The organism is Bacteroides sp. AF39-11AC (genome assembly GCF_003474285.1).
In the GTDB taxonomy this organism is placed as follows: Bacteria; Bacteroidota; Bacteroidia; order Bacteroidales; family Bacteroidaceae; genus Bacteroides.
In genome coordinates this window covers 461371-575638 of record NZ_QROH01000003.1, presented here as the reverse complement: position 1 = coordinate 575638, position 114268 = coordinate 461371, and the positions used below count along the sequence as shown (strand labels likewise).

The following is a 114268-nucleotide window of genomic DNA, read 5'->3' as shown; positions in this document are numbered from 1 at the left end:
GTTTCTTGCGTGCCCTTCACATGTGGTACTTCCTCGACCTTTGGGGAAAGGCTCCTTTCAAGACTACGTATGACATTTATGAGTTGCCCGTAGAGAAAGCTGGTAAAGAACTTTATGACTGGATTGACAAGGAGTTGACCGAAATAGAACCGGATCTTGCCGAAGTGGGTGCATTCAATAACTCTTCTAACTTTGGACGTGCCGATAAAGGTGCCGCTTATATGCTCCATGCCCGTTTGGCTCTGAACTCTGCTGTTTATACCAAAGGTGCGGTAAAAGACTATCAGAAGGCTATTGACTATTGCGATCTGCTTGATGGGAAATATGAACTTTCTAAAGTTGAAAAGAATGGCTATACTGGTTATGAACAAGTGTTTATGGCTGATAATGACCAAAATCCGCAAGCTATGAAAGAAATCATCCTGCCTATCCGTCAGGATGGTGCAAAAACAAAATGTTATAGTGGTGCCAACTATCTGGTAAGTTCTACCCGTATCACCGGAATGCCTTATATGGGTACTTCCAATGGTTGGAGCTGTAACTTCTCCCGTGCAGCTTTGGTTAAGAAATTCTTCTCTACGCTCGAAGATTGTCCGATTGCTACTGTGAAAGCCCCCGATGGAGCTACTGAGGCTCAGATTATCGCTCTTGATGAAGCAGCAGGTACTACTACCAAAGATGTGCAGAAGAAGGCTAACGACCATCGTGCATTGTTCTATTCGGGTTGTGGTGGCGGACTTCGTAAGTTACAGGCTGAACAAATTGCGGGCTTTAACTCCGGTCTTTCTATTGTGAAATGGAGTAACATTCGTACAGATGGTGCAGCGACTTCACATAATGAATTCCCCGATGTGGATATCCCTTTGATACGTTATGCTGAAATGTATCTGACTCGTGCGGAGGCTAAGTTCCGTTTGACTGGTGACCCGCAACAAGCGCGTGCTGATATTGAAGTTTTGCGTAGCCGTGCAGGTGCTTCTACTCCTGCTACCATTACCGAACAATATATTATTGATGAATGGTGTCGTGAGTTCTATATGGAAGGTCGTCGTCGTAGTGATTTGATCCGTTTTGGTCTTTTCACAGGTGACAAATACGTTTGGGATTTTAAGGGTGGTGTAGCAGAAGGAAAGAGCGTGGAAGACTTCTTTAACGTATATCCTATTCCTGCCGATGACATTAATGGCAATGAGAACTTGTCTCAAAATCCGCGTTATTAATAGAATTTATTACCGAATTTACTAAAATCGAAACAATAATATGAAAAAGATACTGTTAGGAATGTTGCTGCCCGTTCTTACTTTGGTGTTGGTCACCTCATGTGAGAAAGATATGGATAGCAATCCTACATTCCACGAAAATACTACAGGATTTGTATTGAATATGCCTGCCAACGCAGCCAATAATGTATTGGACTTGCTGACTACTGATCAACTCACTTTTACTACCAGCCAACCTGATTATGGTGGCATACCTTTGAGTACTAACTATGATGTGGAGATTTCTTTTGAAGATTTCAGTGCGGAAGAACCTGTGTACAAAGTTGTGGCAAGCTCGACTTCTGCTACCATTAAAGTATCGGGTAGTAGATTGAATGATGCTGTAATTACTATGTTTCAGGATGCCAATGAAGGTGTGACATATCCTTCTAATGAAGTGAAAGACCTCTATGTACGCTTACATGCCAATGTTAATGGTATGGAGTTGGGGAGTTGTTACTCTAATGTTATAAAGATACAAGTGATAGCTACTTATCAGGCTCCGAGTATTACATTGCCTGAGGATATCTATGTATGCGGTTCGAGTATCGGAACTGCTTGGACAACTTGGAGACCAATGGCACTTATTAATGGTATGGCCGGTAACTTCTTTACAATAGTTTACCTTCCTAATGATGCCGAATTCAAATGGGGAACTTATCCTCAACAATGGCTGGGCCATGCCGATTTTAAAACTATTGATGATCAAGCCGGTGCGGATGTTTCTGATAATGGTGGTAATGTGAAAGTGAAAAATGGTGGATGGTATACACTCTACATTAAGGGTAAGATTAATGGTGAAGCTATTGATTACACACTGACTTTTTATCCTGCACAACTTCTGGTTACAGGTGATGCTAATGGAGGATTTACTCCTACGCCTCCTTCTGCCCCGATGGTTGCTCCCGCTGATAATACTGGTCAATGGATATCTGCTGAATTTGTATCTGGAGGTGAACTACGTGCCTATGCTCAAGTAGGTGATTTTGATTGGTGGAAAACTGAATTTACGCTTTTGGAGGGTAAAGTTTTCTGGCGTGAGAATGCAAATATAGCCAGCAATTGGAACACTGATATGGGTTCTGAATACAGCGTAAATGCTGGAGCGGGCCAGAAACTCTATCTTACTGTAGGTGCTACTGAAGACGGTGTAGATACGGGTGAGGTAAAATAACCTGAATGATAATCTTATTTTAAAAGAAAAACATTATGAAGAAAAATCAAATACTCGCAGGTATATTCCTCGCTGGAATTACCTTAGGTGCTTGTACGGAAGATTATACGGATTGGGCTGACCCCCAATCCAATTCTCCTGAAGAAGCGGCCGCTAAATATGAAATCAGTTTTGCCGCAGGTTCCGATGCAGTTGTGGATATGGATAAGTTTTACAGTACTATCGAAGCGGAAGAACAAAAGACAGACTCTGTGGAAATTGCCGTTCTCTCTTCATCGAATTCAGAGGTGGCTTCTATTAAGATGAACAGCATAAATATTAACGGTGTGACTATCAATGCGGCATTTAAAGAAGGGAATATTGTGAAGGTGAATACTCTTGAACTTGATTCAGTTGTTCGTGATGCCTTCTTCAGCCGTGCTCATGTAGAGCGTGTACTCAATGTAAATATGAATGTTGCTGTTAAATTGAAAAACGGTGAAGCGGTAAATACTTCAGGTACTTCTCAAGCCAAACTTACTCCAATTACTACTCCGGAAATTTCAGCTAATGGATATGTGCTGATGGGGGATTTTGTAGAAAATGGTAGTGGATGGGACGTAGAAAATCCTATTCCTATGGAGCTGGTTGAAGGTAAAGAGGGCATTTATCAAGCTACAATAGAAACTAAGAATGGAGGTTCTAATTGGTTTAAGCTATATAAAGCTTATGATATAGCTGCCGGTTGGGATGGTGCCAATGCTGGGCAGATTGGTTGCCGTGTAAATGGTGATGATAAGATTGAAAACTTTGCTGTTTGGACAGGTGATGTGTATAATGTGGAAACTCCTACAATTACTGGACAAGGGCATTTTATAATTACATTTGATGCTGTTAATTACACTTATTCGGTTGCTCCTGCTACTGCTTATCTTTATATGGCTGGTGATGCAAATGGGTGGAAACATATTGATGTGATGGCAAGTCCTGAATTTAATAACATCTATAAGGGGTATATGTATCTCAACCAAAATGGTTTCAAGTTCAGTTCGGAGGAAAGTTGGAATGGTACTAACTATGGTGCAGATTTCAGTACGGCTGCTGATGCTGCCAATATAATGATGACCGAAGAGGCAGGTTTCTATCAGGTGATTGTTGACTTGAATGAAAAGAGTTATACCTTGACTCCCATTGCGATAGGTATCATTGGTTCTGCCACTTCTGGGGGCTGGGATGCTGATACAGATATGGTATATAGCGTGGAGAACCATTGCTGGTCTATTACTGCTGAACTGTCTGAGGGTGAACTTAAGTTCCGTGCTAACGATGCTTGGGATATTAGCTGGGGCGGTACTATCGAAAGTCTGACTACCAATGACGGTGCTAATTTGAAGATTGAGGCAGCTGGTAAATATACCATCAACCTTTATCCTCTTTGTGAAGGTAAATCTTATTGTACGATTGTAGCAGCTAACTAATTGGAGTTGGCTGTAGATAATCTATAGTATTTTTTAGCTCAAGACTATTTGGCATTTTATAGAAGTCCTCTTTCTCGCATTGAAAAACGGGGAAGGGGGCTTTTGCTTTTCATTGAAACAATCACTAATCTAAAACAGCTGAAGGACAGCGCATATTCAATCACGAACTTGTGGCTGAATTACGTCGTCATGTCAACGTGACGGGATTAATTGGGTGGTTTCCCGAGGAAAACGCTTGCGGTAATAATGTAACAGAAGGTTGGCTTAATCGTGGACTTTTTGATGACCATATGGGCAAACTTCTTCCGGCAATGAAAGAGTTTAATCTGTTTGTTCAACCTTTGTAAATAGTATCTTTTATTTTATGTATGATGAAAACTAAAACTTTATTTTTATCTTTTGCTTTATTGCTATGTCAATTGGGACTTGCTAAACAAATCATGTCGTCAGAAAGACTTATTGAATATTCTAGGTTTGAATCTTCTATTATTCCTTCACAGGATAATTCAACTTGGCTCTCTTCACATTATTCAGGAAAGAAAAATGAGAAGATAGAAAAAGTGGAACCTGCTTTTTGGTGGTCTGGCATGAAAAACACCTGTTTACAGTTGATGGTATATGGTTCAAATATAGCAACATATAAACCTGAAATAAATCATCCGGGAGTTGTCTTAAAGGAGGTCTACCCAATGGAGAGTCCAAACTATCTGGTTTTGTATTTAGACGTAAAAGATGCGGTACCGGGTAAATTTCAGATAGAATTCGTTAAAGGAAAACGTAAGCTGAATTATACTTATGAATTGAAAGAACGCCAGCGTAAGGGAGAAGATAGGATTGGCTTTAATTCTTCTGATGTCGTATATTTATTAATGCCGGACCGCTTTGCCAATGGTGATGAAAGCAATGATCATATACAGATGAAGTATCCTTATACAGTAAATCGTAAGGATGTAAATGCTCGTCATGGTGGTGATTTAGCCGGTATTATGCAACATCTTGATTATTTGGATAGCTTGGGGATTACGGCAATCTGGACAACTCCTGTTTTGGAAAATGATATGGGTGAAGGCTCTTATCATGGTTATGCTGCAACGGATTACTATAAAATAGATCCTCGTTTAGGAACTAATGAAGATTATGTTTGTTTGGCGGAATCTATGCATCAACGTGGAATGAAACTGATAATGGATATGGTTTTTAATCATTGTGGAACCAATCATCCTTGGCTGCTTGATCCACCAATGCAGAATTGGTTTAATAATTCACATAAATATATCGAGACCAATCATAATAAAACTGTATTTTTTGATCCTTATGCTTCGGATATAGATAAGCAGGAACTGACGGATGGTTGGTTTGTGCCTACAATGCCCGATTTAAATCAAAGAAATCGTTTTCTTGCTGATTATTTGATTCAGAATTCAATCTGGTGGATTGAATATGCAGATTTAGATGGTATTCGCCAAGATACATATGTATATCCGGATCCGGATATGATGGTTCGTTGGTGTAAAGAAGTTTTTGAGGAATATCCAAATTTCAATATTGTAGGTGAAGTAATGATTCCCAATAACCCTGTAGGTACTGCATATTGGCAACAAAATAGTGTGGTTAATGAGAAAGCTAATACAAAGCTGAAATCTGTGATGGATTTTCGTTTGCGAACAATAGCTGGTAAAGTTTTCCATGAAGAAACTTCCTGGGATACTGGTTTACAGCTTCTTTTCGAACATTTTGCTTATGATTTTTGCTATCCTGACATAAACAATGTGATGCGTCTACTTGAAAATCATGATACGGATCGCTTCTTGTTGGAGGATCCGGAAAATTTGAATGCATATAAACAGGCAGTTACCATGTTATTGACAATTCCGGGCATACCACAATTGTATTATGGGCAGGAATTACTAATGTCTGGTAGTAATAAAATAGATTTTGGGTATGTACGTCCGGATATGCCGGGAGGTTGGAAAGGAGATGCAATGTCTGTTTTCCAGGAAAATGGAAGAACGGCTATGCAGCAGGAAGCTTTCGATTTTATGAGCAAGTTACTGCATTGGCGTAAAGGAAATGATGTTATTTCTAAAGGTAAGATGAAACATTTTATGCCTCGTAATAATGTATATGTGTATGAGCGTTCCTATGATGGAAGGAGTATACTGGTTATAATGAATGGAATAAATAAAGAAGTTGATTTGGACTTGGCTCCTTATAAAGAAGTAATAGGAGATAAGATTAGTTCGAAGAATGTGTTGACGAACGGTGATGTGTCCTTAGGAAGAATACTTCATTTACAACCTAAAGAAGTGCTTGTGCTCCAATTATAATATTGGGATATGAAGAAAGTATTGCTCCTATAGTATTTTTAATGCTTGAATTGGATTGGAGTAATTTAAAAGAAATGGTGCTACAGGAGAATCTGGAAAAAGAGAGTGATTATTTTATAATTTAGCGTATGAAAACAAGACTTTTATTTATATTATTATCTCTGTTGCTGTGCCAATGGACCATTGCTCAACAAACTATATCATCAGGGAAACTTATAGAATATTCTCGATTTAATTCTACCATTGTTCCTTCTCGTGATGTTTTCGTATGGTTACCTACAGATTACTCAACAAAAGAAAGATATGATGTTCTTTATATGCATGATGGTCAAATGCTGTTTGATGCAAATACCACTTGGAATAAACAAGAATGGGGAATCGATGAAGTTGTTGGAAAACTTTTGAATGAAAAGAAGATTAGGTCTTGTATTGTTGTAGGAGTGGCAAATATCCCGGAAACGAGATATGCAGACTACTTTCCTCAAAAAGCATTGAGGAATTTACCAGATAGTGTAGTTTCGGGGAATGTTAGTTTTAATGCAGATAACTATCTTCGTTTTCTGGTAGAAGAAGTAAAGCCTTTTATTGATAAAGAATATTCCACGAATAAGAGTGTTGAGCATACTTTTGTGATGGGCTCCAGTATGGGTGGCCTAATTTCACTATATGCACTTTGTGAATACCCGGAAGTATTTGGAGGGGCTGCATGTATGTCGACTCATGTTCCCATGATATTAAGTAAGGAACTATCTAAAGAAAAAGCGGACCAATGGTCGAGAGCTTTTAGGAATTATCTTGATGAGAACCTTCCGACGGCTAACAGTCGTATAATTTATATGGATAGAGGAGATGCTACCTTAGATGCTTATTATCCTCCTTATCAGGATGAACTGGACAAATTGATGAGGAAGAAAGGCTGGAAAGGACCAATGTGGGTGTCTAAAGTGTTTCCGGGAGCTGCGCATACGGAAGTGGATTGGAATAAGCGTTTAGATAATCCGTTATTATTTCTTTTAGGAACTGATAGAAAAGATTGTATTTGTGATAAAAAGGATACAGATATGTCGCCTGATGATTATTTGATTTCTAAGTTTAAAGATGCTGACATCGTGTTATTGGCTGAAGACCATGGCGTTAAGGAAAATTTGGACTTCGTTAGAAAAATGATACCGAAGTTGTATGCGAATGGTATCTATATGTTAGGTATGGAATTTGGAGCATATGAGGATCAGAAGCAATTGGATTCATTGATAAATGCACCAAGATATAATGAGAATTTAGCTCGTCAATTGATGTTCAATTATAATACCCGTTGGGCTATAGTTGAGTATATGAATCTTTATAAAGCAGCTTGGGAATGGAATCACTCATTACCGGAGCAAGCGAAAAAGTTTCGTGTTTTAAATATTAGTTATCGCTACAATTGGGAAAAGTTTGAAGGAGCTAGAACACCGGAAAATATGAAGCAAGTGTTTCCTTTAGGGAATACAGAAGACTTTCGGTGTGCATTGTTGGAACGTGAAGTGTTGGCTGTTCACGAGAAAATATTGGTTCTGACTGGGACTATTCATGCATTTACGTCCTACCGTTTTCCTTATTATGATTATACTTCTCCTGGTTTTGTACGTTATGAGAATCGTTTTTTAGGAAATTTGCTGTACGATAAATATGGCAATAAAGTAGTATCTGTAGCTTTGCACCAGCCTTTCTTTAATTATCCTAATCAGCAACCAACATTAATTTCCCCAGCGGCTGGAAAGTTAGAACTAATAATGGAAAAATCTCAGAACAACCCCATTGGCTTTGATTTGAAAGGTTCTCATATTGGTGAATTACGCGATTATAGTTATTATTCAATGGGGCATAAAGATTTTATTCTATCCGATTTGTTCGATGGATATATATTCCTTAAACCAATAAGAGAATTATCCTCTTGTACGGTTGACTATAAGTTTATGGATGATACTAATTGGAATGAAGCTGTGAGTAATAGTCCCGATCCTGATTGGCAACCACGTCCACATGATAAGGAAGAATATTGGAGAGTAGTGGAGAATTTTATGAATATTGAAAAAAGATATGCGGATGTTCAATGAGATGATGTGAATAATTTGCCTGTACTTGATGTGGATGAAGCATTACATGAGAGTAGTAGGATTTACTCCTTCATATTTAGTGCAAGGAGATAAAGAGGTTGCGCTAAAAAAGTAGTAGGATAATCTTTTCTTGATTCATGCAACCGTTTGCATTACTTCTTCTTCTCCTTCTGTTTCAAGCACTTGATAATTTGAGATAACTACTGTACTTTTGAACTATTAACTCATAAATTGATACCGAATGAAAAGACTCTACGCTTTTTTTATTTGCTTGTTAGCTGTTTTAGCTATGCAAGCGCAAATAGTAACTACTACTCCGGATTTCCCAACAGAAAATGATGAGGTAACCATTATCTTTGATGCAACGAAAGGTACCGCAGGACTGAAAGGCTTTACTGGTGATGTGTATGCACATACAGGAGTGATACTCAGTACGGGTACAAGTTGGCAATATGCCCCAACTTGGGGAGATAACTCGGCGAAGTATAAACTGACTTCATTAGGAAATGATAAATGGCAACTGAAAATAACCCCTAATATTCGTGAATATTATGGCGTTAAAGATGGAGAAACAGTAAAACAACTGGCTTTTGTTTTTCGTAGTGCAGATACATCAAAAGAAGGCAAGGATACGGGTAATAAAGATATATTCGTAGATGTTCATACTGCCGGTTTAACCGTTCGTTTCGATCAGCCTGCTGAGAAAGAAAATTTGATCACAAATACTGCTCTTACAATTAAAGCTTCTGCTTCTGTTGCTTCAACTCTAAAACTCTATGTAGGTGCTACTGAAATAGCTACGAAAGCTAATGCTACTACAATTTCCCAATCTTATACATTCTCAACTGCCGGAAGCTATACGTTGAAAGCAGAAGCTACCGCTAATGGTAAAACTGTTTCTGCTACACAAGAAGTAACAGTGCTGAATGGAACAAGTATCTCGGAGGCAATGCCCAAAGGTGTACGTCCCGGTATTAACTATATCAGTGATACAGAAGTAACTTTGGTACTACAAGCTCCAAAAAAGAAGTACGTATATGTAGTGGGTGATTTTAATGATTGGACTCCTAAATCCGATTATCAGTTGAAACAAGATGGTGAATATTTCTGGATAACTCTTTCCGGATTGATAAAAGGTGAAGAATATACTTTTCAATATTTGGTAGATGGCTCTATTTATATTGCAGATCCTTATACAGATAAAGTTCTGGATCCTTGGAACGACCAGTATATTGAAAGTACGACATATCCGAATCTGAAACCTTATCCAGCCGGAAAAGCAGAAGGTATTGTTTCTGTATTACAAACAGGACAGACTGTATATAATTGGAAAGTAAAGAACTTCGAACGCCCGGCTTCTGAGCAATTGGTTATTTATGAAATGTTGGTTCGTGATTTTACTGAAGAACATACGTTTAACGCTGCAAAAGAAAAGCTGGGATATTTAAAGAATCTGGGAGTAAATGCTATAGAATTGATGCCTATTAATGAGTTCGAAGGAAATACGAGTTGGGGATATAATCCTTCATTCTATTTTGCCGTGGATAAGTATTATGGTACAAAGAATGATTTAAGAGCTTTTGTGGATGAATGCCACAGTCAAGGGATGGCTGTTATTATCGACCTTGTGCTGAATCATAGCTTTGGTCAGTCTCCTTTTTATCTTTTGTATAAGGATGCAGATGGAAAGCCCTCTGCTGATAATCCGTGGTATAATCAAGAATCAAATATAAAGAATCCGAGCCTCTCATGGGGATATGATTTTAATCATGATAGTGAATATACCCGTGTTCTGGTAGATAGTGTAGCTGGTTTCTGGATGTCAGAATACAAAATTGATGGTTTCCGTTATGATTTTACGAAAGGTTTCTCTAATACTCCTTATGGAGTGAATGACTGGGCAAATGGGCCGGATAATGCACGTATTAATAACCTGAAGCGTATGTCGGCTGCCGTAAAAGAACGACAACCGGGTGCTTATGTTATTTTTGAACATCTGGCAGCTCTCAGTGAAGAAAAGCAGTTAGGAGATGCGGGCATCTTGCTATGGCGTAATAAAAATGAAGCATATTGTGAAACTGCTATGGGATGGAGTGGTCCAAAAACCGATTTTTCTGGTTTATTTGCGGGAACATCCAGTATGCCTGCTGGTAGTTTAGTAGGATATATGGAAAGTCACGATGAGGAACGTACAGGATTTAAAGCCTGGAAATGGGGAAATACCGGAGTAATAGCATCAACAACGAGTACAAATACCGGAATGAGTCCTGCAACAGGAAGTAATATTAATCTCTCTACTCGCACCAAACGTTTAGCCACAAATGCGGCTTTCTTTCTTACCGTACCCGGACCAAAGATGATCTGGCAATTTGGTGAGTTAGGGTATGATTTCTCTATAAACAACAATAGTGATGGTTCTAGTTATGACGATCAGGACGGTTATCGTACGGATCCTAAACCTATACGTTGGGACTATTTTGAAGATGCTGATCGAAAAGGATTGTATGAAACGTATGCTGCCCTTTTAGATTTTCGTCATTCATATCCTGAACTATTTGCTTCGAATACTACATTTAGCTGGAAGGTAGGTACTACAAACTGGGATAATGGACGTACCTTGTCAGCTACTTCTACTGATGGCAAGTCTTTTGTAGTGGTTGGAAACTTTACTTTGGCAGATAAGAACCTTTCTGTAACTTTCCCGGAAACAGGTACATGGTATGAATTTCTGAAAGATAATGAGCCATTGAGTGTGTCAGGTGCTACACAGACTATTGCTGTCCCTGCTCATGAATTCCGTCTCTTTACCAACTTTAAACCGACTTTGACTGGGATTGAAACCACTACTCCTGATGCGGAAGTGCCTTTGATATATTATAATAAGGCAATAGATACTTTGGTGTTACCTGTTGGAGAGGCTAAACGTGTAGAAGTATATTCTGTAAACGGAATGCTGGTGATGACGCAGGAAAGGTGTACTTCTGTAGGCCTGTCAGCCTTACCTGTTGGTTATTATATGGCACGGGTTTATATGGAAGATGGTAAAGTACAGGTTTGCAAAATAATGAAATAGGTTAGTTGTTGTAAATATGGTTGTAAATTGGTGTTTTTCAAAGAAAGCTGCGAGTATATTACTTGCAGCTACTTCTTTTTTAGTAATGTCTTGCAGTGAAAATGTAAAAGAGTTATCTCCGTTAAATATGGATAAATTAGGTATCACTATACCTGGCGGACAGTCTCGTGAGTATTCTTATACAGATAAGAATGGTGGCTTCTACTATGGAATGACCTCTACTGACGATTGGGGAGACTGGTATGCTGGGTGGAATATCTATGCTAAACGTATCTTTGCTGATTACCGTTTGTATGTGGATGGTGAAAGATTGTATCGGAAAGATGCTCGCACATCGGTATATCCTGACAGATTAGTCCGCCATTATGGAAAGGCTGTGGAAACATTTTCTCTGGTGGATGAACCAAAGTTATTATATGTTCGTATGGATAGTGTGCAGGGAAAACAGATCTCATTAATGTTGATAGGAGGAAATGTTGTAGATGCACGGAAAGAGGGAAATTCAATACTTTATACTGCGAAAGAATCGTCGGAGAATGTAATACGCATAGCACCTGTAAAAGAAGTGGAAATAGAATTTACTGACAGTCTGATAACTGTTTCGACTTCTTCCGATGGTTTCCTGATCGCTTTCGGTACCGAAGGAGAGAGCCGGAAAATAATAGAAGATTTTCGTCAAGAAGGAGAAAAATGGTTGAGTACACGTAGCCAGCGTATTCAGTTGTTACTAGATCATAATCCTTTAAAAACAAATCAGGATTCTTTAGATCATGCCCTCGCCTGGATTATGCTCACTAACGACCAACTGATAACTCATCAACATGGTGGTTATGGCATGTATGCCGGTCTGCCTTGGTTTACGGATTTCTGGGGACGAGATATGTTTATCTCTATGCCGGGTGCAGTACTCTGTACAGGACAGTTTGATACGGCACGTGATATTCTAGCTTCTTTTGCACGTTACCAGGATACTATTTCTACTTCTCCTACTTACGGGCGTGTACCGAATCGCTTGAATCTGGAAGGTGTTCTCTATAATACTACCGATGGAACACCCCGCTTTGTTATGCAAGTGCACGATTATCTGAAATATACCGGTGATACCGCCTTTGTAAAAGAGATATATCCTTCAGTGAAGATTGCTACGGATGCATCTCTCCGGCTGTATACTGATGAGAAAGGTTATCTTACCCATGCAGATGCAGATACCTGGATGGATGCCAAGCGCCAGGGTAGATATCCATGTTCGCCACGCGGCAATCGTGCTGTAGATGTGCAGGCATTATGGTATACTCAGTTGAGGAATGCTGCAGACCTTGCCCGATACATGAATAAGGAAGAAGATGCACTATGTTGGAGTAAGGCGGCAGCGCACCTTCGTTTAAGCTTTGAACAAGACTTTGTTGACACTGCTACTAAATTTATTTATGATCATTTGAATGCAGATGGAAGTGGAGATATGCAATTCCGCCCCAATGCTATCTATGCGTTGGATTTGATTTCTGATTCAGATTTAAAGATGCATGAAACAAAGGAAGTCTGGGAACGCCTGGTATATCCGTGGGGAGTGTCTTCGCTCGACCAGTATGACGAACAGTTTCATCCTTACCATGAGCAATGGTATCGTTATCATAAAGATGATGCGTACCATAACGGTACGATATGGCTTTGGAACAATGGTATGGCTATGCAACGGATGATAGAAAACGGTCAGCAGGATATAGCCTATGCGTTATTCAAAAACATGAATCGTCAGGCACTTGCCGAAGGTGCTGTTGGGAGTTTGTCGGAGAATGCAGATGCGTGGCCACATGCCGGGCAGACATGGGTACGGCGTAGTGGAACTTTTCTGCAGGCATGGAGTAATAGTGAACATATCCGTGTGTGGAATCAATATTTCTTGGGTATTCGTCCCGATATGCTTAACCATTCTATTACCATTGATCCAAAACTTCCTTCTGATTTGAAAGAGGTAGATGCACAAGTAAACGTTGGAGATGGTATCCTTCGTATGGTCTTCTCTAAAAATGGAGCTAACGGAATTTATCATTATGAATGGACGGGTGCGCCTGTATCTCTTAAACTGAATATCGATTCTTATCAGGCATTGGAAGTTCCGGTTTCAACCAACAGTTCAGTGAATATCAAGACAGATGTAGCAAGTATGAAAGTAGAAGTATCGGATGCCTCCGGTAAACAAATCGCAAATTATACAGTGGAACCGGATGCTGCCAAGCTGGAGAAGAAGCAACAACAGGATGCCTATTTCCACAATACTCATTTTGCAAAGCCGTCTTACAGAGAGAATCTGAAGAGTATGTCTCGCTACTTTGATCCGCCGCTGACATACCAAAGTGTAGAGTGAAGTCTATTCGTAGATTTTGTTTAGTATTCTATTCAGCCATTCCCAACGGAAACGGAACCAGCGGCGAGTACTGCTTTGCTTGCCGCCGAAGCGTAGGACAAACTCGCGATAACCGTGTTTGCGGAAGGGGAGGCCGACATCCATAAATTCAAGATGGCGGTAGCCGCGTTGCTTGGCATCAGATAGAGCATGCCATACGGCAAGTATGCCAGGATATTGGAGAGCATACGTCTTGCGCATGCCACCGGAGAACCAGAGATAGGCATTATCTTCGGAATAGATGCAGGCACTGCCACCTATAATTTTATCTTTGTAAGTGACAATGAATATTTTGCTTTGTTCCCCTTTCATCATTTCTTCTTCCATGCGTAGGAAGAAGACTCTGCTGGGGAAGTGGCGGCGTATTTTTGAGGAATAAACATGGTGTAGCATCTGGGAGAAAGTACGTATTTCCTCAGGAGTATGGGCTTCACGCACTTCTGCACCATTTTTTAATCCTTTTTTTATCTGACGGATACGTGAGGGACTGAAACGACTTTCTACATGTTCGATGCTATGTAGCGAATTGCGTACCCGTAGCCAGTTGATGGCAAAATAGCGATTCTTGCGGAAAGATTTATACCCGAACAGCGAATTTTCCAGATTGCGAAACTCAATAAGAAATGCTTCCCGCAATGCCTCGGCAGTTAACCGTTGTAGAATTTCGCCAAAGACAAATTCTTTATCGACTGTTTCATCAAAATATTCTCCTGTGCCATAGATTTCACATCTCTTGATGATAGAGGGTGGAAACAAACGAGCACTCTTTCGTATTGCCGCCAATAGCTTGGCAACGGGCTTTCCTGCCTCTGATGCAACAATGAGAAGGGGTGTATAACCCGGGGTTGCTTCATAGATATGAAACAACTCAAGGGAGTGAAACGTATTTTTGCCCGGTAGTTCCGGGATGTTACTCCCGTGGTAATATGTGGTTAGTTTCAAAGGCATTGACTGCAAATTTAAAAAATAATCTCGTATCTTTGCGTTCTTAAACGATAAATTAGCTACAAGCTACCGGCTACGAGCTACAAGTGCCATTCGGGTATGTTAGCGCAGCCACTTGTAGTTCATAGTCGGTAGCTTGTTACTTAATAAATAATATTACGATATATGGAAAATTTCAGTGAATTACTAAAGGTTCGCCGCAGCATGCGGAAGTTTACAAATGAAGAGTTGACACAGGAACAGGTGGTTGCTTTGATGAAAGCTGCACTGATGTCGCCTACTTCCAAGCGTACAAATGCATGGCAATTTATCATGGTGGATGATAAGGAATTACTAGAAAAACTATCGCATTGTAAGGCACAATCGTCGCAGTTTATTGCTGATGCCCCGCTGGCAATTGTGGTGACGGCCGATCCGTTGGTTAGTGATGTGTGGATTGAAGATGCTTCCATTGCTTCGATTATTATACAGTTACAGGCAGAAGACATGGGCTTAGGCAGTTGTTGGGTACAGGTGCGCGAACGTTCTACGGCTACTGGTATGCCTTCCGATGAATATGTGCGCGAGGTACTCGATATTCCTTTGCAGCTACAAGTCCTCAGTGTCATTGCTATCGGACACAAGGGAATGGAGCGCAAGCCCTTTAGTGAAGAACATTTGCAATGGGAAAAAGTTCATATCAATAAATTTGGAGGAAAGTAACGGTGAGCGCAGCAAAAGCAAACAATAACCGCGATACTTACAGGGCTACGGCTGTTACACTGATTGTTTTCGGCATACTTTATCTGGTGGATAAATTGATACATTTTTCCAATATCGGCTTGCCGTGGGTGATGAATAAAGATAACTTCCTGCTTTATACAGCAGTAATATTCCTCATTTTCAAGCGTGACAAGTCTGTAGGGCTGGTGTTGATCGGTTTATGGTTAATACTGAACTTCGGATTGATTACAGCATTACTCGGTACGATGTCTGCTTATCTGTTACCTATAGCGCTGTTAGTTCTCGGAATTATTTTATATTGGCTGGCTACAAGATGAAAAGGAGTGTACAAGATACGCCGATAGTCTTTATCGGTGCCGGAAACCTCGCGACTAATCTGGCTAAGGCTTTATATCAGAATGGCTTTCGTATAGTACAGGTATATAGCCGTACAAAAGAAGCTGCATGTGCATTGGCGCAGGCGGTGGAGGCTGGATATACAACCGAACTTTCTGAAGTGTCTAAGGATGCCCGGTTATATATTGTCTCTTTAAAGGATGATGCTTTCGTGACATTATTACCTGAAATTGTTGCCGGAAAGGAAGATGCTTTACTGGTACATACAGCCGGAAGTATTCCTATGAATATCTGGGAAGGTAAAGCATCACGTTATGGAGTGTTTTATCCTATGCAGACTTTCAGCAAGCAGCGTGAAGTTGATTTTCGTGTAGTGCCTTTCTTTATAGAGAGTAATTCGTCTGAAGATACAGAGTTGCTAAAAGCAATTGCTTCTGTTCTTTCGGAGAAAGTATACGAGGCAACTTCCGAGCAACGGAGAAGTCTGCATCTGGCTGCTGTGGTTACTTGTAATTTCACGAATCACATGTATGCCCTGGCGGCTGAATTGCTAAAAAAGTATGATCTTCCGTTTGATGCCATGTTGCCTTTGATTGATGAGACAGCTCGTAAAGTGCACGAATTGGAACCGAAGCAAGCGCAGACGGGGCCAGCTGTACGTTATGATGAGAATGTGATCAATAAACATCTGGAGATGCTTGCGGGTGAACCGGAGATGCAGGAATTATATCAATTGGTTAGCGAGAGCATACATCGTTTGCATAACAAGTAATGTTGTTTTTGATAAATAACCCAACTAAAAACCGAATATAGTGAGTACTATCAATTACGATTTAAAGAAGATAAAGGCCCTTGTTTTTGATGTCGATGGCGTCTTAAGTGCTAACGTTATCCCGATGAGTCCGGATGGCGAACCGATGCGTACCGTGAACATTAAGGATGGATATGCCTTGCACCTTGCCGGTAAACAGGGACTGCTATTGGGTATCATAACCGGTGGACGCTCTGAGGCTGTTCGTAAACGTTTCGTGGCTTTGGGAATTCCTTCTGTGGATATTTATATGTCTTCTTCCGTGAAAATCCATGATTATCATGATTTCCGTGACCGTCATAGTCTTAAAAATGAAGAGATTCTTTATGTAGGAGATGATATTCCCGATATCGAAGTGATGCGTGAATGTGGATTGCCATGTTGTCCTAAAGATGCATCAGCGGAAGTGAAGGCTGTTTCCCGCTATATATCTTATGCCAATGGTGGCTATGGTTGTGGTCGGGATGTCGTGGAACAAGTCCTGAAAGTTCAGGGACTTTGGATGGATGATAAAGCCTTCGGATGGTAGGATGACGAGCAAATTAATAATTAATAATTAAAAATTAAAGAGGCAGTGTTGGACAATTTGAAAAAGTATAAGGTGATACTTGCCAGTAATTCTCCGCGAAGGAAGGAATTGCTTGCAGGGTTAGGTGTGGACTATGAAGTGCGGACTTTGCCCGATGTGGATGAGTCTTATCCTGATACTTTGCAGGGTGCGGATATACCTTTGTATATCGCTAAAGAAAAGGCGGATGCTTACGTTGCCATGATGCAGCCCGGTGAATTGATGATTACTGCCGATACAATTGTATGGCTGGATGGCAAGGTGTTGGGCAAACCCCGGGATAGGGAAGATGCTTTGCAGATGTTGCGCACTATGTCCGGACGTACCCATGAAGTTTTCACTGGTGTATGCATAACCACTACCGACTGGCAGCGTAGTTTTACTGCACAAACTGAGGTGCGTTTTGCCACTTTAAGTGAAGAGGAAATAGCCTACTATGTGGATAATTTCCAACCGATGGATAAAGCCGGTGCCTACGGAGTGCAGGAGTGGATCGGTTTTATCGGAGTGGAAAATATCTCGGGTAGTTACTATAATATCATGGGGCTTCCTGTACAAAGAATTTACAACGAACTCAAACGTTTATAGGCTGTTACCTCTAATATCCTGTTATTTATTGTTTTGCGCAAGTATAGCATTTCTAATTTAATTTGCTATATTTGCGCAATTGTTTTACGACTGTTTTACAGAAATAGAACTCACACGATTAATTGTTTTACAATCATGGCAACCGTTAAAATCGTTATCCTCAAACATCAAAAGCGGGAGGATAATACTTGGAATGTGAAGATCAGAATTACACATGATCGGCAATCCGCATACTTGGCTACTTCTCATTATGTAGGAGCTGAACTTATAAATAAGAAAACCTTCGAACTAAAAGAACGAAATAACCCAATTTACGACCGGGTTATGCTGGACATTCTGAAAATAAGGAGCGAACTTTCAAAACTGGGACATTCCATAGAATTGTATTCCGCCAAAGGATTATGCGAATTAATGAAAGAAAAGCTGTCAGGTAAAACGGATGGAATAAATTTCTTTGATTATGGATATGCCTATGCCGATAAAGTATTGAAAGAAGGTAGGAGGATTGGGGAAAATTACCGAATAGCAGTACATAAGTTTGAAGAATTTGTTGGAAATAGAAATTTATGCTTTTCTGATATTACATCTTCTCTATTGATGAAATACGAGGAGTATCTTAAAGGATTACCCTCAAAATGTGGTATAGGTAATATTTCCGATTCAGGGGTAAGATTATATATGTCAAAAATTCAAGCTCTTTTTAATAGGGCTAAATTTGATTTTAATGATGAGGATTTAGGTATCATTAGGATCGGGAATAACCCTTTTGCCAAATATAAAATTCCCAAATCCCCTTTAACTAAAAAACGTTCTCTTTCGGCAGATCAAATAAAAGCGATTAGATATTACGATGTGCCTGAAAACATGATCGGGACAATGATAGCGAGGGACGTTTTTGTTATGTCGTTTCTCATGCTTGGAATTAACTCCGTAGACATGTTCTATTTAAAGCCTCCTGTTAACGGTCGGTTAGAGTATGAACGTCGAAAAACCAGAACCAGGCGAAGCGATAAAGCCTTTATATCTATCAAGGTAGAGCCTGAATTGGAGGCTTATTTGGATCGGTATAAAGACTCATTGAATGACCGTGCTTTTAATTTCTTCATAAGATACGCAGATCATAAACAATTCGTCCATAGGATAAATGTAAATCTGAAAAAAATCGGTGAAGCTTTGGGTATTCCGGATTTAACTTTTTATGCAGCCCGCCATTCTTGGGCTACTATAGCCAGAAATGATTGCGCGATTTCTATAGACGATGTTTCTATGGCACTCAATCATAAATCCAAGCATGATGTAACTGATACCTATATTAAAAAGGACTGGAGCCTTATCGATAAGGCAAATAGAAAGGTCATAGATTTTGTGTTTGGCAAATAAAATAGCCCGTCTAAAAAAACGGGCTATTTGTTGGTATTACATGTTCTTTTTAACAAGTTCAACATATCCGGGAAATCCACCCGGATTTTCATATAGATTCTTGCGGTCATTTGTCATCTGAATAATTTCCCAATTAGGTGATATATAAATAAGATATTCTTCTAAAATAACAGCACCTAATTTATTCTTTCCTCTAAACTTGTACTTATATAAATATGCAGCATCTTCATTAACTTTATCACCCATTAAATTTTGAATAGAATCTATTCCAATAAGAATAAGACTATCTTTTTCTATTGAATTGAAGGAATTTATAGGTGAGTCTTTTTTTATTTTAATTATTTCTTTGAAATATTTCTTTCTATAGTTGATATTATCAATGTACTTTATTGTGTCTAATACTTCTAGAGAAACAAACTCATAACTAGACCAATCGTTCATTTCAGTCTTTAGCTTTTCTTCAACTACTTCTCTTACTTTTTTCTCGTTTTGATTACTCGATTCTCCACATGAACAAAGTGCAGTGATGGCACAAATTAATAAAATAATCTTTTTCATAAGCTAGTTTTTTAATTATCCGATTTTATTTGATTTTTCAAGATTACATTTTTGGCAAAGTAATTGTAAATTTTCAACGCTTGTATCTCCACCTTTGGAGAAAGGAATAATATGATCTAAGTGTAGATTTTCATTCGACCCACAATAAACGCATTTTCCTCCGTCTCTATTCCAAACAGCATCTACAACATCTTTTGGTATTGGAGGACGTTTGTTCGCTTCTGGAAAAAGCTCGCCCTCATCTATAAGCTCTTGGAGAGCTCTTTTCTCTAATTCTCTCTTCTTTTTCTTTTCTAACAATTTGGTTTTTATTTCATTTAATTTTATCGCTTCTTCTCTTTCCCTTTCCTTTCTGAATTCTTCTCTCATTTTATCCTGTCCTCGTTTTATTGCTTCCGGGCTGTAATCAATTTCTAAAATATCAGTGTTGTCTTGAATCTGTATTTTAGGTGCAAATATATTTGAGGAGTGGGGAGCAATGATTTTAATTACACAGGGAGGTTCGTAGTGTATAACTATCTCACCAAGAAATTGACTGATAATACTTATTCTATTTTCATAAGAGATTTGCCCATAATAATAAAATTCACTTTCTTTACAACTCCAAATAATATATGGGGCATAGTTAATATCTTTTGATCTAAGCGATTTATACCTTAATATTTTTTTATATTGATTAATTTCTATCCAGTCGAACATTATCGGTATCAGATCTTTTTTATTAGATGTAATAGGCAATGATGTATGGCTAGGAGTTTCTACTTTATTAACTTGTTTTGGGGGTATATTAGATATACGTTTTAGCTTTCTATATCTATTATAGTTATAGAAACTTTGCCATATTATAAAAACTAATAAAGCTAATAATATTAACAACGTCATCATTATTTTATCTCCTTCTGGGTCTGACTGATTCAATTACATTAAAAATTTGTTTCACTTCACATAAATCAATAACTCGATCTGGATACATATCATTTAAAGAATGAATCGTGATTGTATGATTCTCTACATTATGATCTATGATACGCTTAATTATTATGCCATCAGTATGCACTATGACAAAATCCCATTTTCGAAGATGTAGCTTAGAATTGACCCACAAGTGTGGTTGTATTTCCCGGCAATAAAGTCTATCACCTTCCAGATAGCTTTCTTCGGTTCCATTATTCATACTGTCGCCTTTGACCTCAAAGGCTATATAATTTCCAAGCCCTTCTCTATCTACTATGAAAGGGATTTTAGGTAGTTGTTCCATGTAAGTTATGTCTGTGTATCCATCTAAATATCCCGCATAAGCATATTGATTGACTAATGGGATATAAACTACGTCTTGTTGGATGGGCGTAGCTTCATAATAAATAGGTTTATGAGATGATGTATTTAACATTTCACCAACATTCCTAGTTATCCAGTCGATATTTAATTCGGGAAATGATTTAGAAATTAATTCTAATTTTTGAGTTCTAATGGAATCTCCTATTTTAGAAACAAAACCATTTCCTAAACCGCATCTATCCTCAAATTGCTTATTGTTAAGCCCTTTGTATTTTATGAATTCCTTAATCCTGTCTTTTATACTATCCATTTCTAATTAATAAAGGTTAAATTAGAAATAATTTCTATTTTATATAGAATATAGTTAGAAATAATTTCTATATTTGCATCATCAAACAACAGCAAAGATGCGAAGTTTGAGTGAGATAACCAAATAATTGATATACCTAAAAAGAAGTAAATGATAGTTATGAAAGCAAGAGATTACAGATTAGTAGTAGATGGCAAATATAACAGACGTGCCATTATGCAAAGAGCTTGGGCTTACATGAAGAAGAACAAGGCTTTCAAGTGGTATTCTTTTGCTAAGGCTTTGAAAGATGCTTGGGTTGATGCTGGCTTAAAAATGGATGAATACAAGGCGCAGGTAAGCCCGGTTTATACTGACTATCCGAAGCATGCCAACAATTTTAGACAAGCTTTGATTGATTTGAATCCTTCATTGAAATGCTACGATAGTAGCTGGAGATAATTCCTGTTAGGTAGACCTATGTAAGAAGCGAGCAAAACGCTTTCAGGGAACATGTGATAAGCTCTTTGACTTTTTGAAGAAACAAATACGAAACAAGGATTATCCATAGCAGAAATGCGGAGACTGGATAAACGGCTTGAAGTAGTCTTATTATATAAAATACACCGTTTTACGGTGGGCATTATACGGTTGTATGGTGTTTTATGGAAATGTTTAGTCCGAAAAATCGTCTTCATCAGTAAGAAAACGGGGTTAGGCGTCCGTACGCTATTCATTATAAAAGCTCATAGTTATGCGCGATGCAAGTAATCGAATTACTCTATGAGCGCAATAAAATTATTATATATGGAAGAGATTTGGAAAAATATTGATGGTTTTGAAAATGAATATATGGTATCCAACTTAGGTAGAGTTAAATCTATTGATAGGAAGTCCTTTGATTGTTCAAAATATAATTTTTATAAGGGTAATGTATTGAAACCTCAAAGGAACAGAAATGGATATTTATATATATTATTAAGTAAAAATGGGCATAAATATTATAGAACTATCCATAGGTTGGTTGCTAACGCTTTTATAAGAAACCCATTAAACAAAAGAGAAGTAGACCACATAGATACTGATAAGAGTAACAATGTAGTTTCTAATTTAAAATGGGCAACTCGGAAGGAAAATGTAAATAATCAAATAACTAAAATAAAAGCAATTGAAGCTAGGAAAAAGAATAAAACAAAAAATAGAAAATATCGTCCAATAATAAGGTTATCTATTGATTTAAACTCGCGCACAGAATATAATTGTATAGCTGATGCTTGCGATGAAAACAATTATGATTGCAGCACCATTAGAAAGTGTTGCAAAGGTTTGAGAAAAACTGCTTATGGATTTATCTGGAAATACATATAGTATGTAAGCGACCATACCACGCTTATCAACATATCCCGTGGCTTACCTATCCTTAGTGTAAGTAGTAAGGCAATCATCGGAACGCCCACGGGAACTATCCCGCAGAAAAGGTTAGTGCTAATACTGTACTAAAAGCCATGAGAGAAACGAAGTGCGCACCGTTTTCCTTTACCCTTGTACAGGCGGTTAATTTTTAAATCATACGATTATGAAAAAAGGAACATTAGTAAAATATAAAGCTCCCGGTTGGGAAAACAAAATCGGGAAGGTATATAGTGTTAGCGGTGATAAAATAATGGTACAATTTGGCAAACATGATTTTGTCGAATTATACAGTGATGAATTGGTGATAATGACAGTGTTATGATTTCAAATATATTAAGAATAAATTTAAAATAGAACAATCATGGTAAAGAGAATTACAGAAAAATGGACTGAGGCTTTGCTGAATATGAAAGTAGGTGAAGTAGTTGAATTTCCACTTGAAAAGGCTGAATCTATTGTCGGTTCTATTATTCCAAGACTGAGAAAACGAATGTGGAAGAGTAAATCGAATTGGAGTAGGGAAGGGAATTACGATATGGTGAATGGAACGTTTAGAATTAAAAGAGAGGCGTGATGATTGTTTTGTCTCCGGCGGAAATGCTTGTTGCAAATGAGTACTGCAAGGGACTTGCCGACAAAGAGGTAGCAGACAATTTAAATAAATCGGTTTGGACTGTCAAGACCCAGAAAAGAACGATATATCGGAAACTGGGTATCTCCAAAGATACGGAATTGCTTTTATATATGATTTGTGGTAAGCTAAAACGTGATTTCGACTTGAAGGAAATACGTAAACACGGGCTTGAACTCTTGTTCTCTGTTCTTTTTATTATGATGCAGATTACTTGCAATAGTTCCGATTTACGAAGGATGAGAACACCATCGAGAGCTCGAACAGCTATGCGATACATACGAGCAGGGAATAGGAATAATAATGGCTTTAATTTTTTAGCTGCATGATAGAATGAAAAAGACAATACTAAAGGTGATGTTGCTTAATATATTGGCACTGCCGTGTATGTTAACTTTTAACGATGTGAACCCGATAACAGGAGACTGGAATTATACAATGAATCTTGTTGGTATAATATATTCAATATGGTTTTATCACAATGTCTTGAAAAAGGCTTTTAGAATATAAACCTCAGTATACTAAAAAGTAATTTGTCTTGTTTTTTATCGCTTTATCACAAGCATAGCGATATGAGAAGAGGACAAAAGATGAAAATTGAAAGGATTTAAAGAGCAAGGAGTAATTATGGTATCGATGCCGGAAGAGGTTTTATATAAACTAATAGACTATGCAAGAGGAATAGGACAAAGGGAAGAACGGATTAACTCTTTTAAAGAGCCTCAGTTTATTTCTCAAAATAAAGCTCATAAAAAATATGGGAAAGGGGATGTTTCTAAATGGGTAAAAGCTGGCTTGGTAAAGCGATATAAAGACGCTGACGGTAAATTACATTCTAGAGTTAGATATGATATTTTAGAACTTGAATCGGCCGCTTTTAAATGTAATTATATGAAGGAATTATCCCCTCTTGCAAAAGCTGAAATGAAAGAAATTATAAGTAAATAACCCTTTAAAAATTACGATTATGAGTAAAGAATTAACCTTAAAAGAGCAAGAATCTTCATTTGAGATTCAAGCAGCAGATTTGAGTACAAGTGACCTCCCTTCTCTAGAGGATGCTCAGGAGTTACCAGTTGACCTTTGTGGCAATTATTGGACCCCGGAACATGCTGGTGAGTTTAAGAAAATGTTTTTTGTAGAAATCAAGCCTCAAAAGGTTTTAAGTGCTAATGGAACTGGTGATCTGATTGATTTGGATTGTGCTATTTTTCTTGAGAGATCAGAGGATGGAGTAGTACAGACTGTGACTAATGGTTCTCGTAGATTGGTTGGTATTCTTGAACAATATATTGAGAATGGTTCACTTAAAAGTGGTGTTCCTCTTAAAATCACTTATATGGGTAAGAGAAAGAATAAAACCAATAATTTCCAGTCCGATAATTGGTCTATAAAACCTCTACGCATAAACTTACACGTAGTCGGATGATAGATTTTGATTTGAATAATTGTGCAGAAGGGGAGGAACTCAATCCTTCTGCCTATAATCCGGATGATTATCCAACGAAAGAAACGGTTCTGGATTTCATAGCGCTAAACTGCAATAAGAAACCTGTCAATATCGACTTGAAATCTTTGAGTGTGAATGGAGTAGTCAAGCGTGATCCAATGGAAACATATCTTGAAAGCAGACATATTTCTTCTTCAAATCTAAAGAGTGCTCTTAAAACTCCGCGTTCGTTTTATTATGACTGGGAGAGAGTCTTTGAAGAGAAACCGAAGCCCTGTTTTCAATTGGGTACATTTGCTCACATGGCTTTTCTGGAACCTCGTTTGTTTGAATTGGTAAAGGTAGAACCAGCATGCAATCAGGCATCAAAAGATGGTGTGATTCAAATGATTAAGTTCTATGAAGAACTTCTTGCAAATGAGGAAAATTATGCAAGGGATGCTGAAAGTGAATCTCCTTCTGAAAAATGGAATTTCAATGCACTCAAAGAGTACCGGGACGATCTGAAACAAAAGCTTATTGATTTCGGCTATTCTTTCATCAGTGAAGAAATGAATATGATTATAACCGCCTTGAAAAGAAACTATTATTGGTATGGTGGCGGTATTATTCCTAATATTCTAAAAGGTGCATACTCAGAAGTCTCTTTCTATGGAAAGGATGAAGAAACCGGACTTAATGTGAGAGTTCGACCGGATTATTTTAACGTAGAAGAAAATATCGGCGTTAATGCTGTAATTTCCTTCAAAACCACACGGGCCGATGATCTCGGCAAGTTCTATTATGATTGTGCCAAACTCAAATATGAGTTGTCAGAAGGTATGTACCAAGAAGTAATGAGCGGCGTTACTGGACGAAACTTTAATGTAACCATAATGATTATGTTGCAGACAGTCGAACCCTATGATGTGGCTGTTCTTTTTTGGTCTCCTGATGATCTGGCTAATGGTAAGTATAAATATCACTATGCTCTTTCTATCGTCAAAGACTGCTTTGATAAGAAGTGGTTTCCCGGCTATGATGCTAAAGCGGAAGAGGGTGCTCGTGGTATAATTGACATGCAGCTTCCTGATTGGAGTAAGAAACTTCTTCATCCGGTGGCTATAGATGATTTTGAATAATGGAATTATGCAAAACAGATATTCAAACAATAGAGCGCCTACTTATGCAATGCTCTGATAAAATAAAGAAATACGCGCCTAAAGCATCTCCCGATCAGGATTTATGTAGAAGGTGCAAGAAAATGCTTAAGAAATTAAATACTAAGAAACAATGATTGATTTAAAAGACTATGTACCAGAGGAACTTAAATTCAAGCTTCCTACTACAGTAAAATTCCCCGAAGTTATTTTCTCTGATTGCGTTTGTATGGACGACGTTAAAAAGAAGTTATCAGAGCATTTTGTAACCATCCAAGAAAAGGATGTAATCGCTAACCGGGTTATGGATGATTATGAGATTTCAACTATCCGTGCGAACTATGGCGAGATTGCCGAGGAACAGATTCCGGAACTTGAAGCACAGTTCGAAGCTTTAAAAGCCAAGTTTAATGCTGAGAAGAAAGACTTTGAGGCAAAGATTTCTGCCTTACATACCCAGTTCAAAGACCTTGTGAACTTGGCGAAGAAAGGCATTAAGGATTATCCTTTAAAGATGATTGATACCTTCCGTATTCCTGTGATGGGGCATTACCTGTATTATTCATGGGTGAATGATGCGTTTCGTCTGGCGTTGGTTCAGGAAATACCAAAGCATGAATACAATGACCTTTTCAATTCAGGTGAAATGAATCAGGAAGCATTTAAAACACTTGGTTATGAATTACCTGATATAGATGTGAAGGATACCAGAAAGAACCTTCGCAAATTTGGTAAGGATGAGAATATTGTTGAAGTCTGGGAAGAAGACGGTCAGGATGTTTGGTTAGAACACTGGACCGAAGACTTCTTGGATGAAGATAATGGCGAGGTTGTTCCTATCCAACGCCATGAATGGCATAGAGTAGCAATTGAAGAAAGCCCATGGAGGAAAGAAGATGAACAGACTGAATCACAAGAAGGGGCGACCGACGAAGTATCGGCAGAGCCTGAGGAATAATCCTTATTGGGAAGAGGTGAAGCGTAAGGTTAGAATTCGTGATGGGCATAGATGCCAAGTGTGTGGTAAGACATACAATTTGGAAGTCCATCACAAAGTATATGACATTGCAGGATATTCCATAGTTGGGCATGAATTAGAGTTCCTGTATTGTCTTGAGACTTTATGTGAGGATTGCCATCGAATGAAACATGGTAAGTAAATTATCCCGGTGTCCGTTGGTTCGGTATCCGGGAGCTATTATTTAAACACTATTCGTATGAAACAGATTAGCACCAAACAAGCCCAGCGCAACAGAGAAGTTGCAAGAATAAAGAAAGCATTGCCACCTTATTGCGCTATCTGTGGTAAACCAATGTCGGACGCAGCACATTTAGTTCCAAAGTCGGAATATCCTGAACATTATACCAATCCTCTTAATATCGTTGGATTGTGCCGGGAATGTCACAATAAGTATGACGATAATTTAGCTTTCAGGCAGAGGCAGAAGCGGCTTATAGAGCGTGTGAAGTCTTTTGATGAATGTGCAGCAAATAGATATTTTCGTTTATGAATAGCTATCAACTAATATCCAAACTTCGAAAGGTAAGGGGGAGAATCTACCTAACCACTGCCGCACAAGCTCTTTATCATGAACTTGTGGCTATCTGCAATGATATGAAATGGAAGGAAGTATTCTTCATTCGTAGTAATATTCTGTGTGGTAATTTAGATATATCTGATAATACATTGCGTAAATCTAGAGATAGTTTATCTGATGCTGGACTTCTTTTTTATAGGACTTGCAAGGATAAACGTATAGGCTGTTACTATTCTTTTTCTCAAAAGATAAGCGATGAGGTGTTATCATCCGCAACATCATCCGCAAATTTTGAGGATGAAAGTACGGATGATATTGCGGATGATAATGCGAATGAATCGATATTTCTAGTTAAAACAGATAAAGTCGTAACATCCGCAATATCATCCGCAGAATCACCCGCAAATTTTGAGGATGATAAAAAAACATCATCCGCAACATCATCCGCAAATTTTGAGGATGAAACGCAAATTACACCTATTAAAGATAATATAAACATAAAACAAGAAGAGAGTCTCGCGCGTACGCACGAGAACCCCCCACCCGAAAAGCCCAAGAAGTCCAGAAAAAAAGAGGGAGATGTAAAGCCTTTAGTTTATCCTTTCTCTTCGATAGCTTTCATGTCTGCTTGGGAAACTTTGCGAAATACTCCAAAATGGAAAAACAAGCTTAATTATGCGTTGCAGCTTTCACTTAATAAGCTTTCTAATTTTGAAGAAGAGTTTGCCATCAGGCAAATTGAGAGGGCAATTGAATCCGGATGGACCGGGGTTGTATTTACGGGAACTGAACGTGATTATCAAGAATGGTTAAACATCAAGTATGGAAAAACAGGAATCCAAGGACAAAACAATCGGAATGCTGATAAAGCAGCAAAGGCAAGAATGCTCCTTGACGAATATGCAGCCATCGAGCAGGGAAATTCTGCTATCAACCATCAAGCAGAGATACCCGACCTTTAAGGCCTTTTCATCTGCTTATTCCACTTCACTTCAAACAATTATTCTTTCAGATTTGGAAAAGGCTTATAGTGAGAAATCTCCAACAGTGGCTGATTTAGAACGGATGTACGGATGTGATTCTTCTTCGTTGTGGGTAAAAACTCAACTATTGACTATCGATTTTGCCTCTTCGACGAAAGAAAGTGCTGACTTAGACGCTCTGAATGAATTTTCACGGCTGTTTGTCGGGCAGTATCACTACATCAAGTTGACAGAATTTCTTCTATTTGTTGCCCGTTTCAAGCTAGGGAGGTATGGTAAGTTCTACGGGTATTTCGATACTATAACTGTCGGTGAAGCATTTAGAAAGTTCCTCCGTGAACGTAGCGAGGAAGTGGATGTTATCATTAGGAAGCGTAACTTTCCAGAAACAGAAGGACAGCAAACGGCAGTTGAACGATGTCATATTGCGCCTGATTACATTCAGGTTGAAATAAACCGGTATTTGAAGCAATGAAAGATTATTAACTAAGATGGAAATGATAGAAAAATTATTGGTATGGAAAATATACTCTACAGCAGATGTCTTTGGGGTTATATCTTATGTCTCTGAAAATGGAAGAAAGGCTTTTTCTTCTGCTATGCTATTCAGGGGATTAACAGGAAACTATTTAGAATAACTTAATATAAAATGGAACTAATAGCATTGATTATGATCGGTGGATTCTTATGGTGGATTGCCGATTCTTTGGATGAGATTAAGAAAATGAAAAAAGATGAATAACCAATAAGATATGAAGAAAAGAATAACTATAGTACTATCCATTATGGCATTTATTGCATGTATATGGTTTATCAATTTTTCTAATAAACAGAATATTAGAGTGAAAGTCGGAAAAGTAGATAGGATCCAAAAGACATCGGGAGATAAGGATGGTTTTTGCACAGAAGTATATTATCTACTCTATACCGATAGAGGCACATTCCGTATTAATATTGATGGGTTTATAGCTCATCCTGAATTTGCAGGAACGATGAAAAAAGACTCTATATATGACATTATGGTATGCGGAGTAGAAGTTCCTTTTCTCGGAATGTACAGGAATATAATTGATGTAAAATAACTGAATAGATATGAAAATAAGATTAGCAGAAAAGATTCTTTATGTCACTTCCATATTTGGAAATTGGGATAGTAATTATCAGCCATATTCTGTTCCACAACAGCAGAAAGCGTTGAAAGTCTTGAAAATTCCTATGGATATCAGAGAAACGATGTTAGAATACGGAGTATTTGGCAAAATCCCAGTTGAATACAGAAAGTATAATCCGATGGAGATTGCGCAAATTATGCTTGGTAAAAACATGAACCCCGGCTCTGTAAAAGAGTTCCGCAGGTGTATGAAGCAGATTCTAAACAAATAATTCAAATCAAAGAAGAAATGAATATAAATCAAATGATAAAAAAGGCGGATGATGCCTATATAAACTATAGGCATAGGTGCGAATCTATCGCAAAGGAAGCGCAAAAGTATATTGATTGGGATGATAAAGTAAGTTGTGAGCATCTGCCGGCAGATGGTTTATGCATCCTAGCAACCGTTCCCAGCGATTGTAATACGAGTGGAATGCCCGAATGTGTTTGCCCAGCAGATTCATTCTTTTCTTATGTGAAATCAAAGAAGATGATTTCACCACAAGAATTTAAAGCAATTAGTATTTAACGTAAATAATTTTAGAAATGAGTGGAAATAAAGATAAACTAATAGCCTTTAACTACTTCGGTGGCAAGTTTACTTGGCTTGAATACTTATACAAGTATTTTCCTGATAGATTTACTCACTTAGTGGATCTCTTCGCCGGAAGTATGGTTGTATCTCTCAATTACAACGGTAAAGTGATTAAGACAGCCAACGAGATAAATGCGGATATCACAAATTTCTTTGCAGTGTTACGAGATCACGAACCGGAATTGATTCGATTATTGCTTTTAACCCCATGTTCTGAATTAGAATATAATAATTCATGGGAACCATCTGCAGATAAAATAGAGCAGGCCCGAAGATTTTACGTTCGAGTCCGTCAGTCTTTCTTTGGATTAGGAGCACAACGGAAAAATAAAGGCTGGCACATGGCAAAGAAACATGTTAATGCTCAAGGGGGTGAAACAGTATCTCGTTGGAACAATGCAATAGAGAAGCTACATGAAGTAGCGGAAGTAATCAGATCTAATTTTCAAATTCTTAATTTGGATTATTCTGCCTGTATTGATAAAATAGATTTCCCAGAAGCATTCTTCTATGTTGATCCGCCTTATCCGCTTGAATGTCGGGCATCATCAAACGATTACAAATTTGAGTTTTCAAACGATCAACATTGTGAACTGGCCAAACGATTACACTCTATTGAAGGAAAAGCAATGATAAGTAGTTATGATTGCCCTCTTATGCAAGAACTGTACGGAGACTGGACTATGATAAAGTTTCCATCAAAGAAGAACAATATTCGATCCAACGAAGTACAAGAAGTGATTTGGATAAATTATAAACCGAGATCCATTCAAAGTATTTTTGAGTAGGTTCAAAACCAGAATAAATATGAACTATTATGGGAAAAAATATCAAAGGTCTTGCCAGTTCTACCACCTTTAACCAAAAGACGGTTGAGCAAATGAACGGCATAAATAAAGGCAATAAAGGGAAAGCATCCCCAATTTATATACCATCTAAAAAACGGAAATAATGGAAACAAAAAAACTTTTTACAGTAGATTTTTACGAGAAACCTGAACTGACGTTAGAAGCATTAAATTGGTTAGTTGAGGGAAAACACGTTGCAGCTCAGGATATGTACGAAGGCGGGGAGTTCCTGTATATGGAAGTTTGCGAAAACAAAGAAGTCAAGAATATCCTCTCTTCTGTCATATCAGACTTGGAATCATATAAGGCTTACAATAATGAATACTTTGTCTCTTTCGAAACGACTCAAATAGGTTTATGCGCTTTAGTAGATGAATACAACCATTTCTTCCGTGATTTTGAAGGAAACAAAGAAATTAGATGGAATAATGATGCTAAAGCGTTCGTCTTTGCCGAAAATATGCCATCAAAATTTGATTAAAAATAATAAAGAAAGGAATCAAATGAAATGAAATGAAATTAGTTCATGGCAGTTTATTTAGCGGTTTTGATGCCCCAAGTGTAGCAGCTTCCTGGATGGGTTGGGAAAATGCCTTTCACTGTGAGATAAACGATTTTTGCAACGAGATATTGAAATATTGGTTTCCTAATTCAGAACATTATGAAGACATTACCAAAACAGACTTTAGTCAATGGAGAGGACGGATTGACATCCTTACAGGAGGGTTTCCTTGCCAGCCTTTCTCCGTCGCAGGTCAAAGAAAGGGAGCGGATGATAACCGTTACCTCTGGCCACACATGTTCCGTGCTATACGGGAAATCCGACCCACTTGGGTTATTGGTGAAAACGTTGCTGGAATCCTCACGATGGTTCAGCCCGGCGAGGAGACTGAAATGGGAAGCCAGACCTCTCTTTTCGGAGAAGATAACCGAAAAAGAATATTGCTACAACAGGAATACGTTGTCGAAACCATCTGTAAAGACCTTGAGCGAGAAGGATATTCCGTCCAGCCGATGCTTATTCCGGCTTGTGCCGTCGGAGCACCCCACAGAAGAGACAGGGTATGGTTTGTCGCACGACTTACTACCGACACCGCGTGCCATGGAAGTGGTGGAACATCCCATGAAAGCTGCCGAGAGAACAAAAGACAGAACTGGGACGAAACTGAACAATCTTTCGTCCGGAGCGAAATTCGGGTTGCTACCAACACCAATGGCAAGCGATGCTACGACGGGTGCGATAATTGGAGAGAACGACACCTTTATAACGACCAAAAACGGGACTCAGAGGAAGATAAACCAGAACGGGACGAACGGAAGTATAGGGCTTGCAAGAATGGTTCAACTACTTCCAACTCCCAATGCCCGGGAAGCAGACAAATACATGAAGAAGTACAATCCGAAGAGCCAGATGGGGACTGCGTTGACTGCAATGGCAATGAACAACTTACTCCCCACTCCACGAGCCAACAAAGTGAACGGATGCGATTTAGACAATCCGAATATAGCATTCAGGAACAAGGGAAACTTGGAGGAATCGGTAGCGAAAGCCATTATAACATCTGGGGAGGAGAGTACTCCGAAGAGAAATGGCGCAACTTCCCAACTCAATCCCCTGTTTGTCGAGGAAATGATGGGCTTCCCTTTGATGTGGGCGACCTTACCATTCCTTTCACAAAGTGGAGACAGGAATCAGTCAAGGGATATGGAAACGCCATAGTTCCGCAGGTGATTTTTGAGATATTTAAAGCAATAGAAGAAGTAGAACAATTAGGGTAAAACAAATTTAAAAAGGAGGCAAATTATGACAGTACAAGAATTGATTGATAAATTAAACGGCATTGAGGATAAAGACGTTGATGTTTTCCTTGATTCAGGAGATATAAATCTATGGAATGCCAACGAAGTCTATATTGATGATGATAAGACAATAGTAATCATTGCTAATTGAATAAATATGAGCGAATTAACTAAAATGATAAAAGTTCCTCTTTGGGAGCTAAAAGAAATAGCTGATACACTTCGGATGGTAGCAAATGCGCTTGATTCTCCTAAAAGAGAATCATGTTTAGATCGAAATGTAATGCGTTCATGGAATCATGTAGTTGATATGATAAAAGGAAAGATACCCTCTGCACCTGAAAGCATTGACTACTATATGAAAGTGGGCCAGGTTCCTAATATAAACGAATAACGAATTAAAAATGAATGCAATAAATGATTTTCTATTAAACCTTTTTACAGGCAATGACGAGCTCCGCCCTAACATGATGTTCCCGAATTTAAGGGATGGCATAGTGAGCGCTTCCGATGGTTATGTATTAATCTGTATTCCTGAAAATGAATTGACATTGAAGTACAACACCAACGAACAATATCCTAACAGTGCTAAACTCTTTTCTGATTTTGAGACAGAGCCTCTTAGCAGCATAAAAGTGAATGTTGAAACTTTAGCTAAGGAACTAACCAAATGTAGGTTAGAGGTTGATAAGCTTCTGTTAAAATGCAAAGAATGTAATGGGTCTGGAAATGTAGAATGGGAATATAAAGATAATAACCTAGAAACTCATTATGCGCAACATGATTGTCCCCTGTGTGATGGAGCCGGAACTGATGAAAAGAATCATCCTTTTGCAAGAATCCGTCTGTTATCCTTTGAGAAAGACGTAGATACAATCTTTCAGATCAAAATTGGAGACTTATATTTTCATCCATTTCAGATTTACAGGTTATTTATGGTAGCCATACTCAAAGGTTATAAGGAGATAGAAATATTCTATAAAAAACACGAGTATGGGAAAAATGTATCTTACTTCGGCAATATAAAGGTATTGGTGATGGCTATGCTTAACGAACAAGACTATTAACGTAAAACTTAAAAGATATGAGTAAAATAGATTTAAACGCCCTTCGTGATGGGGTATATAAAACCGCTTGTGAGCATGGCTTTCACGATGTAGAATTGAGTAACGAACATTTCATTTGTCTTGTCATTAGCGAGTTAATGAAAGCTATGGAAGCAGACCGAAAAGGTAAACGCGCATGTATAGAAAGTTACAAGTTGCTCTCTCAAGCAAGCATTGAAAGAACTAGAAATCCTGAATATTTCAATGAAGTATCTTTCCTGTACCATATCAAAGATACAGTGGGGGACGAGCTTGCCGATGCTATTATTCGTTTGCTTGACTTATATGGACTTCGAGGAATTGACTTAAACGAAGACGCATTCGATGAGGAAACAATATCAGAATATTCTGTGACCTATCGTAATAAATCATTTACAGAATCAATATTCCATATCATAAAGTTTATTGCTTCAAATAATGAAGTCTTTGTGCGTTCTTGTATCGTACCAGAAATGCTTCTGCTTGAAATCTTCGGACTTGCTAAATATCTTAGTATTGACCTCATGTGGCACGTTGAGCAGAAGATGAAGTATAATGAACTACGCGAAAAGATGCACGGGAAGAAGTATTAACCTCAATACAAGAATAGAAATGAGTGAATTATATATACCACCAGAACGCCCTACAAGAAACCTTGTAAATGGTAGATTTTTGAAAGGGCATACTCCCTTTAACAAGGGAAGAAAGTGGAGTGATTACTTAGATAGTAGGAAGAAGAGAAAGATGCTCAAAAATCTATCTCTTGGAAGAAAGGGCAATCCTTCTATAGCTGGGAATAATGCCAGGCCAATCGTAGCAATCAAAGACAGACGATTAATAGCTGTTTTCCCATCTTCTAATGCTGCCGAAAGAAAAACTGGAATTTGTAGTCGTAATATACGAAGCTGTTGCTCTGGTAAACGGAAACACGCAGGCGGTTACGAATGGTTCTTTGAAAGTGACAATCAGTGGTTAAACATAGTAAATGAATAATGGAAACAAAAGAGAAATTTGTTAGCGACCTTCGGGAAATATTATACAATAGCCATATTCCCAATATCAGCACGGTCATAGACCTTGTATCAGTTGCTTTAAAGGATTTTGAGTTGCGATACAAGGATACCTCATTGGTTCTTTATGATGATAGCGATAAACAAATATTTCACAAATTCTTTGTAGCTAAAGCTGTTGAAGGGCTGTCTAAAAACTCATTGAGTTATTATAACACAATAATATCCAACTTCTTAGTAAAGGTTGGGAAGCATATAAAGGAAATATCAACAGATGATGTGCGCATCTATCTTGCGTGTAAGAAGTTGGAAAAAGTAAGTGATAATACTCTTAATAACATACGCCGGGTTCTTAGTAGCTTTTTCTCTTGGTGCATAGAAGAGAACTATGTAGTTCGAAATCCGATGCTTAGGATAAAGGGTGTTAGACAGGTGAAGAAGATTCGTAAATCTCTTACTGAGGATGAGATGGAGAAGCTAAGATATTCAGCCAGAACCAAGCGAGATAAGGCTATAATTGAGTTTCTATTCTCGACCGGTTGCCGTGTGTCTGAAATGACAAATGTAAATCGAGGTGATCTTGATATGGCTAACGGTCAGGTTGATGTATTGGGAAAGGGACGTAAATTCCGTACGGTGTATCTTTCTTCCCGTTGCAAATTGGCTGTTCAAGAATATCTTTCTACCCGAACCGATAATCTTGAAGCTCTTTTTATATCAACTTGGGAAGGAATGAAGGGTGGCATTGGCGGCACTCCGGTAAGAATGTCTAAATCTGCTGTTGAGATTATGTTGAGGAATCTTGGTGAACGTGTCGGTATATCGAATGTTCATCCGCATAAGTTTAGAAGGACTGCTGCAACAACGGCTTTGAAACGAGGAATGCCCATTGAACAAGTACAGCGTATGTTGGGTCATGAAAGCATACAGACTACGACTATTTATGCTCAGTCAACGAATGACGAAGTGAAGTTGAATCATGAAAAATTTATAGTATGATAATGAATGACATTAATAGGATGCTTGACATAACAGATAGTTATCAGGCGCCTGGTCGATTAATGAATATTCTCATGGGGGATGAAGAAGACCGGATCAAAATATATCGGGCTTTTCTCGATTATTTTAAATGTGATGTTAGTTATGACTGGTTTCATGAGTATTTTGAAGACGAACATGCTGATCGCAAAAATCAGAAGCAAGATTTTACGCCAAAATGCCTGTCTTCATTAGTCGCTAAATTGATGGGGAGTGATGCCGGGGTAACTTACGAGCCGGCAGCCGGTACGGGAGGCATGTTAATTACAAATTGGCATCGTCAACGGTATAATATTCATCCGTTTGATTACGAACCTAACAAACATCTGATTGTAGCCGGTGAGATGTCTGATAAAACAATTCCATTCTTACTTTTTAATTTATCCATTAGAGGTATTTCCGGAATGGTTTTTCATGGAGACACTTTAAAGGGGGAATATAAAGCAGTATATATATTAACAAATGAACGCAATTCACCTGTTTGCTTTTCAACAGTTACCAGATGGAATAGCGTATAACAAATATAAATTAGTGGTCTCATTGTTGGCAATCTTAATGAAGCTCTTAATAAACTGACTATAGCGATTAATAATCGACGTGGGCTGACACCCATAGAAACAAAAGAATTATTTATTTTCTTAAGAAACAGGTAAACTAAATAGTGATTAACCTTTAAAATGATACAGCCGCAACATTACAAGTATTTTCCCCTGTTCAACCCCGTCAGACGAGGAAGGACTACATCAATCACTTTAGGCAGAGCAAACCGCTCGAAGGCGTTTACTTCGCGGACTTTATCCGTGAGGTAGTCGAAAAGAAATCCAGACGCAAGTCTGCACAATATCCCGCCGTTTATGATGCAATCATTAAGCACATAAACAACTTCTCGGAAGAGTATGATTGTGACATCTTCACCAATTCGGTGACCGCTGAGTTTCTGGACGACTTCATAATCTACTTGGAGAACCAGAACTTGAGGCACAATACAATAGTAGGGTATATCTTAAAGATACAGTCTATGGTACGAAAAGCAAGCCAATACAATTATGCAGTCGACTCGACTTATGACGAGATTGGCATGCGGCTGGAGGAAACCTCAGCCGTATTCCTCAGCATGAATGAGATTACTCGTATCTATTACTACAAGTTTCTCAATCAAGACAAAAGAAAGGCAAAAGAACGTATCAGAGACCTGTTTGTTATAGGTTGCCTCACTGCTCTTCGTTATTCTGACTATTCTACGTTGGCTAAAGACAATCTCCAGAACGGATACATTGTAAAACGGACAAAGAAAACCAATGTTGATGTTAAGGTACCAGCGCATGATTATGTAAAAGAAATCTTTGCGAAGTATAACGGTAACATACCTTGCGGCCTGTGCATCCAGTATTTTAACAAGTACCTAAAAGTCATCATGAAGGAGATCGGGCTGAATGATAAGATTACCTACTCATTTACCAAAGGCGGGAAGTTGCAAACTGTCACCCGTGAGAAATGGGAACTTATTAGTAGTCATACAGCCCGCAGAAGTGCAGCTACCAACATGTACCTCACTGGCCGGATGAAAACCTTTGAAATCATGAAACTTACCGGACACCGGACTGAACAGAACTTCTTCCGGTATATCCGGTTGACAGGTGACGATACAGCCCGATCAATTTCCGGGGATATGTTTTTCAGAAAGTAATAACCAATAAACAGTAAATATAGCTATGAATGTAAATTCCAATATCAGAAAACGTAATAAACAAGTTATTTCAGACAGATACAAGAAAGTTGATACAACGGTCAACGCAGATGCCGAACGCCTCGTGGAAGAGCACAGGGAGATTGAGAAAAGGTTATATCCTCTACGCATCGACCAGCGTACTGTTATCTATGTGACCAAAGATAAGTGCACCAAGGAATATGCCCAAAAGAGGCGGCGTCAGTTTGGGATTGAACCCTCTCCAGAAAGGAAAGGAGGAAATCCTCGCGTGCATATTGAAGTTGAAGAGGTAAACAAACTTGTACAGGAAGGGATGCATCTTAAAGACATAGCCCGTACACTTGGAGTAAGCCGAACTACGGTTAGTAAATACATACAGAAATATGATTTAAGAAGAAATGGAAATAAATAAATACTTATATAGCAAAGCTTTTGATAAAGCTTTGAAAGTAGAGTTCCTCACCAATCGTGAAGAACTCTTTTTATATGCAGGCGCTTTGTATTCTGCTATGATGTGGAGTAGGGAAGTGAATGAAAAGAATAGGGTTATTCTGAAAAAGAATAAATATGTAAAATAAGAAAGGAGAACCAAGCGCACGACCACTCAATCCTCCCTCACACGATTATGATGCAAATATACTATTTACTTTTAAAATAATTGTGTTATGGAACTGGATTTTAACAAAATAATTCGTCTTAAAAAAATCAGAATTGAGAAATCAGAACTTTCAGAAGAAGAAAATACCTTAGCTTCACCGATTTTGAGAGATAAAAGCCTTATTAGGGATATCTATAAAATCTTCGTTGAGTTATTGAATAGCCGAAGTCTTCCCCCTTGTATTGATAGTGTAACACAACGAAAGAAGTTCATTTTCATTATCCTGTACCTGTTTTCTCCAAGCTCGCTTGCCGGTGGGAAAATGGCATCAGGGTTACGTCCAGAAATAGCAAAGGTTCTTGGAGTTCAATCAGAATGTACCATTTCCGACAACTGTGCGGATGTCGTGTTTCTGTATCAGAACTATGGGGATTTCAGTGGGGATATAGAGTATCTTTACACCGAAATCGTAAATCGGTTAAAATTCAAAGGGCTAATCAATTAATGAGCCGGAGTTTAGTGCTCCGGCTTTTCTGCGTTACCTACTTTAATTGGTGGAATTATTATTTTAAGTATGTCTTTTATATACTTCTGAACCTTCTTTGTTATGGGACGATAATTTGTAAATTGAATATCTCTTCCGCTATCTAAATCAATATAGACACCATACATTTTATCGCATTCTTGTATTAATTTGTTGAAGTTCTTTAAATTTGAATATCTAGATTCGTAACAGTGTAAGAAATCTCCTAAATCATTGATAGATTTAATAGCTTGTCCTAATTGTCCTTGTGACTCATAACTTTCATCCATTTCAATGTCTTTTTTACATTCAATTAGATGATTTATTAACTCTTTGTCTAAATTATTGCATATTTCAAAAAGTGATTTTGAAAACTCATATTCATTGAGTAATTCCATTTTGAACAATTCTAATGAATTATTGTATTGGGATTCTACTGATTTAATGATATTAGTAATGCTTTCTATGTCTTCTTTGGTAGCAAGATTCTTCCCTTTTTCTTCGTTATATGCTTTCTTTCGAGATATACTGCACAAGAATATAAAGTTCCCTATGGCTAAAATGACAGCAATAATATTGATAATTGTATTGACATCCATATCATTCTCCTTTCTCTATTTTTATCTTTTTTCCACAATGGGGGCAAATAATAGCGTTTTCTTCTTTATCCTCATTCAGTAAGTCAATTATTCCTACATCTAATGCCTTTGCTATTTCACCTAACTTCCCAATGGTAGGGTTGCCGGACACTGCGGCATACAAGGCCTGATATGTCACTCCCATTCTTTTAGCAAGGTCTTGCATGGTAATGCCCTGCTGTTTGCAGATTTCTTGTACTCTTAGCATGATATTCAAATTATAATTTGATGCAAAGATAGGAATAGTTTTCAAATTATACATAGAATATATAAAGAATAGTATCAAAAAATAATTTGAAAAATTTTCTATCAAAATTTGTTTTATTCAAAATAAAATTTGATATTTGCATCGTGATAATAAAAACATAGTTTGAATAACAATTAAAATATATAAGATATGGCAACAAAGAAGATTGATGAAGAGAAGACATTGAAATATGCAGTAGCATTTTACTTCTGCACGTCAGGTAAGGTAAACTTCATGTTAGGCAATAAAATGTATCAGCATATAAATACTGTTTATGACCAAAGAGAAGATGGTAGAGGTTTCAATACTTGTGAGATCGTTTACAACTACAAGGCTCAAAAGTATGAGGTTCTGAATGTAGATACAGAAATAGGTAGCAAAGAGATTACAATATTATAAGTTTAACCGGCAGGGCTTTTGCCCTGCGCAATATAGAAGATTATGAATATAAAAGAAATAGAAATTGGTTTGAGATACAGAATTTCAGGTGATTTAGCTAATGGTCACTATGCAGATGGCACACCACGCATATCGCACGATGATGTAGTAAGAGTGATAAAGAGAGTCACGGATACTCATGTGATTTTAGAGTGTGGACGTATGTTTATCATTAACGACAATCTCAAAATAGAGAAGTTCTAAGTTTTAATCCGGTAGCCTTCGGGCTACCACAATACACACGATTATGAAAGCGGATTTAGTTTTAGTTATCAGCCCCGAAGCCCCATTGATGAAGCAACTGGGCAAAGTGTTGGGTAAGCTATGTACGCCGTACGACTTCTCTACTATAGAGAGGGGTGAAAAGTACATCACCATACAGCATGATGAAACTGGTCTTGTTGTGGCTTATACGAGTGAAGAGAGATTGAATGTGAAATTTTAAATGTTGGATTATTATGGAAACATTGGATAATGAAGGGTGGATAAGGATTGCTGATTGCATTCCTCCCGTTAACGAAAAGGTGAAATTACATACCGGTGACTATGAATATACTGGCACTGTAGATAAAGATGGTGAAGTTTGGGTGTGTTTAGGTTTAAGTGACGAAGAAGAGTATTATAGCAATTTAGATGATGGATATATTACACATTGGAAACCAATAAAATAAATAAAAGCGTATGAATAGAGCAGATGTAATCACGTATTTTGTAATGTTTGTTTTCATTTCAGCCTCTCATGTTACAAAATCAATTAGCAAAACAGATTGCTTATTGTATATTATCTGTATGACATTGATATATATATTACTTGTGTTGTGTAGAATTAAAAGCAATATTGAAAAACGTAAATGATTATGAGCAAAGAATATAGAGTTGTAAGATACTTCGATGGCTATCCCGAATACACCATGTGCAAATGCGATACAATTGAAGAAGCAAGGGTTAAATGCAAAGAGCATAACGATAAAGAGAACAAGCCTTATATCAGCTATCATATATTGGTAGATGGCGATGAGAAATTTGGTGGTAAAACTTATAGAACTGAATGATTATGAGAAATGAAGATATAGAAGCAATGGCAGATATATTTCAAGAATATGATATTTCTGCATCAACCGATGTAATCGAGAAAGTTGCAAGTGATTTTATAGACCATTTGGATGCAATGCGAGATATGGAAATGACACCATTTATGAAAGATAACGGTGAATCGGATTCTCAAAAAGTATTAAGGTTAGAGCGTGAATTAAGCCAAGTTAAAACTGAATTTGCGAGAATATCCAAAGAAAATCAAGTTTACCATGATAGTGTGATGCAAAGACGAAATGCGTCTGAGGTTTGGATTGAAGATAATACAGTAAAATATAGCTTATGAACTCAATAAACGAAAACGGTTGCAGCGTATGCCAGCCCGGTAAAGAGAATTACACTACCTACACAACGAAGTTAGGCAGAAAGAGAGTGAGAATGTACCAGTACGACTATCGTACTGAAAGTGGTGAGCTATTCTCTTGTTGTGCGCCTACCTTAGAGGCATGCAGAGAAAGACGTGATATTTGGCTTAGTTCACGACAATAAACCGATTGTCGTGTATAACGATTGAAGATATTTCGTTATCTTTGGTTGTGGTAGTACCTTTGGGGTACTATCGCGGGGTAGAGCAGTGGTCAGCTCGCTACTTTGACTTGGTAGAGGTCCGGGGTTCGAATCCCTGTCCCGCAACTATGAATATTAATTAAAAAAATGACACGATTATGAAGGTACTTGCATTAACTATTAAACAACAGCCTTTCAACGAAATTTTGACTGGCGAGAAAACTGAAGAATTTAGAGAATTAAGACCTACCATGTATTGTTCAAGATATGTTGTTTATCGTGGCGATGATGGTAAAATCTACAAAATGGCATCACTCGTACCTAAAGGTGTTGACTGTAAGCCTGAAATAGTAAAATATGATGCGCTAAAGCTAATAACAGGTGAACAAAAAGGTACACGCCCTTATTTGATTGTTGAGGTAAAATCAGCACAAATAGAAGTCATAACAGACAAAAACGATAATGTTATAACGTATGAGAAAGACGGTATGATGTATGCTATGGCTCAAATAGTTTATAAGTTGGGCAAAGTTTTAGAAAAATTCAATTGTTAAACCATAAAAATTAATTGCCGAGTCTATAATTATCAAAGAGGTGACAATATTGGCGCACGAAGAGGTGTGTCAGGTCGTATTCAAAACAGAGAGCAGCAACAGAGGGACTATAACCGTTTGTTTGGTGCGAAATGATGAATATACAGCAACATTCATCAAAAGTTATAGCCACGGTCAGAAGTCAGACTGACCGTGTGCTATTGTTTTATTCATGTGGCAAAGATTCTATCGCAATGCTCGATATGGTTGCGCCACTTTTTAAAGAAGTGGTATGCGTATTTATGTATTTTGTCAAAGGATTGAATCATATAAATAGATTCATAAATTACTCAAAATCAAAATACAGTAACGTGACATTTCTTGAAGTGCCACATTGGAATTTGTCAAGGGTATTGAAAATTGGATTATTTTGCCAACCACAGAAAGACATCAAAATACTGAAATTAGCAGATGTGATAGAACGTGTCAGAGCGCATATAGGCATTGACTGGTGCTTTCTTGGTATGAAACAATCAGATAGTCTGAATCGCAGGTTAATGCTTAGGACATACGAAGATGAAGCGATAAACATAAAGTCAAAAATAGCCTATCCTTTATCATTGTGGAAAAAAAAAGAAGTGCTTGCATATATTAAATTCCATAATCTTCCAACTCCTGTTGAATACTCTAAAGAAGCCGGTAATGGGCTTTGGTTTGATATAAAAGTATTCTTATGGTTAAAGAAAAATGAGCCGGAGGACTTACAGAAAATATTAAAGGCATTTCCATTATCAGAAAAAATATTATTCGATTATGAGCAAAGAACTAAACAGATACTTTAAATCGGAGCCGGTAGAAATCGCTCGCAGTAGCATTCGTTTTGCCAATTATAATCCAAGGAAGATAACGGATTCTGCGTTGAAAAAGTTAAAGCAGAATATTAAACGTGTTGGAATGCTTGGAGGTATTATATGGAATGAGCGGACAAATAATTTGGTTTCTGGTCATCAACGTGTAACCGTTTTGGATCAACTCAATGGATATGACGGTACAACTGAAACGGATTATATACTTCGTGTTGACAAGGTAAACCTATCAGAAAAAGAGGAAAAAGAACAGAATATCTTTATGAACAATCAATCTGTTCAAGGAGAATTTGATATAGAAGCCTTGCGCAATTTATTACCTGAGATTGATTTTAAGAGTGCAGGATTAACAGAACAGGATTTATCAATCATTGGTATAGACTTTGATATGCCTGTTTTAGAAGATATACGGGCAGGAATAGAAGATATGTCCAGCTCTTATAATGAAGATAAGGACAGAGAAAAGAAAATTGCTGAATTATCAAGAGAAGCCAAAATTGCACATAATAAGGAAGTTAAGCAACAAGTAAAGGAGAATGCGCAGAAGCAAGCCGAGGATATGGATGCTTATGTGATGTTATCCTTTGATACCTATGAAGCTAAAGCCGTTTTCTGTGAGAGATTCGGTTATGATCCGGATATGAAATTCATAAAAGGAGAAGTGTTTGATGAACAAGTAGAACGGGTAGATTGATATGAGCAATAGTGAATCTCAAAACCAAAAAGGTCGTGGAGGAAGAAAGCCTAAGTTTGACTATACAAGCGAGGACTTTCTTTCTCTTGTAGAGTCGTATGCCAAAAAGGGATTCACTGATAAGGAAATTGCTCATGCCGTTGGGTTATGTCCTCAAACTTTTTGTGAGAAGAAAGGTGAGTACCCCGAATTGAACGAAGTATTATCGCGTGCGCGTTGTGCTATAAACGCTCTTGTACGTGCTAAGTTCCTTGCTATGGCTCTTGGTGGTATTAAGACTAAGAACACCACTATCAGAAAAATTAAGGACAGAGAGGGCAACCTGACGGGCGAGGAAGAAGTTCAAATCGTAGAAGGTGAACTGGCTCCAAGTTTACAAGCGCAGTCTGTTTGGTTATATCATTACGATGAAGATTGGAGAAAAGTTGAACGTAAGCAGGATGAAGAAGCTGACATTCCTACTGACATAAACCACGGTATCAGTATTGATTCCTGGATTAAAGACAAACTGAAATGATAACTCCCCAAACAATATATCACCCCTTATACACCGATAACGAGAAATTCATTATCCTTATCACCGGTGGACGTGGATCGGGAAAGTCTTTCAATGCTTCCACTTTCATCGAGCGATTGACCTTTGAACTCACAGAAACTGAGAAGATAGTCCACCAGATTCTCTATACTCGCTATACGATGGTTTCCGCTGGTATGTCTATCATCCCCGAAATGATGGAGAAGATAGACCTCGATGGAACTACTAAGTATTTCAAGACTACCAAGACGGATATAGTCAATAAAATGACTAAGAGCCGTATCATGTTCCGAGGTATCAAGACTTCATCTGGTAATCAGACGGCAAAATTGAAGTCTATTCAAGGTATCACTACTTTTGTCTGTGATGAAGCGGAAGAGTGGACGAATGAGGAAGAGTTCGACAAGATAATGCTCTCCATTCGTAAGAAAGGGATTCAGAACCGGATTATCATCATAATGAATCCTTGTGATTCCAATCACTTCATTTACAAAAAGTATATTGAGAATACTCACAAGCTGGTAGAGATTGACGGAGTTCAGGTTCAAATCTCCACTCATCCTAATGTACTTCATATCCATACGACATATCTTGATAACTTGGAGAACCTTTCTCCTGAGTTCCTTAAAGAGGTAGAGGACATGAAGGAGAATAACCCGGAGAAATATGCTCATGTGGTTATCGGTCGTTGGGCTGATGTGGCGGAAGGTGCCGTATTCAAGAAGTGGGGTATTGTGAAAGAGTTCCCACAGGAATGCAAAAAGGTAGGAATAGGGCAGGATTTCGGATTTACTAATGATCCTTCCGCTGCTGTAAGATGTGGCATCATTGATAACCGTTTGTATGTTGATGAACTTTTCTATGAAACGGATATGCTTTCGTCGGCTATTGCCAACAGGTTAAAGCCTTTCTCTATGAAAGTTTTTGCCGATTCGCAAGACCCTCGATTGATTCAAGAGATAAAGAACAGAGGCGTGAATATCTATCCGGTAGATAAGTTTCCCGGCTCAATTAAAGCGGGTATTGATAAGATTAAAGACATGGAGTTCTTTGTAACAGAACGCTCTTACAATCTTATTACTGAACTTCGGAAATATGTTTGGGACAAAGATAAGGATGGAAACTACATCAATGAGCCAGTAGATGAATATAATCATTTGATGGATGCCATTAGATATTATGTATTGGGTTGTTTGCTTGGACGCATTTTGAAACCGAAAGATTTAACAGGAATATTCACACACTAAAAATGTAAGCTATGCCATTAAGTTTAGAAGAAATATTAGCATTACCCGATATCGGACAGAAAATAAGCTATTTAAAGAAGGGGCGGAAAACCGAACTTCCAGACCGTTGTAAACTTTGGGATGATTGGAATCCTGAACGCCATGAAATCATGGTTGACAAAGAGAAGTACCCGGATAGAAAAGTTCTTGAAAAGGAAGCGGAAAAGGTCTTCGATGAAAAGACAGGAAAGACCTACGAAATCGAAGCGAAATACAAGACCGAACCAGTGAACCGTATCTCCATTCCTTTGGAGCAGGATATAGTGAACATTCAAACGGCTTTTACTGTCGGCACCGAGCCGTCAATGGATTGCACTCCAACAGATGATGACGAAAAGAAACTGTTGGATGCGGTCAAAGCTGTATTCAAATCCAACAAAATCAAGTACCAGAACAAAAAGATTGTCCGTTCTTGGCTTTCCGAACTGGAAGTTGCAGAATATTGGTATGTTACCGATGATGATTCGTTTTGGGCTAAGTTCTGGAAAAAGGTAAAGACTACCTTCGGAGGAAAGGTAAAACCTACCAAGAAGCTGAAAAGCGTATTATGGTCTCCGTTCCGTGGGGATAAGCTTTATCCGTTCTTCAATGATGAAGGTAAGATGATTGCTTTCTCACGTGAGTACAAGAAGAAGCTCATGGATGATTCGGAGATAACTTGCTTTATGACTATCACTGATAAGATGGTCTATCAGTGGGATTTGGCTAAGGGGTATGAGGAAAGAACTTCATTTGCTCATGGCTTCTCTAAGTTACCGGTTCTCTACGCTTATCGTCCTGAACCTTATTGCAAGAAGATAAAGACCTTCCGGGTCCGGTTGGAAAAACTGTTATCTAATTACGCAGACTGTATAGACTACCATTTCTTCCCATTGCTAAAATTAGTCGGTGATGTGGAAGGCTTTGTCGGGAAGAATAAAGACAAAATCGTGAAGCTTACCGGGCAGGGTGCAGATGCTCAATATTTGACGTGGAACCAAGTCCCAGAAACAATACGTTTTGAAGCCGAAACACTTACGAACAACGCTTATGATATGTCCAATACTCCAAGAATATCCTTTGAGACATTGAAGGGTGTAGGCAAAGCATCAGGAACCGCTTTCCGTTTCATGTTCATGGGTGCCCATATGAGCGTAAGTAATCATGCGGAAGTGATAGGTGAGTTTTTACAGCGAAGGGTTAATTTCCTTGTTTCTGCTTTAGGCTCTATCAATCCAACCGAGTTTAGCAAGGCATCACAGACCATCGACATAGAAACGGAACTTGCTCCATATATGATTGATGACTTGAACGATAAGGTGGCTACTGCCGTCTCCGCTGTCAGTGGTGGCATTTGGTCAACACGTGAGGGGATTATGTTTGCCGGGAATGCTGATAGGGTAGAAGAGGAACTTGCAGAAATCAAAGAGGAGCAAGCAGCAAAGAATGAGCAAATCGGAAATAAGGAAACATAATTTTAAGAAAGAGGGGAGTAAATCCCCTCTTTATATTTCTTTTTCTATTTTTCCGATCGGAAGATTATGATACCGAAGGCTCTCCAATATGTGAATAAGCACCTCTAATTTCACCTATAGGTACAAGTTGCAGTGGTATTTCTAGTACATCATCATTATAAGCAATTTCAAGTCTCCATCTATATAATGGAAGTTCATCATAACCATCGGATTGTCGTACAGTTATTATATTATCCATAAAGGTAATAGACTTAATCTCATCCTTCTGGACTTTCAAATCGGTCATGGGGAAAGATATAGTACTAAAAGTGTCTTTAACTTGTTTGAGAAAACTCTGTTCTTCTATTTGTTTTATATCCAACTTGTTCAAGGGAATACCTCTAAAAAAAGTTATCTCATTTCTTCCACTAAAAATATCTCCCACAAAATCAAATTCATTTTTTAACTTCACTTCCTTAATAGTGATGAGTCCATCTTTTGCAAAAAGGCGAATATTTAACTGCATCTGATATTCTCCTGCATGCACATACCGTGTACTAAACGATACAAGTTCAGCTCTTAAGTGAGGTTTACGTATAAAATCTTTATATACTATAATCCCTAAATTTATAATACCAAGAGCAAAACCACCAAAAGCGGCTATCGGTGTCAATGCTGAAAAGTCCATATCCAATTTCTTAATATATTATATCATCAACATATCCAATACAAGCATAGGAACCTTGGAAAGATGTAAGCACTAAGTATTTGCCATCTCTAAAGTCGATCTCAATATTAGATATTCGATGTCCTATGCTTGCACAGTATTCAATGATATCATTTAATGAAGTTACAGGAACTTGTGTGTACCCGTTGGGGTGAAAATAAATCGTTTTCATAATATTACCTCCTTTTTTTATTGGTTTATAATTTACCAGCCAAATTCTTCACATCTTCCGCTGATTTAACTTCATGCACTATATCTCCGACCTTTACGAAGCCGATAACATTACTGGCATTAGGCTTTTCAAATAGTTCGGCAAGAGGAATATTTAATGTATTTGCAATCTTTTCTAATGTTTGCAACTGCGGATATTCCCCTCGTAAAGTCTTATTCAGACTTATATCAGATATTCCCATTTTTTCTGCTAACTCTTTTTGAGTTATACCTTGCCCTTGACAAAGTTCTTTTATCCTTGTTCTAAAGTCCATAATACTATATAGTTTTATTCGGCAAAAATAGATATTTATACCACATAATACAATTATATGACTAAAATAAATCTACTTAGTTTTATTTTTAACATTATTTATTGCTTTAGATATTGTAGAATTAAACTAATTAGTTTTACTTTGCAATATCAAATTAAACGAAGTAGTATAATTAAAAACATATAAGAGTATGAGCACAAAATTTAGAAGTCAGATGAAAGAGGTTATGTCAATGGCATGGTCTTTTGTTCGCAAGAACGGTTATTCAATGAGTGAAGCATTAAAATGCGCATGGGCTAATTTGAAGCTCAAAGCAGCTTTGAAAGTAAAAGTAGTAGAGTTCTACTTCAAGAAAACCGATGGTTCGTTACGTCAAGCCTTTGGCACTCTCTTAGAAAGCAGAGTACCCGAAACAAAAGGTACAAGTAGAAAGCCAAATGATAACTTACAGACCTATTTTGATACAGAGGTCGGTGATTGGCGTTGCTTCAAGAAGTGTAACCTAATTAAAATCGCATGATTATGACACTAATAGCTGAAAATCAAGAAGTAAAAATATACCGTCATAAAACAGTAGGCGGTTGGATTAACGTATATCAGTTCAGAAATGGCGAATTGGTGTTCGGGTCAAAGAAAGTATCAGTTCTGAATAGATTTGAGAAAACTCAGGTTTATAAGAGAATTTGTATGGCGATCAACTACAACAATTAAATCAACACGATTATTAAAAGGCAGTCTTGCACGACTTTAAAGGCTGCCTTTATTATTAATAGAGCAAAAAGTATGAATGAAAATTATAAATATAATCAAAGAGAGCACGCCCAAAGTATTTATGTTGTTTTAAATGAAGAAACTAAGCGCGTTAAAATCGGGATAGCATATTGCGTAAAAACAAGGTTTTCAAGTTTGGTTTCTGCATCGGGATGTAGATTGAAACTTATGTATTACACAGAAAGAATAATTGGTGCTTGTGATATAGAGAAGCAAGCCCACGAAAGATTTAATGAAGATAGATACATAGGCGAATGGTTTAATATAAAATGGGAAGATGCTGTAAATTGTATAAAAAGTCTTCTTGTTGATTATACGAACCGTAATTCTAAAAGTATGGATGCTGTAATCGAGAGTGAATATGAAACTATTGAACAGCCTCAAATAATCTCTAAAAAGAAAAAAGAAACGTGGTATGGTAGTAATGAAAGAGTTTTAGATATATCTCTTGGTAAGTTTAAGAGAGTAGATAAAGATATATATCAAAACAAGCAAGGGAAATTATTTAAGATTGTATATCGAGACAAACAATGGCTAATAACCAATTTGTAATCTGCTCCTTAGTCAGAAAAATTGCGTGGTTTATAATTTTAGTATAAGAAAAATAGAATATTTAGCAGTGATTCTTACGGAGTTGCTGCTATTTTATTGGATCTATTGTTAAAAGTAACAAAAATGTTACTAATCTTATGGGGCATACTTGTTTGGTAGTAACAAAAACGTTATCTTTGTGTTGAATTTAAAAGCTCATTGAAATTATGAAAGTATCAGAATTAGTAAGAATGCTTACGAAAGCTGGTTGTTTTATTCATCGTCATGGTTCTAATCATGATATTTGGTATAGTCCAATAACCAAACAGACTTTTCCAGTACCAAGACATGAGAGCCAAGAAATGAGAGACGGCACATTAAAGAGCATTAAGAAGATGGCGGGGATTTAATCCCTGCCACTTACTTACTGAATTGAGAAGCATATTTCAATGGCTTTTAAATTTCAAATCAAAAACAAAGAGTTATGAAGATACTTGCTATTATTGAAAAGGGAGCAGATGGTTTATACTCCATCTATTCGGATGATATGTTACTTAATCATGGATTGGGTGGATATGGTTCAAGCGTGGAAGAGGCGAAGGCTGACTTCTTTGAAAGTATTAAAGAAGCAAAGGAAATGATTATAGAGGAAGGTAAAGTTCTTCCTGATGGAGCGGATGCTATTGATGTAGTGTTTAAATACGACCTTCAATCATTCTTTAATTATTTTGATTGGATAAATGTTAGCCAGTTTGCCAAGAAGGTAGGAATAAATGAATCAAAGATGCGACAGTACAAAAACGGATTGGCATTCGCTGGAGAATCAACCACAAAGAAGATTCTCGATACTATAAAGAATATCGGAGCAGAATTACAATCTGCTACTTTATAAATTCAAAGCTTTTAAATTCAAAATTAAGGCGTGAGGCTCCGGCTATTCACGCCTTTTTGGTTTTATACACCTGTATCTTCTATTAACTTCAACTTTGCTCCGTATTTGGGGCAGATAAAGCTATTCCCTCCAACCTCATCCGGTGATGCAAAGAGTTGCCACTAATTTTTATGTGCATTGGTTATAAATATTAGAATATTATTTTGAATTATAGAATTATATACATATCTTTGTCAAACGATAATTGAGTAACCAATGAGAATATTTACTGAACAAGCATTAAAAGAATATGCAGAGAACCATCCCGACTCGAAGGTCGCTTTGCAAGAATGGACCACCATTGTAAAGCAAAGCAAGTGGACTTGCTTTGCCGATATTAAGAAAACATTTAATAGCGTTGATAATGTAGGTAATCAGCACTATGTTTTCAACATCAAAGGTAACAACTATCGTTTGGTAGTAGTGATTAAATTCACCATTCAGTTTGTGTATATTCGCTTTATTGGTACTCATAAAGAATATGATAAAATAGATTGCGCTAATATTTAGGATTATGACAAAGATAGAAAATCAAGCCCAGTATGAATGGGCGGTGAAAAGAGTAGAGGAGCTTCTTCCATTGGTGAAAGATGATACTCCTTTGAATGACCCAAATAGCATAGAATTGGAGCTTCTTTCTAATTTGGTTGCTGATTATTCCGAAGAACATTTTGCTTTGGGAGAACCTTCACTTGTGGATGTCCTTAAACTTCGTATGTACGAAATGGGGCTTAATCAAAAATCACTTGCAAAGTTGGTGGGTATTAGCCCCTCACGTCTTAGCGATTATATCTCTGGTAAATGTGAGCCCACTTTGAAGGTAGCCAGGGAAATAAGTCGGAAGTTGAATATTGATGCAAATATAGTATTAGGGGTATAATGGGGGATTTTCTTAGTAAAATATGGGATTTCTTTTCAAATGAAAGAATTTCATTGACTCCGAAAATTACTATTCCTTTATTTCTTATCATAATAGTGTTTCTTTTTGTAGACTATTATGGCTTTTTTTATTATTATGCAAATAGTGAAAAGGTAGAATATCTATCAAAAATAGAGGAAGCAAAAGAAAGATGTTCTTCTGATACTATAATTGTTTCTTATTTGGATGAAATGCTATATGATGCTGTAAATAGGAAAAATATATTTCAGCAATTTGCTATGCTGTTTGAGAATGAAGATGTGTCTCATGTTCCTGAGATTTTGGATAAAAATGATAATAGCGACTCTTTTGAAATAGAACGTATTTTTCCATTATGCGAAAGAAACCAGTTGTGGCATACTGCAACTGCATCTTTGTTTTGGATACTTTGGTTAGTGCTTTTATCGATTATGCTACTTTATATACCTTTTTCACCCGGTGATAATAGATTGAATTTAATGTTTGGAATGATAATAGGAATAGGGGTGATTACTTTACTTATATGGGTGACCCAATGGTTATTTGGACTTATTCCTGTTATATTAGGAAGAGCGTATATTAATTATATAATACAACTTGCTGTAAACTTAGTTCCAATGGTTTTGTTTGCTATAAAAAGTAAAAAGAAATAAGTATATTAACGATTTTGCAGGCGTGATTCCATTTGGTTTCACGCCTTTTTTATACTCATTTCCCACAATCGCCTGATTGTGGTTTTCTACCACTCTAATTATTTCCCTTTCATCCACTTACTGACTACTTTATATACCGTATTTACGACAATCAATCCATTGTCGTAAATGGGAAGCCTAAATATTTATCAATCATCTGTATTGGTGGTATTTTTACTTCCGCAAATTGAATCTCAAATTTTAATTCATACGGTATGACAATTTTAGAACAAATTTTGGCAGGACTACACCAGAAATTCACTGGGGTAGACACTGCTATCTTAACCCGAATTGCCACCAAAAAGGCAGAGGGTGTAACGGACGAGACAAAGGTAAACTCCATCGTTGAGGGTATCAGTTTTTCGGACGTGCTTAATTCCTATGGTGATTTCCGTGCCGGGGATGCTTCAAAAACGGCAGTGACTAACTACGAGAAGAAGCATAACCTTAAAGACGGTAAGCCAGTCGAGACTACCACTACTACCACAACCATCAAAGCGGAAGACAAGCCGGATGATATGGCTACCATCATTGCCAATGCAGTGAGTGCAGCCGTTAAACCGCTTTCTGACAAGCTCGCTCAGTTTGAAACGGAAAAGTCGCAAGCAACCCGGCAGGAGCAGATTATGGCAAAGGCAAAGGAGTATGGTATTCCCGAAAACTACGCCAAGCGATGCGCCATCAAAGACGATGAGGACTTGGATACTTATTTCAAGGACTTGAAACAGGAGTTCGCAAATGACGGCTTCAAAGGCGTAACCCCTCCCGAATCAGCGGAAGCGAAGATTGAGAAAGAAGCTGAATCTATCGCCAAGATGATTGACGAGGGAACGAATGCTATTGTTGAACAAAACAAGAATTAATTATGTCAGCAGGATTTAAGTATGACTTGGTTCCGCCTGTTGAGCAAGAGGAACGTTACGATGTCCAGACAGGCATCCGTAGACGTGGCCCGTTCAAGCTCGACACGCAGAACCTTGTAGTGGGAAGTTTTCTTCCTGGATTTACACCGATTTGTGCGGACTTGAAAAACAAGTTCGCTTATGCGGTAATCAATGTGGAAGTAGTGGAAGCATACGCAACCGGTGATACTGCATTGTCCATTAAGGTAGCCAAGAACTCTTTGGCATACACGGGTATGTTCATCGGAAGCGGTACGAAAGGTGCGGAAGTAACGGCTATTGACAAGACCAACAAAGTGTATGATGTATTGACTATCAAGGCTGCTTTTGGTGAGGACATAGCCAGAGATGCGGTACTCTTTGAGGCGGTTGCGGTTGATGGTTTGAAGCAGAAGCACGTGGCAAATTCGGCTCTGTTTAACCGTACAAAGGTTGAGGACGGAATCACACTGGTTTCATTGCTTCGTACAGCCGCAGAGATTGAGCCTTCAAAATTGGTTATGCCGTTCTCTGAGAACGATAAAGCCAACATGAAGGGATGGTTTGAATTTAACGAGTAAGGAGGTAAGATATGTTTTTAACGATTCAAACATTATTCGATGACGCGAACATTGTTTCCGCTATCATCCGACGTGTGAACCAGACACGTAAGGACACAATCTATTGGCAGCAGTATCTTACTTTCCGTAGAGTAACTACTCGTGTGTTCAAAGATTATATCGGTTCTGTAACTGGGGTAATGGCTGGTTCTATCAACTCACGTTTTGGAGAGAAACCTATTCGTGAACGTAGGAATATCGGTTCTGGCTATGGTGAGATTGCCTATTTGGGTGATGCTTATCAGATGTCTATTGACCGTCTTTCCGAATTGCAGGATTTGATTGACAAGTTCAATGCAGCTAAGCCAGCCGACCAAAAGGCTGCAATGGAAGAGATTGTAAACTTCCTGGCAGACGACTACCGTCAGATTACCCTTGCAGCCCACAAGCGTATGGATATTATTGTCGGTGCGCTGTTAATGCTTGGTGAAGCCACCGTTTACAACAAGGATGCCGCAATCACTTCCGGTCAGACCAATAATAAACTGCTGGAGATTGCCCTTCCGTTCAACTTTATCAAGCCGACAAGTGGAGATGTGGTTGTGGACGGAAAGAATATGTTTATCTCTTATTTGAGAGAGAAACTTCATTCCTTGGCACCGGACTATGGCGTTTATGCCAAGATGGTTATGACTCGTGCATCTTTCAACAAGCTTATTCTTGGTTCATCTGAATTTGGTGAGCAGTACAAGATGATTCTCGGCAGCAACGAAATGAAGTTGAGTACGGGATTGGTTTCCTCTTCTTTGGCTTCCGAAGTGTTCACCGGCATCGGTTTGCCGCGTATTGAAATCAAGGAGGACTACGTGAAAGACCAGACGGGAAAGAATGTGCAGATTTACGCGGATAACCGTATTACTCTGTTACCTTCTGACAACATTGGTTATATGCGCCATCATACCCCGTATGAAGCGACAGACCCGGTACAGGGACGTACTTATATCCCGTCAGAGGGGCAGATGCTTATCTCTAACTACCGTGACAAAAACGGTCGCTACATGGAATATACGGCAGAGTGGATTCCGCAGATTTCCAATCCAGATTTGATAACCAATTTCGATTTGAGCGAAATTGCATCCATCCAATCAGCATAAGGGGGTAGGATATGAAAGTAAAGGTTATATCAGTTTTCCGCGACAAGTTCACCGGAAAGTATTATGCTCCCGGTGAAGTGATTGAAGTCGGTGAGGAAGCCCGTGTGCTGGATATGGAAAGCCGCAGACTTGCTGAACGGATTGAGGTAAAAAATCCCGAAGTGAAAGCCCCTGAAGAAAAGAAAGAGGTGAAAATTTCCCTCTTTGAAAAGGAGTTTGAGAAGAAGGCTTTGATTGATGCTTTGAAGTCTATCGGTGCGCAGGCTTCCGGCAATATGAAAGAGGAAACTCTTTTGTCTAAGGTTTCAGAACTGGATGAAGAATCAACAGCCAAACTGAAAGAAGCATTAGGTATCGAGTAAAAGGATAGGGTAGTGCTTCTACCCTTCCATTGTCTAATTTTATAAATCAGAAAAGAAATGAAGAATTTTATTTTTGCCATGTGTGGCTTTTTGATGATGTCTTTGGTCTCGTTGGGCGTGCAGGCCTCAAGTGTGGAATCTCCCAAGTGTGAGTATGTGAATCCATCTGTTGATGTTGGTTTGTCAGACATTCAGTGTATCACTTTTGAAGCATCTTCTGTTGATTGTGTTGTGCTGATCACTCCGCAGCCAATATTTAAGGTTGTGGATAGTCCGGTGAAGCAAACAGTAACTATTACGGCAATGCAAAGGAAACAGATTTCAGTTCCTAAATGCCCGTTCCGGTACGTCTATAAGCCGAAGTATTGCACACATTATAGCCATATAGCATATAGTAAACTGATTACACCATATTAAGATGACGGTAAACGACTACATACAACAGAAGTTTCAGACATTCGGCATTAACCTGTCGGAAGCTGACCTTTTGGATATGTGTCTTACCTCGAAGATAAGCGGAGAGGATGAGATGAACGAGGATTGCCAAACGCGGGTGTCGGTGGCAATTGCGAAGTTTATCCCCTCTCTATTGCTTCGTGCCACTTCTATCAGTGAAAGCGGTTTTTCTATGTCTTGGAATCTTGAAGGGATAAAGCAGTACTACTCTTTTATCTGCAGGATGTACGGATTGAAAGATGAATTAAGTAACAAACCTAAAGTGACCTTTTTATGATATTCGCTCCACACATATTACAGGTAAAGGTTATCACTCCGATGGATAAGGATGAGTTCGGAAGACCCATCCCTGATACTGGTGGTGAAAGCTGGCAAGATGTATGCAAGTGCCGTTGTGATGATAACACAACTAAAGAGTTTACGTCTGATAACGGTTCTGTGTATCGTCCTAACTACCATGTGGTGTGCGAGAAGAGAATCACTGTCAAGGCAGGGGATGAAGTCCGTTGCATGGATGGCGATAATTTGAGAGGGCAAGGCGAGGTTTATACGGTGAAGAGTACGAACTACTTTAACTACTCGGAATTATGGATGTAGATTTCGATTTTTCCGATGTCGATTCCTTTTTCGATGAAGGCGAATGGGAAGTCGAAAAGAAGATGATTGATGTGGGCGATGAAGCCGTGAAGTACGCAGAGGAACACGGCGATTATCAAGATCGCACACTGATTTTGAGAACGTCCAATGATTACGATGTTGATGAAAGCGGTTTAACTCTGAAAAACGAAGCGGAATATGCTTCATTCGTGGAATCCAAGGGGTTTGATGTTTTGAGTGGTGCCGCTTTATATGCAGAGAAACGATTAAAAGAAGAATTTGAATGATAGTAACTACCGACATAGGAAACATTCTCTATCGGGATTGCAAGGCTTTCAGGATAGATATAGTACCAGTAGGGGAAACCCTGACGGGCGAATTGAAGTCTGAAAGAATTGTCATTCACACGAAGAAACAACAACCGGAAACATATTGGAAGAAGTCCTTTGCCGAGGTAAATATCTGTGTGCCTAATTTGAGTGAGAATGAAGCGAACTCTATCCGTCTGAATGAGCTTGAAAGGCAAGCCAACAAGTTATTCGACGATGTGGTAAGCACCTATGACGACACAGCCTATCGTTACTCAATCGAATCAATCGGTACGGAAGCGGACACAGCTTTGAAGTGTCATTATGTGAATGTGAGAATTTTATTTGAAGTGTTAAATGTAAATTAGAAAAATATGAAACCATTTATCGGAATTAAAAAGATTTGGTACGGTGCGGTTATTAATACTGCTGTTACACCTGCCTCTTTAAAAACATGGCTGGCTTCTGCTACAGAAGTGAAAAACTCCCATAATGACACTTGGGGATATACAGAAGATGATCCGACTACAACGGATTATGTTAATGAGTTGACCGGAAAGGTCTACTATAAGGATGTTACCGCCAAAGGTGCAAGCACCATGGCGTTTACTATGGGTGAATATTCATTTGAAGACAAGAAGGAATTGCAAGGCGGTGAACTTGTGAAAGACGGCCAGACTGTTGTCGGCTGGCATGAGCCGGATGTCGCAGAAGTTATCAACAAGGCTGTTGTCGGTATGACCAAAACAGGTAACTACATTGTGTTTACCAATGCTTCCGTAATCGGCAAGGGCAATTTCGTAGAGAAGAACATCGGTTTAGGTGTTTCAGCTGTTGCAATGGAAAATCCTACCGATAGCGTAGCAGGCGAGTACTGGCTTGATGGTGAAAAGGTAGATGCGCCTACGGCATAATCGAGGTAAAAAGTAATGTTTTAGGATGGCGGTGGGTGATTGCTCACCGCCTTTTTAGCTTATGGAAAAGAACGCATCAAAAATAGTAAATGCAGCCGTTTTAGGGAAAGACTTTGAAACGGTATTCGTAAATGGCAATGCCTATATGATTCATCCTCTTACGATTCATAAAATAGCAGGAGCGGGATATTACCTCTCTGACCTAAAAGAAGCTGTAACGGTCATGGATATGCTTCGTTCATTGAAAGATGTAGAAATGGCTTCTCGTGCGCTATCGTGGCTTATTCAGGGCGATGAGAACCTCCATGAAGAATTGTCGTGTGGTACATTCGATGAAGTAGTGGAAGCTTTAGCAACTGGGCTTTCGATGATTTCTGCTGAAAATTTTTACAAGCTGTTAGCTTTAGCCAAGAACGTAGCAATCCTGACAGCAAAACAGAAACAGTAGGAAACAATTGCCTACTGGGACAGATAGCATCGTTCATGGAGTCTCTGCATCTGTCTTATGATGAAGTAGTATACAAGATACCATATAGGAATTTACTTATTATGCAAAAGGACAAACTCCATACAGTTTATGGTGAAGTCCTGGAAGAAGTATCAGAAGAAGAGTTTTTTAAAGCTAAAGGTAAGAACCCATTTAAATAAGAGATATGTCGAAACTGTATTTCAAGGTAGGAAGTGACTGGGAGGAAGTTGTAAGACTTCGTAATGAAATAGCAAAATTGAAGCAAGAGTTAAAGGGTATGGATGGTACGCAGTCACCTGCCGCTTTCAAAACGCTCAATACCCAACTTGCGGCATCCACTCAACGGATGAATGAATTGGTGAATGAAGCCGCCAAAGCCGGAGTTGCAATGGAAGGTGATTTTAAGAAAAAAATCTTTGATGCCTCCCAATCAGTAAACAGCTTTACGGAGAAGATTATCGCCCAAAAGAATGCCATAGGTTCTCTTCAAACAACTATTCGTAAAAATAAGGAGTTATATAAGAATATTGTTTCAAGAGGCAACGAAGATAAAGAACTACTCAATCACATCAGAGAACAAGAAAGAGCGCTCGGTAAAGAACGGGATGCTTTATTTGGACTTACCCAAGAGCAAGCAAATGCTCGGCTATCTGTAAAGAAACTCCGCGATGAATATGCACTGTATAAAAACGATGGGAAGCAGGTCGTTGAAGTAAACAATGGGATTGCCATTTCATGGAAGAAAGCATTAGCGGTTATCGGTGGTGCCGGTGTTCTGAAAGCGTTAGGTTCTGAAATCATTCGTGTGCGTGGAGAATTTCAATCCATGCAAACCACCATTGAGACGATGGTAGGCAAAGATGTAGCAGGGAAACTGATGCCACAAATCAAAGAATTGGCAAAGATATCACCTCTCGCCATGACCGATATGGTTGGGGCTGAAAAGATGATGCTTGGCTTCAATATCCAGGCGGAAGATACTATTAAGTATTTGAAAGCTTTGAGCGATATTTCAATGGGAGAATCAGGTAAATTCAATTCCTTGACTCTGGCATTCTCCCAGATGTCAGCTACTGGAAAACTCATGGGACAAGACCTGAATCAAATGATTAATGCTGGGTTTAATCCGTTACAAACTATTTCTGAAAAGACAGGTAAATCCATTGCCACACTCAAAGATGAAATGTCAAAAGGTGCAATCTCCGCAGAAATGGTACAGCAGGCCTTTATTGATGCAACTTCGGCAGGTGGCAAGTTCTACAATATGTCCGAGAACGCATCCCAAACTATCAATGGCCAAATGTCCATGATGCAGGATGCTTGGGATTCTGTGTTTAACGAATTGGGAACTAAGTCGGAAGGTGTTATCATGGACGGTATTCAGATGACGACTTCACTGATTGAGAACTATGAAACGGTGGGTAAAGTATTGACCGGATTGGTGGTTACTTATGGAACATATCGTACTGCTGTGATGCTTGTTGCTGCTGCTGAAAGCAAACATACACTTGTAGAGATAGGTTTGACTAATGTCCGGATATTGGCGAGAAAGGCTCAATTGGCTTTGAATGCTGCAATGCTCACTAATCCCTATGTAGCATTAGCTACGGTAGTAATCGGATTAACGACTGCTATGTGGGCGATGTCTGATAGTACTACAGAGGCAGAGAAAGCGCAAGAACGCTTTAATAAGCGGCAGAAAGAAGCCACTAAACAAGAGCAAGAGCATAAACAGAAAATAGACTCTCTTGTACAAAGTTCTCGTAACATTGCCTTGTCTGATTTGCAGAGGGGGCAGAGCTTGGCCGAACTACGTAAGGAATACCCTAAAATCTTTGCTCAATATGACATCGAAACAATAAAACTTGCAGATATTCTTGAACTAAAACAGCAAATCGCTGAAGAAGATGCAAAGCGTGCAGGTGAAAGAGTCGCAAGAGACTTTGAGGCTGCGAATAAAGCCGTATCCGACTATGAAAATACTCTGACAGCCAAACAGATTAATGGAGGTAAATTAACTCAGCAAGAAATAAATAAGCTAAAAGAACTTCGCTTCGATAGAGACCAGTTCCTTGTTGACAGAGGTAGTTCCATTTCTGAGCAATTCATCTCAAATCTTAAAAACATTGATATAAGTGAGTTTGACAACTATATATCAAAATTGGAGAACCAAATTAGAGGCAAGGGCGAAAATGGTATGATAAAAATTCGCTTGCCAATTGACGAGAAAGGCTCTTTATCCGATAAAGCCATCTATGAGGTTAAGGAAATTAAAAATCTCATAGATACCACAAAGTCAACAAAACAAGCACGCATTGATTCCGAGAAGAATAAAACAACTTATCAAGAAGACCTTGCCAAAGCAAAAGAAGATTGGGAGAAAGCAAAGAAAGGATACGAAGCACTTTTGAAAGATCAAAAAGCCACATCCGAGCAGGTAAAGGAAGCTCGCGATAAAATGCAGACTAAGGAGAAATCCTACAAGGATTTAGGCAGTGTTACTGATACCTCCAAACAAGAAAACCAAGCTGAAAAACTCCGCAAAGAACAAGAGATGCTCCGCTCCCAAAATGAAAAAGTTCTTCAACTCGAATCTAAGCAGTCCCTTGAACGTCAGCGTCAACAGCAGGATTTGGAAAACCAAGCAGCTCAAGCTAAAATTAATGCGATGACTGACGGCTATGAAAAAGAAAAGGCTCAGCGTGATTTGAATAACAAGATAGAGATTCAGAATGTTAAGCGTCAGAAAGAAGACTATATTCGTGCTGAAATACAAGCTCAAAAAGAAATCTTCGATGCCAAAGAAGATTTAAAATCCAAGCAGTCCAAAGGTTATGTAAAAAAGATATTTGATGCTTCTACTGTTAACGTAGACGAAATCATTGCAGCATGGGATAAGATTGTAGCTCATACAGAAACTAAACAAGGATTAGATGAATGGCAAGAGCGTGAGGATGCGATGAATAAATATCTAATGGAGTATGGAACATTTTCCCAGAAAAAGGCTGCAATTGATAAGAAGTTTCAAGACGATATCAACAAGGAGACTTCGCTTGGGGCGAAGAATGCTCTTCAAAAGCAATGGAATGAAGCTATATCTTCTCTCAAAGTAGATGAATTGAAGCAAGAGATTAATTGGGAGATGGTATTCGGAGACTTAAGCAATGCCTCCAAGGAAAGTCTTGATAAGATTAAAAAACAACTCAAAGAGTTTAGGGAAAGTCAGGAATACCAATCAATGGATATCGACCAAAAGAAAATCATTGATGAATCGTTAAATAAGATACAAACGACCTTAATTGATAAAGGAGGGTTATTGGGAGGTTTGCCGGAGCAACTTAATGCGCTCCGTATTGCACAAGAAGAACTGATTAAGGCTCAGGAAGAATATAATGATGCCCTCAAAAACGGTACAGAGAGCGAACAAGAGGCTGCTTTAATCAAAAAAAACAATGCAGAAAAAGGTGTTCAGAATGCACAAACAAATGTAAGTCAATCAGCCGAGAAAGCGACAAGTAACGTTGCTACTTTAGCCAATGTAATAACAGACCTTGGCAGCAATTCCCAAATGTCTCTGTCACAGGTTGGACAATTGGCGGGAACGCTTGCTGATACTTTCTCTGAATCTGGAAAGAAGATAGGAGGGATTATCGGTGCGGTATTTTCTGCATTAGATTCCATTGGCGAGCAAGGCCTTGACGGCTTTTTAGGAAATATATTTGACTCTATTTTTAATGCGGCTTATGGCGCATGGGATACTGTGTTCGGGTGGACAGGACTTGATTTTGGTGGTGAAAGTGACCCACAATTACAAAAAGATATTGAGAATCTTACTCAATCCAATCAAGACTTGGAAATGGCTATTGACAATCTTGCTGATAAAATGGAATCTACTTCTGTTGTGGAATCTACAGAAGTGTATAACCAACAGAAGTCCAATTTGGAGCAACAGATGCGTAATACCCAAGAAATGATGCGAAGAAGTGCAGAAGCTTATAGCAATGGTTTCTTAGGTATGGGAGGTAGCCATTCTTCAAATAAGAAAATAAATAATGCCATGTCTTCAAGCGACTGGGCACGCATTAGTGGTGTTGTCGGGCATACAGTTAATAATGCCAGTGATTTCTGGAATTTAACGAGTGAGCAGATGGCGAAAGTTGCATTAGAAGCCACAGACTTATATACTAAAATTAAGAATTCAGCCGATGATGGATATAGAGATGCCGCTCAATACATGGATTCTTATATATCATACTACAAAGAACTTGAGGAACTTCAGAATGCCTATTATGAAAAACTTACTTCTACATCTTTTGATTCGGTAAAAGACAACTTTCGTACCTCATTGCTTGAAATGAAGGATAATGCAGAAGCGTTTGCTGAGGACTTTGAGGAGATGATGCAAAATGCTCTGCTTGAAATAATGATGACCGGTGTATATGATAAGAAGCTCCAAGAGTGGTATACTAATTTTGCCAAAAGCGTAGAAAGCGATAAAAAGCTTACACCAGAAGAGATGGAGGCTTCCAAACAAGATTATTTAGACATCGTTGAAGAAGCTAAGGCAGAATGGGAAAATTATCAGAAAATGTTTGGATGGTCTGATTCTACTTCAGATTCTGCCAAAGAGGCTCTTGAATCATTTGTCAGTGATATGCAAAGTGCTCTAACTTCTTTGGACGTGACAGCTAAAGATGTCTCCGATAATATCTATGACTACTTCCGTCAAGCCATGATAAATGCTCTGTACGAAAAGGAGTATAAGAGCAAGATGGAAGAACTATACAAGACCTTTGAAGGCCTCTCAGCAGACGGATTATCAGAGAGTGATATGGCGCAACTTGGCTCCCAAGTAGACCAGTACATTGAACAGATGATGAAGGGCGTTGAGAGCGTGAACAGTATCTTCGCTGACAAACTGAAGGATGCCGAAGACCTACAGTCATTCGTTGATAACGTGAAGTCTGCAATGTCCTCCATCGAAGCTACCGCCGAAGATGTGACAGATAATATCTTTGAATACATCCGTCAACAGATGGTTGACAAGATGTTTGCCGATACCTTCCAACCGCAGATAGAGGAATTCTATAAGAAGGTTCAGGAAGCCATGTTTGACGGTGATATAACCGATGCTGAACGTAACGCACTGAGAAGTGAAGCTGAGAAACTGGCTAACGACATTACGACCGCCAAAGACATTCTATCCGATACTCTCGGTATCACTGAGAGCAGCCTAAAGAAGGAGCTTGAAGAGGAATTCAAGTCTTTCTCTGATGGTATATTAAACTCCTTGTACAATGCAGAAGTGACAGCCGAGTCCGTCGCCAAGGACATTGCTGAATCCATGCGCAAAGAGCTTATCGAGGCAATGTATATCGAACAGTACGAACCTCGTATCAAAGCTATCTGGGAGAAATGGAAAGAGTATTCCGCCGATGGACTTGTAACTGATGAAGAGCGTGCCAATATCAAGACTGACATTGACGAGCTGAGCAAGGAAGTATCAGATGCAGCAAAAGAAATCAGCGATGCTTGGACGGATTCTGGCGAAGAAGTCAAGAAAGCCTTTGAATCTTTCTCTGACAGTATCAAGAACGTATTGTATGATGCGGAAGCCACTGCCGAGGATGTAGCCAACAATATTTATCAGTACATGCGTAACGCCTTGGTTGATTCTATGTTTACCGCTCAGCTCCAACCTCAGATTCAGGCTTGGTATGACAAATACACCGAGTTTATGAAGGACGGTGCCATAGATACCGCCGAGCGTAAGACCTTGGACGAAATGATAGCCGAGATTCAGAAAGCCGGTGTTGATATCGTGGATGCTGCTAATGCTTTGTTCCCATCTCTTGATACGGGTGCAATAAAGCGTGCCGAAGAAGCCGCACAAGAGGCTGAGAATGCAAGGAATGAGGCAGAGCAGGAATGGGAGTCATTCTCTGATGGCATACTAAACTCCCTCTATGATATTGAAGCCACCGCCGAGGATATCTCCGACGACATGAGCGAGTACATGCGTAAGGCTCTCATTAAAGCCATGTATGTGGAGAACTTCAAACCCCAGATGCAGAAGTGGTACAACGAATGGCAACGTGCCATGGGAGATGACAACCTGACTTCCGAAGAAAAGCAGCTCCTTGACTCCATGAAACAGACTATGGTTGATGACATGAAGAAGGAAGTGGATGCTATCAACCAGTTCTTTGGAACCATGTTTTCACAGCAGGCATCTTCCAAAGGCTTTGAAGCCATGTCACAAGACACCGGCGAAGAGCTTAACGGGCGTTTTACGGCTTTGCAGGTTGCCGGAGAAGAAATCAAGAATCAAGCTGTTCAACAAACTGGCTTATTATCATCCATCGACAAAAGACTGTCATTGATAGACATTACAAACGATGATATTCCTGCCTTAATGTCTGGTACGCCCAATTTCGTTGATAAGACAAGAGGAATCATCACTAATAGCTATCAGTCCCAGATAAATGTTGTATTTCCGACAGAAGATATAAAGGTATTGACTGAAAAGGTTTCCAGTATGGAAAGGATTGTAGACGAGATGAGGACATTCCAAGTGGAGGGTAATATTGCTCGTAGGGATATAGTGGAAAACTCAGCTATACTTGCGAAGAACAGCCCCAAGATACTTGCTGGCACCGATGAGATTAAACGGAACTTAAAGAACCTTTAAAAACTTATAGATATGGCCGAGTTGATAATTAACAACAAAGATGCTCTTAAAGAGTGGGGTGTTAGAATGGGTAATAGTTTCTTTGATGTACTGGGTGCACCGGTTTCTCTGAAGGAATTCATTGAAAATAAATCCCGACTGGAACATGGAAAAGAAGTGGTGGTAAAGTCGCCCAAGCTGGATGAACGCGAATTGGCTCTGACGTTTACAATACAAGGTAGCTCTCCAGAGGATTACCAAAGGAAGAAGAAGGCCTTTTCCGAGGAACTCTACAAAGGGGCGGTTGATATCCAAGTACCGGACAATAGCAGTGATATCTATCACCTAGTCTATCTTGGGAAAAGCGTATCTTATGCCCAAAGTCTTGACCGGACGTTCGGTAAGATAACAAGTAAGTTCTGCGAGCCGAATCCGAGCATTAGAGGCTAATTTACGACATTAAATTCATTGTCGTGTATGGAAGCTCTAAATTTTAGGGCTTCTTTTTTTTATCTCCGACATTTGTAGTTATGATAGATATTAAGGACATACAAGGCAATACTCGCTTTTCAACCGGTATCAATCCCGGTGCAAAAGGTAGGTTCTCTTTGATGAAGGAGGACTATGTTGTGCTTCCCTTTAATACTTTGCATCCAATCGATTTCCAAGTAGGTGATTACGTAGACCTGCGCGGTGTCTTCGATGCCTCTATGGGTGGGAAACTGGCTAAAATCTATCAGATAGTAGACTTGTCCTATCCGACCTACAACGCATCCACCGGAGGGTATGACTACGAGCTTCGTTTGGATGCTTACTATTGGCAATGGAAAACAAAGATATTCAAGTACACCCCGGAGAGTGGAGGGCAGGAAGCGTCTTGGTCCCTTACCGCTTCACTGGATATCCAGATGGGTGTATTTCTTCGTAATTTGAAAGCTCTTGGTTATAAGTACGAGGGAAAGGACTTTGAGTTTTCCATTGACAGCAGTGTAGAGAGGTCTTCCAAGCTGATGACCTATGAGAACATGAACCTCATTGATGCCATGTTCTCTATGGCTGACCAATGGGGCTGTGACTGCTGGGTAACGGACCATGTCATTAACTTTGGTAGGTGTGAGTTCTCCGACGCTGTTAAGATAGAACTGGATAAGGAAGCCAAGGACATGAGCCGGAGTGACAGCAAGGGTACTTATGCCACCCGTATCTACGCATTCGGTTCAACAAGAAATATCCCTACCAACTATCGCCCGGTAGACCAGAGTACTGTTGTTAATGGTATCGTTCAGAAGCGCCTTATGCTTCCGGCAGGCACTCCATACGTGGATGCCTATGAGGGCATGAGTGACTTTGAAGCCATTGAAGCTGTTGTTGTATTTGACGACATCTACCCTAAAAGAGTAGGTGAAATCACTGATGTAAGCTCCTACGAAAGCGAGGTAGACAATGAAGACGGTACTAAGACGAAAGCTACCTTTTACCGCTTTACCGATACCGGAATCAACTTCTCAAAGGAATACATCCTTGAAGGTCAGGAACTCAAAATCAGGTTCGAATCCGGCAAGCTCAATGGTATGGAATTCGGAGTTGCTTTCAATCCTCTTGGCTTGACCGAAAAGAACGACGACGGCACATTCAACCCGGACGCTCAGCTTTGGGAGATTGTACAGAACGAAGACTACGGCCGTCCCTTGCCGGATGAAATTCTTCTTCCTGCAGAAGGTGATAAATACGTCCTTAGTGGTTGGAATGCCGAGAAGATAGCCGAACTGGGTTTAGTTGCCACCGCCGAACAGGAACTACTTGCCGCCGCCAAGAAATATGTAGCAAAGACCTGCATTGACGATGGTACTTATACCGCTACCCTCAACTCCATTTGGGTGCATGATGACCAAATCAATCATAGCTTTGATATCGGTCAGAGAATTAACCTTGTCAACCCCGCCTACTTCAAGGACGGGCGCTTGTCCCGTGTCATCGGCTTTGAAATCAAGCTGGATTTACCTTACGACTCCCCACAATATACCATCGGTGAAAGTACTGCCTATTCCCGCCTTTCCGATATTGAAACGCAAGTCGAAGAGTTGACTTTCAAAGGGCAGACTTTCACCGGTTCTGGAGGGAGTAATATCTACGTTATTAAAACTAACGACGCTACGGCCGCAAGTAACTTCAATGTATTCTCTGCCTTGCGTACACTCAGGATGTTTCTGAGGAAGGACTTCCCCGATGTGGCGGAAGAGATTATCACGTTCCTCAAGGGACTATTGATTGGTAAGAACGGCAGTGGTATCACAGTACGCGAAGACGGCACTTCCCAAGCTGTTGTTGACCGTCTGTATGTGAAGATAAAGGCAGTCTTTGAAGAATTACAAGTTAAGAAAGCTACGCATGTCGGCGGTGAACAGATTATCACCCACGCTGGAATGAAGTGTATTCGTGTAGAAGAGCTGAAAGATGTCTACAGATGCTATTTTCTTGCCGAGCAGGAAGGGGAAGCAATTGCGAACGAATTCAGTGTTGGTTCGCTGGCGCAGGCCAAGGAATGCAACATTGTTGACGGTACCACCCTTAATGCATCCAACCGCTACTACTGGCGTGAGGTCATGGAGGTGGGGCGTGATTATATTGACCTTTCCAAGACTATTTGTGACGGGGGAAGCGATATCCCCCAAGCAGGTGATGACATTATCGGTTTAGGACACCGTACAGATGTGGACCTTCAAAGTGCGATTGTTCTGTCATCCACTAACGAGATATCCCCATCTATCACCTTCTACGCTGGTATCAATGATTTCAACCTGACAGAGAAGGACATCATTTCCTTCGGGCTTGACAAGTCCACCGGTCACGCCTACATGAAGGTGTATGGCACTTCTTATATCGGTGCCCGTGACGAAAGCACTTACATCAAATATACCCCGGAAGGTGGAGTCGAAATTAAGGGGCGTTTTCTTACCATGGCCGGTGAGGATATTCTAACGATGTTTACCGTCATTGAAGGTTTGATAAAGTCTGAAATCTCTTCCGTGCGCGATGAAATCAATGCCCTTGACAACTACCTGAACAATGCGTCTTTTGCCGCAGATATGCAGTATTGGACTGGTAGCAGCAACATACGTATCTTCCGTGTAGATGGTCGATTGCTGTACTTCAATAGCAACTTCTATGCGAACAAGGAGTCTTTCGCCGATATTGTAAGCGAGGGTGCAAAAAGTGTCTTGCGCTTAAAGAACAGCTATATCGAGCAGGTTAATTCAAACTTTTACCGCCATCCGGATTTTGAGACTTTCGACGAACTCAAGCGCCCCCGGCAGTTCACCGTCTCTTTCAAGTATCTGGTGAAGCGTCCCGGTATTCTTACCGTTCATTTCAATGATGAGAATGAGACGGGCTTCGAAGAATATACCCCGATTTCCTTCTCAAAGGACCTGTATCCCGGTACTGAATTCAAGCAGATGGAGATAACCGGCAAGTGGAACGGTACCGGTGATTTCTACATGTCTTTCACCGGTGACATCTATGTCTATTCACTGACTCTTACCGATGACGCTCTTGCCGACTTGCGCGAGGAGTTCAACATGCGTTTCGAACTCACAGACAAGAAGATTCAGGCGAACCTTGACGAAATCAGAAGCACGGCCGGCAAGCTTGAAGAGTATCACAGTGAATTCCTTCTGACTGCCCGTAATCTTGAAGCGAAGTTTACGGAAGACCTGACAAATACCGAGGGTCGTATAACGGAAGCTTATACTTCAGCCATTGATTTATCCGCCCGTGGATTACGTGCAGATTTCTCATCATCTATAGCTGACCTTGATGGTAAGCTGACAAAGCATCTTTCCAGCTTCCATGTGACTGCTGAAAAGATAGATGCAATGGTATCTGCTACCGATACTATCAATAATACCATCAAGTCGGCTGGTTGGATCACTACTGCTGACGGTAACAAGTTATGGGCTACCATCTCTACGGTGAATGCTATTGACGGCCGGTTAACTTCTCATGAAGCTTCTTTCCATGTGACTGCCCAGAAGATAGAGGGTATAGTTGCGGACATAACCGAACAGGGGACCAACTACTCAAAGCTCACCCAGACAGTCAGTGGTATTTCTGCTAACGTAACCGATATCACCGGTAAGTATTCTACTTTAAAGATAGAGGTTGATTCTATCAGAGGTATTGTCGGGGATGGTTCCGGTGGAACTTTCAGTGAGTTCCAGCAGTCCATCAGGGAGATAACACAGAGGGTAACAAGCGTAGAGGGTGGCTTGGACAAGCATGAAGGCAGCTTCCATGTGACGGCCGAAAAGATTGATAGTCTGGTTACTGCAACCAACAGTCTGAAAGGTACGGTAGAAGAACATTCATCCGCTATCAGCCAGACAAGTAACCGGATTGACCAGTTTGTACAGAAGATTACTTTCGATTCCAAAGGTAATATCACCAACATCGACAGAGCCGGTTTAGTGACAGAAAGCAATATTGCTACTGTGTTTGCCCAGAAGGTTGACCCGTATGGCGAAATAGTCAGACGGGCTGAAATAAGTGCGTTCATCACAGAGGATGAAGCTGGTAACCTGATTTCCAATGCTACGATTCAGGCTGATAAGATAAACTTTACCGGAAAGACCATCATCAACGGGAAGTTCATAGTCGATACAGATGGCAACCTTACCCTGAATACCATTTCAGTCAAGAATGTCAATAAGCCTACTGACCCTTTCTACATTGATAGTAATGGTGTTTTCCATGGTAAAGGAGGTACATTCAGTGGAAGTATAACCGCCACTGACGGCAATCTTGCAGGTTGGATCATAGACGTTGATTCTATTCATAAAAATAATGTTGTGCTCGGTGCTGACGGTTCAATATATAACCAAAACGGTTCTTGGTATTTAGGCAACAATAACTCTGGATACCTTGCCAACAGTAATATCACCTGGGATGCTTCCGGTGATGTTGTTGTGAATAACATGACTGCTAATAATGGAACCTTTAACGGCACTATCAACGCTTCCAGCGGTCGGATAGGCAGTGATTTGTATTTGCACAGTAGCGGTATATCTACCAATCCGAACAGCCAGTTAGTTGATTTTACCGATGAGACCAGCCAGTTCTCATTAAGCAAGCCTTATTATATGCATGGCGTCATGGAGAATAAATACTTGAACATGCTCACTATCAGGCCTTATTGCTTTAAGGAAGGTGAACCCGGGTATTCCACATCTCCTGCCGTCCTCAGTATCTCTGCTGCAATTGAAGGCCGCAACAAAGCCATACATGTATCTGCCGGTGAGTGCTACTTTGGTGACAAATGTAGTTTTGCCGGTGATATGATGATCTATGGAAAGTTGACTACTCCTTCTTCCCGTATTTTAGAGATAGATGCGCCTGTGTCGACACGTGGTGTCAATACACGCTTTATCACAGCATCCGGTAGTGTCAATGTGCATGATGACTTCCTGCGCTTTACCAGCAATGTGAATGTTACCATGACAATGCCTTCTCCTTCGTCTTGTCCCGGGAAGGTTTATTATGTCAAGCAGACTGCCGGTAGTGTCACTTTTACAAATGGACCGTTCGTAGCTCCTAACGGTTGGGAGATGAATAATACCTACAAACTTACAGGAACGTACTCCATGATGTTGGTTTCTGATGGTAGTAGCTGGTTCTTCTTTTATTGTGGATAGTTTAATTATAATTTATAGAATATGAAAATCAATTTTAGACAGATCGAGGCACAGACCTCTTTTGAAGGTGGAAAACAAACCTTCGATGCAGCCGAGACAGTCGGTAACGAGATGATGTATAACGGAAGTATTCTTCTGGATATCGGCTTTGAAGATTTGGCAAAGAAAATCTACTATTCGACTGATGCGGTGGAGATTCCGGACCAGTATTGCAGGGCTTTAGAACTTGTAGTCAAAAACTCCCGGCTAATAGCTGCGGTGAAGCGCAGTATAATTAACCTGCTGAGTGGTAATTAACCGTTTAAAATCAATTCAAACCATATGGTATTAGATTCAAATCAGTTTAACCAGCTTGTAGAAGAGGTAAAGAAAGCTCTCCTTACGGGTTCCCAAGGTGTTGGTGATGTCGAGGTAGTCGATTCACTGGATGACATAGTGAGCTTGCCCGCACTTCGTCTTTCTGGTATGGACGAGTCGGTTGTTGAAGCTCCTTTGGAACTGTTGTCTGCTCCTGCCAAGGAAGCTGCCGAAGAACTGCGTAAAGCCGAAGAAGGACGTGTCTCAGCGGAGAACCTGCGTAAGGATGCGGAAACAAAGCGTGTTTCTGCTGAAGGTACCCGCGCATCTGCTGAAGCTACGCGTATCAATTCGGAGAAAGATCGTGTGACGGCCGAAGGTACCCGGAAAACAGCCGAGACAGAACGGGGCAAGGCTGAAACTACCAGACAGGCTTCCGAGACTGCCCGAGCTACTGCTGAGTTCGGACGTGCTGATGCTGAATCCAAACGTATCAGTGCCGAAGATGAACGTAAAAATGCTGAGACTACGCGGGCTGGTGCTGAGTCTATCCGGCAGACAAATGAAACAGGCCGTGTCAATGCTGAAAAGAACCGCGTTACTGCAGAAGGTTCCCGTGTGACGGCTGAAAACGGGCGTGTTACTGTAGAGAATGCCCGCGTTACAGCTGAGGATGTGCGTAAGAGTGCAGAAACAAGCCGTCAGATAGCCGAGAGTGTACGCGTCAATGCTGAAAGCGGCCGTGTAACTGCAGAAGGTAACCGTGTTACTGAATTTGCTACCCTCAAGAAGAATTCGGAAACGGCCACTGCAAACGCTACTGACACGGCAGAACATCCTACCTATATCGGGACGGACCACTATGTATACCAATGGGAGAAGTCCACTAAAAAGTACGTAAAGACGGATATTTATGTTAAAGGTAAGCCGGGAGATACGTTCACTCCTCTTGGACAATATGATACACTTGCCGCCTTGAAAGCTGCTGTTCCTGATGGTTCCGGTAGTAGCGGTTTCTATGCTGTGGGTGCAGCTTTACCCTACACATATTACGCATGGTATAACGGTGACTGGCAAAGTCAGGGGCGATTACAAGGAGAGAAAGGCGATAAGGGAGAGAAAGGGGATACAGGAGCACGAGGTCCTCAAGGTGTACAAGGTCCACAGGGGATAAAAGGTGATACTGGTGCAACAGGACCGCAAGGAGTAAAGGGCGATACTGGTGCTACTGGCCCTAAGGGGGATACAGGAGCAACCGGTCTTCAAGGTCCCAAAGGGGATACTGGTCCGCAAGGGGCTACCGGTCCTATTGGTGCAAAAGGTGCAACTGGTGCGACAGGTCCTGCCGGAACGACACCTACGATTGGTTCGAATGGTAATTGGTATCTTGGGACTACCGATACAGGTAAACCTTCAAGAGGTGCAACAGGAGCTACTGGGGCAACCGGTGCCACTGGTGCACAGGGAATACAAGGTCCAAAGGGCGATAAAGGAGACAAGGGTGATACTGGTGCAAAAGGCGCAATCGGTGCCACTGGTCCTGCTGGAACAAACGCAACCATTACCGGTGCATCCGCTACAGTGGATGCCAATGTCGGTACTCCTGCAGTAACAGTTTCTCTTGGTGGTACTGCTTCTGCAAGAACCTTTGCCTTTGCCTTCAAAAACTTGAAAGGTGCCACTGGTGCAACCGGTCCTCAAGGCGCGACAGGTCCTGCCGGAGCTAAAGGAGCTACCGGTGCGACTGGTCCACAAGGTGCAACTGGACCTGCTGGGGTCAATGCCACTATTACGGGAGCGACTGCTACAGTTGATGCGAATATCGGTACTCCCTCTGTAACGGTCACTGCAGGTGGAACGGCATCTGCAAGAACCTTTGCTTTTGCTTTCAAGAATCTGAAGGGTGCAACCGGACCACAGGGGGCTACCGGTCCTGCTGGTGCGAAGGGTGCTACGGGTGCACAAGGTCCTCAGGGTGTTGGAGACCCGACCGTCACGGGTGTCAATACGGTTACAACCCTTGCTTCTTTGCCTGTATCAAAGAGAAGTATCGTTGCTACCCTTGCTTCTGCTACAAATCTGTCTGTCGCAAGTGGTATGTCAGTAGGGCAAGACTTATATATTAGATGTAAAGCAATGGCAACTTTTATTCAGCCTATACCTAATAGTGGTGCGTACACTTCGATGTCAGGCTCATCGCTAAGTGTTGCTTCGGGAGATGTTTTTGAGATTAGCATTTGGTGCTATGCAGCAGGTGCGTACTCTATATCCGTAAAAATGAAAGAATAACGATTATGAGTATTATACAAAGAAGAGCGGATTCAGGCGTTAAAAGTGGGAAATATGTAGCAGCCATATATATGGGTAAACAATTCTTTTCTACAGATTATGGTCTGAGCTTTACTGAGAAGAAATGTAATTTTATCTATCTGTCTGCATCAGTTGCTATATTAGAGGATACAGGTGATGTATTTGTAGCTACTCGCGGTAGTATAAATAATATATATGTTTCGAGAGATGGTTTGGTTACCACTAATCTCATTAAACCCAATACTTTATTTGAAGATATAACAGGGATGGATATTACTAAAGACGGAAACACCCTGTTTGTATTAGGTGAATATCAATATTTACGTAAAATTGATATTCAAACGAACACTATCATTGAGGGAAACTGGTTAAATGTTGATTATAAAATGCATAAATTAGCTGTATCAAGGAATGGCAGATATATAGTAATTGCCGGGGATTCATTTATGCATGGTTCTAATGATTATAGTTTGACTTTGAAACTGTCAAAACAAATAGAGTACCCATATTCAACTAGTAATAAATTAAATGATATGGTGATGAGTGGTGATGGTAAGTATATCTTCTATTCTTTTAAAAGTGCTTCTCTTGATTATAATGGCATCTTTAGGGTACATTGTGATGATTGGGATACAGTAGACCGGATTTCTGTAGCTGAGATTAATAACTACTATATACCCACTCAGATATGTGTGTCCCATACAGGAAAGTATATTATACTGATATATGGTAGTAGTCAAGGAAATTGGATATCCCGCGATTTTGGTAGGAGTTTTACCAGACTGGTTGGTATGGATGATGCAACCCAGTTTGTAATGTCCTCCAATGGTAAATATATTTATTGTATAAATGGTTCTGCATTATATAGGTCTGCTGATTATGGGAACACTTTTTCATTGGCACTATCTGGGATTAATAGTTCTTATATGATTGCAATAAGTAAGTAATTTAAAAACAGAGATTATGTTATATGTAAATATCGATTCAGTAAGTAAAGTTATTAACCTCGATTTTGAGCTTGATGATAACTATGAAGTAGGTACAACCTATGAAGATTACCTTGATGGTAAGTGGGTTAAACTAAACGAGGAACAAGAAGCGTTCTATAATGCTAATTCGTCAGCTTCTATAAAAGAAGTGTTTGATTGTGTGCTAAGGTCTCCCTATGAACCTACAATCGAAGAAGTGAAAAGCCTGAAAATCTCTCAGATAACCGAGTATGACCAATCGGATGCTGTTAATCAGTTCTTGTTGGGCGGAAAGCGGATGTGGCTTGATAAAGATACGCGTGTCGGTCTTGTAAATTCAATCACTATCGAGCAGACAGCAGGGAAAGAAACGACTGTGTTATGGCATGATGCGATGAAGTACGTGATACCTATTCCTCTTGCCTTGCAGATGCTTGCTGCTTTGGAACTCTATGCTCTGGATTCCTACAATGCTACGCAGGAGCACATAGCTGCTGTCAAAGCACTTGCCACGAAAGAAGAGGTAGAAGCCTACGACTATACTTCCGGCTATCCTGATAAATTAGTGTTTAACCTTAATCAATAATGATATGATTTACTTATACCTTATATCGTTGATATTCCTCACTATGTACATAGTGTATGCGGTGAGAGTGTGTGGAGTGCCTTGGTCACTCTCTGATACTTATTATCAGTTGAAAAAGCGGAACCGTCCGGCATGGTTGTTCCAAATGGCTATGATTATTCCTGCCATGCTCTTGATGCCGGTGTGGCTGGAGTGCTCTTCCGGGAACTTGCAGTTCCTCGCATTCCTCTCATGTGGAGGACTCATGTTCGTAGGTTCTGCACCGTTGTTTAAGGAGGAGTTCCAAGGCAGGGTGCACTATACCGGAACCGCCATCAGCGGCATTGCGGCTATCCTCTGGCTCTGTCTGTCAGAAATGTGGTGGCTGCCTGCTACTACTTTTCCAGTTGCCGGGATTGTCATGCTCAAATACCGCAAGTGGTTGTTCTGGGTGGAGATGGCGGCATTCGTATGTGCGTATGCAGGGGTGTTGATTGTCCTGATATAAAAATTCCCGTCCTACTTTCTCAAGCTGGGCGGGATGAACAAAACTACTATGTGACCTTAACGGTCATGTTGCAAAGATAATATTAATAATTAGATAATATTTGAGAATGGATAGATTATTGACATTAGACCAAATTCGGGTGATATGCGTGTCGTTATTTAGTTCGATGTTAGCGTATCTGACACCCACCAAAGGCTTCCTTATAGCTTTGGCAGTGATGTTTGCCTTTAATATCTGGTGCGGTATGCGTGCCGATGGCGTGAGTATTGTTCGGTGCAAAAATTTCTCTTGGGGGAAGTTTAAAAATGCATTGGCAGAGCTGCTTTTGTACTTGGTTATTATTGAAGTGGTATTTATCTTTATGAACTCGATAGGGGATGGGGAGAGTGCTTTCATTGTGATAAAGACTATTACGTACGTCTTCTCATACGTGTATTTACAGAATGCATTCAAGAACCTGATTATGGCATACCCAAAGAATAAAGCATTCCGGATAATCTATCACTTGATTAGATTTGAATTCAAACGTGCGATGCCCTCACATGTCCAGGGGGTTATTGAAAGAATTGAAAACGAAATTGATAAGGAGGAAGAAAAATGAACTACTTTACAATTGCTGAACTCTGCAAGTCAGATACAGCCGACCGGTTAGGTATTGATAACCGGTGTAAGAAGGAACATGTAGTCAATATGACTGCATTAGTAGATAACGTACTGGACCCATTACGGGAGGCATACAGTAAGCCAATCACTGTGAACAGTGGTTTCCGTTGCCCGGCACTCAATAAAGCCGTGAAAGGTTCAGCTACGAGCGACCACATGACTGGACGGGCGGCAGATATAACCGGTGGAAGTCCGAAGGAAAACAAAAGGCTGTTTTATCTGATTCAATCGCTGGGGCTCCCTTTTGACCAGCTCATTGACGAGAAGAACTTTGCTTGGGTACACGTGAGCTATCGTGAAGGGGCAAACCGTAAACAAGTGCTTGCTCTATGAAAAAGCTACCTTGGATATTAGTAATATTGCTGGCTGTGGCTTGTGTGGCTGTTTGGTTCCGTCCGCACGAGCCTTTGCCGGCAGAAATACGTACCGAAACGAAGGTAAATACAGTAGTCAAGGTTGATACTTTGCTTATCTCTGCACCTATGGCACCTCTGTTAGTTTTCCAGCTAACAGATACTATTCGTATTGGTGACACTGTTGTTCATCGTGAGCAGGCTTATTATGAGGATAGTCTTTACCGGGCATGGGTGAGTGGTTATCGTCCGAGGCTTGATAGTTTGCAGATATTTCCAAAGACTGTATATCAGACGGTGACGAATGATATTTACCATACTATCACACCTAGAAAGAAACGCTGGGGATTGGGGATGCAAGTCGGCTATGGCTATCCATCTGGAATATATGCCGGTGTAGGTGTTAGCTACAACCTTTTTCTGTGGTAACATGTTATAAAGAAGTAGAAGTAATTCGTCATTGATGAATTTGGGCCTCGGCTGGTGACGGTCGGGGCTTTTTCTTGTTCAAGTGTTAAAAATGAAGCAGAATAGGCTACCTTTTCCTTTCTATGATTTATCTTTGCTCCCAAAACAATATGGAATACAATCATGATGAAAATAGCGTAAAATCTCTAATTATAATGTTTGTTTTACAACTGTTTTACTAAGATGTTTTTATTGTGATGTATATCTTTGTTTTATAGCTTGTTATAATGTTATGTGTCTCATAATAATATCATGGGGCTTCCTGTACAGAAATTGTACAGGGAATTACTGAAAGTATAGTTCAATACTCCTTCTCGTTTGCCAGATTCCAGGCATTCAGAAAGGATGCTTTGGTTATCTCCACTATCTTCTCCCAATTCAGTTTGTCTGTATGATCGGAGGGTTGATGGTAATCCGGGTGCCCATCTGTATGATACCAGATAATAGGAACTCCCGCTTTGGCAAAAGAACCGTTATCACTACCGCCTATGGGATTATCCCATGGACGATAGTCGGGGTCCAGTTGGAGGTTGTATTTCTTTATATCTTCTTTTAGCCATTTTCCAAAAGTCGGATTGGCCTCCGTATAGAAATAAACTACATGCATGGGTTGTTGCGGCTTATTATTACGGCCTATCATGTCGAAGTTCAGATATCCTTTGATCTGCGAAATGAACGGACAGGTTTGTACAAAGTATCTGGAACCCAGCAATCCTTTCTCCTCACCGTCCCAGAAGGCAAAAATAATATTTCGTTCCGGTTGCTTGCCGCTGACAATGAACGCTCTGGCTATTTGCAGAACGGCTGATACACCGGAAGCATTATCATCAGCACCATTATAAATCTGATCACCTTCAAGAGCAGGATCTATTCCCAAATGATCAAAGTGCGCACCGACAATAGCGTACTCACTGGTGTTTTTACCGGGGATCATTCCCAGTACATTTGCCATAGAGAGCTTCTGATGTACTTCTCTTTTGAATATGGTTATTGAATCGGGGTGTACTTCCAACCTTCCCCTTTTCTGGCGTTCTCTTCTGTATGCTTCAAAAGGTTGAAAATAGCTATCTCCCAACGGTTGTATTCCCATAGCCTGAAGCAATGAAGCAATATATTGGGCAGCTACCTTTGAACCATGGTATCCGGCTTCCCGCCCTTGTAATTCATCGTGAGCCAGAAAACCGATATATGCTTCGGCAGATGTCCGGTTTATGCTTTTCAGTCCTTTCTCTACAGGACTTTGCGCTGTAGCCAGATAGCTAAGGCAACAGAATACAGCCAAGATACAGTATTTCTTCATTAGCTACTTATTTATGTCTTTATTCAATCATATCCAGCATTAATGGAATTTCTTCTCCTGCAATACCTTGTTTGAGAAGACTGCTCCGGTCTCTGTCGAATATTTCAAGGAAAGCATCTTTACTTCCGCTTTCTGCCATGGCCTTGCCATATAGCCCGACTGCTTTTTCTATGTTTCCCAGTACCCAGGCCACGTGTCCGGCATTGAGATAATCCGTAGCAAGTGGCTTGGCTGCAAGGAGTTTATCATAATACTTCATAGCCTGTTCATGCTTACCACTGACAAATGAACACCAGCCAATGCCGCGCCATGCCTTCATACAGTCGTTTTCCAGGAAGTCTAACTTGAAGAAATATTGCAGGGCATCGTCATACCTTTTTTGTTCTGCCAGGCAACTACCGGTATAGAACAATACATTGCGATTTTCCGGTTGAATGGCTTCTACGCGGTGATAGTATTCCAAAGCTGCATCGAAATTCTTCATCTGGCGGTAACAGGTAGCCAGGTGGCGAAGTGTCCACAGGTGATCGGGCTTCAGCATATCGGCTTTCAGATAAGCATCTATGGCTTCTTTATAGCATTTCACCTTTTGTAGGCAGAAGCCTGTTTTCTGGAAGACGTCCGCATTGGCCTGTTTCCGGTCTATCAATATCCGGTAGAGTTCCAATGCTTCGGCAGGGTGCTCTTTGCGGAAGTGGAAGTCGGCAACGGCCATTAGTAGTTCGGGAGCACTCAGCAATTCCTTCAGTAGAGGGTTGCTGTGCAAAGCAATCTCTTGCTGGAAGATATTATGAAACTCGAATCTGCGTTGGCTAAGTTTGAAGAAACGGTATAAATCGTGAATGTACTGGTTACTGATAACATCAGGCCGTTCAGCATATTGTTTCAGACTGGCACTATTCTTTTCTTCCATAAAGTCGCTTTGATCCTGAGGGGTCATCTGGTTTAGCATCATGTCACGTTGTCCCTGCGGAAGTTGTGCAATGGTGAAGCAAAATGAATACTTATCACTGTTGCAGAAGAATCCTGATTGCAGGATGATAGAGAGGACAGAACTCTCACCACTTTGGTTCAAACCCACCTGATGGATAATGCTGGAATGCATCCGGTCGAAAGGGTAGAACCAGTTATGTGGTTCGCGGAAGAAAGGATACCCTTTGAGTTGTGCGAATGTGCTCATATAGACATCTGCTCCTTCCAGTTGCAGATCGTTCATCTCGCGTATTTTATCTCCCAAACCCGATTGCTCGAAAGCTTGTTCCCAGTCGGGATTGCGGTCGTTTTCATCTGTTTCTTCAAAACCGAACTTCATGTTGCGCATGATATTCACGTTCTTCATCATTTCGGGAATGATTTCTTCCCGCATCTTTCTGTCGATCTTTTCCGTTTCCTGGCTACGAAGTAGCTGGATATAAATACGGTTCACCTGTTTGCTGAAGTTAGGGTCTTCTCTGAAAAGAGAAATACGTGCTTCCAATTCCGGATAAAGTGCAATGCGTGAAGGATAGAGATGCAAGATAATAACAAGTCCTACCAATGCTCTCTGATTGATTTGCGGATTGGTATGGCGAAGCCCGTCGAGTAACCAGTTTACTTTGCGCTCATCGAAACACTCCATTAAACTGAGTGTGACAGCACTGACAAACAGGCATAAGTCATTGGTTGGCAATGTCTCCGAACGAAGCATATCTTCTGCCTGGGCAAATTCTTCCAAAGTCCAACCACTGTTGCTCCAGGTAGTAAGAAACATCACCTGATGTGTTTCTTCATGTCGTCTCAGGATAGCGTCCAAACCTTGGTAGTTTGCTAACTGTGATACAGCCATTTCATCTGCAAAGCCTTCCAGGATCTTTTGCTGGCCGGAAAGGTCATAAGCTTTCGGAAGTTGGTTGGGATTCCTGCGCAGGGAGTGGTAATAGTGGGTGGATATTTCATCTAATAATGCAATACGTGTCTGGTCGGCAATCTCCCATGTATCAGCCAATAGCTGACGATACAGTTTCTGCCGTTCCGGGTCTTTCATACCCAGTTTCATATATTGCAACATATATTGATAGGAAGTCTGGATTTGTTCCAGTCGGCTACGTAGACTCCAGTCGTTACCATTATATAAGAAAGCATCCAGTTGAACGAGAGCTTCTTTCAGCCGTTTATCTTCCAATAAACTGGCTATTTGGTTATATTGTTTTTGGATGGATTGTTCATTCATATTCAGTCCTTTCTTTAATACTTTATTAATATAAGGTACAAAAATGATGCCAAAAAGTTCGGGGGTTTAGAAAATACTGATAGCTGTTTTGGTTGTCAGCAATTCAAGAGCTTTCATTCCCATTACAGAGTTGCCTTTAGGGTTAAGTCGCGGACTCCATACTGCTACCGCATACTTGCGTGGGCAGACAGCTGCAATACCACCACCAACACCGCTTTTTCCGGGTAACCCCACCAGATAAGAGAATTCTCCGGCTTCATCGTAGAAGCCGCAGGTCTGCATAATGGCATTGATACGTTTCACTTGTGAAGTCGTCAGTTCGATTCCATCAAAACTGAACGGTCTTGTATGATCGGCGAAAGGAAGGAAAGAACGTGCCAGTTCCCGGCAACTCATGCCTATGGAACATTGAAGGAAATAGAAGTGGAGTACCTGCTCAATGTCGTTTTCTATATTACCATGATATTTCAGCATATTGGTAATGGCTGCATTCAGATAGCCATGTTCCCGTTCGGAAGTTGCCATACCTTCATTATATTGAATCTGGTCGTTGCCGCAGAGTCTTCGTACGAAAGCGAGATAATCCTTTTCCGGATCATCAAGTACTGAAAGCAGGATGTCTGCCATTACTAATGCTCCCGCATTGATGAGAGGATTGCGGGGAATTCCTTTCTCCATTTCCAGCTGGAAGATGGAGTTGAATGCATTACCGGATGGTTCTACACCTATACGTTTCCAGAGTTCATTGCCCATCCGGCTGAAACTTATCGCAAGAGAGAATACTTTTGAAATACTTTGTACGGCGAAACGCTCGTCACTGTCTCCCTGGGCATATTCTTTTCCTTCAATAGTACGTAGGCAAATGCCATAGCAATCAGGATTGACTTTCAGCAACTCAGGAATATAGCTTGCCGGTTTACCCATTTGGGCGTATGGCTGTATCTCTTCGTATATTTCTTTCAGAATTTCGGTGTAGTCCATGGTATATAAGGTTTTTCTTTAGAAACGCACCTGCAATTGCGCTTGCAGCAGGTTACTGTTATCTCCGATATGGCGGTTGCAGTATGTATACTGTGCCTGTACCCTGCATTTAGGATAGAACCAATATTGTAAACCTACTACATAATTACTTTGCTTATCATCGAGTACTTTGCTCTTATTAAGATAATCATAAGATGCTATTACATCTACTTTCGGGAATACATGTGCAGATGCTGTTACATAATAACCGTTACTTTTGATGTGTCCGTCTTTTCCGGCCAGGTATTCCGTGCGCACATCCACCGGTTTGGTTTTAATGACTGCACCTGCCGACCACCGGTTACGGGTATAGTTTTCGCCTACCTGTATGTCGGGATTAAGGCTGGAAACGGCCACAGCACATCCTTTCCCTTTTACAAATGAACCGCCTACAGACAGCCAGTCGAGTGGATGAACCATCAGGCTACCTACAATATCCTTCTGATTGTTTTTATCTTTCAGGTTGATGCCTTGCCCGTTCATTACCGCAAGATTATAGTTCACCAGTTTTCCAAACAGATCACCATAGAGCAGGAGTCCCATATCGCGTCCGCTACTGGAACCATACAAAGGATCACTGCCATTGATGCCAGCCAGATAATTGACAGATTGCGAGTAGCAATTAATCAGTTCTACATAGCAGGGAGACATTGGGTTTTCAATGGTATACATGGTTTTAAATTGTCCGATGCGGGCAGTCAGTTGCGGAAGGAATTTATATTCGGTATATGCTTCAAGGATTTTTCCCGTATTGGCAAAGCTGTACATGAAGTAGCACAACCAACGGTCGGTAATTCTACCTTCTGCCATAAAGATAACCCGCTTGATGTCGAACGTATTACTGCTACCATCGGCATCATCGTAGGAATAACCCACCTGTGCGTAGCCTGCGAGTTTGATGCGGTCTTTAAGGGTATTTACTACATCGTTCAAACATGCATCTTGTGCTGTTGCTATCAGTGCGGAAAGTAGGAAAGCAAAGGATAACAAAGTTCGTCTCATTTCTATGATAAATGTGTTAGGGAAGATAATTGATCGTTTACTATAAAAATATAAGATTAAAAAAGGCAACCCTTCTTTTCAAAGAGCTGCCTTTTGGTATGATAATGTTTATTCTTATTCGTTGATAGCAGCGATACCCGGAAGAACTTTTCCTTCGATTGCTTCGAGCAATGCACCACCACCTGTTGAAACGTAAGAAACACCGCTTGCCAAGCCAAACTTGTTAACGCAAGCTACAGAGTCACCACCACCTACAAGTGAGAATGCACCGTTTTTAGTAGCCTCTACGATAGCTTCGCCTACTGCACGTGAGCCGTGAGTGAAGTTTTCGAATTCGAATACACCTGTCGGGCCATTCCACAAGATAGTCTTGGAGTTTTTGATAACGTCTGTGAAGATTTTCTCAGTTTCAGGACCGATATCCAGACCTTCCCAACCATCAGGAATTTGGTCAACCGGACAGAACTTGGTGTTAGCGTCATTGGAGAAAGCGTCAGCAATCTTAGCATCAACAGCCAATACCAGGTTTACACCTTTTTCTTTTGCTTTTTCTACCAGTTCGAGAGCCAGATCCAGTTTGTCATCTTCGCAGATAGAAATACCGATCTTACCACCCATAGCCTTAGTGAAAGTATAAGTCATACCACCTGCGATGATCAGGTTGTCAACCTTGCTCAGCAGATTTTCGATAATTTCAATTTTAGAAGAAACTTTAGAACCACCCATGATAGCAGTGAACGGACGTTTGATGTCATTCAATACTTTATCAACAGCCTTCACTTCTTTCTCCATCAGGTAACCGAACATTTTGCTGTCTTTGTCGAAATATTTAGCGATCAAAGCTGTAGAAGCATGCGCACGGTGAGCTGTACCGAAAGCGTCATTTACATAACAGTCAGCGTAAGAAGCCAATTTCTTGGTGAATTCTTTCTGGCTTTCTTTAACGGCTTTCTTTGCAGCAGCTTTTTCTTCGTCTGTAGCGTCTTCAGCCAAACCACGGGGTTTGCCTTCTTCTTCAGCATAGAAACGAAGGTTCTCGAGCAACAATACTTCACCCGGTTGCAGAGCAGCAGCCTTCACAGCAGCTTCTTCGCCCATACAGTCGTTAGCGAATTGTACGTCAACACCCAGCAACTCGGAAAGATGATTCAGAATGTGTTTCAGTGAGAATTTGTCAGCCGGACCTTTCGGGCGACCGAGGTGAGAACCAATAATTATACTACCACCGTCAGCTAGAATTTTCTTCAACGTAGGAAGAGCAGCACGCATACGGTTATCATCTGTAATGTTGAAGTTTTCGTCCAGAGGTACATTGAAGTCTACACGAACGAATGCCTTTTTACCGGCAAAGTTGAATTGATCAATTGTCATAATACTCTATTTTATTTAAAAGTGTTATTAATTCGTTTTCGTGAGCGCAAAGTTAGCATTTATTTCTTTCTTTTGCTATGAATCCGTCGTTTATTCTTTATCTTTCGGCTTCTCTTTGCTAACTTTATACTTCTCGCAATAATATTTGCACATCAATTGCAAACCGCACTTATCACATTGCGGTGTACGTGCCTGACAGACGTATCTTCCATGTAAGATAAGCCAGTGATGTGCAATGGGAATATCCGCTTCCGGAATATTTTTCACCAATTCTTTTTCTACACTGAATGGCGTGGTACATGCATCCGAAACCAGTCCGAGGCGGTGACTTACACGGAACACATGAGTATCTACTGCCATTGCAGCTTTGTTAAATACAACGGATTGTATAACGTTCGCCGTCTTTCGTCCTACGCCGGGTAGTTTTATAAGCTCTTCCAGTGTATCGGGCACTTCGCTGTTGAAGTCTTTCACCAACATTTGTGCCATGCCTACCAGGTGTTTTGCTTTATTATTGGGATAAGATACGCTGCGGATATATTCGTATATCACTTCCGGTGTACTGGCTGCAAGAACTTCCGGGGTAGGGAAGTCGCGATACAACGGTGGAACAATCATATTCACCCGCTTGTCTGTACATTGGGCGGAGAGGATGACTGCTATCAGCAGTTGGAACGGGGTTTCGTAATGCAGTTCCGTTTCGGCTACAGGACGATTCTTCCGAAACCAGGCAAGAATTTTTTCGTAACGTTCTTTTTTTCTCATCGCAATTTATTTTTATGGTAATGAGGAGCCACTTTCCCATTGAAGTAGAGCATAGAGACAATGGTGAGACAAGCCCCGAACAAATAAGCTTTATCGAAAGTGCTGACCTCCGCAATATATCCTCCTGCTAGCATACCGATACCGATGCCTACATCCCAGGATGTCAGATAGGTAGAAGTGGCAGTACCGCGTTGACTGTTGGGGGCGAGGTTGACAAAAAGGGTGTTGTAAGCCGGAAACATAATACCAAAACCTACTCCCAATAGCAGGGCTACGGCAAAGAAAACAACAGTACATAACATGTTGTTCCAACTGATAAGATATACACATGCTGAAAGGAGGAAGAAACTGAATACTACGAGATACAGTCCGGCTGAAATGACCTGTGTTATTTTACCCCTGTCCACTATCTTTCCGGAGAAAATACGCGAGATAGCCATACCTATTGCCATGAAGGTGAAGAAAAATCCCGTAGTGGCATTGATACCAATCTGCTTGGCATACATAGCCACATAGTTCGTTGTCATTCCGTATGGAATGGAAAGCAATAAGAGGCTAATGCCTGCCGGAATACCTTTCAGTAATATGAACCGGTCGAGAGATATCGGTTCCCGCTTTACGGGTGGCTTATAAGGTGTCCTCACAAGAGAAGCACAAACAAAGCCTGCTATACAAGATCCCAACGAACAGCAGAAAATAGTGGTAAAGCTCATTCCTGCATCGTGCAGAAACAATCCGGACATCGGCCCTACTGCCATTGCAATATTATTCGAAAGTCCATAGTATCCTAATCCTTCTCCGCGTCGTGAAGAAGGCATGATGTCGATGACCACTGTATTGCCGCCTACGGTCACCATTCCGAACGATACGCCCTGTATGATACGAAACAGAATGAATAACGTAAGTGAACCGGCAATGATGTATCCGGCAAACATGGTCATAAAGATAAAATAAGCCATCAGATACAGAGGCTTACGTGCGAAGCTGTCCAAAAAGTAACCGGAAAAAGGGCGGATACATAAAGCTGCTACTGTATAACAGGAAAGAATAATGCCGATTGTTGAATTTCCGGCACTAAATACTTCGGACAGGTAGAATGGAAGTACCGGTATCAGCAACCAGAAGCCGAAGTACAGCAGGAAGTTGGCTGCAAGAATAAAACAATAGCTGGGAGTGACAAGTCTATCTTTCATAATGGGCAGCTTGAGTAAGAACTAAAAAAATATATCCGGGCGAATGATTATGTATAGCCTACTTGTTTTGTGATATCCGGAATGGTATATCATTGTAGGAGCGGATAATCATTCGCCCGGTATATGTCGGTTATTAGTAAGCGGCTTCGAATTCTTTCAGGAATCTTGTGTCGTTTTCAGAGAACATACGAAGGTCCTTTACCTGGTATTTCAGGTTCGTAATACGCTCGATACCCATACCGAGGGCATATCCGCTATATACTTTACTATCAATTCCGTTGCTTTCCAATACATTCGGATCTACCATACCGCAACCGAGGATTTCAACCCAGCCGGTATGCTTACAGAACGGGCAACCCTTTCCACCGCAAATGTTACAGCTGATGTCCATTTCCGCACTGGGTTCCGTGAACGGGAAGTAAGACGGGCGCAAACGGATTTTAGTGTCTTCACCAAACATTTCTTTGGCAAAGAGTAACAATACCTGTTTCAAGTCGGTGAAAGATACATCTTTGTCTACATACAAAGCCTCTACCTGATGGAAGAAACAGTGTGCACGGTAGCTGATAGCTTCATTACGATATACACGTCCCGGGCAAATGATGCGGATAGGAGGTTGTGAAACTTCCATTACGCGGGTTTGCACGGATGAGGTGTGTGTACGTAATACAATATCAGGATGAGCTTCGATGAAGAAAGTATCCTGCATATCGCGTGCAGGATGATCTTCGGCAAAATTCAATGCAGAGAACACATGCCAGTCATCTTCAATTTCCGGACCTTCGGCAATGCTGAATCCCAAACGGGCAAATATATCGATGATTTCGTTCTTTACGATGGTGAGCGGGTGGCGTGTACCCAATTCTACCGGATAAGCGGAACGTGTAAGATCAATATCATCACAGCCCGTATCCTGACTTTCGAACTGTTCTTTCAGGGCAGCAATCTTTTCCTGTGCCTTATTTTTCAGTTCATTCAGTCTCATGCCGACTTCTTTCTTCTGTTCGGCAGCCACGTTACGGAAATCTGCCATCAAGTCGTTGATTGCACCTTTTTTACTAAGGAATTTAATGCGGAGTGCTTCCAGTTCCTCGGCGTTGGCAGCTTTCAGTGCTTCCACTTCTTGCAGAAGCTGGTTGATTTTATCTATCATATCGTCGTTATTATTTATTTCCGAAATACATAAAACGGTGCAAAGATACAACTTTATCATGATTCCGGTTGCAATCTTTTTATAAAATTAATCGGATACAAGGAAAAAGCCTATGTGTGATATGAAAATGAATTTATTTCCGGAGGTTTTGCAGGTCTGATTCTTACCAATTCCCTGCCCATTCCCTACCAACTCCGGACCTTCTCCCTATCCTTAGACAAGGACTATGTAAGGAGTAGGTAAGGAGTAGGTAAGGAGTAGGTACGGACTTGGTATATCCCGGAACCTTTCCGTTTTTGTTATGTACTTCGTTATATCGGCAGTGGAGAAGGTTAGTTGGCTTCTTTTTTGTGCTTTTTTAGTGCTTCCTGATAAAGCTCTTCCTGCAGCACGCAGAATTCTGCTACCAGTTCAATAGAAATACATGCGTCATTTTCATCTTCTGCATTATTCATCAATTGCTCAATTTGTTTAGAGAGGGAAAGATAGCGTTGTACTTTCGGATCGTAAGGGCTCAGTGTACGCAAAATAACGTCACTTTTTCCTGATTTAGTTTGTTTCATCTTTAGAATTAATTTGTCCGGCAAAGGTAGCTGTTTTTTTACTATTCTTAAGCATTCTGCCGTAAATAATCTTTTTGCTAAGCAATTTTGTCAAACAGATATTAAAAAAGCATATTTATGAATCTCTTTGATAACAACTTAACAGTTATTCAACTACCTTTAATACAGAAAATAGTGGCCACAAGTGTTTTCGTATTACTAACAACATCTGTATAATGTTCAATTTAAACAAATAAACATTATGCGGTAACTAATTTGTAAACTATGGAAACCAAAAAAACACCCAAAGCAAACCTGGAAAACAAGAGGCCAACGTGGCTGCTTGTCGGTTATGTAACTGTACTCGCCTTCATGTTCGTTGCATTCGAATGGACTCGTGACATCAGGGTTGATACGAGTGGTCGTATCAACGAGAATGTATTTGAGCAGGACATGGAGATCCCTCTTACAAGGCAGCCTGAAGTTACTCCTCCACCCCCTCCTCAGGTAACTCCTATTAATGATGTTTTGACGATAATAGATGATGACGCTACTGCAGAAGAAACGAATTTTGCATCTTCGGAGGAAACAGGTGAAGATGTAGTAATTAAGCACATACCGGTTACAGTGGATGAAGATGTGGTGGTAGAAGATGAAATTTTTGTGATTGTGGAAGAAAATCCGCAATTTCCTGATGGTGGCACAGCCGGACTTTTACAATACTTGGGCAAGAATATCAAATATCCTACTATTCCACAAGAGAATGGAACTCAGGGTCGTGTAACGGTGCAGTTTGTTGTTAATAAAGACGGAAGTATTGTAGATGTGAAAGTGATAAGAGGTGTCGATCCTTATCTGGACAAAGAAGCAGTTCGTGTAATTTCTACTATGCCGAAATGGATACCTGGTAAACAACGTGGTGTGCCTGTACGCTGTAAGTTTACAGTACCTGTGACGTTTAAACTACAGTGAAACAATGATATAAAAATAAAAGCTGCATTCAAAACCGAATGCAGCTTTTGTTTTGTGGAGAGTATCGGACTCGAACCGATCACCTCGACACTGCCAGTGTCGCGCTCTAGCCAGATGAGCTAACCCCCCTTTTCGAACTTTCGCTAACGTTTGCGAGCTTTCTCTCTTTTTGGTGGCGCAAATATAATGCATTATTCTGAAATAATTGCTATGTTTGCGAAACAATTTGAAAGAAAAAATATGCTGATCTATAATACAACCTATCAAGTAGAAGAAGGACAGGAAGATAACTTCCTGATCTGGATAAAAGAATTCTATTTACCCGAAGTAGAGAAAACCGGTGCATTGCATACACCGCGTATTGTCCGCGTACTAAGCCATCGTGAAGAGGGTAGCACATGCTATTCCCTTCAGTTTGAAGTGGAAAACTCTGGTATTCTGCACCGCTGGCACATGGAGCAAGGGGTGAAGTTGAACGAAGAACTGGTTAAAATATTCCAGGATAAGGTGGTTGGCTTTCCTACATTGATGGAGGTAATAGAGTGATACAACCGGTCAAAGAAAAGATAATTTTAGGTATTGACCCCGGTACTACCATTATGGGATATGGAGTGCTGCGTGTGGTGGGGACAAAGCCTGAGATGATTGCTATGGGGATCATTGACCTGCGCAAACTTGGTGACCATTACCTTAAACTACGCCATATACACGAACGGGTGTTGAGTATCATCGAGAGTTACCTGCCTGATGAACTTGCTATTGAGGCTCCCTTTTTCGGCAAGAATGTACAATCTATGTTGAAGCTGGGGCGTGCTCAGGGAGTTGCTATGGCTGCTGCCCTCAGTCGTGATATCCCTATTACGGAATATGCCCCTCTTAAAATAAAAATGGCTATCACAGGAAATGGTCAGGCTTCCAAAGAGCAAGTAGCGGATATGTTGCAACGCATGCTCCACTTTGCAAAGGAGGATATGCCTACATTCATGGATGCCACGGACGGGTTGGCCGCTGCTTATTGCCATTTTCTGCAAATGGGGCGTCCCACAGTAGAGAAAGGATATCACGGATGGAAAGACTTTATAGCCAAGAATCCGGATAAAGTGAAGAAATAAGATATGATATTTAATACTTAAAACTTAAAATAACCACCATGAAACTGAATGAACTTGCCTTGATTGGAGTAGCTACAGCGACAGTTGTCAGCTGTGCCCCGGCAAAGAATGAGTACGCGTCTTATGAGTTGTATCCCGTTCGTTCGGGCAGCTTGACGGAAATGGAGTATACTCCCGAAGTTACGAATTTTACATTGTGGGCGCCGACTGCCGATGAAGTACGCCTCATGCTGTTTGATGCGGGTGATGGCGGCCATGCTTATGAGACTGTTTCTATGGTATCTGATAAGGAAGGAACCTGGACGGCAAAGGTGGAAAAGGACCTGATTGGGAAATTCTATACATTTAATGTGAAGATCAAGGATAAATGGCTGGGAGACACTCCGGGCATCAATGCGAAAGCAGTAGGGGTGAATGGAAAACGTGCTGCTATCATTGATATGAAAGCAACCGATCCTGAAGGTTGGGCACAAGATAAGCGTCCTGCTTTGGCTTCTCCGGCCGATGCTGTTATTTATGAAATGCATCACCGTGACTTCTCTATTGATCCTTCATCGGGCATTCAGCATAAAGGTAAATTCCTGGCACTGACGGAAGAGGGTACACTTAGCCCTGAGAAGCTGGCAACCGGCATCGATCATTTGAAAGAACTGGGTGTGACACATGTTCATATTCTGCCGTCCTATGACTATGCTTCGGTGGATGAAACGAAATTGGATGAAAATAAATATAATTGGGGATATGATCCGCAGAACTATAATGTACCTGACGGTTCGTACTCTACTGATCCTTATGATCCTTCTATCCGTATCAAGGAATTCAAGCAAATGGTACAGGCTTTGCATAAGGCAGGTATTAGGGTAGTGCTGGATGTGGTATATAATCATACATTTAACACAGCTGAGAGTAATTTTGAACGTACGGTACCGGGGTATTTTTATCGCCAGATGCCGGATGGTAGCTTTGCAGATGGTTCTGCCTGTGGTAATGAAACGGCAAGTAACCGTCCTATGATGCGGAAATATATGGTAGAGTCTGTGTTACACTGGCTTAATGAATACCATCTTGATGGATTCCGCTTTGACCTGATGGGAATTCATGATATTACCACAATGAATGAAATCCGCAAGGCTGCTACGGCGGTTGATCCGAGTATCATTATTTATGGTGAAGGCTGGGCGGCTAAGGCTCCCCAGATGCCGGAAGATTCTTTGGCTATGAAGATGAATACGTATCGGATGCCCGGTATCGCTGCTTTCTCCGATGAAATGCGTGATGCTCTGCGTGGTCCGTTCAATGATAACCACAAAGGTGCTTTCCTTGCCGGACTTCCTGGTGGAGAGGAGAGTGTTAAGTTTGGTATTGTGGGTGCCATCAAGCATCCGCAGGTGGATAATGACTCAGTGAATTACAGTAAGGCTTCGTGGGCTGAACAGCCAACACAGATGATCAGCTATGTATCCTGCCATGATGATATGTGCTTGGTAGACAGGCTTAATGCGAGTATTCCAGACATTACGCCGCAGGAACTTGTCAAGTTGGATAAACTGGCACAGACGGCGGTATTTACTTCACAAGGCATACCGTTTATTTATGCAGGTGAGGAAGTGATGCGTGATAAGAAAGGGGTACATAACAGTTATCAGAGTCCTGATTCTATCAATGCGATCGATTGGAAACGCAAAGCTGAATATGCTGATGTATTTGCTTATTATAAAGGTTTGATACAGTTGCGTAAAAATCATCCTGCTTTCCGTATGGGAGATGCGGAACTGGTGCGCAAGCATTTGGAATTCCTTCCGGTAGAGGGTAATAATCTGGTTGCATATCGCTTGAAAGAGAATGCTAACAGAGATGTTTGGGAAAATATTATCGTGGCACTGAATTCTCGTAAAGAGCCTGCAAAGCTGGTTGTGCCTGAAGGTAAATACACGGTGGTGTGCAAGGACGGATTTATAAATGAAAATGGACTGGGTACACTTTATGGTTCGGAAGTTATGATTCCGGCACAATCTGCACTCATCATTTATAAGTAAGAATTAGTATCTATAAAGTTATCGCCCCTGTTAGTAACAATACTGACAGGGGCGATAACTTTTCTATAAATGATGCTATATTGTCAGTTCTATTTTCAGATTACTTACTTAAAAATAGACAATTTGCGCAAACAGCCTGTTTGTTTGAGTAAGTAAAACCGGAAAACTTGGTATCTTTGCGGCATTACAAAACAAAATATGTCTCCAATGATGCAATCATATACTATATCTTTGAAGGGCGGGGTGGCCCGTAATCCGCTTGTACGATTGGCTGCACCTGCTTCCGTATCTTTTCCTGCAGATGAGCACATTGCCATTGTAGGGCCTAACGGCTCAGGAAAGAGCCTTTTGGTAGATATGCTTATCGGGAAATATCCATTGAAAGACGGGATGCTTATTTATGACTTTTCCCCTTCCGCATCACAAACGGCTTATGATAATATCAAATACATTGCTTTCCGTGATACATACGGTTCGGCGGATGCTAATTATTATTATCAACAACGTTGGAATACTCATGATCATGATGATGTACCATTAGTTAAAGATATGTTGGGAACGGTTAGGGATGAGGCTCTGAAACAAGAACTTTTCGATTTATTTCGCATTGAACCTATGCTGGATAAGCCGATGATTCTTCTTTCCAGCGGCGAGTTGCGCAAATTTCAGTTAGTGAAAGCATTACTTACTGTTCCTCGTGTGCTTATCATGGATAACCCTTTCATTGGATTGGATGCACAGACTCGTGAGTTGCTGAATACTCTGTTGGAAGGATTAGCCAAACGGTCTACCGTGCAACTTGTCCTGATACTCTCTATGATGGATGATGTTCCCGTATATATAGATAAAGTACTGCCGATAGCAAATCGTACAGTAGGACAGATGATGTCACGTGATCAATACCTTACCATATTCCGGAACGCAGATATACCTGTACCCGAAGATTTGCAACAACGCATTATCGACTTGCCTTATGATAATACTAATTATGTTTCCGACGAAGTGGTAAAACTGAATAAAGTCAGTATCCGCTATGGTGACCGCATCATTTTGAAGGAACTGGACTGGACGGTGATGCGTGGTCAAAAATGGGCATTGAGTGGAGAAAATGGAGCAGGAAAATCGACTTTATTGAGCCTTGTATGTGCCGATAACCCCCAATCGTATGCTTGTGATATCAGCCTGTTCGGGAGAAAACGGGGAACGGGTGAAAGTATTTGGGAAATAAAGAAACACATCGGGTATGTCAGCCCTGAAATGCATCGTGCTTATTTGAAGAATTTACCGGCTATTGAGATTGTTGCTTCCGGTCTGCATGACAGTATCGGATTGTATAAACGTCCGAAAGCGGAACAAATGTCTGTTTGTGAATGGTGGATGGATATTTTTGGTATTGCCGCCCTCAAAGATAAACCTTTTTTGCAATTATCCAGTGGCGAACAACGTCTGGCGCTCTTGGCACGGGCTTTTGTTAAAGATCCGGAGTTGCTGATATTGGATGAGCCTTTGCATGGCTTGGATACTTATAACCGTCGCCGGGTGAAGAAAGTTATCGAAGCCTTTTGCCGTCGGCAGGATAAAACGATGATTATGGTTACTCACTATGAGAGGGAGTTACCCGCCACTATTTCAGATCGTATATTCCTGAAGCGTAATCGGTAATCGTTCAATACTATGAAGAAACTGCTACTCTTGCTTTTGATGCTAATTGTCCTTCTTTCTTGCGGGAGAGGAGGGAAAGCACTGGACGCTGACTCTTCCCGGATAGTGCCTGATTCTTTTGCAATTGGTTTAAACTTGTTTAATAAAGGAAGAGTAGCTTCTCATAACTCCGCCAATATGGATAGTGTCTTGTTTTACATGCAATTGGCTGAAAACTTTTTTAAACGTGAGGGGGACAAAGCGCAGGTGAATCGTTTCATTGCTTTTATTTATTCGTCAAGAGGGATGTTAGATGAGGCTATGCCCTATTTTTTGAAAGCCAGTCGTATGGCAAATGAATGGCAATATAGCTCTATTTGTCAGGAAGTGGCCAACGCTTATGCTGCTGCCGGACGTTTTCGGGAAGGAGTGTTAGTATTGGATTTAATACGGAAGAATATGAATGATAGGAAAGTAGTACCCTACTATCATTTGGCAAAAGGAAATCTTTGGGCAGGTGTCAATGAATACGATTCGGCTGTTACTTATTACCGTACAGCATCTATATCATTAAATCGATGGGTTGCAGCAGAGGCATCCAGACGGTTGAAAATGTTGTATTTTTCACAGGGAAAAGATAGCTGTTCTTTCTATGCAGCACTTGCTGCTAATGAGCATCTTGTAAATGAGTTGAGGAGAGAAGAAGGTTTTGAAAATCGGACACAATACGAAAAGGCTAAGCTCGAAAATGAACTGAATCGTCTGAAAATAGATAAGCAGAGGCGTGAAATCTGGCTTTTGAGTTTAGGGCTTTGTTTTGTCGTAGCATTTGCGGTAGGTTATATTGTTTGGCAGCGTCGCAAACGCCAGATGTATAAGCAACTTTGGCGTGAGCAATCTCTGCGGCTGAGCCAGACGGAGCAACTATTGCAGCAATCAGAGGAGTTGAATATGCTACGTGAAAAAGAGGGTATGCTTCGTGAGTCGCTTTTCCGACGAATGAAGTCATTTCATAAAATCCCTTCTTTGGAGAAAGAAGAAGAGGCTTCCGAGGAAGAGAGTGATAGTCAAAATAGGCGTATAGCCTTATCTGATGAAGAGTGGGAAGACATACGTCAAACGGTAGACGGAAGTTATGATCGTTTTTCTGTGAGGCTGTTAGAAGCGTTTCCGGGATTAAGTATGAAGGATATATATTTCTGTTGCCTGGTGAAAATAAATGTTAGTATCAAAGATTTGTCTGATATCTATTGTATCAGTCGCACCTCGATTAGTCGCAAGAAACAACGCATGAAACGAGATAAGTTGGGATTGACGGAAAATAATGAGACTTTAGATGATTTCTTGCGCCGTTTTTGAATTTTTGTCTATACTTATTTTAGCTGTTAAAGGTTTAATCTTTTTAAAATCAGCGTTTTATGTGTGATGCAATCTGCCAATTTTGTCTATAGGATAATTTGCTTCTCCTTCCCAAGGCAGCTATCTTTGTCTTATTGTTTCACGTAAAAAATAAGAATATGAAAAACAAGCAATGGAAAAGTGTTAGATGGCTGGCAAGCCTAATGTTTATTTTGGGGCTGAGTTCCTGTTCGGATGGAGGACAAACTCAGAAAAGTTCAGCATTGGACACACAGCCGATAGCGGGTTCAGTGGAGGTTGTAAACGGAGATTCTATATGGGTTTGTGACCTGTCGGCATTGAAAGATACTGTGGTACTTCCGTTGAGTTATTTTGCAGATGAATTGCAAATTGTGAAGTTGGACAATCGGGATGAGGCATTGGTACCTGTGCGAAATGTGATTGTTTCCGACAATTATATATTAGTATGGGGTAAAGATCAGACTCCTTTTAAACTTTTTGATAAATCAGGGAAATTTCTTGCTAATGTGGGAGCTTTCGGACAAGGGCCCGGTGAGTATCAGCTGATTTATGATGCTCAGATAGATGAAGCTGGTGGACGTATATATTTACTTCCCTGGAATGCTAAATCTTTGCTGGCTTATGATTTGAAAGGACAGGCTGTGCAGAGTATTCCATTGCCCGGTTTGGTGCCGAAAGGCGTTTTCAAAGCCAATACGAAAGACTCTCTGTTGTCTGTATTCCTTTTACCTTTTGAATATTTGCCGTATGTGGCATGGACTCAGAAGTTCGATGGAGAAATACAAGATACGATACGTTCACGTCATTTAGCCATAAAGCCGGACTTCAGCAATGAAGTGTATAGCAATAAAAATGGTGGAGACTTTGATGTGTCTCTTTTTGTATTTTGGGAACGTCGTCCGGACAGTCTCTATCATTATGCCAACGGGCGTTTGAATCCTCGTTTCACTATGGATTTTGCTAAGAAAGAAATTCCCATTCATGATTACAAGGAACTGCCGCGTCATTTCCTGGGAAGTACATCTGTGGAAAAACAATTGGATGAAAATAATTTCACCACAGAAGTGCCGGCCGATTTTATCATGGACAAACAATCTTTGAAAGGTGCTTTCTATAAGGTAGAGAATGACTATCTGGGTAATCTGCCTATTCCCTGGTTTCCGTACAGTTGTTCAAACGGATATTATACTGCCAATATGGAGCCTGTAACTCTGAAAGAAACATTGGAAAAGTACTTGGCAGGTGCTAAAGATATTCCGGCTGCCGATCGGGAGCGTTTACAGAAATTGGCAGATAGTATTCATGAGAATGATAATAACTATATTCTGTACGCCAAGTTGAAATAATAAATGAAACACTTACTTTACATTATATTGCTGTCTCTATTGTTTCTCTCTGCCTGCAAGTCGCGGGCAGAGCAGAAGCAACAGGAGGCGAACGATACGATTGTTGTAGAAACTCCAAAGATAATACAAGATGCTCCTCTGGTGGCTGGAAGTGTGATATTAAAAGATGAGGACTTCGGAGAACTAATAGAATTGACAGGTACCCATCAGATACTGGATGAGGAAGGTCCCATCTTCAAAATGGCAGAGCCGGAAATGTTAATTAGAGATGGGTATTTCCTTTTGCAGAATCGCCCTGCTATGTCCTATACCCGTCGTCCGGATGGAACGGTTGAAGTAGTGAAATCGGCAGACGAAGGTCTGAACTGTTTCTTCCACTGGTATCGTTTGCCGGATTTCCGTTATATCACTTCTTTCGGAATAGGAGGAAATGGACCTAATGAATTTAACTTTCCTCATTTGGTATCTTCAGGTGTATCTGCCCCCGGTACATATGTTTATGAGACGGGGACTATGCAACTGTTTGAAACTGATACAACGGGGGTATTGAAACCTTTTCCTTTTACCTTTAAATCGATCAAAGGTTCTTCTTATTCAAACCGGCAGATATGTGCAGTTTCCCGGGATACTTTCTATTATGCTGATAATGTGCCGAGAGGAAAGGCTATTATTCGTACTGTTTATCAGGGAGACAGTTTGCAGACGGAACAGATATATAATCTTGCATTTAGCAAGAAACATCGTTCCTGGAGTCCGTATATCGGTGATTTTATTGTTTCACCTTCCGGTAACCGGATGGTATATGCTTATAAATATTTTCGTAAAATCCTGATAATGGATACATCTGCTCAGGTTGTACGGGATATTACTTTTGATGCTGACGGCGTGGAAGCCAAGAATGATATACTTACATTAGGCCCGGATAATGTGACCTATTATTGGGGAATATCTGCTACTGACGATTACTTCTTCCTTACTTATAGCGGACGTACTCCGCTTCAGGTATCGCGTGAGAATGGTAAAGGTGATGGATATATCTTTGTAGAACAATATGATTGGGGTGGTAATCCGGTGGCACGTTATAAACTTGACCATTGGGGCAGGGTTATATCAGATGGGAAGTTATTGTATCAGGTATGTTACATGTATGACGATCCGCTCTTTTTGTATACATTGCCCGGAAAAGAATGAAAGAGGTTTGCAAGATAAAGAACTAAAATGATTTATCTCTGAAAAATACTTTTTATATTTGCAGCCGTTATGGCGAAGTATGTACTTTTGTGTTGTATATTGTTAGGTGTATTCCTTATATCAGGATTCGAATCTGTATCCGGTGATGTGAAGGAGTATAAAGAACTTCGTCTAACGGAACTGCAACCGGGAAAAACGGAATGTAATGTATCTAGTGCGGATGCCGAGCAATGTAAAAAGGTGGTTTATGGTGGAGAATATGCAGGTAAGGCTATTGGAAATATAGCAACATCTGTTTCACGTACGAATGTTCCTTCCTCACAGCTTTTAAGGTTCAATGCATTTTCTGTTGTAGCTAAGATCGTTAAATCCATAAAAGTCTTACTTCCCGAAGAAAAAAGAATTTCTTTTCCACATCCTATTTCACTTACTCAATATTCCAGTAGATATTATATCTATGCTTTAAGACATATTATTATTTAAATCTTCCTTTCTTTATAAGGCATTTGTGTCTTATAATCTTCTTATTACTTCAATTCATATATATTTCTGTCACAGGGAATAGCTGGAGAGCTTTGCCTCTGTTGTGGGATATGTATATATTTTATATGCTAATAATCAATATGTAATGGAATTTATATTAGATTTTATTCTTCACATTGATCAATATATGATAAACATTGTGCAGGAATATCACACTTGGACTTATGTAATATTATTCATAATCGTTTTTTGTGAAACGGGTTTGGTGGTTACTCCTTTCCTTCCGGGGGATTCATTGCTTTTTGTGGCAGGGGCTATAGCTGCGTTACCCGGAACTCCGCTTGAAGTAAATATCCTTGCTTTGATTTTGTTTTTTGCTGCTGTGTTGGGAGATTCTTGTAACTATATGATAGGGCATCTCTTTGGGCGCAAGTTGTTTAATAATCCCAATTCCAGAATATTCAAGCAAAGTCATTTGGATAAGACACATGAATTTTATAAAAAATATGGTGGTAAGACTATAATCATAGCAAGGTTTGTTCCCATTGTGCGCACTTTTGCTCCATTTGTAGCTGGAATGGGGAAGATGCATTATTACTATTTCATGGTATACAATCTGGTGGGAGGAGCTGCTTGGGTAGCGCTTTTCTGTTATGCCGGGTATTTCTTCGGAGACCTTCCGGTGGTACAAGAGAATCTTAAACTGCTGATCGTAGCAATCATCGTAATTTCCATATTGCCTGCCATAATAGAGGTGGCACGCGCAAAAATGAAATCAAAGAAACAAAAATAATTAGATACATTTATTCTTATGAAAAATTCCTTTTTTAGTAGGTTTACTCCCAAAGAACCTAAATTCTTTCCTTTGTTGAAACAACTGTCTGAGATTTTGACTGCATCATCGGCTCTTTTAGTTGAAAGTCTGCAACATGATAAACTGGAAGAGAGAGCTGATTATTATAAAAGAATAAAAGACCTGGAACGTGAAGGAGACAAATTGACCCACTTAATCCTTGACGAACTTGGAACCACTTTTATTACTCCTTTTGATCGTGAAGATATTCATGCTTTGGCATCAACTATGGATGATGTTATAGATGGGATAAATAGTTGCGCCAAACGTATTCATATTTATAATCCCCACCCGATCTCTGATAGTGGAAAGGAACTTAGCCGCTTGATTCAGCAAGAGGCTGTTTGCATTGGTAAAGCAATGGATGAATTGGAGACTTTTCGCAAGAAACCGGCGGCATTACGTGGATACTGCAATAAGTTGCATGATATAGAAAATCAGGCAGATGATGTATATGAACTCTTTATCACGAAACTTTTTGAAGAAGAAAAGGATTGCATTGAACTCATTAAAATAAAAGAGATCATGCATGAACTGGAAAAAACGACCGATGTGGCAGAACATGTGGGTAAGATATTGAAGAACCTGATTATCAAATACGCATAGAAGAAGCTGAGAACATGGAATTATTAGTAATAATTATTGTATTGGCTCTGATATTCGATTATATCAATGGTTTCCACGATGCAGCAAATTCAATAGCTACCATTGTATCAACCAAAGTTCTTACTCCTTTTCAGGCAGTAATATGGGCAGCTTTTTTTAATTTTGTTGCATTCTTTATTGCCAAGTATCTGATTGGAGGTTTCGGTATAGCTAACACGGTGTCTAAGACTGTGGTGGAACAGTATATCACACTACCGATTATTTTATCGGGAGTGATCGCTGCTATTGCATGGAATCTGTTTACCTGGTGGAGAGGCATTCCTTCATCTTCTTCGCATACCCTTATCGGTGGATTTGCAGGAGCTGCTATTATGGCTCACGGTTTCGATGCCATTCAACTCAATATCATTCTGAAAATCGCAGCCTTTATTTTTCTGGCTCCTTTGATAGGAATGATTGTTGCTTTCGGATTTACCTTATTGGTTTTATATGCTTGCCGACGTGCACATCCCCATACGGCCGAGGTTTGGTTCAAGAAATTGCAACTGGTGTCTTCGGCAATGTTTAGTATAGGGCACGGCCTGAATGATTCACAGAAGGTAATGGGTATTATAGCGGCAGCTATGATAGCTGCTCATTCAGAAGGTTTAGGCATGGGAATAAACAGTATTGAGGATTTGCCGGATTGGGTCGCTTTTTCCTGCTTTACTGCTATTTCGCTTGGCACGATGTCCGGTGGATGGAAGATTGTGAAAACAATGGGTACCAGAATAACGAAGGTAACACCTTTGGAAGGTGTTGTTGCAGAAACTGCCGGTGCCTTTACCCTGTATCTTACGGAGTTTTTAAAGATTCCGGTTAGCACTACACATACAATTACCGGAGCTATTATTGGAGTTGGTGCTACTAAACGGCTTTCTGCTGTACGTTGGGGTGTAACGAAAAGCCTGATGATTGCCTGGGTGTTGACTATTCCGGTGAGTGGTCTTCTGGCAGCCGGGGTTTATTGGGTTATTACCTTGTTTTCCTCTTTATTGGGATAAAACGGTATAAACTGAAAACATTTAACTAAACTATCTGTTTTTATATTATATATGCTTCATATTTTGATATTTCATTTTATGTCGATTTATATTTTAATCACAATAAACAGTTTATGCCATGAAATTCTTTATTGACACTGCAAATTTAGACCAGATCAAGGAAGCCTATGATATGGGCGTTCTCGATGGAGTGACCACCAACCCTTCGCTTATGGCGAAAGAGGGCATCAAAGGAGTAGATAATCAGCGGAAACACTATGTGGATATCTGCAATATCGTACAAGGTGATGTCAGTGCCGAGGTAATTGCTACGGAGTATGAAGGTATGATTAAGGAAGGCGAAGAGCTTGCCGCACTCAACCCGCATATCGTAGTAAAAGTTCCCTGTATCGCAGATGGTATCAAGGCTATCAAATATTTCACTTCCAAAGGTATTCGTACCAATTGCACATTGGTATTTTCTGTAGGACAAGCTTTGCTGGCTGCCAAAGCGGGAGCTACTTATGTATCTCCGTTTGTGGGACGTCTGGATGATATCTGTGAGGATGGTATTGCACTGGTAGGTAAGATTGTGGAAATGTATCGGTATTACGGCTATACCACACAAGTTCTTGCGGCTTCTATTCGTCATACAGCACACATAATGCAATGCATTGAAGTAGGTGCCGATGTAGCAACTTGTCCATTGTCTGCCATTAAAGGCCTGCTTAATCATCCATTGACGGATTCCGGACTGAAAAAGTTCCTGGAAGACTATAAACGTGTAAACGGATAATAAAAATACTCTTATAAGCCTATCTTTCACGGTTTTCTTGAACAATATTGGCGTAAAATAGAATAAAACAACTATTTTTGCGCTCAATATAAATATAAAACAAGAAAAAGCTGATGAAAGAAAGGCTTATAGGATTGATAAAGACGTACATCCTTTTCGTCTGTATCTTTATATTGCAGAAACCGTTATTTATACTTTACTACAGTTCTTTGTATGCAGGTACTTCCTGGACAGATCCTTTCCTGGTTATCTGGAATGGTTTACCCCTTGACCTCTCACTGGCCGGATATTTAACGGCTATCCCCGGATTACTTTTTATTGCGTCCGCCTGGACACTTTCCAAGACACTCCGTAGTATCTGGAATGGTTATTATTTCTTCATTGCTATTTTACTCGCTGTCATTTTCATTGTTGATTTAGGTTTATATGAGTATTGGGGATTCCGTTTGGATGCCACCCCGCTCTTCTATTTCTTCTCTTCTCCTAAAGATGCATTTGCCAGCATGAATATATGGCAGATGACAGGCGGAATAGTGGCCATGATCATATATGCATCCTTACTTTACGTGATTTTCCTTTGGGTACAGAAAGGCATTTGGAAAAGGCTGAAGTTGCCTTATCGCCGTCTGTCCGTATCGGGTATCATGTTGTTACTTACTGCCCTGCTTTTTATTCCTATCCGTGGTGGCTTCACCGTTTCTACGATGAACACTGGTAAAGCCTATTTCAGTTCTAACCAACGACTGAATCATGCAGCTATCAATCCGGCGTTCAGCTTGATGGAATCTCTTTCCAAGCAAAAAGATTTCAGTAAACAATACCGTTTTATGGAAGCGGCACAGGCAGATGAACTGATGAAGAAGCTGGTAGATCCGCAGGTACTGGATAGCACTGCGGTAGTTCCCGATACTTTGCGTACGGCTTTATTCAAAACAGAACGTCCGAATGTCATTTTCGTCATACTGGAGAGTTTCTCATCTAAGTTGATGACCACTCTGGGAGGAGAACCGGACATTGCCGTGCAGATGGATAGCCTGGCAAGTGAAGGAGTACTCTTTACGAATTTTTTTGCCAATAGCTTCCGTACAGACCGTGGATTGGTATCCATTCTGAGCGGTTATCCAGCACAGCCTACCACCAGTATCATGAAGTACCCCCGCAAGACCCAGAATCTTCCTGCTATTGCAGGCAGTCTGCGCGATGCCGGATACCGTACCAAATATTATTATGGGGGTGATGCCGACTTTACGAATATGCGTTCTTACCTGATGTCTTCCGGTTTTGAAGGTATTGTTTCGGATCAGGACTTCTCCGTATCAGAGCGTTTGAGTAAATGGGGGGCACACGATCATCTTGTCTTCAATCGTCTGTTGGAAGATATAAAGGCTGAAGCGGCGGATACAATTACGGCAGATAATCCCCGTCCGTTCTACCGGGTATTGCAGACCTCCAGCAGTCATGAGCCTTTTGAGGTTCCCTATCGTCGTCTGGCGAATGATCGTTTGAATGCTTTTGCCTATACTGACAGTTGTGTAGGTGACTTTGTGAAGCGTTTCCGTGAATTGCCGCAGTGGAAGAATACGGTAATAGTTTTTGTGCCCGACCATCTGGGGGCATATCCCGAACAATTGAATAATCAGTCGGTAGACCGCTATCAGATACCTCTGTTGTTGGTTGGCGGTGCAATTAGCGAACCAAGACGTATTGATGTGTACGGTTCCCAACATGATATTGCTGCTACTTTGTTGGCACAATTATCCTTGCCTCATCAGAAGTTTGTATTCAGCAAAGACATGCTGAATCCTGCTTCTCCTCACTTTGCTTTTTTTGCAGTTCCGGATCTTTTCGGTATGGTAACACCGGAAAACCTGCTGATATTTAACTGTGAAGCAGATGCTGTAGCAGTAGATGAAGGCAGTGCGAAAGGAGAGAACTTGCTGCCAGGCAAGGCTTATTTACAGAAATTGTATGATGACATTGCTAAAAGATAAAACAAGATGATGCTATTAGACGTTTTGAATCAGGTAGTCGATATTGATACTGATATATTCCTCTCCATCAACCGGATGCACAGTCCGTTCTTTGATTATTTTATGAGTGCATATAGTGGTAAATGGATTTGGGTTCCTATGTATGCTGCTATCTGGTATGTCATGCTGCGCAATTTCCACTGGAAAGTGACTTTGTTCTGCATGATTGGGTTAGCACTTGTCATTACCATTGCCGACCAGACAGGTGCAACATTGATACGTCCTTATGTGGAGCGTCTTCGCCCGGCTAATCAGGAAAATCCGATATCCGAAATGGTACATATTGTAAATGGTTATCGGGGTGGGCGTTATGGTTTTCCCTCTTGTCATGCTGCCAATACTTTCGGGCTGGCATTCTTTATCTGGTTCCTTTTCCGTAAGCGATGGCTCACCGTGTTTATAATGGGATGGGCACTGCTGACCTGCTATTCACGCATTTACCTGGGAGTACATTATCCGGGTGACCTTCTGGCAGGTACGCTTATCGGATTGATTGCAGCATACATTGTATATCGCCTCTTCCTGAAAGTCAGTGGATATAAGACCATGAAGAAAGTTCCCTGTATTTATGCTCCGATATTGGTTGGAGGATTAACCATATTGGGAATACTCATCTATTCCACAGTAATGGTATTATAGATTAAAACTGATAATTTACCGTCATCATGGCTTCCCTCGGACGTATATTCAGTCGCGAAGTATAACTTTGGGTGGCTGAATACGTCGTGTAAGCATACTCCTTCTTGTTGAAGAGATTGTTGAGACTTGCTTCCAATCTCCATTTTTTTCTTTTATAGATAAGGGATGCATCTGCAAACACAGTGTTGAGATGCGTATGTTCTCCTAAGTCATTCCGGTAATGTTCGCCGGAAAGGCGCAGGTCTACTTGTCCGATGCTGAATGTGAGGTGTAGCCGTTGTACAAAGTCCAGCAGTGGGCTGAGGCGGGTATCGCTTCCTATCTTGCTACCACCATATCCCAATGTCGCATGATACTCTGCTTCAAAGAGATCTGCGGGCGACCATATAACCTTAGGTTCTGCTTTCAGATAATCATAACGGTAAGTTTGCAAAAGACTTTGCGGATCGCTATCAGCCAGGCGCGTAAGTTGCTCACCGTTGCTACGACTGAGCAGCAGGGTAAGAGAGGTTTTCAGATGCCAGTCGTATATGCCTTTGGACAAGGTACTGCTGAGGTTCCAACTATCGCTGTGATTCGGCAGCTCACGTCGGGTGTAGACGATTGCATTTTCAGAAACACTTTGCTCAAAGAGGGTATTCCGGTTACTGCGACTGTAGGTCAGTGAGGCTGTGACAAAGAATTCCTGCACGGTGTTTTTATATTCACCATAGAGATTATAAGTCTGCGTAGTGCTTGTAGGGAAAAGGCCGTTACCGCTTCGCCAGGTACGGTAGTCGGTTTGGTAAAGTCCCGGATATAGGTCGGAGAAGTCTCCTGCCGAACGTTTCAGGCTGCCATAGAGAGAGAACGTCCAATGATAATCCAGTTTGTAACGCAAATACGTGGACGGATTGAAGAAGAGGAATGAACGTTGTTGTGAGAAGTATCGCTGGGCTTTTAGGGGTAACGAAAGTGTAGCCAGCCATTTACCCCGTTGCAACTGGAAATAGGGGTTGAAATACAACGACAGGTTAGAGGCGTTGAAGTCATTAGGTTGTGTAGGTGGAGTATACCTCATTGTTGCCCGTTCTCCTTGTATTCCTGCTTTGTATTGCCGGGTAAAGCCGTTGTACTTGCGCAGATATGCCGCACTATTATCAGTATAGAAGCTGTGCTGATTGAATTTGCTTTTTCCTTCTTCAAGCAATAAAGATGCGGGCTGGTAAGCATACTGTGTTGCCGAGCGGAATTCCCAGGTACTGCTTTCCCGGTTCCGGATGAGATTGAAATAATTTCCCGCACTCAGCCGGGAAGTTCGTAGAGTTTGTCCGAGCTCTTCCGAACGTCCATGGTTTAATTCTCCATCCATTGTGAAGCGGTTGGATATATAGTTGCGATTGCTGTTATCTTCATAACGAAGTTCCAGATTGGCGGCATCGCTTCTCAGGTGATAATGATAAGTTTCATCTATTTGTATGGTATCCGTTGGCTGATAATAGACTTGCGTATTTCCCCGTTGTTGCCGGATCACGTCATGGGTGTATCCGGCTTGCATACGTAAACTGCGATCTTCATTCCATTTGTACATCCGGTTGCCATTCAGGGTGTGCGTCTCATTAAACAATAACCGTTTTTTATCCAACGGTGCACTGATGCCCGGCTGTGATAGAAAACCGGAAAGTGGCACTTCCTGCCAACCGCTTCCTGTCAATATTGTCTGTTCGTCGCTGAGGTCCTTGCCATTGTTATTCGTCTTGTAATTATAGACACTCTGCTTACCTTTGCCCAGTTGAAGGGCATTCAGCCCGCCTTCCCATAGGAGTTTATCATTGTCATCGCTCCATCCGGCACCCAGTGTGATGTTAGCTATCCATTGGTCCCGTGCTTTCGGATCGAGTTTCAGGTTCAGTGCCACTTCTTCAGAGTTAATCTTTCCTTTCAGTGCCTTTACGGACTGATAGTTTTCCATGATTTCGGCCGTTTTCACAGCTTTGGCATTCAGGTTATTGTTGATCTGGTTGTAGCGTCCGCCTGTGACGTCCATTCCTTCTACAAAGTAGTGGTCGATGGCTTTCCCTTTGTACTTAACTTGTCCATTTTCATCGACATCCACGCCCGGAAGTTTCTTCAATACATCCTTGATATGCAAATCTTTAGAGGACGCAAACTGTGCCAGATCATATCTTACCGTATCTTTCCGGGTATTGATGCGCCCCGGACGTATCTGTACTTCTTTCAGCACGATAGCTTCCGGTTGCAAGCTAAGATTCAGGGTTCCTGCCGCATTGATATTTCGTATTTCTCTCTTATAGCCTAACAAAGAGATACTGAGTTGCAGCGTTCCGCTATGCTTCCACGGCAAAGAAAATTGCCCTTTGGCATCGGTTAGTGCATAGTCTATCGTTGTGTTTCCGCGCAATACACTGATCATGACTGCCTCCAGCGGTTGATTGGTTTCTGCATCTGTTATCTTGCCGCTCAATGTCTGGGCGTAGGTAGACGACAAGAAAGGAAAGAGAAACAGAAAAAACAAAATAATAAGTCTTTTATTCATATGCTGAAATAATTGAATAATTAGTATTTGAGACTTGTCTTAATTTATATACAATTATTTATCTTTTGTAATCTCTTGATTATCAGTGGATAAGAAGGAAACTGTCTAAGTATAGGACTGAGGTACCCTAAGTATGATACTGAGATACCCTAAGTATCATACTGAGGTACCCTAAATATGCGACTGAGTTCAGAAACAATCATGTATGTAATGAAATAGCACCTTTTATAGACCGATTGTCAGGTTTTATTTTTCTACGAGTATAGCGTAGCTACTTGTCACTGGTAGCCTGTAGCTTGTAGCTCATTTTTCTCGTTCCAACGGATTATAAGGAACATTCTTCGGATTCTTGGTTGCATTACCCTGTTCATCGCTTATTTTAACGGTAACATTCGGCATACTTCCGGTGATAAATCCTACCGGGTCGGCATAATAACGTTCGTGTACTTTGTTGTATGCTTTGCGGTTCATCGGTTCGTGCTTCTTTCCATCGAAGAGTATCGGCCTGTATGTATGGCACTGTTCCATACCGGCAGCGGTAAATGAATAATGCCCTTCACTGTCTTCGGCTTTCAGTATCAGCCCGGGTAGTCCATAAAGTTTCCAGGGACCTTCGCTGACGGGTATTTCTGCAGTAAACCATGCCGTCCATGTCCGGCCTTTGAATAGACATTCGGCTTTGCTGCAAAGGTAGGAGAGGACACTGTCGTTTTCTGCCAGTATCTTCCACTGTGGACGTTCTTCCGCTTCTTCGCAACGCAGGCGCGTCATGCCTGCCACTTCATCGAGGGTAGTTACTTTTCCTGTAGGATAGCCTTTGAAGGTACGTTCGCCCAATTTGCTTTTCCCATATTGGTTCAGGTGTTCATTGATGGTTTCCTGTGAGGCTTTGTTAGCGAAATCCACTGCCAGTACGGAGTCGCAGACATACTTGGTGTAACTGTAGAACTTGGAGAGATTTTTGCCTACTTCCAGCATCATGGTTTCTTCCGTAACATTTTCCGGTTTCTCCGGATTGATGATGCAGCGCGTTTCATATTGCACAAGGAGTTGTGCGTCGCCGATGGTATCATTCTGTATTTTCGTTCCATCAGAAACAATAATTTGTGCCTTTGCTTGTGATGCGCATAGCATGGCGAGACACAGATTGAAGAAAATAATTCTTGCACTCATAGTTTTTACTTTTTTAGAGGTTTGACATGCTGCTTCCAGCGATTATTGTACTGCAAAACTATGCGGATTTTGCTTCAGAAGAGGGCGAAAGTTATTACTGAAATATTACGCAACGTATAATATCTGCCTCGCACGTACTTATATTTGCAAGCTAACTTCTACCTTTGCCGGTACCAAATGAAGGTCCTTTTGAAAGAGGTCTTAAAAAGAGGAATAATTATGGAACGACGGATAAAGATAGTTTGGATATTCTCCATTGTAGCGATGCTGCTCATTACATGCGGACAGGCTTACTGGCTACGTAACCAATATCAGTACATGAATGATGAACAGATCAATGATATCTATGATCGCATCTTGCAGACCACCCAACAGTATGACTCTATCCGTGCTCCCCAACCCAAGAAGGTGCTTAGTAGCAGCAATATGTTTTTCTATCAACTAAGTAAATCTATTGATTTGGAAGCACGAACCACCATCGACGAAGTAATTTTAGGGGTTCTGAAAGGGAGGGATCTGGAAAGTGTGGGCCAAAAGAATATAGAAACTCTTAAAATAGAGCAGCAGGATTCTGCCAGCGTGGATGATAAAGAAAGAGAGGCACAGCGCAGGGAATGGGCATTGGCATTAGACACCCTTCTACCGGAAGAACGGATCATTGTGAAGGATTCATTCAAAATCAATATGTCCGATAAAGATGCTCCTAACTTGAACTCTATTATTAATCTTTATCGTTTGGAGTTGGATATACCTTTTGCATTGCAGCAGTTTGATTCCTTGCTTGCCATACGTTTGGACGAACAAATGTTTACTACGCATCTGGTCGTTTCTGAAGATTCCACTTACCAGTGGAATGCCGAACTGAAGCGGCAAGGCACTTTGTTCAATCCGTATATCGAAGTAAGCTATCCCTATAATCCCCTGAAACATCAGTTGCTTCTTGTTACTGTGAAGGTTTCGCCTCATGCAGTACTTGTGCGTATGGGTTGGCAGCTATCCGGCAGTATCTGTCTGATTTTCCTATTGGGGCTTTGCTTGCTGTTTCAGATAAAAACCATCCTGAAACAACGTCGGATCGACGAATTGCGAAAAAGCTTTGTAAACACCATGATACATGAATTGAAACGGCCTGTACAGGCTCTGAAAATGTGTATTGCTTTCCTGAATGACAAGTCTTTGCGGATGGATGAGAAAGCAATGGACGAAGTGATCCATGATTCTATGTCCGAACTGGATAATCTGTCGGCTTATCTTTCAAAGTTGCGCGATATGACGCGTGCCGATGATGAACATACACAACTTTCCGTTCGTACGTTCGATATAAAAGCGAGTCTGGAAAAGCTTGTCCGCCTTTATCATATTCCAGAGGATAAAGATGTTTCTATTGAGACACATTTCAGTACGGAGACTTTGGTGACGGCAGATCCGGTACACGTTTCCAACATCATTAGTAATCTGATAGAGAATGCTGTGAAGTATTCAGGTACTTCTGTGCACGTCGTTGTAGATTGTCTTTTGCAAGATCATCAGTTGATAATACGGGTATCCGATGACGGTATCGGTATTCCGGTTTCCGAACAGAATCGTGTATTCGATAAATTCTACCGGGGCAGTAATCTTCCTGATCGCTCATTACCGGGTATCGGTCTGGGTCTGAGTTATGTGAAATTGCTGGTAGAGGCACACCATGGGACTATCTCTTTAAATAGTCAGGCGGGTAAGGGAACGACAATAGAAATTAATATACCTCAATAAGATGAAACCTTTGAAGATACTTTTTGCCGACGATGATTTGAAATACTCAATGCTGCTGAAGCGCTTTCTTGAAAAAGAAGGTTACGAGGTAACTTATGCCGGGAACGGAAGCATTGCTATCGAGCAATTTCCTCTTGTGAAACCAGATTTGGTGTTACTCGACATTAATATGCCCGGTCACAATGGCTTTGAAGTTGCCGAACGTATCCGCGAGACGGATAAGCATGTACTCATATTCTTCCTTTCCGACCGTAGTGATAAGGCCGACCGTCTGCAAGGTTTCCAGCTCCGTGCGAATGATTATCTTGCCAAACCGTTTTATCCGGAAGAGCTTATAGCCCGTATTCGTGAACGTTTCGCTTCACAGCGTTCTGATACGGTGGAGGAGGAGACTTATCATTTCGGCCAGTCTGTCTTCAATTACAGTACCAATGAAATACGAACGGGAAATAATAAAGTGCTTATAACTTCCCGTCAGGCAGAGATTCTCCGTTTGTTGGCGAAGAACCTTAATTTGTCTGTAGACCGTGACTTGTTGTTGAATACAGTTTGGAGCAGTGCCTCTTATGCAAACTCTCTGGCGCTGAACGTGCAGATTACTTATTTGCGCAAGGCACTTCGCAATGACTCTTCGGTGAAGATAGAATCGTTGATGAAGAAAGGCTATGTATTGAAAGATAAGTAGTTTATTGTTTACTTTATTTCTTCTAACAATGTTTCTCCCTCATTTTGCATAAAGAATTTGCCTGTCCACTTTCCTGTGATTTGCAACTCTTCACCAGTATTAATCTCTGTGAAGAGGGCACGGTAAGTAGCGTTTACTTCTCGCAAACTAATGATGTGATTGTAAATAAGTCTGTGATGAGGAGGTATAGTCGATTCATGAGTTATTTCTACCATAAGGGGAATATATTGTTCCTCCAACGAAAAGAGTGTTTTAGGGCCACTATTTATATATGAAAAATGGTCTGATGGGAGGAGAGTAGAACCATCTGGGACATAAATTTCATTAGGGGTTTGGGCTAAAAGTTGAAACAACTTTGCATCATCTGTGTAGAAGCATGAAGATTGTCTTACATCTGCTGTTGGCTTGACTGTTACTTTCATTTCTTCATCAGTGTTATTATCAGTAAAGAAACCTGGTATCGTTTGCTTAATGATTTTAATTTCATCATCTTGCATAATCCATGCTACTTCTTTTAATTTGTAATCCTTTGCGAGTTCATCATCACCATCATCGTTGCTACATGCTGAAGCGCCGCAAAGTACTATAATAACAAATAGCCCGATTCTTAGTAGTTCTTTAATTTGTGTCATACCTTTAATTTTTTAGTTAGTCTATAAGTGTAATTTTCAAATATACGCCAATAAATTGAAACAATGACTGTTTGTTGTGTTAAAAGTTCAGCTATACTTTGAAAGCAGACCCTTTCTTCACTGACTGTTGTTTTATCCTTATGCAGAATGTACAATGGTATCTATACAGACTCTAATGTTTTTAAGTTGATGATGCAAAGATTTGTATAGAGGTGCGCAATGTTTTTGCGCAGTGAGAATTATTTTTGAATTTTACTTCTTTTGCAGATTTCTTTGTATACTTTTGTCGGGCTATATAGATGAATGAGAGCAAACTTATATAGAACACTAAATAATATATGAAAATGAGATTGTTTATGAAGAACACATGGCAGTTATTTATCTGTCTGGTATTTCTGGCTGCTTGCAGTGATGATGCTGTAGAAGACCAAACTACTATTTCGTTGCCCCCTGAAACGGAGGCGCTGTTTGAGAAAGGACTGAACTTTACAAAAGATGCAGATACTCAGTCTTTAGAGTTCACAACTACGGAGGACTGGAGCATTACTGCTGCAGAAACTCGTAATGGTGAAAAGTGGTATCGGATTTATCCTACCAGTGGAAAAGCCGGAGAGAAAGCTGATGTTTCCATTAGTGTCGATAAAAATGAGACTTATGACGAACGTAGTGTTGCCATTACTATCAATGCCGGTAAGGTAAAAAAGACATTAATGATTTCGCAGAAACAGACAGATGCTCTGCTTGTGTCGAGCGAACGCATGGAAGTGAAACAGGAGGGAGGAACTATAGATATAGAGGTCAAAGCGAATGTGGAATACAAAGCGGTAATTGCAGACGATTGCCAAAATTGGATAAAGCTTGCACCTTCTACTACTCGTGGGCTGAGTACTTCTATCATTCGTTTCAAGATAGAGGCAAATGGGGAACGGGATAAACGTGAAGGAACAATATACATCACTGATGGTAAACTGACAAAGCCGGTAAAAGTATACCAACATGGTGGCGACATCATACTGTTGAATGAAAATGAGTATCCTGTTGGCGACCGGGGAGAGACTATTAAAGTAGAGTTGCGTAGTAATTGCACATATGGCATTCAGATGCCCGATGCAGACTGGATTAAAGAAGCGATCATGAATCGTGGAATGTCCAGTCATACCATTTATTATACAATCAGCCCTAATGAGACGAATGAAAGTCGTCGGGCAAAAATAATCTTCTATAATAAAGAAAATACTGCAATAGCCGATACTTTGACTGTGATACAGGCACAGAAGGATGCTGTTGTGATTGATAATAAGAATATCGAACTTAAAACTCCCAATGATACCATTATTGCTATAGATGTAAATGCTAATGTAGATGTAGAGATACGTCCTGCAGATACTTGTCAGTGGATTACGGAAAGTGCCGCAACGCGTGGTTTGCAACTTCGCAAAGTTTATCTGAAAGCTGCTAAAAATGAGAACTTCTCACCTCGTCGCGGAAGAGTATTGATTAAAAGTAAGAATGGGAAAGACTGTGATACGCTGAAGATATGGCAGGCCGGGAAACCGACTACGGTGAAACTGGAAGAGTCGGAGTTGGACGTGCCTATGGCAGGTGGGACTTATCGCATCAAGATAGAAGCCAATGTGGCTGTGAAAATGAGTAAATGGAAGTTATTATGGCCGGAAGGGGAGCTTGGAGATGAACCAAGCAATGATATGACGGATGATTCTATTTGGAGTAAGGATTTGTTTGAGTATAAAAATAAGCCGGGAATTCCTTATCAGGCAACTCTGTCGGCTGATGGCCAATATCTGGAAGTTAAAGTAGATCCGGCAGTGAGTGCGAAAGCTACTTCTGTAGCAGTAAAGGTTTATGGTGAGTATGAAAATAAAGAGGCGCAACTGATTATTCGGCAGGATCCTGATCCGACCAAAGTGGTTCAGTTACAATTGGCCGAAAATGGTGCGGCAATGTTTACAAGTATCTGTACTTTTTCCTATCAAGCTTTGCAACAGATGTGTACACTTGAAGAACTTTATTCCCGCCAGTCCGAAAAGGAACAAGGCTATAATAGATATTTAGATTTTATCAATCATACTTTAAATCCTTATAATTCGTATGTATCAAATGCATGGGATGCTTGTTATACTACGATAAACAGGAGCTTGATAATAAATATGGGGTTGGAGAATGCTGTAAATGATGACATAACTTCTTCTGATAGCACAGCTGTCGTAGCTTTGATGGAAATGCACCGCTTCTTGTTATATTATGAAATGGTAAATTTATGGGGAAAGGCAGTGTATATAAATAAGCTTCAAACAGATTCATACACAGGCATGCCTGCAACTTTAAAAGCGGAATTATTGAAATTGTTTGTAGAGCCATTATTGCGCTCACGTGACTATTTACCTGGGGAAAAGGTGGCACAGACTACGGTAAATGATTGTTTCTTCCCTTCCCGTGATTTACCTTCTTTACTGCTGGCGCGTATTTATATGGAGCAAGAGGATTGGAGTAAGGCAAAGTCTATGTTGGCAGAAGTGATAAATAGTGGTAGGTATCAGTTGGGAGATTTGGTTTATCAACTACCTGCATTCCAGGCATCCTCTGGCAATCAAAATGATATGGTAGCCAATATTTGTTTTAGTTATACAGAAGTCTTGCTGAATTTAGCAGAGTGTGAATTCCGTTTAGGCAGTTCTACGCAGGCTGAGGAATATTTGAACAAGGTAATAGTAGCTAATATCGGTTCTCCGGCATATTCGTCAGAGAAGTTGTCTGCTGCAAAATCAGGTGATGGTTTTATGGAACGTTTAGCAAATACGTGGCAGTCGCAGTTGAAAGGTACAGGTACCTATTTTGCTTTTTTGAAACGTAATGGAATTGCTGAAAAATTCTTGGATGTACCTGCTTGGAGATTGAAATTTCCAATTCCTCAGAGAGAACTGGATATGAATAGGTATATGTCACAGAATGAGGGATATTAGAATTCTGTAATTTGTATATTTAAAGTATTTCGCGCCACTTCCTTCCGGTTATGGAGAAAGTGGCGCGAACTATGAAGAGATTAAAAGTTGAGCCACAGCTTGAAAGAAGATACTTTTTCTTCGCTCACCGTTATCTTATCTTTATGAGGCGGTTTCACGTGAAGTATTATTTTTCCGTTAAAATAGGGCGCTGCATGCACTATGGCATCAATACAGACAATAACCTGACGGTTGGCACGGAAAAAACATTGAGGGTCCAATTGTTCTTCAAGTCGGGTGAGGGAAAGGTCTATGATATGTTCCTGTCCGCTTTTTGTAACGGCAAAGGTGATTTTATTTTCTGAATAGAAATAGGCAATATCACTGACTTGCAAGGCCCAGAATTTATCTACTCCGGCAATGAGGAAGCGGGTACGGTAGCTCTTTTCCTGCTTTTGCAGACTTTGAATCAAGTCTCCTATGTAATTCTCTTGTTTGTAGTCTTTTCCTTTCAGGGTTTCATATTTCACAATGGCATCCAGTAGGCGTTTCTCATCTACAGGTTTCAATATATAGTCTATGCTGTTCACGGTGAAGGCACGGATGGCATATTGATCATAGGCTGTTGTGAAGATAATCAATGAAGAAGGTTGTGCGGCAGTGAGGAAGTCGAATGAATTGCCATCCGATAGCTGAATATCCAGAAACAGGATATCCGGATGAGCCTGTGTCTTGAACCAGGCAATGGCATCCTCCACACTTCCGGGTAATACGGTAACCTCCCAGTCGGGACGCAGCCGTGTGATGATGGAAGATAGCAGGCGGGCAGCGGGTACTTCATCTTCTATAATGGCAGCAGTCAGTTTACTCATAGATTAAAGGGACTTTTACAGTGAATATTTGGTTCTCATTATTGATAAGAATGTCGGTACCTATCATTAGTTTGCAACGGTTCGATAGATTCTGCAGACCTACTCCCGAACTTGTATCGCTCTTCTTGACGTGTATCGGATTGCTGACCACCAGAAAGTGATCGGCAATGTATATCGTAATTTCCATCGGTTTATTGCTGTTGATGGAATTGTGCTTAATGACATTTTCCACTAATAATTGCAGGGTGAGCGGAGGAAGTTGATACTCCATAGCCTCGGTTGGTATTGTGATATTGCAGGTGATGCAATTGCCTAATCTGACTTCGTGCAGGAAAAGATAGGACTGAATAAATTCTAATTCTTCACCTAATGTAATCAAGGTTTTATCCTGCGATTGAAGCACATAGCGATATACATCCGAAAGATTTCGTGTGAAGCGTACGGCATTTGCCGGATTATATTCGATTTCGGCTATCAGCGTATTCAGACTATTAAAGAGGAAGTGAGGGTTCAGTTGGTTCTGCAGGGCGGTATATCGGGCTGCGTTATTCTCTTTCTGTAATTGTGCCGTTTTTTGTTGTAGCCGGAGGGCATTTTTAATGGAACGGTTAGCAAGTAACAATCCCAGGATGACAAGTTCCACCAACCACACCACTAATAAAATACGTATTCCTCCTATCTGGAAAGTGAATGGATTTTCTGCTCTTCCTATTAACTT

General features: G+C 40.4%; 129 protein-coding genes and 2 tRNA genes (2 of these 131 running past the window's edge). 108 read left to right on the top strand and 23 right to left on the bottom strand.

The genetic code is table 11. The annotated features are described in order from the left end of the window. The 8 genes from susD to DW036_RS08040 form a co-directional block, all read left to right on the top strand. Positions 1–1220, top strand: the 3' portion of a protein-coding gene (gene susD, locus DW036_RS08075) for a starch-binding outer membrane lipoprotein SusD (RefSeq protein WP_187374568.1). It extends 457 nt beyond the left edge of the window; only the last 1220 of its 1677 coding nucleotides appear in the window; its start codon lies beyond the left edge, outside the window; the stop codon is at positions 1218–1220. A 40-nt stretch (positions 1221–1260) separates the two neighbouring features. Continuing rightward, on the top strand, positions 1261–2433 hold the full coding sequence (locus DW036_RS08070) for a SusF/SusE family outer membrane protein (RefSeq protein ID WP_118462830.1): 1173 nt from the start codon (positions 1261–1263) through the stop codon (positions 2431–2433). 35 nt (positions 2434–2468) lie between these two features. Then, positions 2469–3890 carry a DUF5115 domain-containing protein gene (locus DW036_RS08065; RefSeq protein WP_118462827.1) on the top strand — a complete coding sequence of 474 codons (1422 nt, stop codon included), beginning with the start codon at positions 2469–2471 and terminating at the stop codon, positions 3888–3890. A 170-nt stretch (positions 3891–4060) separates the two neighbouring features. Further along, positions 4061–4237, top strand: coding sequence for a hypothetical protein (locus DW036_RS08060; protein ID WP_233560349.1), 177 nt, complete (start codon positions 4061–4063; stop codon positions 4235–4237). Between the two features lie 21 nt (positions 4238–4258). After that, complete coding sequence (locus DW036_RS08055) at positions 4259–6217, top strand: glycoside hydrolase family 13 protein (protein WP_233560348.1); 1959 nt, start codon at positions 4259–4261, stop codon at positions 6215–6217. Positions 6218–6345: 128 nt separating this feature from the next. Continuing rightward, entirely contained in the window at positions 6346–8313 is a 1968-nt protein-coding gene (locus DW036_RS08050) for an alpha/beta hydrolase (protein WP_118462824.1), read from the top strand. A 241-nt stretch (positions 8314–8554) separates the two neighbouring features. Further along, complete coding sequence (locus DW036_RS08045; protein WP_118462821.1) at positions 8555–11386, top strand: alpha-amylase family glycosyl hydrolase; 2832 nt, start codon at positions 8555–8557, stop codon at positions 11384–11386. 127 nt (positions 11387–11513) lie between these two features. After that, on the top strand, positions 11514–13751 hold the full coding sequence (locus DW036_RS08040; protein WP_233560347.1) for an amylo-alpha-1,6-glucosidase: 2238 nt from the start codon (positions 11514–11516) through the stop codon (positions 13749–13751). A 3-nt stretch (positions 13752–13754) separates the two neighbouring features. Here DW036_RS08040 and DW036_RS08035 read toward each other — a convergent pair whose 3' ends face one another. Then, complete coding sequence (locus DW036_RS08035; RefSeq protein ID WP_118462815.1) at positions 13755–14738, bottom strand: GNAT family N-acetyltransferase; 984 nt, start codon at positions 14736–14738, stop codon at positions 13755–13757. Positions 14739–14900: 162 nt separating this feature from the next. On the opposite strand from DW036_RS08035, the gene DW036_RS08030 reads away from it, so the two are divergent. From DW036_RS08030 to DW036_RS08005, 6 genes are all read left to right on the top strand, one after another. Continuing rightward, positions 14901–15437, top strand: coding sequence for a nitroreductase family protein (locus DW036_RS08030; protein WP_022392817.1), 537 nt, complete (start codon positions 14901–14903; stop codon positions 15435–15437). Between the two features lie 2 nt (positions 15438–15439). Continuing rightward, entirely contained in the window at positions 15440–15775 is a 336-nt protein-coding gene (locus DW036_RS08025) for a hypothetical protein (RefSeq protein ID WP_118462812.1), read from the top strand. Beyond that, positions 15772–16566 carry a Rossmann-like and DUF2520 domain-containing protein gene (locus DW036_RS08020; RefSeq protein ID WP_118462810.1) on the top strand — a complete coding sequence of 265 codons (795 nt, stop codon included), beginning with the start codon at positions 15772–15774 and terminating at the stop codon, positions 16564–16566. Before DW036_RS08025 ends, DW036_RS08020 begins: the two co-directional genes overlap by 4 nt. A gap of 40 nt (positions 16567–16606) precedes the next feature. Then, positions 16607–17134, top strand: coding sequence for an HAD family hydrolase (locus DW036_RS08015; RefSeq protein WP_022392814.1), 528 nt, complete (start codon positions 16607–16609; stop codon positions 17132–17134). A 45-nt stretch (positions 17135–17179) separates the two neighbouring features. Further along, positions 17180–17761, top strand: a complete 582-nt coding sequence (locus DW036_RS08010) for a Maf-like protein (RefSeq protein WP_118462807.1) — start codon at positions 17180–17182, stop codon at positions 17759–17761. 135 nt (positions 17762–17896) lie between these two features. Continuing rightward, on the top strand, positions 17897–19141 hold the full coding sequence (locus DW036_RS08005; RefSeq protein WP_118462804.1) for a site-specific integrase: 1245 nt from the start codon (positions 17897–17899) through the stop codon (positions 19139–19141). Positions 19142–19177: 36 nt separating this feature from the next. On the opposite strand, the gene DW036_RS08000 is transcribed toward DW036_RS08005, so the two are convergent. From DW036_RS08000 to DW036_RS07990, 3 genes are read right to left on the bottom strand one after another with little or no spacing between them, the layout of a single operon-like run. After that, complete coding sequence (locus DW036_RS08000; RefSeq protein ID WP_118462801.1) at positions 19178–19699, bottom strand: hypothetical protein; 522 nt, start codon at positions 19697–19699, stop codon at positions 19178–19180. Positions 19700–19714: 15 nt separating this feature from the next. Then, positions 19715–20617 carry an HNH endonuclease gene (locus DW036_RS07995; protein ID WP_233560346.1) on the bottom strand — a complete coding sequence of 301 codons (903 nt, stop codon included), beginning with the start codon at positions 20615–20617 and terminating at the stop codon, positions 19715–19717. Further along, positions 20589–21287, bottom strand: a complete 699-nt coding sequence (locus DW036_RS07990; RefSeq protein WP_118462798.1) for a S24 family peptidase — start codon at positions 21285–21287, stop codon at positions 20589–20591. Before DW036_RS07990 ends, DW036_RS07995 begins: the two co-directional genes overlap by 29 nt. A gap of 159 nt (positions 21288–21446) precedes the next feature. On the opposite strand from DW036_RS07990, the gene DW036_RS07985 reads away from it, so the two are divergent. From DW036_RS07985 to DW036_RS07850, 32 genes are all read left to right on the top strand, one after another. Beyond that, complete coding sequence (locus DW036_RS07985; RefSeq protein WP_118462795.1) at positions 21447–21728, top strand: hypothetical protein; 282 nt, start codon at positions 21447–21449, stop codon at positions 21726–21728. 345 nt (positions 21729–22073) lie between these two features. Beyond that, complete coding sequence (locus DW036_RS07980; RefSeq protein WP_158585951.1) at positions 22074–22634, top strand: NUMOD4 domain-containing protein; 561 nt, start codon at positions 22074–22076, stop codon at positions 22632–22634. Between the two features lie 208 nt (positions 22635–22842). Continuing rightward, positions 22843–23001: a hypothetical protein gene (locus DW036_RS25500; RefSeq protein WP_158585950.1), complete on the top strand. Its 159-nt coding sequence runs from the start codon at positions 22843–22845 to the stop codon at positions 22999–23001. 39 nt (positions 23002–23040) lie between these two features. Next, positions 23041–23253, top strand: coding sequence for a hypothetical protein (locus DW036_RS07975; protein ID WP_118462790.1), 213 nt, complete (start codon positions 23041–23043; stop codon positions 23251–23253). After that, positions 23253–23639 carry a helix-turn-helix transcriptional regulator gene (locus tag DW036_RS07970; RefSeq protein WP_118462787.1) on the top strand — a complete coding sequence of 129 codons (387 nt, stop codon included), beginning with the start codon at positions 23253–23255 and terminating at the stop codon, positions 23637–23639. Before DW036_RS07975 ends, DW036_RS07970 begins: the two co-directional genes overlap by 1 nt. 268 nt (positions 23640–23907) lie before the next feature. After that, entirely contained in the window at positions 23908–24258 is a 351-nt protein-coding gene (locus DW036_RS07965) for a hypothetical protein (protein ID WP_233560345.1), read from the top strand. Positions 24259–24277: 19 nt separating this feature from the next. After that, positions 24278–24739 (top strand): hypothetical protein, encoded by a 462-nt coding sequence (locus tag DW036_RS07960; RefSeq protein ID WP_118462784.1) that lies wholly within the window; start codon positions 24278–24280, stop codon positions 24737–24739. Further along, entirely contained in the window at positions 24736–25881 is a 1146-nt protein-coding gene (locus tag DW036_RS07955; protein WP_118462781.1) for a PD-(D/E)XK nuclease-like domain-containing protein, read from the top strand. Before DW036_RS07960 ends, DW036_RS07955 begins: the two co-directional genes overlap by 4 nt. Positions 25882–26032: 151 nt before the next feature. Then, on the top strand, positions 26033–26857 hold the full coding sequence (locus DW036_RS07950; RefSeq protein ID WP_118462778.1) for a hypothetical protein: 825 nt from the start codon (positions 26033–26035) through the stop codon (positions 26855–26857). Next, positions 26796–27059, top strand: a complete 264-nt coding sequence (locus DW036_RS07945) for an HNH endonuclease (RefSeq protein WP_118462776.1) — start codon at positions 26796–26798, stop codon at positions 27057–27059. Before DW036_RS07950 ends, DW036_RS07945 begins: the two co-directional genes overlap by 62 nt. A 57-nt stretch (positions 27060–27116) precedes the next feature. Continuing rightward, complete coding sequence (locus DW036_RS07940; RefSeq protein WP_118462773.1) at positions 27117–27410, top strand: HNH endonuclease; 294 nt, start codon at positions 27117–27119, stop codon at positions 27408–27410. Then, entirely contained in the window at positions 27407–28399 is a 993-nt protein-coding gene (locus tag DW036_RS25740) for a hypothetical protein (RefSeq protein ID WP_187374567.1), read from the top strand. Before DW036_RS07940 ends, DW036_RS25740 begins: the two co-directional genes overlap by 4 nt. Beyond that, positions 28338–28895: a DUF6633 family protein gene (locus DW036_RS07930; RefSeq protein WP_147401442.1), complete on the top strand. Its 558-nt coding sequence runs from the start codon at positions 28338–28340 to the stop codon at positions 28893–28895. The genes DW036_RS25740 and DW036_RS07930 overlap by 62 nt, the downstream gene beginning before the upstream one ends. Before the next feature lie 16 nt (positions 28896–28911). Continuing rightward, positions 28912–29058, top strand: coding sequence for a hypothetical protein (locus DW036_RS25495; protein WP_158585949.1), 147 nt, complete (start codon positions 28912–28914; stop codon positions 29056–29058). A 114-nt stretch (positions 29059–29172) separates the two neighbouring features. Next, positions 29173–29502: a hypothetical protein gene (locus DW036_RS07925; protein ID WP_118462766.1), complete on the top strand. Its 330-nt coding sequence runs from the start codon at positions 29173–29175 to the stop codon at positions 29500–29502. 10 nt (positions 29503–29512) lie between these two features. Next, complete coding sequence (locus DW036_RS07920; RefSeq protein WP_118462763.1) at positions 29513–29803, top strand: hypothetical protein; 291 nt, start codon at positions 29513–29515, stop codon at positions 29801–29803. Positions 29804–29820: 17 nt separating this feature from the next. After that, the gene (locus DW036_RS07915) at positions 29821–30102 is read left to right on the top strand and encodes a hypothetical protein (RefSeq protein ID WP_118463211.1); all 282 of its coding nucleotides are present in this window, start codon (positions 29821–29823) and stop codon (positions 30100–30102) included. 17 nt (positions 30103–30119) lie between these two features. Further along, positions 30120–30956: a DNA adenine methylase gene (locus DW036_RS07910; RefSeq protein WP_118462760.1), complete on the top strand. Its 837-nt coding sequence runs from the start codon at positions 30120–30122 to the stop codon at positions 30954–30956. A 29-nt stretch (positions 30957–30985) separates the two neighbouring features. After that, positions 30986–31120: a hypothetical protein gene (locus DW036_RS26175; protein WP_255421310.1), complete on the top strand. Its 135-nt coding sequence runs from the start codon at positions 30986–30988 to the stop codon at positions 31118–31120. Next, positions 31120–31497: a hypothetical protein gene (locus tag DW036_RS07905; RefSeq protein WP_118462757.1), complete on the top strand. Its 378-nt coding sequence runs from the start codon at positions 31120–31122 to the stop codon at positions 31495–31497. Before DW036_RS26175 ends, DW036_RS07905 begins: the two co-directional genes overlap by 1 nt. Positions 31498–31529: 32 nt before the next feature. Beyond that, positions 31530–32795 carry a DNA cytosine methyltransferase gene (locus DW036_RS07900; RefSeq protein WP_118462754.1) on the top strand — a complete coding sequence of 422 codons (1266 nt, stop codon included), beginning with the start codon at positions 31530–31532 and terminating at the stop codon, positions 32793–32795. A gap of 25 nt (positions 32796–32820) precedes the next feature. Continuing rightward, complete coding sequence (locus DW036_RS25490) at positions 32821–32967, top strand: hypothetical protein (protein ID WP_158585948.1); 147 nt, start codon at positions 32821–32823, stop codon at positions 32965–32967. Between the two features lie 6 nt (positions 32968–32973). Continuing rightward, positions 32974–33210, top strand: a complete 237-nt coding sequence (locus DW036_RS07895; protein WP_118296123.1) for a hypothetical protein — start codon at positions 32974–32976, stop codon at positions 33208–33210. A 10-nt stretch (positions 33211–33220) separates the two neighbouring features. Then, positions 33221–33883: a hypothetical protein gene (locus tag DW036_RS07890; RefSeq protein WP_118462751.1), complete on the top strand. Its 663-nt coding sequence runs from the start codon at positions 33221–33223 to the stop codon at positions 33881–33883. A 17-nt stretch (positions 33884–33900) separates the two neighbouring features. Continuing rightward, positions 33901–34494 (top strand): hypothetical protein, encoded by a 594-nt coding sequence (locus DW036_RS07885; RefSeq protein ID WP_118462748.1) that lies wholly within the window; start codon positions 33901–33903, stop codon positions 34492–34494. After that, entirely contained in the window at positions 34457–34894 is a 438-nt protein-coding gene (locus DW036_RS07880; RefSeq protein ID WP_233560343.1) for a hypothetical protein, read from the top strand. Before DW036_RS07885 ends, DW036_RS07880 begins: the two co-directional genes overlap by 38 nt. After that, positions 34894–35910 carry a site-specific tyrosine recombinase/integron integrase gene (gene xerA, locus DW036_RS07875; RefSeq protein WP_118424092.1) on the top strand — a complete coding sequence of 339 codons (1017 nt, stop codon included), beginning with the start codon at positions 34894–34896 and terminating at the stop codon, positions 35908–35910. Before DW036_RS07880 ends, xerA begins: the two co-directional genes overlap by 1 nt. Further along, positions 35907–36467 carry an N-6 DNA methylase gene (locus DW036_RS07870; RefSeq protein ID WP_118424091.1) on the top strand — a complete coding sequence of 187 codons (561 nt, stop codon included), beginning with the start codon at positions 35907–35909 and terminating at the stop codon, positions 36465–36467. The genes xerA and DW036_RS07870 overlap by 4 nt, the downstream gene beginning before the upstream one ends. Positions 36468–36691: 224 nt before the next feature. Continuing rightward, positions 36692–37636, top strand: coding sequence for a phage integrase SAM-like domain-containing protein (locus DW036_RS07865; protein ID WP_118462745.1), 945 nt, complete (start codon positions 36692–36694; stop codon positions 37634–37636). Positions 37637–37661: 25 nt separating this feature from the next. Next, positions 37662–38069, top strand: coding sequence for a helix-turn-helix domain-containing protein (locus DW036_RS07860; protein ID WP_118462742.1), 408 nt, complete (start codon positions 37662–37664; stop codon positions 38067–38069). Beyond that, complete coding sequence (locus tag DW036_RS07855) at positions 38056–38235, top strand: hypothetical protein (RefSeq protein ID WP_118462739.1); 180 nt, start codon at positions 38056–38058, stop codon at positions 38233–38235. Before DW036_RS07860 ends, DW036_RS07855 begins: the two co-directional genes overlap by 14 nt. Positions 38236–38322: 87 nt before the next feature. Further along, positions 38323–38760: a hypothetical protein gene (locus tag DW036_RS07850; RefSeq protein WP_118462736.1), complete on the top strand. Its 438-nt coding sequence runs from the start codon at positions 38323–38325 to the stop codon at positions 38758–38760. 11 nt (positions 38761–38771) lie between these two features. On the opposite strand, the gene DW036_RS07845 is transcribed toward DW036_RS07850, so the two are convergent. Together DW036_RS07845 and DW036_RS07840 are read right to left on the bottom strand one after the other, a co-directional pair. Then, positions 38772–39377: a hypothetical protein gene (locus DW036_RS07845; protein ID WP_118462733.1), complete on the bottom strand. Its 606-nt coding sequence runs from the start codon at positions 39375–39377 to the stop codon at positions 38772–38774. Between the two features lies 1 nt (position 39378). Next, positions 39379–39624, bottom strand: a complete 246-nt coding sequence (locus DW036_RS07840; RefSeq protein ID WP_224319945.1) for a helix-turn-helix domain-containing protein — start codon at positions 39622–39624, stop codon at positions 39379–39381. Between the two features lie 189 nt (positions 39625–39813). Here DW036_RS07840 and DW036_RS07835 point away from each other — a divergent pair, with 189 nt between their 5' ends. The 14 genes from DW036_RS07835 (at position 39814) to DW036_RS07770 (ending at position 47068) form a co-directional block, all read left to right on the top strand. Next, complete coding sequence (locus DW036_RS07835) at positions 39814–40062, top strand: hypothetical protein (RefSeq protein WP_118462730.1); 249 nt, start codon at positions 39814–39816, stop codon at positions 40060–40062. 69 nt (positions 40063–40131) lie between these two features. Further along, a complete protein-coding gene (locus DW036_RS07830) occupies positions 40132–40305 on the top strand; it encodes a hypothetical protein (protein ID WP_224319944.1) in 174 nt (57 codons plus the stop codon). Positions 40306–40348: 43 nt separating this feature from the next. Then, positions 40349–40546: a hypothetical protein gene (locus DW036_RS07825; protein WP_118462724.1), complete on the top strand. Its 198-nt coding sequence runs from the start codon at positions 40349–40351 to the stop codon at positions 40544–40546. Between the two features lie 13 nt (positions 40547–40559). Continuing rightward, a complete protein-coding gene (locus DW036_RS07820) occupies positions 40560–40772 on the top strand; it encodes a hypothetical protein (RefSeq protein WP_118462722.1) in 213 nt (70 codons plus the stop codon). Between the two features lie 186 nt (positions 40773–40958). Then, positions 40959–41153, top strand: a complete 195-nt coding sequence (locus tag DW036_RS07815) for a hypothetical protein (protein ID WP_224319943.1) — start codon at positions 40959–40961, stop codon at positions 41151–41153. Between the two features lie 2 nt (positions 41154–41155). Next, entirely contained in the window at positions 41156–41479 is a 324-nt protein-coding gene (locus DW036_RS07810) for a hypothetical protein (RefSeq protein ID WP_147401441.1), read from the top strand. Beyond that, positions 41476–41682, top strand: a complete 207-nt coding sequence (locus tag DW036_RS07805; RefSeq protein ID WP_118462713.1) for a DUF3873 family protein — start codon at positions 41476–41478, stop codon at positions 41680–41682. The genes DW036_RS07810 and DW036_RS07805 overlap by 4 nt, the downstream gene beginning before the upstream one ends. A gap of 71 nt (positions 41683–41753) precedes the next feature. Further along, positions 41754–41826 (top strand) — tRNA-Val (locus DW036_RS07800). 32 nt (positions 41827–41858) lie between these two features. After that, entirely contained in the window at positions 41859–42254 is a 396-nt protein-coding gene (locus DW036_RS07795; protein ID WP_118462710.1) for an ASCH domain-containing protein, read from the top strand. Between the two features lie 131 nt (positions 42255–42385). Further along, a complete protein-coding gene (locus tag DW036_RS07790) occupies positions 42386–43075 on the top strand; it encodes a phosphoadenosine phosphosulfate reductase family protein (RefSeq protein WP_233560342.1) in 690 nt (229 codons plus the stop codon). After that, positions 43047–43793, top strand: coding sequence for a DNA methylase (locus DW036_RS07785; protein ID WP_118462707.1), 747 nt, complete (start codon positions 43047–43049; stop codon positions 43791–43793). Before DW036_RS07790 ends, DW036_RS07785 begins: the two co-directional genes overlap by 29 nt. A gap of 1 nt (position 43794) precedes the next feature. Then, positions 43795–44310, top strand: a complete 516-nt coding sequence (locus DW036_RS07780) for a hypothetical protein (RefSeq protein WP_118462704.1) — start codon at positions 43795–43797, stop codon at positions 44308–44310. Next, positions 44307–45575, top strand: a complete 1269-nt coding sequence (locus DW036_RS07775) for a PBSX family phage terminase large subunit (protein ID WP_118462702.1) — start codon at positions 44307–44309, stop codon at positions 45573–45575. Before DW036_RS07780 ends, DW036_RS07775 begins: the two co-directional genes overlap by 4 nt. Before the next feature lie 11 nt (positions 45576–45586). Further along, positions 45587–47068 (top strand): phage portal protein, encoded by a 1482-nt coding sequence (locus tag DW036_RS07770; protein WP_118462699.1) that lies wholly within the window; start codon positions 45587–45589, stop codon positions 47066–47068. Between the two features lie 64 nt (positions 47069–47132). Here DW036_RS07770 and DW036_RS07765 read toward each other — a convergent pair whose 3' ends face one another. Both DW036_RS07765 and DW036_RS07760 read right to left on the bottom strand, forming a co-directional pair. Further along, a complete protein-coding gene (locus DW036_RS07765; RefSeq protein ID WP_118462696.1) occupies positions 47133–47735 on the bottom strand; it encodes a hypothetical protein in 603 nt (200 codons plus the stop codon). Between the two features lie 236 nt (positions 47736–47971). Beyond that, complete coding sequence (locus DW036_RS07760; RefSeq protein ID WP_118462693.1) at positions 47972–48259, bottom strand: helix-turn-helix domain-containing protein; 288 nt, start codon at positions 48257–48259, stop codon at positions 47972–47974. A gap of 190 nt (positions 48260–48449) precedes the next feature. Between DW036_RS07760 and DW036_RS07755 the strand changes: the two genes are divergently transcribed. The 30 genes from DW036_RS07755 to DW036_RS07610 all read left to right on the top strand — a co-directional run bounded on the left by DW036_RS07755 (position 48450) and on the right by DW036_RS07610 (position 76236). Beyond that, positions 48450–48779 carry an SH3 beta-barrel fold-containing protein gene (locus tag DW036_RS07755; protein WP_118462690.1) on the top strand — a complete coding sequence of 110 codons (330 nt, stop codon included), beginning with the start codon at positions 48450–48452 and terminating at the stop codon, positions 48777–48779. Positions 48780–48781: 2 nt separating this feature from the next. Further along, complete coding sequence (locus DW036_RS07750) at positions 48782–48970, top strand: hypothetical protein (protein WP_118463193.1); 189 nt, start codon at positions 48782–48784, stop codon at positions 48968–48970. Between the two features lie 72 nt (positions 48971–49042). Continuing rightward, positions 49043–49582, top strand: a complete 540-nt coding sequence (locus DW036_RS07745; RefSeq protein WP_118462687.1) for a GIY-YIG nuclease family protein — start codon at positions 49043–49045, stop codon at positions 49580–49582. A gap of 206 nt (positions 49583–49788) precedes the next feature. Beyond that, positions 49789–49971: a type II toxin-antitoxin system HicA family toxin gene (locus DW036_RS07740; RefSeq protein WP_118462684.1), complete on the top strand. Its 183-nt coding sequence runs from the start codon at positions 49789–49791 to the stop codon at positions 49969–49971. A 74-nt stretch (positions 49972–50045) separates the two neighbouring features. After that, the gene (locus DW036_RS07735) at positions 50046–50453 is read left to right on the top strand and encodes a type II toxin-antitoxin system HicB family antitoxin (RefSeq protein WP_118462682.1); all 408 of its coding nucleotides are present in this window, start codon (positions 50046–50048) and stop codon (positions 50451–50453) included. Between the two features lie 255 nt (positions 50454–50708). Continuing rightward, on the top strand, positions 50709–51002 hold the full coding sequence (locus DW036_RS07730) for a type II toxin-antitoxin system HigB family toxin (protein WP_118462679.1): 294 nt from the start codon (positions 50709–50711) through the stop codon (positions 51000–51002). Positions 51003–51006: 4 nt separating this feature from the next. Continuing rightward, a complete protein-coding gene (locus tag DW036_RS07725) occupies positions 51007–51372 on the top strand; it encodes a type II toxin-antitoxin system HigA family antitoxin (RefSeq protein WP_118462676.1) in 366 nt (121 codons plus the stop codon). Beyond that, positions 51372–52043 (top strand): hypothetical protein, encoded by a 672-nt coding sequence (locus DW036_RS07720; RefSeq protein WP_118462673.1) that lies wholly within the window; start codon positions 51372–51374, stop codon positions 52041–52043. The genes DW036_RS07725 and DW036_RS07720 overlap by 1 nt, the downstream gene beginning before the upstream one ends. Before the next feature lie 254 nt (positions 52044–52297). Beyond that, entirely contained in the window at positions 52298–52945 is a 648-nt protein-coding gene (locus DW036_RS07715) for a hypothetical protein (protein WP_118462670.1), read from the top strand. A gap of 2 nt (positions 52946–52947) precedes the next feature. Further along, entirely contained in the window at positions 52948–53544 is a 597-nt protein-coding gene (locus DW036_RS07710) for a head fiber protein (RefSeq protein ID WP_118462667.1), read from the top strand. Positions 53545–53555: 11 nt separating this feature from the next. Next, positions 53556–54677 carry a hypothetical protein gene (locus tag DW036_RS07705; protein WP_118462664.1) on the top strand — a complete coding sequence of 374 codons (1122 nt, stop codon included), beginning with the start codon at positions 53556–53558 and terminating at the stop codon, positions 54675–54677. Between the two features lie 11 nt (positions 54678–54688). Continuing rightward, complete coding sequence (locus DW036_RS07700; RefSeq protein WP_118462660.1) at positions 54689–55039, top strand: hypothetical protein; 351 nt, start codon at positions 54689–54691, stop codon at positions 55037–55039. A 57-nt stretch (positions 55040–55096) separates the two neighbouring features. Next, on the top strand, positions 55097–55456 hold the full coding sequence (locus tag DW036_RS07695; RefSeq protein ID WP_118462657.1) for a hypothetical protein: 360 nt from the start codon (positions 55097–55099) through the stop codon (positions 55454–55456). Position 55457: 1 nt separating this feature from the next. Then, positions 55458–55772, top strand: a complete 315-nt coding sequence (locus tag DW036_RS07690; RefSeq protein ID WP_118462654.1) for a DUF6706 family protein — start codon at positions 55458–55460, stop codon at positions 55770–55772. After that, positions 55769–56092: a hypothetical protein gene (locus DW036_RS07685; RefSeq protein ID WP_118462651.1), complete on the top strand. Its 324-nt coding sequence runs from the start codon at positions 55769–55771 to the stop codon at positions 56090–56092. The genes DW036_RS07690 and DW036_RS07685 overlap by 4 nt, the downstream gene beginning before the upstream one ends. Then, positions 56083–56379, top strand: a complete 297-nt coding sequence (locus DW036_RS07680) for a hypothetical protein (protein WP_118462648.1) — start codon at positions 56083–56085, stop codon at positions 56377–56379. The genes DW036_RS07685 and DW036_RS07680 overlap by 10 nt, the downstream gene beginning before the upstream one ends. Next, positions 56376–56768, top strand: coding sequence for a hypothetical protein (locus DW036_RS07675; protein ID WP_118462645.1), 393 nt, complete (start codon positions 56376–56378; stop codon positions 56766–56768). The genes DW036_RS07680 and DW036_RS07675 overlap by 4 nt, the downstream gene beginning before the upstream one ends. 6 nt (positions 56769–56774) lie before the next feature. After that, entirely contained in the window at positions 56775–57314 is a 540-nt protein-coding gene (locus DW036_RS07670) for a hypothetical protein (RefSeq protein ID WP_118462642.1), read from the top strand. A 61-nt stretch (positions 57315–57375) separates the two neighbouring features. Beyond that, positions 57376–57762, top strand: coding sequence for a hypothetical protein (locus DW036_RS07665; protein WP_118462639.1), 387 nt, complete (start codon positions 57376–57378; stop codon positions 57760–57762). Between the two features lie 205 nt (positions 57763–57967). Continuing rightward, entirely contained in the window at positions 57968–64474 is a 6507-nt protein-coding gene (locus DW036_RS07660) for a tape measure protein (RefSeq protein ID WP_118462636.1), read from the top strand. A 12-nt stretch (positions 64475–64486) separates the two neighbouring features. Next, entirely contained in the window at positions 64487–64903 is a 417-nt protein-coding gene (locus tag DW036_RS07655; RefSeq protein ID WP_118462633.1) for a hypothetical protein, read from the top strand. An 80-nt stretch (positions 64904–64983) separates the two neighbouring features. Beyond that, a complete protein-coding gene (locus DW036_RS07650) occupies positions 64984–70143 on the top strand; it encodes a gp58-like family protein (RefSeq protein ID WP_233560341.1) in 5160 nt (1719 codons plus the stop codon). A 21-nt stretch (positions 70144–70164) separates the two neighbouring features. Beyond that, complete coding sequence (locus DW036_RS07645; RefSeq protein ID WP_118462630.1) at positions 70165–70440, top strand: hypothetical protein; 276 nt, start codon at positions 70165–70167, stop codon at positions 70438–70440. Between the two features lie 24 nt (positions 70441–70464). Further along, positions 70465–72729, top strand: a complete 2265-nt coding sequence (locus tag DW036_RS07640; protein WP_233560340.1) for a hypothetical protein — start codon at positions 70465–70467, stop codon at positions 72727–72729. Between the two features lie 5 nt (positions 72730–72734). Next, entirely contained in the window at positions 72735–73697 is a 963-nt protein-coding gene (locus tag DW036_RS07635) for a YncE family protein (RefSeq protein WP_118462627.1), read from the top strand. A gap of 16 nt (positions 73698–73713) precedes the next feature. Next, the gene (locus DW036_RS07630) at positions 73714–74304 is read left to right on the top strand and encodes a DUF4376 domain-containing protein (RefSeq protein WP_118462624.1); all 591 of its coding nucleotides are present in this window, start codon (positions 73714–73716) and stop codon (positions 74302–74304) included. A 4-nt stretch (positions 74305–74308) separates the two neighbouring features. Further along, positions 74309–74791: a hypothetical protein gene (locus DW036_RS07625; RefSeq protein ID WP_118462621.1), complete on the top strand. Its 483-nt coding sequence runs from the start codon at positions 74309–74311 to the stop codon at positions 74789–74791. Between the two features lie 106 nt (positions 74792–74897). After that, a complete protein-coding gene (locus DW036_RS07620; protein WP_118462618.1) occupies positions 74898–75392 on the top strand; it encodes a hypothetical protein in 495 nt (164 codons plus the stop codon). After that, positions 75389–75787 (top strand): D-Ala-D-Ala carboxypeptidase family metallohydrolase, encoded by a 399-nt coding sequence (locus tag DW036_RS07615; RefSeq protein WP_118462616.1) that lies wholly within the window; start codon positions 75389–75391, stop codon positions 75785–75787. The genes DW036_RS07620 and DW036_RS07615 overlap by 4 nt, the downstream gene beginning before the upstream one ends. Beyond that, positions 75784–76236, top strand: a complete 453-nt coding sequence (locus DW036_RS07610) for a DUF6808 domain-containing protein (protein WP_118462613.1) — start codon at positions 75784–75786, stop codon at positions 76234–76236. The genes DW036_RS07615 and DW036_RS07610 overlap by 4 nt, the downstream gene beginning before the upstream one ends. A 340-nt stretch (positions 76237–76576) precedes the next feature. Here DW036_RS07610 and DW036_RS07605 read toward each other — a convergent pair whose 3' ends face one another. The 9 genes from DW036_RS07605 to DW036_RS07565 form a co-directional block, all read right to left on the bottom strand. Further along, positions 76577–77575 carry a M20/M25/M40 family metallo-hydrolase gene (locus tag DW036_RS07605; protein WP_118462610.1) on the bottom strand — a complete coding sequence of 333 codons (999 nt, stop codon included), beginning with the start codon at positions 77573–77575 and terminating at the stop codon, positions 76577–76579. Between the two features lie 19 nt (positions 77576–77594). Then, positions 77595–79784 carry a tetratricopeptide repeat protein gene (locus tag DW036_RS07600; protein WP_118462607.1) on the bottom strand — a complete coding sequence of 730 codons (2190 nt, stop codon included), beginning with the start codon at positions 79782–79784 and terminating at the stop codon, positions 77595–77597. Positions 79785–79850: 66 nt separating this feature from the next. Beyond that, positions 79851–80765 (bottom strand): glutaminase, encoded by a 915-nt coding sequence (locus DW036_RS07595; RefSeq protein ID WP_118462604.1) that lies wholly within the window; start codon positions 80763–80765, stop codon positions 79851–79853. Between the two features lie 18 nt (positions 80766–80783). Then, positions 80784–81806 carry a porin gene (locus DW036_RS07590; RefSeq protein ID WP_118462601.1) on the bottom strand — a complete coding sequence of 341 codons (1023 nt, stop codon included), beginning with the start codon at positions 81804–81806 and terminating at the stop codon, positions 80784–80786. A 114-nt stretch (positions 81807–81920) separates the two neighbouring features. Beyond that, positions 81921–83180, bottom strand: coding sequence for a phosphoglycerate kinase (gene pgk, locus DW036_RS07585; RefSeq protein ID WP_118462598.1), 1260 nt, complete (start codon positions 83178–83180; stop codon positions 81921–81923). Positions 83181–83267: 87 nt separating this feature from the next. Then, positions 83268–83942, bottom strand: coding sequence for an endonuclease III (gene nth, locus DW036_RS07580; protein WP_118462595.1), 675 nt, complete (start codon positions 83940–83942; stop codon positions 83268–83270). Then, on the bottom strand, positions 83939–85135 hold the full coding sequence (locus tag DW036_RS07575; RefSeq protein WP_118462592.1) for an MFS transporter: 1197 nt from the start codon (positions 85133–85135) through the stop codon (positions 83939–83941). Before DW036_RS07575 ends, nth begins: the two co-directional genes overlap by 4 nt. Before the next feature lie 133 nt (positions 85136–85268). Further along, complete coding sequence (gene pheS / locus DW036_RS07570) at positions 85269–86288, bottom strand: phenylalanine--tRNA ligase subunit alpha (protein WP_022392806.1); 1020 nt, start codon at positions 86286–86288, stop codon at positions 85269–85271. 332 nt (positions 86289–86620) lie between these two features. Then, the gene (locus tag DW036_RS07565) at positions 86621–86851 is read right to left on the bottom strand and encodes a hypothetical protein (protein WP_118463190.1); all 231 of its coding nucleotides are present in this window, start codon (positions 86849–86851) and stop codon (positions 86621–86623) included. Between the two features lie 264 nt (positions 86852–87115). On the opposite strand from DW036_RS07565, the gene DW036_RS07560 reads away from it, so the two are divergent. Continuing rightward, positions 87116–87802 carry an energy transducer TonB gene (locus DW036_RS07560; RefSeq protein ID WP_118462589.1) on the top strand — a complete coding sequence of 229 codons (687 nt, stop codon included), beginning with the start codon at positions 87116–87118 and terminating at the stop codon, positions 87800–87802. Between the two features lie 55 nt (positions 87803–87857). On the opposite strand, the gene DW036_RS07555 is transcribed toward DW036_RS07560, so the two are convergent. Then, positions 87858–87931 (bottom strand) — tRNA-Ala (locus tag DW036_RS07555). A gap of 111 nt (positions 87932–88042) precedes the next feature. On the opposite strand from DW036_RS07555, the gene DW036_RS07550 reads away from it, so the two are divergent. The 14 genes from DW036_RS07550 to DW036_RS07485 all read left to right on the top strand — a co-directional run bounded on the left by DW036_RS07550 (position 88043) and on the right by DW036_RS07485 (position 102937). Beyond that, on the top strand, positions 88043–88348 hold the full coding sequence (locus tag DW036_RS07550; RefSeq protein WP_118222565.1) for a DUF4286 family protein: 306 nt from the start codon (positions 88043–88045) through the stop codon (positions 88346–88348). Beyond that, complete coding sequence (gene ruvC, locus DW036_RS07545; protein WP_022392796.1) at positions 88345–88914, top strand: crossover junction endodeoxyribonuclease RuvC; 570 nt, start codon at positions 88345–88347, stop codon at positions 88912–88914. The genes DW036_RS07550 and ruvC overlap by 4 nt, the downstream gene beginning before the upstream one ends. Positions 88915–88952: 38 nt before the next feature. Next, on the top strand, positions 88953–90950 hold the full coding sequence (gene pulA, locus DW036_RS07540) for a type I pullulanase (RefSeq protein WP_118462586.1): 1998 nt from the start codon (positions 88953–88955) through the stop codon (positions 90948–90950). A gap of 210 nt (positions 90951–91160) precedes the next feature. After that, on the top strand, positions 91161–92612 hold the full coding sequence (locus DW036_RS07535) for an ATP-binding cassette domain-containing protein (RefSeq protein WP_187374578.1): 1452 nt from the start codon (positions 91161–91163) through the stop codon (positions 92610–92612). 12 nt (positions 92613–92624) lie between these two features. Next, the gene (locus DW036_RS07530; RefSeq protein WP_118462580.1) at positions 92625–93950 is read left to right on the top strand and encodes a lipopolysaccharide assembly protein LapB; all 1326 of its coding nucleotides are present in this window, start codon (positions 92625–92627) and stop codon (positions 93948–93950) included. Between the two features lie 158 nt (positions 93951–94108). Next, entirely contained in the window at positions 94109–95317 is a 1209-nt protein-coding gene (locus tag DW036_RS07525; protein ID WP_118462578.1) for a 6-bladed beta-propeller, read from the top strand. Positions 95318–95320: 3 nt separating this feature from the next. Next, on the top strand, positions 95321–96508 hold the full coding sequence (locus tag DW036_RS07520) for a BF3164 family lipoprotein (protein WP_118462575.1): 1188 nt from the start codon (positions 95321–95323) through the stop codon (positions 96506–96508). A 69-nt stretch (positions 96509–96577) separates the two neighbouring features. Beyond that, the gene (locus tag DW036_RS07515) at positions 96578–96991 is read left to right on the top strand and encodes a hypothetical protein (RefSeq protein WP_118462572.1); all 414 of its coding nucleotides are present in this window, start codon (positions 96578–96580) and stop codon (positions 96989–96991) included. 145 nt (positions 96992–97136) lie between these two features. Then, on the top strand, positions 97137–97784 hold the full coding sequence (locus DW036_RS07510; protein WP_118463187.1) for a DedA family protein: 648 nt from the start codon (positions 97137–97139) through the stop codon (positions 97782–97784). Between the two features lie 18 nt (positions 97785–97802). Continuing rightward, the gene (locus DW036_RS07505) at positions 97803–98450 is read left to right on the top strand and encodes a DUF47 domain-containing protein (protein ID WP_118462569.1); all 648 of its coding nucleotides are present in this window, start codon (positions 97803–97805) and stop codon (positions 98448–98450) included. A 14-nt stretch (positions 98451–98464) separates the two neighbouring features. Further along, positions 98465–99493 carry an inorganic phosphate transporter gene (locus DW036_RS07500; protein ID WP_118462566.1) on the top strand — a complete coding sequence of 343 codons (1029 nt, stop codon included), beginning with the start codon at positions 98465–98467 and terminating at the stop codon, positions 99491–99493. Between the two features lie 118 nt (positions 99494–99611). Continuing rightward, on the top strand, positions 99612–100268 hold the full coding sequence (gene fsa / locus DW036_RS07495; RefSeq protein ID WP_118462564.1) for a fructose-6-phosphate aldolase: 657 nt from the start codon (positions 99612–99614) through the stop codon (positions 100266–100268). Positions 100269–100381: 113 nt separating this feature from the next. After that, complete coding sequence (locus DW036_RS07490; RefSeq protein WP_118462562.1) at positions 100382–102259, top strand: LTA synthase family protein; 1878 nt, start codon at positions 100382–100384, stop codon at positions 102257–102259. Positions 102260–102265: 6 nt separating this feature from the next. After that, positions 102266–102937: a phosphatase PAP2 family protein gene (locus DW036_RS07485; protein ID WP_118462560.1), complete on the top strand. Its 672-nt coding sequence runs from the start codon at positions 102266–102268 to the stop codon at positions 102935–102937. Position 102938: 1 nt separating this feature from the next. On the opposite strand, the gene DW036_RS07480 is transcribed toward DW036_RS07485, so the two are convergent. Further along, entirely contained in the window at positions 102939–105473 is a 2535-nt protein-coding gene (locus tag DW036_RS07480; RefSeq protein WP_118462558.1) for a carboxypeptidase-like regulatory domain-containing protein, read from the bottom strand. A gap of 303 nt (positions 105474–105776) precedes the next feature. Further along, positions 105777–106646, bottom strand: a complete 870-nt coding sequence (locus DW036_RS07475; protein WP_118462556.1) for a GLPGLI family protein — start codon at positions 106644–106646, stop codon at positions 105777–105779. Positions 106647–106865: 219 nt separating this feature from the next. Here DW036_RS07475 and DW036_RS07470 point away from each other — a divergent pair, with 219 nt between their 5' ends. Together DW036_RS07470 and DW036_RS07465 are read left to right on the top strand one after the other, a co-directional pair. After that, complete coding sequence (locus DW036_RS07470; RefSeq protein ID WP_118462554.1) at positions 106866–108401, top strand: sensor histidine kinase KdpD; 1536 nt, start codon at positions 106866–106868, stop codon at positions 108399–108401. A 1-nt stretch (position 108402) separates the two neighbouring features. Next, positions 108403–109086, top strand: coding sequence for a response regulator transcription factor (locus DW036_RS07465; RefSeq protein WP_118462552.1), 684 nt, complete (start codon positions 108403–108405; stop codon positions 109084–109086). A gap of 8 nt (positions 109087–109094) precedes the next feature. On the opposite strand, the gene DW036_RS07460 is transcribed toward DW036_RS07465, so the two are convergent. Continuing rightward, positions 109095–109718 carry a hypothetical protein gene (locus DW036_RS07460; protein ID WP_118462550.1) on the bottom strand — a complete coding sequence of 208 codons (624 nt, stop codon included), beginning with the start codon at positions 109716–109718 and terminating at the stop codon, positions 109095–109097. 356 nt (positions 109719–110074) lie between these two features. Between DW036_RS07460 and DW036_RS07455 the strand changes: the two genes are divergently transcribed. Beyond that, entirely contained in the window at positions 110075–112699 is a 2625-nt protein-coding gene (locus tag DW036_RS07455; protein WP_233560338.1) for a BACON domain-containing protein, read from the top strand. A gap of 80 nt (positions 112700–112779) precedes the next feature. On the opposite strand, the gene DW036_RS07450 is transcribed toward DW036_RS07455, so the two are convergent. Both DW036_RS07450 and DW036_RS07445 read right to left on the bottom strand, forming a co-directional pair. Continuing rightward, positions 112780–113550, bottom strand: coding sequence for a LytTR family DNA-binding domain-containing protein (locus DW036_RS07450; protein ID WP_118462546.1), 771 nt, complete (start codon positions 113548–113550; stop codon positions 112780–112782). Further along, positions 113543–114268 carry the 3' portion of a sensor histidine kinase gene (locus DW036_RS07445; protein WP_118463184.1) on the bottom strand. The gene runs 300 nt beyond the window's last position, so only the last 726 of its 1026 coding nucleotides appear in the window; its start codon lies beyond the right edge, outside the window; it ends in the stop codon at positions 113543–113545. Before DW036_RS07445 ends, DW036_RS07450 begins: the two co-directional genes overlap by 8 nt.

Excerpts from the sequence above, each read along its gene's own strand:
- DW036_RS08070 (WP_118462830.1), top strand. The coding sequence starts at position 1,261 with ATGAAAAAGATACTGTTAGGAATGTTGCTGCCCGTTCTTACTTTGGTG.
- DW036_RS08065 (WP_118462827.1), top strand. The coding sequence starts at position 2,469 with ATGAAGAAAAATCAAATACTCGCAGGTATATTCCTCGCTGGAATTACC.
- DW036_RS08055 (WP_233560348.1), top strand. The coding sequence starts at position 4,259 with ATGATGAAAACTAAAACTTTATTTTTATCTTTTGCTTTATTGCTATGT.
- DW036_RS08050 (WP_118462824.1), top strand. The coding sequence starts at position 6,346 with ATGAAAACAAGACTTTTATTTATATTATTATCTCTGTTGCTGTGCCAA.
- DW036_RS08045 (WP_118462821.1), top strand. The coding sequence starts at position 8,555 with ATGAAAAGACTCTACGCTTTTTTTATTTGCTTGTTAGCTGTTTTAGCT.
- DW036_RS08040 (WP_233560347.1), top strand. The coding sequence starts at position 11,514 with ATGGATAAATTAGGTATCACTATACCTGGCGGACAGTCTCGTGAGTAT.
- DW036_RS08035 (WP_118462815.1), bottom strand. The coding sequence starts at position 14,738 with ATGCCTTTGAAACTAACCACATATTACCACGGGAGTAACATCCCGGAA.
- DW036_RS08030 (WP_022392817.1), top strand. The coding sequence starts at position 14,901 with ATGGAAAATTTCAGTGAATTACTAAAGGTTCGCCGCAGCATGCGGAAG.
- DW036_RS08020 (WP_118462810.1), top strand. The coding sequence starts at position 15,772 with ATGAAAAGGAGTGTACAAGATACGCCGATAGTCTTTATCGGTGCCGGA.
- DW036_RS08005 (WP_118462804.1), top strand. The coding sequence starts at position 17,897 with ATGGCAACCGTTAAAATCGTTATCCTCAAACATCAAAAGCGGGAGGAT.
- DW036_RS08000 (WP_118462801.1), bottom strand. The coding sequence starts at position 19,699 with ATGAAAAAGATTATTTTATTAATTTGTGCCATCACTGCACTTTGTTCA.
- DW036_RS07990 (WP_118462798.1), bottom strand. The coding sequence starts at position 21,287 with ATGGATAGTATAAAAGACAGGATTAAGGAATTCATAAAATACAAAGGG.
- DW036_RS07985 (WP_118462795.1), top strand. The coding sequence starts at position 21,447 with ATGAAAGCAAGAGATTACAGATTAGTAGTAGATGGCAAATATAACAGA.
- DW036_RS07980 (WP_158585951.1), top strand. The coding sequence starts at position 22,074 with ATGGAAGAGATTTGGAAAAATATTGATGGTTTTGAAAATGAATATATG.
- DW036_RS25500 (WP_158585950.1), top strand. The coding sequence starts at position 22,843 with ATGAAAAAAGGAACATTAGTAAAATATAAAGCTCCCGGTTGGGAAAAC.
- DW036_RS07975 (WP_118462790.1), top strand. The coding sequence starts at position 23,041 with ATGGTAAAGAGAATTACAGAAAAATGGACTGAGGCTTTGCTGAATATG.
- DW036_RS07970 (WP_118462787.1), top strand. The coding sequence starts at position 23,253 with ATGATTGTTTTGTCTCCGGCGGAAATGCTTGTTGCAAATGAGTACTGC.
- DW036_RS07960 (WP_118462784.1), top strand. The coding sequence starts at position 24,278 with ATGAGTAAAGAATTAACCTTAAAAGAGCAAGAATCTTCATTTGAGATT.
- DW036_RS07955 (WP_118462781.1), top strand. The coding sequence starts at position 24,736 with ATGATAGATTTTGATTTGAATAATTGTGCAGAAGGGGAGGAACTCAAT.
- DW036_RS07950 (WP_118462778.1), top strand. The coding sequence starts at position 26,033 with ATGATTGATTTAAAAGACTATGTACCAGAGGAACTTAAATTCAAGCTT.
- DW036_RS07945 (WP_118462776.1), top strand. The coding sequence starts at position 26,796 with ATGAACAGACTGAATCACAAGAAGGGGCGACCGACGAAGTATCGGCAG.
- DW036_RS07940 (WP_118462773.1), top strand. The coding sequence starts at position 27,117 with ATGAAACAGATTAGCACCAAACAAGCCCAGCGCAACAGAGAAGTTGCA.
- DW036_RS25740 (WP_187374567.1), top strand. The coding sequence starts at position 27,407 with ATGAATAGCTATCAACTAATATCCAAACTTCGAAAGGTAAGGGGGAGA.
- DW036_RS07930 (WP_147401442.1), top strand. The coding sequence starts at position 28,338 with ATGCAGCCATCGAGCAGGGAAATTCTGCTATCAACCATCAAGCAGAGA.
- DW036_RS25495 (WP_158585949.1), top strand. The coding sequence starts at position 28,912 with ATGGAAATGATAGAAAAATTATTGGTATGGAAAATATACTCTACAGCA.
- DW036_RS07925 (WP_118462766.1), top strand. The coding sequence starts at position 29,173 with ATGAAGAAAAGAATAACTATAGTACTATCCATTATGGCATTTATTGCA.
- DW036_RS07920 (WP_118462763.1), top strand. The coding sequence starts at position 29,513 with ATGAAAATAAGATTAGCAGAAAAGATTCTTTATGTCACTTCCATATTT.
- DW036_RS07915 (WP_118463211.1), top strand. The coding sequence starts at position 29,821 with ATGAATATAAATCAAATGATAAAAAAGGCGGATGATGCCTATATAAAC.
- DW036_RS07910 (WP_118462760.1), top strand. The coding sequence starts at position 30,120 with ATGAGTGGAAATAAAGATAAACTAATAGCCTTTAACTACTTCGGTGGC.
- DW036_RS26175 (WP_255421310.1), top strand. The coding sequence starts at position 30,986 with ATGGGAAAAAATATCAAAGGTCTTGCCAGTTCTACCACCTTTAACCAA.
- DW036_RS07905 (WP_118462757.1), top strand. The coding sequence starts at position 31,120 with ATGGAAACAAAAAAACTTTTTACAGTAGATTTTTACGAGAAACCTGAA.
- DW036_RS07900 (WP_118462754.1), top strand. The coding sequence starts at position 31,530 with ATGAAATTAGTTCATGGCAGTTTATTTAGCGGTTTTGATGCCCCAAGT.
- DW036_RS25490 (WP_158585948.1), top strand. The coding sequence starts at position 32,821 with ATGACAGTACAAGAATTGATTGATAAATTAAACGGCATTGAGGATAAA.
- DW036_RS07895 (WP_118296123.1), top strand. The coding sequence starts at position 32,974 with ATGAGCGAATTAACTAAAATGATAAAAGTTCCTCTTTGGGAGCTAAAA.
- DW036_RS07890 (WP_118462751.1), top strand. The coding sequence starts at position 33,221 with ATGAATGCAATAAATGATTTTCTATTAAACCTTTTTACAGGCAATGAC.
- DW036_RS07885 (WP_118462748.1), top strand. The coding sequence starts at position 33,901 with ATGAGTAAAATAGATTTAAACGCCCTTCGTGATGGGGTATATAAAACC.
- DW036_RS07880 (WP_233560343.1), top strand. The coding sequence starts at position 34,457 with ATGAACTACGCGAAAAGATGCACGGGAAGAAGTATTAACCTCAATACA.
- xerA (WP_118424092.1), top strand. The coding sequence starts at position 34,894 with ATGGAAACAAAAGAGAAATTTGTTAGCGACCTTCGGGAAATATTATAC.
- DW036_RS07870 (WP_118424091.1), top strand. The coding sequence starts at position 35,907 with ATGATAATGAATGACATTAATAGGATGCTTGACATAACAGATAGTTAT.
- DW036_RS07860 (WP_118462742.1), top strand. The coding sequence starts at position 37,662 with ATGAATGTAAATTCCAATATCAGAAAACGTAATAAACAAGTTATTTCA.
- DW036_RS07855 (WP_118462739.1), top strand. The coding sequence starts at position 38,056 with ATGGAAATAAATAAATACTTATATAGCAAAGCTTTTGATAAAGCTTTG.
- DW036_RS07850 (WP_118462736.1), top strand. The coding sequence starts at position 38,323 with ATGGAACTGGATTTTAACAAAATAATTCGTCTTAAAAAAATCAGAATT.
- DW036_RS07845 (WP_118462733.1), bottom strand. The coding sequence starts at position 39,377 with ATGGATGTCAATACAATTATCAATATTATTGCTGTCATTTTAGCCATA.
- DW036_RS07840 (WP_224319945.1), bottom strand. The coding sequence starts at position 39,624 with ATGCTAAGAGTACAAGAAATCTGCAAACAGCAGGGCATTACCATGCAA.
- DW036_RS07835 (WP_118462730.1), top strand. The coding sequence starts at position 39,814 with ATGGCAACAAAGAAGATTGATGAAGAGAAGACATTGAAATATGCAGTA.
- DW036_RS07825 (WP_118462724.1), top strand. The coding sequence starts at position 40,349 with ATGAAAGCGGATTTAGTTTTAGTTATCAGCCCCGAAGCCCCATTGATG.
- DW036_RS07820 (WP_118462722.1), top strand. The coding sequence starts at position 40,560 with ATGGAAACATTGGATAATGAAGGGTGGATAAGGATTGCTGATTGCATT.
- DW036_RS07815 (WP_224319943.1), top strand. The coding sequence starts at position 40,959 with ATGAGCAAAGAATATAGAGTTGTAAGATACTTCGATGGCTATCCCGAA.
- DW036_RS07810 (WP_147401441.1), top strand. The coding sequence starts at position 41,156 with ATGAGAAATGAAGATATAGAAGCAATGGCAGATATATTTCAAGAATAT.
- DW036_RS07805 (WP_118462713.1), top strand. The coding sequence starts at position 41,476 with ATGAACTCAATAAACGAAAACGGTTGCAGCGTATGCCAGCCCGGTAAA.
- DW036_RS07795 (WP_118462710.1), top strand. The coding sequence starts at position 41,859 with ATGAAGGTACTTGCATTAACTATTAAACAACAGCCTTTCAACGAAATT.
- DW036_RS07790 (WP_233560342.1), top strand. The coding sequence starts at position 42,386 with ATGATGAATATACAGCAACATTCATCAAAAGTTATAGCCACGGTCAGA.
- DW036_RS07785 (WP_118462707.1), top strand. The coding sequence starts at position 43,047 with ATGAGCAAAGAACTAAACAGATACTTTAAATCGGAGCCGGTAGAAATC.
- DW036_RS07780 (WP_118462704.1), top strand. The coding sequence starts at position 43,795 with ATGAGCAATAGTGAATCTCAAAACCAAAAAGGTCGTGGAGGAAGAAAG.
- DW036_RS07775 (WP_118462702.1), top strand. The coding sequence starts at position 44,307 with ATGATAACTCCCCAAACAATATATCACCCCTTATACACCGATAACGAG.
- DW036_RS07770 (WP_118462699.1), top strand. The coding sequence starts at position 45,587 with ATGCCATTAAGTTTAGAAGAAATATTAGCATTACCCGATATCGGACAG.
- DW036_RS07765 (WP_118462696.1), bottom strand. The coding sequence starts at position 47,735 with ATGGACTTTTCAGCATTGACACCGATAGCCGCTTTTGGTGGTTTTGCT.
- DW036_RS07760 (WP_118462693.1), bottom strand. The coding sequence starts at position 48,259 with ATGGACTTTAGAACAAGGATAAAAGAACTTTGTCAAGGGCAAGGTATA.
- DW036_RS07755 (WP_118462690.1), top strand. The coding sequence starts at position 48,450 with ATGAGCACAAAATTTAGAAGTCAGATGAAAGAGGTTATGTCAATGGCA.
- DW036_RS07750 (WP_118463193.1), top strand. The coding sequence starts at position 48,782 with ATGACACTAATAGCTGAAAATCAAGAAGTAAAAATATACCGTCATAAA.
- DW036_RS07745 (WP_118462687.1), top strand. The coding sequence starts at position 49,043 with ATGAATGAAAATTATAAATATAATCAAAGAGAGCACGCCCAAAGTATT.
- DW036_RS07740 (WP_118462684.1), top strand. The coding sequence starts at position 49,789 with ATGAAAGTATCAGAATTAGTAAGAATGCTTACGAAAGCTGGTTGTTTT.
- DW036_RS07735 (WP_118462682.1), top strand. The coding sequence starts at position 50,046 with ATGAAGATACTTGCTATTATTGAAAAGGGAGCAGATGGTTTATACTCC.
- DW036_RS07730 (WP_118462679.1), top strand. The coding sequence starts at position 50,709 with ATGAGAATATTTACTGAACAAGCATTAAAAGAATATGCAGAGAACCAT.
- DW036_RS07725 (WP_118462676.1), top strand. The coding sequence starts at position 51,007 with ATGACAAAGATAGAAAATCAAGCCCAGTATGAATGGGCGGTGAAAAGA.
- DW036_RS07720 (WP_118462673.1), top strand. The coding sequence starts at position 51,372 with ATGGGGGATTTTCTTAGTAAAATATGGGATTTCTTTTCAAATGAAAGA.
- DW036_RS07715 (WP_118462670.1), top strand. The coding sequence starts at position 52,298 with ATGACAATTTTAGAACAAATTTTGGCAGGACTACACCAGAAATTCACT.
- DW036_RS07710 (WP_118462667.1), top strand. The coding sequence starts at position 52,948 with ATGTCAGCAGGATTTAAGTATGACTTGGTTCCGCCTGTTGAGCAAGAG.
- DW036_RS07705 (WP_118462664.1), top strand. The coding sequence starts at position 53,556 with ATGTTTTTAACGATTCAAACATTATTCGATGACGCGAACATTGTTTCC.
- DW036_RS07700 (WP_118462660.1), top strand. The coding sequence starts at position 54,689 with ATGAAAGTAAAGGTTATATCAGTTTTCCGCGACAAGTTCACCGGAAAG.
- DW036_RS07695 (WP_118462657.1), top strand. The coding sequence starts at position 55,097 with ATGAAGAATTTTATTTTTGCCATGTGTGGCTTTTTGATGATGTCTTTG.
- DW036_RS07690 (WP_118462654.1), top strand. The coding sequence starts at position 55,458 with ATGACGGTAAACGACTACATACAACAGAAGTTTCAGACATTCGGCATT.
- DW036_RS07685 (WP_118462651.1), top strand. The coding sequence starts at position 55,769 with ATGATATTCGCTCCACACATATTACAGGTAAAGGTTATCACTCCGATG.
- DW036_RS07680 (WP_118462648.1), top strand. The coding sequence starts at position 56,083 with ATGGATGTAGATTTCGATTTTTCCGATGTCGATTCCTTTTTCGATGAA.
- DW036_RS07675 (WP_118462645.1), top strand. The coding sequence starts at position 56,376 with ATGATAGTAACTACCGACATAGGAAACATTCTCTATCGGGATTGCAAG.
- DW036_RS07670 (WP_118462642.1), top strand. The coding sequence starts at position 56,775 with ATGAAACCATTTATCGGAATTAAAAAGATTTGGTACGGTGCGGTTATT.
- DW036_RS07665 (WP_118462639.1), top strand. The coding sequence starts at position 57,376 with ATGGAAAAGAACGCATCAAAAATAGTAAATGCAGCCGTTTTAGGGAAA.
- DW036_RS07660 (WP_118462636.1), top strand. The coding sequence starts at position 57,968 with ATGTCGAAACTGTATTTCAAGGTAGGAAGTGACTGGGAGGAAGTTGTA.
- DW036_RS07655 (WP_118462633.1), top strand. The coding sequence starts at position 64,487 with ATGGCCGAGTTGATAATTAACAACAAAGATGCTCTTAAAGAGTGGGGT.
- DW036_RS07650 (WP_233560341.1), top strand. The coding sequence starts at position 64,984 with ATGATAGATATTAAGGACATACAAGGCAATACTCGCTTTTCAACCGGT.
- DW036_RS07645 (WP_118462630.1), top strand. The coding sequence starts at position 70,165 with ATGAAAATCAATTTTAGACAGATCGAGGCACAGACCTCTTTTGAAGGT.
- DW036_RS07640 (WP_233560340.1), top strand. The coding sequence starts at position 70,465 with ATGGTATTAGATTCAAATCAGTTTAACCAGCTTGTAGAAGAGGTAAAG.
- DW036_RS07635 (WP_118462627.1), top strand. The coding sequence starts at position 72,735 with ATGAGTATTATACAAAGAAGAGCGGATTCAGGCGTTAAAAGTGGGAAA.
- DW036_RS07630 (WP_118462624.1), top strand. The coding sequence starts at position 73,714 with ATGTTATATGTAAATATCGATTCAGTAAGTAAAGTTATTAACCTCGAT.
- DW036_RS07625 (WP_118462621.1), top strand. The coding sequence starts at position 74,309 with ATGATTTACTTATACCTTATATCGTTGATATTCCTCACTATGTACATA.
- DW036_RS07620 (WP_118462618.1), top strand. The coding sequence starts at position 74,898 with ATGGATAGATTATTGACATTAGACCAAATTCGGGTGATATGCGTGTCG.
- DW036_RS07615 (WP_118462616.1), top strand. The coding sequence starts at position 75,389 with ATGAACTACTTTACAATTGCTGAACTCTGCAAGTCAGATACAGCCGAC.
- DW036_RS07610 (WP_118462613.1), top strand. The coding sequence starts at position 75,784 with ATGAAAAAGCTACCTTGGATATTAGTAATATTGCTGGCTGTGGCTTGT.
- DW036_RS07605 (WP_118462610.1), bottom strand. The coding sequence starts at position 77,575 with ATGAAGAAATACTGTATCTTGGCTGTATTCTGTTGCCTTAGCTATCTG.
- DW036_RS07600 (WP_118462607.1), bottom strand. The coding sequence starts at position 79,784 with ATGAATGAACAATCCATCCAAAAACAATATAACCAAATAGCCAGTTTA.
- DW036_RS07595 (WP_118462604.1), bottom strand. The coding sequence starts at position 80,765 with ATGGACTACACCGAAATTCTGAAAGAAATATACGAAGAGATACAGCCA.
- DW036_RS07590 (WP_118462601.1), bottom strand. The coding sequence starts at position 81,806 with ATGAGACGAACTTTGTTATCCTTTGCTTTCCTACTTTCCGCACTGATA.
- nth (WP_118462595.1), bottom strand. The coding sequence starts at position 83,942 with ATGAGAAAAAAAGAACGTTACGAAAAAATTCTTGCCTGGTTTCGGAAG.
- DW036_RS07575 (WP_118462592.1), bottom strand. The coding sequence starts at position 85,135 with ATGAAAGATAGACTTGTCACTCCCAGCTATTGTTTTATTCTTGCAGCC.
- pheS (WP_022392806.1), bottom strand. The coding sequence starts at position 86,288 with ATGATAGATAAAATCAACCAGCTTCTGCAAGAAGTGGAAGCACTGAAA.
- DW036_RS07565 (WP_118463190.1), bottom strand. The coding sequence starts at position 86,851 with ATGAAACAAACTAAATCAGGAAAAAGTGACGTTATTTTGCGTACACTG.
- DW036_RS07560 (WP_118462589.1), top strand. The coding sequence starts at position 87,116 with ATGGAAACCAAAAAAACACCCAAAGCAAACCTGGAAAACAAGAGGCCA.
- DW036_RS07550 (WP_118222565.1), top strand. The coding sequence starts at position 88,043 with ATGCTGATCTATAATACAACCTATCAAGTAGAAGAAGGACAGGAAGAT.
- pulA (WP_118462586.1), top strand. The coding sequence starts at position 88,953 with ATGAAACTGAATGAACTTGCCTTGATTGGAGTAGCTACAGCGACAGTT.
- DW036_RS07535 (WP_187374578.1), top strand. The coding sequence starts at position 91,161 with ATGCAATCATATACTATATCTTTGAAGGGCGGGGTGGCCCGTAATCCG.
- DW036_RS07530 (WP_118462580.1), top strand. The coding sequence starts at position 92,625 with ATGAAGAAACTGCTACTCTTGCTTTTGATGCTAATTGTCCTTCTTTCT.
- DW036_RS07525 (WP_118462578.1), top strand. The coding sequence starts at position 94,109 with ATGAAAAACAAGCAATGGAAAAGTGTTAGATGGCTGGCAAGCCTAATG.
- DW036_RS07520 (WP_118462575.1), top strand. The coding sequence starts at position 95,321 with ATGAAACACTTACTTTACATTATATTGCTGTCTCTATTGTTTCTCTCT.
- DW036_RS07515 (WP_118462572.1), top strand. The coding sequence starts at position 96,578 with ATGGCGAAGTATGTACTTTTGTGTTGTATATTGTTAGGTGTATTCCTT.
- DW036_RS07510 (WP_118463187.1), top strand. The coding sequence starts at position 97,137 with ATGGAATTTATATTAGATTTTATTCTTCACATTGATCAATATATGATA.
- DW036_RS07505 (WP_118462569.1), top strand. The coding sequence starts at position 97,803 with ATGAAAAATTCCTTTTTTAGTAGGTTTACTCCCAAAGAACCTAAATTC.
- DW036_RS07500 (WP_118462566.1), top strand. The coding sequence starts at position 98,465 with ATGGAATTATTAGTAATAATTATTGTATTGGCTCTGATATTCGATTAT.
- fsa (WP_118462564.1), top strand. The coding sequence starts at position 99,612 with ATGAAATTCTTTATTGACACTGCAAATTTAGACCAGATCAAGGAAGCC.
- DW036_RS07490 (WP_118462562.1), top strand. The coding sequence starts at position 100,382 with ATGAAAGAAAGGCTTATAGGATTGATAAAGACGTACATCCTTTTCGTC.
- DW036_RS07485 (WP_118462560.1), top strand. The coding sequence starts at position 102,266 with ATGATGCTATTAGACGTTTTGAATCAGGTAGTCGATATTGATACTGAT.
- DW036_RS07480 (WP_118462558.1), bottom strand. The coding sequence starts at position 105,473 with ATGAATAAAAGACTTATTATTTTGTTTTTTCTGTTTCTCTTTCCTTTC.
- DW036_RS07475 (WP_118462556.1), bottom strand. The coding sequence starts at position 106,646 with ATGAGTGCAAGAATTATTTTCTTCAATCTGTGTCTCGCCATGCTATGC.
- DW036_RS07470 (WP_118462554.1), top strand. The coding sequence starts at position 106,866 with ATGGAACGACGGATAAAGATAGTTTGGATATTCTCCATTGTAGCGATG.
- DW036_RS07465 (WP_118462552.1), top strand. The coding sequence starts at position 108,403 with ATGAAACCTTTGAAGATACTTTTTGCCGACGATGATTTGAAATACTCA.
- DW036_RS07460 (WP_118462550.1), bottom strand. The coding sequence starts at position 109,718 with ATGACACAAATTAAAGAACTACTAAGAATCGGGCTATTTGTTATTATA.
- DW036_RS07455 (WP_233560338.1), top strand. The coding sequence starts at position 110,075 with ATGAAGAACACATGGCAGTTATTTATCTGTCTGGTATTTCTGGCTGCT.
- DW036_RS07450 (WP_118462546.1), bottom strand. The coding sequence starts at position 113,550 with ATGAGTAAACTGACTGCTGCCATTATAGAAGATGAAGTACCCGCTGCC.